The 114,483-nt window shown below is 72.8% G+C and carries 105 protein-coding genes (2 of these 105 cut by a window edge); 66 read left to right on the forward strand and 39 right to left on the reverse strand.

Going from position 1 to position 114,483, the window contains the following annotated elements; translation table 11 throughout:
• Window positions 1-1,724: the 5' portion of a transketolase gene (tkt, locus tag O7607_RS21890; RefSeq protein ID WP_269705040.1), read on the reverse strand. It extends 415 nt beyond the left edge of the window; only the first 1,724 of its 2,139 coding nucleotides appear in the window; the start codon lies at window positions 1,722-1,724; its stop codon lies beyond the left edge, outside the window.
• Window positions 1,725-1,987: 263 nt separating this feature from the next.
• Between tkt and O7607_RS21895 the strand changes: the two genes are divergently transcribed.
• The 3 genes from O7607_RS21895 (at window position 1,988) to O7607_RS21905 (ending at window position 4,423) form a co-directional block, all read left to right on the forward strand.
• Window positions 1,988-2,947: a heme o synthase gene (locus O7607_RS21895; protein WP_269705041.1), complete on the forward strand. Its 960-nt coding sequence runs from the start codon at window positions 1,988-1,990 to the stop codon at window positions 2,945-2,947.
• Window positions 2,948-3,166: 219 nt separating this feature from the next.
• Window positions 3,167-3,499, forward strand: a complete 333-nt coding sequence (locus O7607_RS21900; RefSeq protein WP_269705042.1) for a hypothetical protein — start codon at window positions 3,167-3,169, stop codon at window positions 3,497-3,499.
• 9 nt (window positions 3,500-3,508) lie between these two features.
• The gene (locus O7607_RS21905; RefSeq protein ID WP_269705044.1) at window positions 3,509-4,423 is read left to right on the forward strand and encodes an ATP-grasp domain-containing protein; all 915 of its coding nucleotides are present in this window, start codon (window positions 3,509-3,511) and stop codon (window positions 4,421-4,423) included.
• A gap of 59 nt (window positions 4,424-4,482) precedes the next feature.
• Here O7607_RS21905 and O7607_RS21910 read toward each other — a convergent pair whose 3' ends face one another.
• A complete protein-coding gene (locus O7607_RS21910; RefSeq protein WP_269705046.1) occupies window positions 4,483-6,150 on the reverse strand; it encodes a right-handed parallel beta-helix repeat-containing protein in 1,668 nt (555 codons plus the stop codon).
• Between the two features lie 73 nt (window positions 6,151-6,223).
• Window positions 6,224-7,186: a COX15/CtaA family protein gene (locus tag O7607_RS21915; RefSeq protein WP_269705047.1), complete on the reverse strand. Its 963-nt coding sequence runs from the start codon at window positions 7,184-7,186 to the stop codon at window positions 6,224-6,226.
• A 98-nt stretch (window positions 7,187-7,284) separates the two neighbouring features.
• On the opposite strand from O7607_RS21915, the gene O7607_RS21920 reads away from it, so the two are divergent.
• The 12 genes from O7607_RS21920 to O7607_RS21975 all read left to right on the forward strand — a co-directional run bounded on the left by O7607_RS21920 (window position 7,285) and on the right by O7607_RS21975 (window position 21,464).
• Window positions 7,285-8,061, forward strand: a complete 777-nt coding sequence (locus O7607_RS21920; RefSeq protein WP_269705049.1) for a helix-turn-helix transcriptional regulator — start codon at window positions 7,285-7,287, stop codon at window positions 8,059-8,061.
• Window positions 8,058-9,488, forward strand: a complete 1,431-nt coding sequence (gene sufB, locus O7607_RS21925) for a Fe-S cluster assembly protein SufB (protein WP_013287447.1) — start codon at window positions 8,058-8,060, stop codon at window positions 9,486-9,488. The genes O7607_RS21920 and sufB overlap by 4 nt, the downstream gene beginning before the upstream one ends.
• A gap of 55 nt (window positions 9,489-9,543) precedes the next feature.
• Window positions 9,544-10,686: a Fe-S cluster assembly protein SufD gene (gene sufD / locus O7607_RS21930; RefSeq protein ID WP_269705050.1), complete on the forward strand. Its 1,143-nt coding sequence runs from the start codon at window positions 9,544-9,546 to the stop codon at window positions 10,684-10,686.
• Window positions 10,686-11,030 carry a non-heme iron oxygenase ferredoxin subunit gene (locus O7607_RS21935; RefSeq protein WP_064445305.1) on the forward strand — a complete coding sequence of 115 codons (345 nt, stop codon included), beginning with the start codon at window positions 10,686-10,688 and terminating at the stop codon, window positions 11,028-11,030. The genes sufD and O7607_RS21935 overlap by 1 nt, the downstream gene beginning before the upstream one ends.
• Complete coding sequence (gene sufC / locus O7607_RS21940) at window positions 11,030-11,803, forward strand: Fe-S cluster assembly ATPase SufC (protein WP_064445306.1); 774 nt, start codon at window positions 11,030-11,032, stop codon at window positions 11,801-11,803. The genes O7607_RS21935 and sufC overlap by 1 nt, the downstream gene beginning before the upstream one ends.
• Before the next feature lie 8 nt (window positions 11,804-11,811).
• On the forward strand, window positions 11,812-13,116 hold the full coding sequence (locus O7607_RS21945) for a cysteine desulfurase (protein WP_269705051.1): 1,305 nt from the start codon (window positions 11,812-11,814) through the stop codon (window positions 13,114-13,116).
• Window positions 13,116-13,589, forward strand: coding sequence for a Fe-S cluster assembly sulfur transfer protein SufU (sufU, locus tag O7607_RS21950; RefSeq protein WP_269705052.1), 474 nt, complete (start codon window positions 13,116-13,118; stop codon window positions 13,587-13,589). Before O7607_RS21945 ends, sufU begins: the two co-directional genes overlap by 1 nt.
• Window positions 13,590-13,600: 11 nt before the next feature.
• Window positions 13,601-14,017, forward strand: coding sequence for a metal-sulfur cluster assembly factor (locus O7607_RS21955; RefSeq protein ID WP_442929537.1), 417 nt, complete (start codon window positions 13,601-13,603; stop codon window positions 14,015-14,017).
• Window positions 14,018-14,618: 601 nt separating this feature from the next.
• Window positions 14,619-15,311 carry a LysE family transporter gene (locus O7607_RS21960; protein WP_269705054.1) on the forward strand — a complete coding sequence of 231 codons (693 nt, stop codon included), beginning with the start codon at window positions 14,619-14,621 and terminating at the stop codon, window positions 15,309-15,311.
• Window positions 15,312-15,661: 350 nt separating this feature from the next.
• The gene (locus tag O7607_RS21965; RefSeq protein ID WP_269705055.1) at window positions 15,662-19,366 is read left to right on the forward strand and encodes a M12 family metallo-peptidase; all 3,705 of its coding nucleotides are present in this window, start codon (window positions 15,662-15,664) and stop codon (window positions 19,364-19,366) included.
• An 85-nt stretch (window positions 19,367-19,451) separates the two neighbouring features.
• Window positions 19,452-20,090 (forward strand): acVLRF1 family peptidyl-tRNA hydrolase, encoded by a 639-nt coding sequence (locus tag O7607_RS21970; RefSeq protein ID WP_269705056.1) that lies wholly within the window; start codon window positions 19,452-19,454, stop codon window positions 20,088-20,090.
• Between the two features lie 162 nt (window positions 20,091-20,252).
• Window positions 20,253-21,464: an RCC1 domain-containing protein gene (locus O7607_RS21975; protein WP_269705057.1), complete on the forward strand. Its 1,212-nt coding sequence runs from the start codon at window positions 20,253-20,255 to the stop codon at window positions 21,462-21,464.
• A gap of 69 nt (window positions 21,465-21,533) precedes the next feature.
• Here the strand turns inward: O7607_RS21975 and ypfJ are convergent, their stop codons facing one another.
• Window positions 21,534-22,448, reverse strand: coding sequence for a KPN_02809 family neutral zinc metallopeptidase (gene ypfJ / locus O7607_RS21980; protein ID WP_269707057.1), 915 nt, complete (start codon window positions 22,446-22,448; stop codon window positions 21,534-21,536).
• Between the two features lie 246 nt (window positions 22,449-22,694).
• Between ypfJ and O7607_RS21985 the strand changes: the two genes are divergently transcribed.
• The 4 genes from O7607_RS21985 to O7607_RS22000 all read left to right on the forward strand — a co-directional run bounded on the left by O7607_RS21985 (window position 22,695) and on the right by O7607_RS22000 (window position 27,769).
• The gene (locus O7607_RS21985) at window positions 22,695-24,302 is read left to right on the forward strand and encodes an ABC-F family ATP-binding cassette domain-containing protein (RefSeq protein ID WP_064445312.1); all 1,608 of its coding nucleotides are present in this window, start codon (window positions 22,695-22,697) and stop codon (window positions 24,300-24,302) included.
• Between the two features lie 313 nt (window positions 24,303-24,615).
• On the forward strand, window positions 24,616-24,843 hold the full coding sequence (locus O7607_RS21990; protein ID WP_007072022.1) for a helix-turn-helix domain-containing protein: 228 nt from the start codon (window positions 24,616-24,618) through the stop codon (window positions 24,841-24,843).
• A gap of 43 nt (window positions 24,844-24,886) precedes the next feature.
• Window positions 24,887-25,654 (forward strand): enoyl-CoA hydratase/isomerase family protein, encoded by a 768-nt coding sequence (locus tag O7607_RS21995; RefSeq protein ID WP_269705058.1) that lies wholly within the window; start codon window positions 24,887-24,889, stop codon window positions 25,652-25,654.
• 132 nt (window positions 25,655-25,786) lie between these two features.
• Window positions 25,787-27,769 (forward strand): ABC transporter ATP-binding protein, encoded by a 1,983-nt coding sequence (locus tag O7607_RS22000; protein ID WP_269707059.1) that lies wholly within the window; start codon window positions 25,787-25,789, stop codon window positions 27,767-27,769.
• A gap of 69 nt (window positions 27,770-27,838) precedes the next feature.
• On the opposite strand, the gene mug is transcribed toward O7607_RS22000, so the two are convergent.
• The 6 genes from mug to O7607_RS22030 form a co-directional block, all read right to left on the reverse strand.
• Complete coding sequence (gene mug, locus O7607_RS22005) at window positions 27,839-28,459, reverse strand: G/U mismatch-specific DNA glycosylase (protein ID WP_269705059.1); 621 nt, start codon at window positions 28,457-28,459, stop codon at window positions 27,839-27,841.
• A gap of 61 nt (window positions 28,460-28,520) precedes the next feature.
• Entirely contained in the window at window positions 28,521-29,282 is a 762-nt protein-coding gene (locus O7607_RS22010) for an SDR family oxidoreductase (protein WP_269705061.1), read from the reverse strand.
• 31 nt (window positions 29,283-29,313) lie between these two features.
• Complete coding sequence (locus tag O7607_RS22015) at window positions 29,314-29,760, reverse strand: hypothetical protein (RefSeq protein WP_269705062.1); 447 nt, start codon at window positions 29,758-29,760, stop codon at window positions 29,314-29,316.
• On the reverse strand, window positions 29,757-30,575 hold the full coding sequence (locus O7607_RS22020; protein ID WP_269705063.1) for a DUF692 domain-containing protein: 819 nt from the start codon (window positions 30,573-30,575) through the stop codon (window positions 29,757-29,759). Before O7607_RS22020 ends, O7607_RS22015 begins: the two co-directional genes overlap by 4 nt.
• Window positions 30,572-31,483 carry a TIGR04222 domain-containing membrane protein gene (locus O7607_RS22025; protein WP_269705065.1) on the reverse strand — a complete coding sequence of 304 codons (912 nt, stop codon included), beginning with the start codon at window positions 31,481-31,483 and terminating at the stop codon, window positions 30,572-30,574. Before O7607_RS22025 ends, O7607_RS22020 begins: the two co-directional genes overlap by 4 nt.
• Window positions 31,484-31,587: 104 nt before the next feature.
• Complete coding sequence (locus O7607_RS22030) at window positions 31,588-32,160, reverse strand: TetR/AcrR family transcriptional regulator (protein WP_194803152.1); 573 nt, start codon at window positions 32,158-32,160, stop codon at window positions 31,588-31,590.
• Between the two features lie 105 nt (window positions 32,161-32,265).
• Here O7607_RS22030 and O7607_RS22035 point away from each other — a divergent pair, with 105 nt between their 5' ends.
• From O7607_RS22035 to O7607_RS22045, 3 genes are all read left to right on the forward strand, one after another.
• Complete coding sequence (locus O7607_RS22035; protein WP_269705067.1) at window positions 32,266-33,111, forward strand: carbon-nitrogen hydrolase family protein; 846 nt, start codon at window positions 32,266-32,268, stop codon at window positions 33,109-33,111.
• 59 nt (window positions 33,112-33,170) lie between these two features.
• Complete coding sequence (locus O7607_RS22040) at window positions 33,171-33,815, forward strand: HAD family hydrolase (protein WP_269705068.1); 645 nt, start codon at window positions 33,171-33,173, stop codon at window positions 33,813-33,815.
• Window positions 33,816-33,990: 175 nt separating this feature from the next.
• Entirely contained in the window at window positions 33,991-34,920 is a 930-nt protein-coding gene (locus O7607_RS22045; RefSeq protein ID WP_269705069.1) for a serine protein kinase RIO, read from the forward strand.
• Window positions 34,921-34,966: 46 nt separating this feature from the next.
• Here O7607_RS22045 and O7607_RS22050 read toward each other — a convergent pair whose 3' ends face one another.
• Window positions 34,967-35,215 (reverse strand): DUF2630 family protein, encoded by a 249-nt coding sequence (locus tag O7607_RS22050; RefSeq protein ID WP_013287422.1) that lies wholly within the window; start codon window positions 35,213-35,215, stop codon window positions 34,967-34,969.
• Between the two features lie 312 nt (window positions 35,216-35,527).
• On the opposite strand from O7607_RS22050, the gene O7607_RS22055 reads away from it, so the two are divergent.
• The 8 genes from O7607_RS22055 (at window position 35,528) to O7607_RS22090 (ending at window position 43,810) form a co-directional block, all read left to right on the forward strand.
• Window positions 35,528-36,865, forward strand: a complete 1,338-nt coding sequence (locus tag O7607_RS22055) for a cytochrome P450 (protein WP_269707060.1) — start codon at window positions 35,528-35,530, stop codon at window positions 36,863-36,865.
• Window positions 36,862-37,737, forward strand: a complete 876-nt coding sequence (locus O7607_RS22060; protein ID WP_269705071.1) for a terpene synthase family protein — start codon at window positions 36,862-36,864, stop codon at window positions 37,735-37,737. The genes O7607_RS22055 and O7607_RS22060 overlap by 4 nt, the downstream gene beginning before the upstream one ends.
• Entirely contained in the window at window positions 37,734-39,278 is a 1,545-nt protein-coding gene (locus O7607_RS22065) for a prenyltransferase/squalene oxidase repeat-containing protein (RefSeq protein WP_269705072.1), read from the forward strand. The genes O7607_RS22060 and O7607_RS22065 overlap by 4 nt, the downstream gene beginning before the upstream one ends.
• Before the next feature lie 94 nt (window positions 39,279-39,372).
• Window positions 39,373-41,832, forward strand: coding sequence for a nitrate- and nitrite sensing domain-containing protein (locus tag O7607_RS22070; protein WP_269705073.1), 2,460 nt, complete (start codon window positions 39,373-39,375; stop codon window positions 41,830-41,832).
• 66 nt (window positions 41,833-41,898) lie between these two features.
• Window positions 41,899-42,324 (forward strand): roadblock/LC7 domain-containing protein, encoded by a 426-nt coding sequence (locus tag O7607_RS22075; protein WP_269705074.1) that lies wholly within the window; start codon window positions 41,899-41,901, stop codon window positions 42,322-42,324.
• Window positions 42,321-42,710 carry a DUF742 domain-containing protein gene (locus O7607_RS22080; RefSeq protein ID WP_269705075.1) on the forward strand — a complete coding sequence of 130 codons (390 nt, stop codon included), beginning with the start codon at window positions 42,321-42,323 and terminating at the stop codon, window positions 42,708-42,710. Before O7607_RS22075 ends, O7607_RS22080 begins: the two co-directional genes overlap by 4 nt.
• The gene (locus O7607_RS22085; protein ID WP_013287415.1) at window positions 42,691-43,299 is read left to right on the forward strand and encodes a GTP-binding protein; all 609 of its coding nucleotides are present in this window, start codon (window positions 42,691-42,693) and stop codon (window positions 43,297-43,299) included. Before O7607_RS22080 ends, O7607_RS22085 begins: the two co-directional genes overlap by 20 nt.
• Window positions 43,300-43,327: 28 nt before the next feature.
• The gene (locus tag O7607_RS22090) at window positions 43,328-43,810 is read left to right on the forward strand and encodes a GNAT family N-acetyltransferase (protein WP_269705076.1); all 483 of its coding nucleotides are present in this window, start codon (window positions 43,328-43,330) and stop codon (window positions 43,808-43,810) included.
• Between the two features lie 9 nt (window positions 43,811-43,819).
• Here the strand turns inward: O7607_RS22090 and O7607_RS22095 are convergent, their stop codons facing one another.
• Window positions 43,820-44,668 carry a LysR family transcriptional regulator gene (locus tag O7607_RS22095; protein ID WP_269705077.1) on the reverse strand — a complete coding sequence of 283 codons (849 nt, stop codon included), beginning with the start codon at window positions 44,666-44,668 and terminating at the stop codon, window positions 43,820-43,822.
• A 95-nt stretch (window positions 44,669-44,763) separates the two neighbouring features.
• On the opposite strand from O7607_RS22095, the gene O7607_RS22100 reads away from it, so the two are divergent.
• Window positions 44,764-45,495: an SDR family oxidoreductase gene (locus O7607_RS22100; RefSeq protein WP_269705078.1), complete on the forward strand. Its 732-nt coding sequence runs from the start codon at window positions 44,764-44,766 to the stop codon at window positions 45,493-45,495.
• 10 nt (window positions 45,496-45,505) lie between these two features.
• On the opposite strand, the gene O7607_RS22105 is transcribed toward O7607_RS22100, so the two are convergent.
• Entirely contained in the window at window positions 45,506-46,282 is a 777-nt protein-coding gene (locus tag O7607_RS22105; protein WP_269705080.1) for a hypothetical protein, read from the reverse strand.
• A gap of 122 nt (window positions 46,283-46,404) precedes the next feature.
• The gene (locus tag O7607_RS22110) at window positions 46,405-46,875 is read right to left on the reverse strand and encodes a YfbM family protein (RefSeq protein WP_269705082.1); all 471 of its coding nucleotides are present in this window, start codon (window positions 46,873-46,875) and stop codon (window positions 46,405-46,407) included.
• 84 nt (window positions 46,876-46,959) lie between these two features.
• On the opposite strand from O7607_RS22110, the gene O7607_RS22115 reads away from it, so the two are divergent.
• Complete coding sequence (locus O7607_RS22115) at window positions 46,960-47,364, forward strand: SRPBCC family protein (protein ID WP_269705083.1); 405 nt, start codon at window positions 46,960-46,962, stop codon at window positions 47,362-47,364.
• Here the strand turns inward: O7607_RS22115 and O7607_RS22120 are convergent.
• Window positions 47,333-48,079, reverse strand: coding sequence for a TetR/AcrR family transcriptional regulator (locus tag O7607_RS22120; protein ID WP_269705085.1), 747 nt, complete (start codon window positions 48,077-48,079; stop codon window positions 47,333-47,335). The genes O7607_RS22115 and O7607_RS22120 overlap by 32 nt on opposite strands.
• Window positions 48,080-48,175: 96 nt before the next feature.
• On the opposite strand from O7607_RS22120, the gene O7607_RS22125 reads away from it, so the two are divergent.
• A complete protein-coding gene (locus tag O7607_RS22125) occupies window positions 48,176-48,406 on the forward strand; it encodes a hypothetical protein (protein ID WP_269705087.1) in 231 nt (76 codons plus the stop codon).
• Window positions 48,407-48,538: 132 nt separating this feature from the next.
• Here the strand turns inward: O7607_RS22125 and O7607_RS22130 are convergent, their stop codons facing one another.
• The 3 genes from O7607_RS22130 to O7607_RS22140 form a co-directional block, all read right to left on the reverse strand.
• On the reverse strand, window positions 48,539-48,742 hold the full coding sequence (locus O7607_RS22130; protein ID WP_269705089.1) for a hypothetical protein: 204 nt from the start codon (window positions 48,740-48,742) through the stop codon (window positions 48,539-48,541).
• 74 nt (window positions 48,743-48,816) lie between these two features.
• A complete protein-coding gene (locus O7607_RS22135; protein ID WP_269705090.1) occupies window positions 48,817-49,782 on the reverse strand; it encodes a trypsin-like serine peptidase in 966 nt (321 codons plus the stop codon).
• 103 nt (window positions 49,783-49,885) lie between these two features.
• A complete protein-coding gene (locus O7607_RS22140; protein ID WP_269707125.1) occupies window positions 49,886-50,044 on the reverse strand; it encodes a hypothetical protein in 159 nt (52 codons plus the stop codon).
• 11 nt (window positions 50,045-50,055) lie between these two features.
• Between O7607_RS22140 and O7607_RS22145 the strand changes: the two genes are divergently transcribed.
• Complete coding sequence (locus O7607_RS22145) at window positions 50,056-50,421, forward strand: GNAT family N-acetyltransferase (RefSeq protein ID WP_269707061.1); 366 nt, start codon at window positions 50,056-50,058, stop codon at window positions 50,419-50,421.
• Window positions 50,422-50,427: 6 nt separating this feature from the next.
• Here the strand turns inward: O7607_RS22145 and O7607_RS22150 are convergent, their stop codons facing one another.
• Together O7607_RS22150 and O7607_RS22155 are read right to left on the reverse strand one after the other, a co-directional pair.
• Window positions 50,428-50,613, reverse strand: coding sequence for a DUF397 domain-containing protein (locus O7607_RS22150; protein ID WP_269705092.1), 186 nt, complete (start codon window positions 50,611-50,613; stop codon window positions 50,428-50,430).
• Window positions 50,604-51,371, reverse strand: a complete 768-nt coding sequence (locus tag O7607_RS22155; RefSeq protein ID WP_269705093.1) for a DUF5753 domain-containing protein — start codon at window positions 51,369-51,371, stop codon at window positions 50,604-50,606. The genes O7607_RS22150 and O7607_RS22155 overlap by 10 nt, the downstream gene beginning before the upstream one ends.
• Window positions 51,372-51,459: 88 nt before the next feature.
• Between O7607_RS22155 and O7607_RS22160 the strand changes: the two genes are divergently transcribed.
• On the forward strand, window positions 51,460-51,774 hold the full coding sequence (locus O7607_RS22160) for a hypothetical protein (RefSeq protein ID WP_013475922.1): 315 nt from the start codon (window positions 51,460-51,462) through the stop codon (window positions 51,772-51,774).
• A 65-nt stretch (window positions 51,775-51,839) separates the two neighbouring features.
• On the opposite strand, the gene O7607_RS22165 is transcribed toward O7607_RS22160, so the two are convergent.
• Entirely contained in the window at window positions 51,840-54,695 is a 2,856-nt protein-coding gene (locus O7607_RS22165) for an aconitate hydratase (RefSeq protein WP_269705094.1), read from the reverse strand.
• A 156-nt stretch (window positions 54,696-54,851) separates the two neighbouring features.
• On the opposite strand from O7607_RS22165, the gene O7607_RS22170 reads away from it, so the two are divergent.
• Together O7607_RS22170 and O7607_RS22175 are read left to right on the forward strand one after the other, a co-directional pair.
• Window positions 54,852-55,208 (forward strand): VOC family protein, encoded by a 357-nt coding sequence (locus tag O7607_RS22170; RefSeq protein WP_269705095.1) that lies wholly within the window; start codon window positions 54,852-54,854, stop codon window positions 55,206-55,208.
• 23 nt (window positions 55,209-55,231) lie between these two features.
• On the forward strand, window positions 55,232-55,885 hold the full coding sequence (locus O7607_RS22175) for a DedA family protein (protein WP_269705096.1): 654 nt from the start codon (window positions 55,232-55,234) through the stop codon (window positions 55,883-55,885).
• 733 nt (window positions 55,886-56,618) lie between these two features.
• Here the strand turns inward: O7607_RS22175 and O7607_RS22180 are convergent.
• Window positions 56,619-57,407 (reverse strand): hypothetical protein, encoded by a 789-nt coding sequence (locus tag O7607_RS22180; protein ID WP_269705097.1) that lies wholly within the window; start codon window positions 57,405-57,407, stop codon window positions 56,619-56,621.
• A 41-nt stretch (window positions 57,408-57,448) separates the two neighbouring features.
• Window positions 57,449-57,640: a hypothetical protein gene (locus tag O7607_RS22185; RefSeq protein WP_269705098.1), complete on the reverse strand. Its 192-nt coding sequence runs from the start codon at window positions 57,638-57,640 to the stop codon at window positions 57,449-57,451.
• On the opposite strand from O7607_RS22185, the gene O7607_RS22190 reads away from it, so the two are divergent.
• Entirely contained in the window at window positions 57,639-58,400 is a 762-nt protein-coding gene (locus O7607_RS22190) for a hypothetical protein (protein ID WP_269705099.1), read from the forward strand. The two genes, O7607_RS22185 and O7607_RS22190, sit on opposite strands and share 2 nt — an antisense overlap.
• 41 nt (window positions 58,401-58,441) lie before the next feature.
• Window positions 58,442-58,831, forward strand: coding sequence for a hypothetical protein (locus O7607_RS22195; RefSeq protein ID WP_030274248.1), 390 nt, complete (start codon window positions 58,442-58,444; stop codon window positions 58,829-58,831).
• 52 nt (window positions 58,832-58,883) lie between these two features.
• On the opposite strand, the gene O7607_RS22200 is transcribed toward O7607_RS22195, so the two are convergent.
• The gene (locus O7607_RS22200; protein ID WP_269705101.1) at window positions 58,884-60,395 is read right to left on the reverse strand and encodes an APC family permease; all 1,512 of its coding nucleotides are present in this window, start codon (window positions 60,393-60,395) and stop codon (window positions 58,884-58,886) included.
• Window positions 60,396-60,593: 198 nt separating this feature from the next.
• Between O7607_RS22200 and O7607_RS22205 the strand changes: the two genes are divergently transcribed.
• On the forward strand, window positions 60,594-61,247 hold the full coding sequence (locus O7607_RS22205; RefSeq protein WP_128137146.1) for a GOLPH3/VPS74 family protein: 654 nt from the start codon (window positions 60,594-60,596) through the stop codon (window positions 61,245-61,247).
• Between the two features lie 39 nt (window positions 61,248-61,286).
• On the opposite strand, the gene O7607_RS22210 is transcribed toward O7607_RS22205, so the two are convergent.
• A complete protein-coding gene (locus tag O7607_RS22210; protein ID WP_269705103.1) occupies window positions 61,287-61,886 on the reverse strand; it encodes a GNAT family N-acetyltransferase in 600 nt (199 codons plus the stop codon).
• A gap of 197 nt (window positions 61,887-62,083) precedes the next feature.
• Between O7607_RS22210 and O7607_RS22215 the strand changes: the two genes are divergently transcribed.
• Window positions 62,084-62,728: a cellulose binding domain-containing protein gene (locus tag O7607_RS22215; protein WP_269705105.1), complete on the forward strand. Its 645-nt coding sequence runs from the start codon at window positions 62,084-62,086 to the stop codon at window positions 62,726-62,728.
• Window positions 62,729-62,870: 142 nt separating this feature from the next.
• Window positions 62,871-68,369: a pullulanase-type alpha-1,6-glucosidase gene (pulA, locus tag O7607_RS22220; protein WP_269705106.1), complete on the forward strand. Its 5,499-nt coding sequence runs from the start codon at window positions 62,871-62,873 to the stop codon at window positions 68,367-68,369.
• Window positions 68,370-68,440: 71 nt separating this feature from the next.
• Here the strand turns inward: pulA and O7607_RS22225 are convergent, their stop codons facing one another.
• The 3 genes from O7607_RS22225 to O7607_RS22235 all read right to left on the reverse strand — a co-directional run bounded on the left by O7607_RS22225 (window position 68,441) and on the right by O7607_RS22235 (window position 74,086).
• Window positions 68,441-70,327 carry a hypothetical protein gene (locus O7607_RS22225; protein ID WP_269705108.1) on the reverse strand — a complete coding sequence of 629 codons (1,887 nt, stop codon included), beginning with the start codon at window positions 70,325-70,327 and terminating at the stop codon, window positions 68,441-68,443.
• 284 nt (window positions 70,328-70,611) lie between these two features.
• Entirely contained in the window at window positions 70,612-72,345 is a 1,734-nt protein-coding gene (locus tag O7607_RS22230; protein WP_269705109.1) for a hypothetical protein, read from the reverse strand.
• A 265-nt stretch (window positions 72,346-72,610) separates the two neighbouring features.
• The gene (locus O7607_RS22235; protein ID WP_269705110.1) at window positions 72,611-74,086 is read right to left on the reverse strand and encodes an aminopeptidase P family protein; all 1,476 of its coding nucleotides are present in this window, start codon (window positions 74,084-74,086) and stop codon (window positions 72,611-72,613) included.
• 112 nt (window positions 74,087-74,198) lie between these two features.
• Here O7607_RS22235 and asnB point away from each other — a divergent pair, with 112 nt between their 5' ends.
• Window positions 74,199-76,160, forward strand: coding sequence for an asparagine synthase (glutamine-hydrolyzing) (asnB, locus tag O7607_RS22240; RefSeq protein WP_135241123.1), 1,962 nt, complete (start codon window positions 74,199-74,201; stop codon window positions 76,158-76,160).
• Between the two features lie 60 nt (window positions 76,161-76,220).
• On the opposite strand, the gene O7607_RS22245 is transcribed toward asnB, so the two are convergent.
• Window positions 76,221-77,357 (reverse strand): lytic polysaccharide monooxygenase auxiliary activity family 9 protein, encoded by a 1,137-nt coding sequence (locus tag O7607_RS22245; protein WP_269705111.1) that lies wholly within the window; start codon window positions 77,355-77,357, stop codon window positions 76,221-76,223.
• Window positions 77,358-77,692: 335 nt separating this feature from the next.
• On the opposite strand from O7607_RS22245, the gene O7607_RS22250 reads away from it, so the two are divergent.
• Complete coding sequence (locus O7607_RS22250; RefSeq protein WP_269705112.1) at window positions 77,693-78,622, forward strand: carbohydrate kinase family protein; 930 nt, start codon at window positions 77,693-77,695, stop codon at window positions 78,620-78,622.
• Between the two features lie 97 nt (window positions 78,623-78,719).
• Here O7607_RS22250 and O7607_RS22255 read toward each other — a convergent pair whose 3' ends face one another.
• On the reverse strand, window positions 78,720-79,946 hold the full coding sequence (locus tag O7607_RS22255; RefSeq protein ID WP_269705113.1) for a multidrug effflux MFS transporter: 1,227 nt from the start codon (window positions 79,944-79,946) through the stop codon (window positions 78,720-78,722).
• An 83-nt stretch (window positions 79,947-80,029) separates the two neighbouring features.
• Between O7607_RS22255 and O7607_RS22260 the strand changes: the two genes are divergently transcribed.
• Window positions 80,030-80,539 (forward strand): MarR family winged helix-turn-helix transcriptional regulator, encoded by a 510-nt coding sequence (locus O7607_RS22260; RefSeq protein ID WP_269705114.1) that lies wholly within the window; start codon window positions 80,030-80,032, stop codon window positions 80,537-80,539.
• 7 nt (window positions 80,540-80,546) lie between these two features.
• Entirely contained in the window at window positions 80,547-81,455 is a 909-nt protein-coding gene (locus tag O7607_RS22265) for an aminoglycoside phosphotransferase family protein (RefSeq protein WP_269705115.1), read from the forward strand.
• Window positions 81,456-81,468: 13 nt separating this feature from the next.
• Here the strand turns inward: O7607_RS22265 and O7607_RS22270 are convergent, their stop codons facing one another.
• Window positions 81,469-82,296: an MBL fold metallo-hydrolase gene (locus O7607_RS22270; protein WP_269705116.1), complete on the reverse strand. Its 828-nt coding sequence runs from the start codon at window positions 82,294-82,296 to the stop codon at window positions 81,469-81,471.
• The gene (locus tag O7607_RS22275; RefSeq protein WP_269705118.1) at window positions 82,293-82,697 is read right to left on the reverse strand and encodes a thioesterase family protein; all 405 of its coding nucleotides are present in this window, start codon (window positions 82,695-82,697) and stop codon (window positions 82,293-82,295) included. The genes O7607_RS22270 and O7607_RS22275 overlap by 4 nt, the downstream gene beginning before the upstream one ends.
• 115 nt (window positions 82,698-82,812) lie before the next feature.
• Between O7607_RS22275 and O7607_RS22280 the strand changes: the two genes are divergently transcribed.
• Entirely contained in the window at window positions 82,813-83,883 is a 1,071-nt protein-coding gene (locus tag O7607_RS22280; protein WP_269705119.1) for a phosphatase PAP2 family protein, read from the forward strand.
• Window positions 83,884-83,969: 86 nt separating this feature from the next.
• Here O7607_RS22280 and O7607_RS22285 read toward each other — a convergent pair whose 3' ends face one another.
• From O7607_RS22285 to O7607_RS22295, 3 genes are all read right to left on the reverse strand, one after another.
• Window positions 83,970-85,472: a PH domain-containing protein gene (locus O7607_RS22285; RefSeq protein ID WP_442929538.1), complete on the reverse strand. Its 1,503-nt coding sequence runs from the start codon at window positions 85,470-85,472 to the stop codon at window positions 83,970-83,972.
• A 50-nt stretch (window positions 85,473-85,522) separates the two neighbouring features.
• Window positions 85,523-86,050, reverse strand: coding sequence for a PH domain-containing protein (locus O7607_RS22290; RefSeq protein ID WP_269705121.1), 528 nt, complete (start codon window positions 86,048-86,050; stop codon window positions 85,523-85,525).
• A 73-nt stretch (window positions 86,051-86,123) separates the two neighbouring features.
• Entirely contained in the window at window positions 86,124-86,333 is a 210-nt protein-coding gene (locus O7607_RS22295) for a hypothetical protein (protein ID WP_269705122.1), read from the reverse strand.
• A 253-nt stretch (window positions 86,334-86,586) separates the two neighbouring features.
• Between O7607_RS22295 and O7607_RS22300 the strand changes: the two genes are divergently transcribed.
• The 7 genes from O7607_RS22300 (at window position 86,587) to O7607_RS22330 (ending at window position 93,599) form a co-directional block, all read left to right on the forward strand.
• Window positions 86,587-87,693: an AAA family ATPase gene (locus O7607_RS22300; RefSeq protein WP_269705124.1), complete on the forward strand. Its 1,107-nt coding sequence runs from the start codon at window positions 86,587-86,589 to the stop codon at window positions 87,691-87,693.
• The gene (locus O7607_RS22305; RefSeq protein WP_269705125.1) at window positions 87,672-88,619 is read left to right on the forward strand and encodes a DUF58 domain-containing protein; all 948 of its coding nucleotides are present in this window, start codon (window positions 87,672-87,674) and stop codon (window positions 88,617-88,619) included. Before O7607_RS22300 ends, O7607_RS22305 begins: the two co-directional genes overlap by 22 nt.
• Window positions 88,616-89,566: a VWA domain-containing protein gene (locus tag O7607_RS22310; RefSeq protein WP_013287373.1), complete on the forward strand. Its 951-nt coding sequence runs from the start codon at window positions 88,616-88,618 to the stop codon at window positions 89,564-89,566. Before O7607_RS22305 ends, O7607_RS22310 begins: the two co-directional genes overlap by 4 nt.
• 557 nt (window positions 89,567-90,123) lie before the next feature.
• Window positions 90,124-90,828 carry a beta-ketoacyl-ACP reductase gene (gene fabG / locus O7607_RS22315; RefSeq protein ID WP_013287372.1) on the forward strand — a complete coding sequence of 235 codons (705 nt, stop codon included), beginning with the start codon at window positions 90,124-90,126 and terminating at the stop codon, window positions 90,826-90,828.
• Window positions 90,829-90,851: 23 nt separating this feature from the next.
• Entirely contained in the window at window positions 90,852-91,619 is a 768-nt protein-coding gene (gene fabI / locus O7607_RS22320; RefSeq protein ID WP_135241111.1) for an enoyl-ACP reductase FabI, read from the forward strand.
• A gap of 135 nt (window positions 91,620-91,754) precedes the next feature.
• Complete coding sequence (locus O7607_RS22325) at window positions 91,755-92,786, forward strand: ferrochelatase (protein ID WP_269705127.1); 1,032 nt, start codon at window positions 91,755-91,757, stop codon at window positions 92,784-92,786.
• A gap of 33 nt (window positions 92,787-92,819) precedes the next feature.
• Window positions 92,820-93,599, forward strand: a complete 780-nt coding sequence (locus O7607_RS22330) for an HAD-IIA family hydrolase (RefSeq protein WP_091048117.1) — start codon at window positions 92,820-92,822, stop codon at window positions 93,597-93,599.
• A gap of 22 nt (window positions 93,600-93,621) precedes the next feature.
• On the opposite strand, the gene O7607_RS22335 is transcribed toward O7607_RS22330, so the two are convergent.
• Window positions 93,622-94,416: a hypothetical protein gene (locus O7607_RS22335; protein WP_121685435.1), complete on the reverse strand. Its 795-nt coding sequence runs from the start codon at window positions 94,414-94,416 to the stop codon at window positions 93,622-93,624.
• Window positions 94,417-94,577: 161 nt separating this feature from the next.
• Here O7607_RS22335 and O7607_RS22340 point away from each other — a divergent pair, with 161 nt between their 5' ends.
• The gene (locus tag O7607_RS22340; RefSeq protein WP_269705128.1) at window positions 94,578-95,390 is read left to right on the forward strand and encodes a DUF3097 domain-containing protein; all 813 of its coding nucleotides are present in this window, start codon (window positions 94,578-94,580) and stop codon (window positions 95,388-95,390) included.
• Between the two features lie 318 nt (window positions 95,391-95,708).
• On the opposite strand, the gene O7607_RS22345 is transcribed toward O7607_RS22340, so the two are convergent.
• The gene (locus tag O7607_RS22345) at window positions 95,709-97,019 is read right to left on the reverse strand and encodes a serine hydrolase domain-containing protein (protein ID WP_269707063.1); all 1,311 of its coding nucleotides are present in this window, start codon (window positions 97,017-97,019) and stop codon (window positions 95,709-95,711) included.
• 128 nt (window positions 97,020-97,147) lie between these two features.
• Between O7607_RS22345 and O7607_RS22350 the strand changes: the two genes are divergently transcribed.
• The 4 genes from O7607_RS22350 (at window position 97,148) to O7607_RS22365 (ending at window position 101,958) form a co-directional block, all read left to right on the forward strand.
• Window positions 97,148-97,621, forward strand: a complete 474-nt coding sequence (locus tag O7607_RS22350) for an NfeD family protein (protein ID WP_269705129.1) — start codon at window positions 97,148-97,150, stop codon at window positions 97,619-97,621.
• Window positions 97,622-97,626: 5 nt separating this feature from the next.
• On the forward strand, window positions 97,627-98,733 hold the full coding sequence (locus tag O7607_RS22355) for an SPFH domain-containing protein (RefSeq protein ID WP_269705131.1): 1,107 nt from the start codon (window positions 97,627-97,629) through the stop codon (window positions 98,731-98,733).
• Window positions 98,734-98,861: 128 nt separating this feature from the next.
• On the forward strand, window positions 98,862-99,665 hold the full coding sequence (locus O7607_RS22360; protein ID WP_269705132.1) for a hypothetical protein: 804 nt from the start codon (window positions 98,862-98,864) through the stop codon (window positions 99,663-99,665).
• A gap of 91 nt (window positions 99,666-99,756) precedes the next feature.
• Complete coding sequence (locus tag O7607_RS22365) at window positions 99,757-101,958, forward strand: transglycosylase domain-containing protein (RefSeq protein ID WP_269705133.1); 2,202 nt, start codon at window positions 99,757-99,759, stop codon at window positions 101,956-101,958.
• 14 nt (window positions 101,959-101,972) lie between these two features.
• Here O7607_RS22365 and O7607_RS22370 read toward each other — a convergent pair whose 3' ends face one another.
• Window positions 101,973-102,635: a thymidylate kinase gene (locus tag O7607_RS22370; RefSeq protein ID WP_269705134.1), complete on the reverse strand. Its 663-nt coding sequence runs from the start codon at window positions 102,633-102,635 to the stop codon at window positions 101,973-101,975.
• Between the two features lie 342 nt (window positions 102,636-102,977).
• Here O7607_RS22370 and O7607_RS22375 point away from each other — a divergent pair, with 342 nt between their 5' ends.
• From O7607_RS22375 to O7607_RS22390, 4 genes are all read left to right on the forward strand, one after another.
• The gene (locus O7607_RS22375; RefSeq protein WP_269705135.1) at window positions 102,978-104,075 is read left to right on the forward strand and encodes a TOMM precursor leader peptide-binding protein; all 1,098 of its coding nucleotides are present in this window, start codon (window positions 102,978-102,980) and stop codon (window positions 104,073-104,075) included.
• A 10-nt stretch (window positions 104,076-104,085) separates the two neighbouring features.
• On the forward strand, window positions 104,086-105,393 hold the full coding sequence (locus tag O7607_RS22380; protein ID WP_269705136.1) for a hypothetical protein: 1,308 nt from the start codon (window positions 104,086-104,088) through the stop codon (window positions 105,391-105,393).
• 156 nt (window positions 105,394-105,549) lie between these two features.
• A complete protein-coding gene (locus O7607_RS22385; RefSeq protein WP_269705138.1) occupies window positions 105,550-108,630 on the forward strand; it encodes an AfsR/SARP family transcriptional regulator in 3,081 nt (1,026 codons plus the stop codon).
• A 139-nt stretch (window positions 108,631-108,769) separates the two neighbouring features.
• On the forward strand, window positions 108,770-109,336 hold the full coding sequence (locus O7607_RS22390) for a dihydrofolate reductase family protein (protein WP_269705139.1): 567 nt from the start codon (window positions 108,770-108,772) through the stop codon (window positions 109,334-109,336).
• A gap of 4 nt (window positions 109,337-109,340) precedes the next feature.
• Here the strand turns inward: O7607_RS22390 and O7607_RS22395 are convergent, their stop codons facing one another.
• The gene (locus tag O7607_RS22395) at window positions 109,341-111,173 is read right to left on the reverse strand and encodes a thiamine pyrophosphate-requiring protein (RefSeq protein WP_269705140.1); all 1,833 of its coding nucleotides are present in this window, start codon (window positions 111,171-111,173) and stop codon (window positions 109,341-109,343) included.
• A 102-nt stretch (window positions 111,174-111,275) separates the two neighbouring features.
• Here O7607_RS22395 and O7607_RS22400 point away from each other — a divergent pair, with 102 nt between their 5' ends.
• The 3 genes from O7607_RS22400 to O7607_RS22410 all read left to right on the forward strand — a co-directional run.
• Window positions 111,276-112,088, forward strand: a complete 813-nt coding sequence (locus O7607_RS22400; RefSeq protein WP_269707064.1) for a TrmH family RNA methyltransferase — start codon at window positions 111,276-111,278, stop codon at window positions 112,086-112,088.
• Window positions 112,089-112,145: 57 nt separating this feature from the next.
• Window positions 112,146-113,597, forward strand: coding sequence for an argininosuccinate synthase (gene argG, locus O7607_RS22405; RefSeq protein WP_269705141.1), 1,452 nt, complete (start codon window positions 112,146-112,148; stop codon window positions 113,595-113,597).
• A 108-nt stretch (window positions 113,598-113,705) separates the two neighbouring features.
• A protein-coding gene (locus tag O7607_RS22410; RefSeq protein WP_442929498.1) for a PucR family transcriptional regulator crosses the window boundary here: on the forward strand, window positions 113,706-114,483 show its beginning. The gene runs 1,022 nt beyond the window's last position; the window shows 778 of its 1,800 coding nt (coding positions 1-778); it begins with the start codon at window positions 113,706-113,708; the stop codon falls past the right edge of the window.

Consider the following 114,483-nt stretch of genomic DNA (forward strand, 5'->3'; position numbering starts at 1 on the left):
CCGCCCTTGGCCACGCCCTCGGCGCCGGCCAGGTCGGTGCGGTCGAGCGTCGGCAGCGCCTGGCGGCTGAGCGCCAGCGCGGTCGGCCGGTCGGTGTGCTCCAGGGCCTGCCGCCACGCCCACACCGTCTCGTTGGCGTCAGCCGGGCGGACCACGTCCAGGCCGGGGATGGCCCGCAGCGCGGTCAGGTGCTCGATCGGCTGGTGCGTCGGGCCGTCCTCGCCCAGGCCGATCGAGTCGTGCGTCCAGACGTACGTCACCGGCAGCTTCATCAGCGCGGCCAGCCGCACCGCCGGGCGCATGTAGTCGCTGAACACCAGGAACGTGCCGCCGTACGGGCGGGTGCCGCCGTGCAGGGCGATGCCGTTGAGGATCGAGCCCATGGCGTGCTCGCGGATGCCGAAGTGCAGCGTGCGGCCGTACTCGTCACCGGGGAAGTCCTTGGTGGCGTGCGCGGCCGGGACGAACGACCGCTCGCCCTTCATCGTGGTGTTGTTGCTCTCGGCCAGGTCGGCCGAGCCGCCCCACAGTTCGGGCAGCACCGGCGCCAGGGCCTCCAGGATCTTGCCGGAGGCGGCGCGGGTGGCGATGCCCTTGGCGTCCGCCGGGAAGGTCGGCAGCGCGTCGGTCCAGCCGGTCGGCAGGGTACGGGTGGCCATCCGGTCCCACAGCGCCTTGCGCTCCGGGTTGGCCTGCGCCCAGGCGTCGAACCCGGTGGTCCACTCGGCCTGCTCCTGCGCACCGCGCTCCAGCACCTGACGGGCGTGCTTGAGCACCTCCTCGTCGACCTCGAAGGTGCGCTGCGGGTCGAAGCCGAGGATCTCCTTGGTGGCCTTGACCTCGTCCGCGCCGAGCGCCGAGCCGTGGATCTTGCCGGTGTTCTGCTTGTTCGGGGCGGGCCAGCCGATGATCGTGCGCAGCGCGATGAACGACGGCCGGTCGGTCTCCGCCTTGGCGGCCAGCAGCGCCTGGTAGAGCGCCTCCACATCCTCGTGGTAGTCGCCCTGGTCGGCGTCGCCGCTGCGCCAGTCGACGGTCTGCACGTGCCAGCCGTACGCCTCGTAGCGGGCCGCCACGTCCTCGCTCTTGGCGATGCGGGTGTCGTCCTCGATCGAGATCTCGTTGTCGTCGTAGATCACGCAGAGGTTGCCGAGCTGCTGGTGACCGGCGAGCGCGCTGGCCTCGTGGGTGATGCCCTCCTCGATGTCACCGTCGGAGGCGATGCACCAGATGTCGTGCCGGAACGGCGAGTCGGCGCGGTCCGGCTCGGGGTCGAACAGGCCGCGCTCGCGGCGGGCCGCCATGGCCATGCCGACCGCGTTGCCGAGGCCCTGGCCGAGCGGACCGGTGGTGGTCTCCACGCCCGGGGTGTGGCCGTGCTCCGGGTGACCCGGGGTGAGCGAGCCCCACTGGCGCAGCGCCTTGAGGTCGTCCAGCGACAGCGGGTAGCCGGAGAGGAAGAGCTGGATGTAGAGCGTCAGGCTGGAGTGGCCGGCGGAGAGCACGAACCGGTCGCGTCCGGCCCAGTTCGGGTCGGCGGGATTGTGCCGCATGACCCGGTTGAAGAGCAGGTACGCCACCGGGGCGAGGCTCATCGCCGTCCCCGGGTGGCCGTTGCCGGATTTCTCCACGGCGTCCATGGCCAGCACGCGGACCGTGTCGACGGCCCTGCGGTCGAGGTCGGACCAGTTGAGAGCGGGAAGCTCGGGTCGGTTGGCAGCCACGATGGTTGTGCTCCTCGGCAGATGGGCGGAACCCTCACTGATGACCCTATCGAGCGGTGCTAAACGTCCGCCCGGGGATCTCAGCATGCTGTTCTGTACGGATCGCGGACGTCTCGCCGTTCAACCCCAGGTGTGACGGCTCGCACCGTTGCCGGGTCCACGGGGCAGCGAAAACGACGCCGCGTAGTGTGTGGGGCGGTGTGTGGACCCGCAGCGGTCCGGGCCGAACGACCTCCCCCGCCGATGCCGGAAGGTGGCAATCCGTGAGCATGATCACCGAGCGCCCCGTCAGCAACCCTGCCGGGCAGTCGCCGGTGGGCGCGGTGGCGGAGTTGCCGGCGAGCGGCCGGCGGGACGTGCGCGCCGTGGTGGCGGCGTACGTGACGCTGACCAAGCCGCGGATCGTCGAGTTGCTGCTGGTGACCACCGTGCCGGCGATGATGCTGGCCCACGGCGGGATGCCGTCGCTGTGGCTGGTCGCGGTGGTGCTCGTCGGCGGGTCGCTCGCGGCCGGCGCGGCGAGCGTCATCAACTGCTACATCGACCGCGACATCGACCAGCTCATGCGGCGCACCAAGCGCCGCCCGCTGCCCGCGCACACCGTGTCGCCGCGCAGCGCGCTGGTCTTCGGCCTGGTGCTGGCCGCCGTGTCGGTGGCGCTGATGGCGGCGGCGACGAACTGGCTGGCGACGGTGCTGACGGTGGCTGCGATCGCCTACTACGACCTGGTCTACACGCTGTGGCTGAAGCGGACCACCGCCGCCAACACGTTCTGGGGCGGCATCTGCGGTGCGGCGCCGGTGCTGATCGGCTGGGCCGCTGTCACCGGCACGCTGGCGCCGGCCGCGTGGGGCCTGTTCGCTGTGGTCTTCTTCTGGCAGATGCCGCACTTCTACGCGCTGGCCATCAAGTACAAGGCGGACTACGCCCGCGCCGGGGTGCCGATGCTGCCGGTGGTGGCCTCGGTCCGGCGGGTCAATGCCGAGATCATCGGCTTCTCCTGGCTGACGGTGCTCTCCTCGCTGGCGGTGTGGCCGCTCGGGATGAGCCCGATCTACGGCGTGACGGCGCTCGTGGTCGGCGGGATCTTCCTCGTCGAGGCGCACAAGCTGTGCCGGCGCGCGACGCGCGGCGAGGCGGTCAAGCCGATGCGGCTGTTCCACTGGTCCACCACGTACCTCACGATCCTCTTCGCGGCCGTCGCGCTCGACGCGCTCATCTGACCCGCCCGTCCGGCGGTTCATCAGAAATTTTTTTCGGGCTTCCGCGGAGGGGGCCAACCTGGACAGATTGTGACGATCTCGCCTGTCCGCTTCGCCCAGGATTAAGCGACATGTACGGGCAAATTACCTGTGGTTCTTCTTAAACCGATGGGTAATTGGCATCACATTCAGTTCATGGTTCTCGCACATCCGGGTGGAAGTCTGCTTAGGCTTCGCGTCATGGCAGATGGTTCCGATACGACGCTGACGGCTGACAAGACCGCCGAGCAGGCCCCCAACGGCCTGGTCGCGGGCATCAAGTCGTTCGCCGCCGGGCACGGCGGCGCGAAGGCGGTCATCGAGTACGTCGGCAAGCGCGGCGCACGGATCGTCCTCGTGGGTTCCGACGGGGTATGGGCAGACCAGTTCGCCGACGACACGAACGTCGCGCGGCAGGCCTGCGCGAAGGCCGGAGTCGACGTCGAGAACGCCTGGGAGCGTGAACTGATGGACCAGATGCGTCCGAGCAACGACCTCTGGCGGTCGATGGCCCGGCGCACGATGGCCCGTTGACATAACCGAATGACCGACCACCACCAGTCGACCCGGGGGAAACCCCGGGTCGCTTTCGTCACCTGCGCCGAGCTGCCCGACCTCGACCCGGACGACCGGCTCGCGCTCGGCCCGCTCGCCGCCCGCGGCGTTCCCACCGAGATCGCCGTCTGGGACGACCCGGCCGTCGACTGGGACGGGTACGACCTGGCCGTGCTCCGCTCCCCGTGGGACTACGCGCTGCGGCGGGACGAGTTCGTCGCCTGGGCGCGTACCGTGCCGGCCCTGGTGAATCCGGCCGACGTGGTCGCCTGGAACACCGACAAGCGCTACCTGTCCGAGCTGGCCGCCGCCGGGGTCCCCACCGTCGCGACCGAGTGGGTCGAGCCCGGGCAGGCGTGGACGCCACCGGCCACCGGCGAGTACGTGCTCAAGCCGGCCGTCAGCGCCGGCAGCCAGGACACCGGCCGCTACGACCTGACCGACAGGCAGCACCGCGAGCTGGCGCTGGCCCACGTACGGCGGCTCTCCGGCGCCGGACGGGTCACCATGGTCCAGCCGTACCTCGACGCGGTGGACACCGCAGGGGAGACCGCCCTGCTGTTCCTGGCCGGCCCCGACGGCCTGGCGTTCAGCCACGCGATCCGCAAGGGTCCGATGCTGACCGGGCCGGACCTGGGCGAGGCCGCGCTCTACAAGGAGGAGCGGATCGACGCCCGCGCCGCCACGGCGGAGCAGCGCGCGGTGGCCGAGAAGGTGCTCGCGGTGGTGCCCGGCGGCCCGGACCGGCTGCTCTACGCCCGGGTCGACCTGATCCCCGGCCCGGACGGCGAGCCCGTGCTGGTCGAACTGGAGCTGACCGAGCCGAGTCTGTTCGTCGGGTACGCCGACGGCGCCCCGGACCGGCTCGCCGACGCGGTGCTCACCCACCTGGCCCGCCGCTGAGGCCACCGGCCGCGTGACCGCCGCGGCCGCGACGGCCCGCACCGGCACCGGCACGACGCTCAGTCGCGGTCGCTGTGGTTCCGCGCCCAGCGACCGCCGATCGGCGGTGTGTCCAGCCGCAGCGCGGCCTCGGTGCCGGCCAGGTCGTTGTCCTCGAACGCGCAGGAGACGCAGCTGCCCGCCTCGGTGACCCAGATGCCGTACGCCTGGGTGTCGGCGTCCCGGTGCCAGATCCGGTTGCCGCGCACGGTGGCCGAGTCGAACGGCGCGGCGATCGTGATGCCGCCGCAGGCCGGCGGACCGTCCGGCAGCTCGTACGCCGTGCCGGGCCCCGGCGTGGCGGCGCTCCAGCCGGTGGAGCCGTCCGGGCGCACCTCGGCCAGGGAGAGCCGGTCGGCGCTGTTGTCGGACACCACGGCGTCGCGGGAGCCGACCCGCACCACCTTGCCCCGGTGCCCGCCGGCCGGCCAGTCGGCGTTGCCGTCGGTGACCTCGCGTGGGCCGTACCGCACCGCCTCGCCGGAGCCGGAGCAGGCCGGGGCGGAGCGGCGGCCGTTGTCCCGGATCCGGTTCCCGACGATCGACGTGTCCAGCATCGGCCTGTCGATCCGGATGCCGTCCAGCGCGTTGTCCCGGATGTCGTTGTCCTGGATGACCACATCGGCCGCCGCACCCCGGTAGCCGTGGCCCAGGTCGTGCTCGTGGTAGCCGAAACCACCGTTGCGGCTGATCCGGTTGCCCTGCACCGTGTACGAGCCGGGGGTGTTGCCCATGCTGATCCCGTCGCCCACGTTGGCGTCGATCACGCAGCCGGTGACCAGGCCGCCGCGCCCGGCGACCCCGGCGGTGCCGTTGCCCGACACGTCGAAGCCGGCCTCCAGGTTGTTGGTCATGGTGCAGCCGGAGACGATCAGCCCCTCGGCGCCCCAGTCGGAGATGCCGAACCGGTTGGCCTGGCTGTGGCAGCCGATGATCCGGAAGCCGCGCGGCGGGGTCCAGTAGTCCTTCTGCAGCTCCAGGAAGATGCCGTTGGTGCCGTTGCCGATGGTGGTGCAGTTGGCGATGGTGAGGCGCTCCACGTCGCCCCAGCCGCCGATGCCGACGCCGATCCCGGCGCCGCCCATCTGGTCGCCGTTGTCCAGCCGGCCGCATCCCACCACGACCACGCCGTCGATCAGGCTGTCCTGGAGGAAGTCGCAGCCCAGGCCGGTCGCGCCGGTGTGGTGGATGTAGAGGTTGCGGAACACGCCGCGCACCACGTACTGCAGGCCCAGCCCCTTGGCCAGGTAGTCGTAGGACGTCTGGGCCACGCCGGAGCCGTCGATCTCGAAGTCGGCGAACGTGCAGTCGGTGATGTGCCGGTCCCGGTCCGCGCCGTGCTGCACCGTGGTCCAGTAGGCGAGCGGGACCGGTGCGCTGCGGTCGCCCTCGTTGCTGAGCAGGAAGCGGGTCGCGGCCGGCCCGGCGCCGAGCAGCGAGACGCCGCTGCGCCAGACGGTCCCGGCGTCGCGGATCGAGTAGAGGCCGGGCGGGCAGTAGATCACCCGGGCCCGGCCGTCGGCGTCGTACCCGGCGCCGAGGCGGTCCACCAGCGCCGCCAGGGCGGGCTGGTCGTTGGTGACCCCGTCGCCGGTGAGGCCGTACTCGCGGGCGTCGCACCACAGCGGCGCTCCGGCGACCGGGGTCAGCCGTTGCGGGGTGGTGGTGGAGAGGCTCTTGCGCGACACGGGGAGCTCCCCTCGGGCGGACGGTCGGTGGCCCGTGCCGCTTTCCCGCTTCCGCCGCGCGGTAACGCCCCGCTCAGGCGGCGGCGCCCACCCGCTGCGCGGCGGGCGCGGCCGGAGCCTCCGGGGTGGCCGGCAGCCGCTCCCGGGTGGCCCAGAGCACGCCCAGCGTGGCCAGCAGCACCAGGCAGGAGCCGAGCATGTGTGCGCCGACCAGCACGCCGGGCAGGTGGGTGAAGTACTGGACGAAGCCGATCACGCCCTGGCCCAGCTCGACCGCGATCAGCACCGCTGCGGCCCGCGCGGCGCGCTCCGCGCCGACCGCCCGGAACGCGAAGTACAGCGCCACCGAGAGACCGATCAGCAGGAAGACGCCGTCGGCGTGGACCTGGGAGATCGCTGCCGGGTCCAGGCCGTTGCGGGCCGCGCCGTGGTCGCCGGCGTGCGGTCCGCTGCCGGTCACCCACGTGCCGACCACCAGCACCGACGCGCTCACCGCCGTGGTGATCCAGGCGAGGGTACGCAGCGGCGCCGGCACGGTCGGTGCCACCGGTCCGTCCGGCTCCTTGATGCGCCGCCAGAGCGCGTACGCGGCGGCGATCACCGCCATCGAGGCGAGGAAGTGCAGCCCGACCACCCACGGGTTGAGGTTGGTGAGCACGGTGATGCCACCGATGACCGCCTGGGCCGGGATGCCGAACAGCACGCCCACGGCCAGCGGGAGCAGTCCCCGGCGGCGGGGGCGGTGGGCCAGCACGGCCACCACCACGGCGAGCGCGATGATGCCCACCGCGAAGGTGAGCAGCCGGTTGCCGAACTCGATCACCCCGTGCACGCCCATCTCGGTGGTCGTGGTGTAGGAGTCGTCGGTGCACCGCGGCCAGGTGGGGCAGCCGAGGCCGGAGGCGGTGAGCCGGACGGCCCCGCCGGTGACCACGATCGCGACGTTCGCGATGATCGAGGCGAGCGCGAGGCGGCGCAGCAGCGTGGCGGAGACCGGGAACCGGACGGATCGCTTCACGGAGCGAATCCTACGCACCGTAGTTGATCCCGATCGGGTGACTCCGGCACCCCGGTGGTCGGAATCACCGGACCCCGGGTTTGCAGGCCCTCCGCGAATTACGTAACGTTGCCGTTGTGAAAAACGCGGCGGCGCTCTCCCGAACGCCGGTGGCCGGTCCGGTCGCCGGTGGTTCGCGCGCACGTCGCAGCGTACGGCGTGGCGAGCGGGAGGCCGCTCCGGCCGACCTGTCGACCCGCGACCGGGTCACCCAGCTGCTGCTGGAGCGTGGTCCCACCACCGCCGCGCAGCTCGGCACGGCCCTCGGTCTGAGCCCGGCGGCGATCCGCCGGCACCTCGACGCGATGCTCGCCGACGGTGACGTGGTCGCCCGCGAGCAGACCGTGCGCGGCAGCCGCGGGCGCGGCCGGCCGGCCAAGGTCTTCGCGCTCACCGAGGCGGGCCGGGGCCGCTGCGGCACCCACCACTACGACAACATGGCCACCGCCGCGCTGCGGTGGATCGCCCGCACCGGCGGCACCGAGGCGGTCGCGGCGTTCGCGGCCGAGCAGGTCTCCGCGCTGGAGACCCGCTGCCGGGCAGCCATGGAGGACGCCGGTGACGCCCCGCTCGCGCGGGCGGAGGCACTCGCCGGCGCGCTGACCGCCGAGGGTTACGCTGCCAACGCGTCCACGATCGCCTCCGGCGGCCAGCTCTGCCAGCACCACTGCCCGGTGGCGCACGTGGCCGCCGAGTTCCCTCAGCTGTGCGAGGCCGAGACCGAAGTGATCTCCCGTCTGGTCGGCACTCACGTACAGCGCCTGGCCACCATCGCGCACGGCGACGGCGTGTGCACCACGCACATTCCCGCCCAGTCCGGTTCCACCGTCACCACTGTGAGGACAGATAGATGACCGAGCAGATCGTCCAGCCCCTGACCCAGGAGGAGCAGCTCGCGGCCCTCGGTCGTTACGAGTACGGCTGGGCCGACCCCGACGTCGCCGGGGCCTCCGCCCAGCGCGGCCTCAGCGAGGCGGTGGTGCGCGACATCTCGGCCAAGAAGAACGAGCCGGCCTGGATGCTCGACCTGCGGCTCAAGGGCCTGCGGCTTTTCGGCCGCAAGCCGATGCCGAACTGGGGCGCCGACCTCACCGGGATCGACTTCGACAACATCAAGTACTTCGTGCGGTCCACCGAGAAGCAGGCCACCTCCTGGGAGGACCTGCCCGAGGACATCAAGAACACCTACGACAAGCTCGGCATCCCGGAGGCGGAGAAGCAGCGCCTGGTCGCCGGTGTCGCGGCGCAGTACGAGTCCGAGGTCGTCTACCACCAGATCCGTGAGGACCTGGAGGAGCAGGGCGTCGTCTTCCTGGACACGGACACCGCGCTCAAGGAGCACGAGGACCTGTTCAAGGAGTACTTCGGCACGGTCATCCCGGTCGGCGACAACAAGTTCGCCGCGCTGAACACCTCCGTCTGGTCCGGTGGCTCATTCATCTACGTGCCGAAGGGCGTGCACGTGGACATCCCGCTGCAGGCCTACTTCCGGATCAACACGGAGAACATGGGCCAGTTCGAGCGGACGCTGATCATCGTCGACGAGGGCGCGTACGTGCACTACGTCGAGGGCTGCACCGCGCCCATCTACTCCTCCGACTCGCTGCACAGCGCCGTCGTGGAGATCATCGTCAAGAAGAACGCCCGGTGCCGGTACACGACCATCCAGAACTGGTCGAACAACGTCTACAACCTGGTCACCAAGCGCGCCGTGTGCCACGAGGGCGCGACCATGGAGTGGGTCGACGGCAACATCGGCTCCAAGGTCACCATGAAGTACCCGGCGGTCTACATGACCGGCGAGCACGCCAAGGGCGAGGTGCTCTCGGTCGCGATGGCCGGCGAGGGCCAGCACCAGGACGCCGGCGCCAAGATGGTGCACGCCGCGCCGCACACCTCCTCGACCATCGTGTCGAAGTCGATCGCCCGGGGCGGCGGCCGCACCTCGTACCGCGGTCTGGTGCAGGTGCTGGAGGGCTCGACCAGCAGCAAGAGCACCGTCAAGTGCGACGCGCTCCTGGTCGACACGATCTCCCGCTCCGACACCTACCCGTACGTCGACATCCGCGAGGACGACGTGTCGATGGGCCACGAGGCGACCGTCTCCAAGGTCAGCGAGGACCAGCTCTTCTACCTGATGAGCCGGGGCCTGAGCGAGGACGAGGCGATGGCGATGATCGTGCGCGGCTTCATCGAGCCGATCGCCAAGGAGCTCCCGATGGAGTACGCGCTGGAGCTCAACCGTCTGATCGAGCTCCAGATGGAGGGCGCGGTCGGCTGACGCCGGCCACCCTCGCCTCACTGACACCGTCGTCGCAGAACAGACCAAGGAAGAGATGACTACCCAGGCTTCCGCGCCGCCCACGACCAAGTCGCAGGCGCTCCGCTCGTACGACGTCGCCGACTTCCCGGCCCTCACCGGCCTGGAGGAGGAGTGGCGCTTCACCCCGCTCAAGCGCCTGCGCGGCCTGACCGGGTCGGCGCAGGGCGCGACCGGCACGGTCCGGCACGAGTACGGTGACCTCCCCGAGGGCGTCACCGTCGACCGGATCGGCCGGGACGACCCGCGGGTGGGCAGCGTGCTCACCCCGTTCGACCGGGTCAGCGCGCTCGCGTACGGCGGGGTCGACGGCGCGCTGCTGGTGCGCGTCGACCGCGACGCGGTGGTGGAGGCGCCGGTGCGCCTGCGGGTGGTCGGTGAGAACGCCGAGGCGCCCGCCTTCGGCCACACGTTCGTCGAGGTGGACCGGTTCGCCGAGGCCACAGTGGTGATCGAGCACGTCGGCTCGGCCACGCTCGCCGACAACGTCGAGGTGTCGGTGGGCGACGGGGCGAAGCTGACCCTGGTCACGGTCGCCGACTGGGCCGACGACGCGGTGCAGGCGCAGCACCTCAAGGTGCGGCTGGGCCGCGACGCCCGGATCCTGCACGTGCAGGTCAGCCTCGGCGGCGACCTGGTCCGGCAGTACACGTCTGTCGAGTACACCCAGCGCGGCGGCGAGGCCGAGCTGTACGGCGTCTACTTCGCCGACTCCGGCCAGCACCTGGAGCACCGGCAGCTGGTCGACCACACCGTGCCGGACTGCCGCAGCAACGTCGGCTACCGGGGCGCGCTGCAGGGCGACGACGCGCACACGGTCTGGGTCGGCGACGTGCTGATCCGTGCCGAGGCCACCGGCACCGACACGTACGAGATCAACCGGAACCTGCTGCTCACCGACGGCGCGCGGGCCGACTCCGTACCCAACCTGGAGATCGAGACCGGCGAGATCGCCGGCGCCGGGCACGCCAGCGCGACCGGCCGCTTCGACGACGAGCAGCTGTTCTACCTGATGGCCCGGGGCATCCCGGAGGCCGAGGCGCGGCGCCTGGTGGTGCGCGGCTTCTTCGCCGAGCTGATCAACAAGATCCCGGTCGAGGACCTGCGCGAGCGCCTGGGCGACGCCATCGAGGCCCGGCTGGCGAAGGCCGGCGCCTGATGCTCAAGATCTGCTCCACCGAGGACGTGCCGAAGGGCACCGCGATCAGCGCCGACGTGGACGGCGTGCAGGTCGCGATCGTGCACGGCGAGGACGACGTGTTCTACGCCGTGCACGACGAGTGCTCGCACGCCGCCGTGGCGCTGTCCGAGGGCGAGGTCGAGGGCTGCACGCTGGAATGCTGGCTGCACGGATCCCGTTTCGACCTGCGTACCGGTGAGCCCACCGGGCTGCCCGCCACCGAACCCGTACCCGTCTATTCCGTCGAAGTCCGTGACGGCGACATCTACCTTTCCGTGGACGGCGACGGCCGTCCGCTGCCGAGCAATGGAGTGACCCGCTGATGAGCACCCTGGAGATCCGCGACCTGAAGGTGTCGGTCAAGCTGCCCGAGGGTGAGCTCAAGCCGATCCTGCACGGGGTCGACCTGACCGTGCGCTCCGGCGAGACGCACGCCATCATGGGCCCGAACGGCTCCGGCAAGTCCACGCTGGCGTACTCGATCGCCGGTCACCCGAAGTACGAGATCACCGGCGGCGAGGTGACCCTCGACGGCGAGGACGTGCTGTCCATGTCCGTCGACGAGCGGGCCCGCGCCGGCCTCTTCCTCGCCATGCAGTACCCGGTCGAGGTCCCCGGTGTGTCGGTGGCCAACTTCCTGCGTACCGCCAAGACCGCCATCGACGGCGAGGCGCCGAAGCTGCGCACCTGGGGCGGCGAGCTGCGCGGCGCCATGGAGCGCCTCCAGATGGACCCGGCGTTCGCGCAGCGCAACGTCAACGAGGGCTTCTCCGGCGGCGAGAAGAAGCGGCACGAGATCGTGCAGCTGGAGCTGCTCAAGCCGAAGATGGCGATCCTCGACGAGACCGACTCCGGCCTCGACGTGGACGCGCTGCGCGTGGTCAGCGAGGGCGTAAACCGGGTGCGCGACACCGGTGACACCGGCCTGCTGCTGATCACCCACTACACGCGCATCCTGCGCTACATCAAGCCGGACTTCGTGCACGTCTTCGTGGCCGGCCGGATCGTCGAGCAGGGCGGCCGGGAGCTGGCCGACAAGCTCGAGGAAGAGGGCTACGAGCGGTACGTCGCCGGGGCCGGCGCGGCGCGGGCCTGAGACTCGACATGACCTCGATGGCCATCCCGGCGGGCATGCCGCAGTACGACGACGTGCCGCGCTTCGACGTGGCGAAGGTGCGGGCCGACTTCCCGATCCTCGACCGGGAGGTCAACGGCCACCCGCTGGTCTACCTGGACAGCGCGAACACCTCGCACAAACCGCGGCAGGTGCTCGACGTGCTCGCCGAGCACTACGCGCTGCACAATGCCAACGTGTCGCGCTCGGTGCACACGCTGGGCACCGAGGCGACCGAGGCCTACGAGGGCGCGCGGGCGAAGATCGCCGCGTTCATCAACGCACCGAGCGTGGACGAGGTGGTGTTCACCAAGAACTCCACCGAGGCGATCAACCTCGTGGCGTACGCGTTCTCCAACGCGTCGCTGCGCGCGGACGGCGACCCGCGGTTCCGGCTGGGCCCCGGCGACGAGATCGTGATCTCCGAGATGGAGCACCACTCGAACATCGTCCCGTGGCAGCTGCTGGCGGAGCGCACCGGCGCGACGCTGCGCTGGTTCCCGGTCACCGACCAGGGCCGGCTCGACGAGTCCGGCCTGGACGACCTGGTCACCGAGCGGACGAAGATCGTCTCGCTGGTGCACATGTCGAACATCCTCGGCACCGTCAACGCCACCGCGCGGATCACCGCGCGGGTCCGTGAGGTCGGCGCGCTGCTGCTGCTCGACTGCTCGCAGTCGGTGCCGCACCTGCCGATGGACGTGGTCGACTACGACGCCGACTTCATCGTCTTCACCGGGCACAAGATGTGCGGCCCGACCGGCATCGGCGTGCTCTGGGGCCGGGGCGAGCTGCTCGCCGCGATGCCCCCGGTGATGGGCGGCGGCTCGATGATCGAGACGGTGACCATGGCCGGCTCGACGTTCGCCGCGCCGCCGGCCCGGTTCGAGGCGGGCACCCCGCCGATCGCCGAGGCGGTGGCGCTCGGCGCGGCGGTCGACTACCTCACCGCGATCGGCATGCCGGCCATCCAGTGGCACGAGAAGGAGCTGACGGCGTACGCGCTGGACGCCCTCGCCACCGTGCCCGGCCTGCGGATCTTCGGCCCGACCGTGCCGGTGGGCCGGGGCGGGACGATCTCGTTCGCGCTCGGTGACGTGCACCCGCACGACGTCGGCCAGGTGCTCGACTCGCTCGGCGTGCAGGTGCGGGTGGGCCACCACTGCGCCCGGCCGGTGTGCACCCGCTTCGGGGTGCCGGCCACGACCCGGGCGTCGTTCTACCTCTACACCACCACGGCGGAGATCGACGCCCTGGTGGCGGGGCTGGAGCGGGTGCGGAAGGTATTCGACTGATGCAACTTGAATCTCTCTACCAAGAGATCATTTTGGACCACTACAAGCACCCGCACGGCCGTGGCCTGCGGGACGCGACGGACCCGGCCGCCCGGGTCGGCGAGGCGCACCACGTCAACCCGACCTGCGGCGACGAGATCACCGTGCGGGTGGCGACCGACGGCAGCGTGTTCACCGACATCTCGTACGACGGGATGGGCTGCTCGATCAGCCAGGCGTCGGCGAGCATCCTGCACGAGCTGCTGCGCGGCAAGGCCGCGAGCGACGCCGCGGTGGTGCACGAGGCGTTCGTGCAGTTGATGTCCGGGCGGGGCCAGGTCACGCCGGACGAGGACGTGCTCGGAGACGGGGTGGCGTTCGCGGGTGTCGCGCGCTACCCGGCCCGGGTGAAGTGCGCGCTGTTGTCGTGGATGGCGTTCAAGGACGCCGCGGCACGCGCCGGGGTGGGCGTGAGCCCGGAGGTGAAGGCATGAGCGACGAGAACATGACCCCCGAGACCGGCGCGGTGGCGACGGACGGCACTGCCGTCAACGGTGCTGTTGCCGACGGTGCGGACGCGGCGGCGCCGGCCGGCGGCAGGGCCGCGATCGGTGACATCGAGGAGGCGATGAAGGACGTCGTCGACCCCGAGCTGGGCATCAACGTGGTCGACCTGGGCCTGGTGTACGGCGTCCACGTCGATGACGACAACGTCGCCACCCTGGACATGACGCTGACCTCGGCGGCCTGCCCGCTGACCGACGTCATCGAGGACCAGGCCCGGCAGGCGCTGACCACCGGTCCCGGTGGCGGCCTCGTCAACGACATCCGGATCAACTGGGTCTGGCTGCCGCCGTGGGGCCCCGACAAGATCACCGACGAGGGGCGCGACCAGCTCCGCTCGCTCGGCTTCAACGTCTGACCGTTCCCGGTCACGCCGCGGGCGCGGCACCCCTACCGGGGGGTGCCGCGCCCGCGCTGCTTTCCCGCGCCCGGCACTGCCTTCCGCGCCCGCATGCTTCCCCGCCCCGCTTCCGAACCCCGCCCCTTTGTCCCCTCCGTTACTGAGTCCCCGCCGACCTCGCTTCCGTCCGCCTCTTCACACTCGTCAGCCAGGTTCCGCCGTCCTACTCAGGATCGCGTCCCAGCCAGCGAGAGTTCGCCTCCACTAGTCAGGAAAACCGAAGATCTTGGTAGGAAATGGCCCTCATGGGGGCCACTTCCTACCAAGATCTCCCCGAGCCGAGCCGAGCCGAGCCGAGCCGACGGCGCTGCACCGTTCCGACCACCCACGCCCCCCTCCCCGCGATCTTGCAGATCCTGCCCGGGCAGACCGGGCATTCCGACTGTCTTCGGGGCCGTAAGTGCAAGCTCGCGCGGAAATGGGTGGTGGGGTGGGGGAGGGGGGCGCAGGATGAGCCGGTGATCGAGGCGTACCCGACGCAGGTTTCTGTCCGTGCGGCCACCGCCGCACGCCGACAGCGCGCCCTGCCGCCGGCCGCCTCGCCCCACTTCCCGTCGTCGTGACCGGGGCGTTCCTGGCTGGCCTGGTCGCCGGCTACGGCGTCGCCATCCCGGTCGGCGCTATCGCGATCCTCATCCTCGGGCTCAGCGCGCGTACCTCGTTCCGCGTCGGTGCGGCGGCGGCGCTCGGCGTGGCCAGCGCCGACGGGCTCTACGCGGCCGTCGCGGCGCTGGGCGGGGCCGCGGTGGCGAGCGGCCTCGCGCCGGTCGCGGGTCCGCTGCGACTGGTCGCCGCGGGGGTGCTGCTGGCTCTCGCCTGCCTCACCGCCTGGCGTGCGCTGCGCCCATCCGCCCCGACGCCGGAGCCGAGCGTGGAAGGCGGACCGGCCGGGGAAGGCGGACCGGCCCGGGAAGGCCGGCCGCATCGGAAGGCGGCGGCGCGGGGTGGGCTGGACACGCCGGTGCGGGCGTTCGCCGCGGTCCTCGCGCTGACCCTGCTCAACCCGGCCACAGTGGTCTACTTCGTGGCGCTCGTCCTCGGCCGGGGTGACGTGCTCGGTGGCGGTCCCGCGGGCGCGGGCGCCTTCACCGCCGGGGTGTTCCTCGCCTCGGCGAGCTGGCAGTTGCTGATCGCCGGCGGCGGCACGCTGATCGGCCGGGCCCTCACCGGTCCCCGCGGGCGGCAGGTCACCGCGCTGCTGTCCAGTGTCATCATCGCCGTCCTCGCGGTCGCCACAGTGCTCGATGTCTGACCGACGTGGACAGGCCGATGTGTCGGCCCGATTGCGGGCCGGTTCATGATCCGTTACCCAGGGATCGGCCGAAACGGCAGTTGCGGACGACGGAAGGAGCCGTTCCGGTTCCGCGTCCGACCACAGGTGCCCTTGGTCGTCAGGCCGGCCGTGCCGGGCCTGCGAAGCGCGGATCCCGCAAGCCGGGACGACCCGGATCACCGTCCAGACAGAACCGCATCCTCTTTGCGGGTGATGTTCGAAGTCGCGAGTGGTCCTAGGGTCACGGAACAATCCGTGGACCGTTCACGTACGGCCGGTCATCCCCGCCGGTCGCGCGTCAGTCCACATCGATCGAACAGGGAGAAAACTTGAGGATCACCCTGTGGCGTCCGCCGCGCGACCGGCAACCCGCCGGACGGTCTCGGCGCGGACGGACCGCTGCCCTCCTCGTCGCCGCGCTGGCCGCGGCGACGCTTCCCGTTCTGGCGGCGCCCGCGCCCGCCTCCGCCGCTCCCGGCGTCCACGGACCGTGGCAGAAGGTGGACGGCAAACCGGCGGCCACGAAGGCGGGCCGCAAGGCGGCGATCAAGGCCAAGCGACTGGCCGCGTACAAGCTGGACCGCGGCACCATGAAGGGCCTGTTGGACGAGGCGCCGGCGGAGAAGCGCGTGGCGGTCGCCCGCGTGCCGAAGCAGGTGGTGTCGCTGCCCGCTCCGGACGGCACGTTCCAGCGCTTCGAGCTGGTCGACTCGCCGGTCATGGAGGCCGGCCTGGCCGCGAAGCACCCGGACATCACCACGTACGCCGGCAAGGGCCTGGACGACCCGACCGCGACCATCCGGGCGGACCTCACCCCGCTCGGGTTCCACGCCTCGGTCCGCTCGGCCAAGGGCAACTGGTACATCGACCCGTACTACCAGCGCGACCAGAGCCTGTACGCGAGCTACTTCGCCCGCGACCTGGAGCACCCGGAGGGCGAGTTCGTCGAGCGTGAGGACGTCACTCAGGAGGCGCACGCGCTGGCCGAGGAGATCGCCGAGGCGGAGGTGCCGGCCGGGCCGCTGGTGAAGCTGCGCACCTACCGGGTGGCGCTGGTGACCGACCCGTCGTACGCCACCTACTTCGGCGCGGAGAACGTCACCGCCGCGAAGGTGACGCTGATGAACCGGGTCACCCAGATCTACGAGGACGAGACGGCGATCCGGCTCGTCCTGATCAACGACACCGACAAGACGAACCTGAACACGCCGGCCCTGGCCACCGAGCCGAACGGCCCGTGCGGCGCGGCGGCCTGCTTCACGCCGGCGCAGCTCACCTCCTGCGGCGGCGGCACGCTCAGCCGTAACCGGATTGTGCTCGGCCAGCTGGTCGGCGCGAGCAACTACGACGTGGGCCACATCGGCCTGGGCGTCAACGGTGGCGGCGTGGCCAGCCTCGGTGTGATCGGCGGCAACGGCAAGGCGCAGGGCTGCACCGGCCTGCCGACACCGGTCGGTGACTTCTACGCGGTCGACTACGTCTCGCACGAGATGGGTCACCAGTTCGCCGGCAACCACACCTTCAACGGCACGCAGTACAACTGCTCGGGCGGCAACCGCAGCGCGGCCAACTCGTACGAGCCGGGCAGCGGTTCGTCGATCATGGCGTACGCGGGCATCTGCCAGCAGGACAACCTCCAGCCGCACAGCGACCCGTACTGGTCGCACCGCAGCTACACCGAGATCATCAACTACGTCACGTCGAACCGCCCGGCCATCAACGAGGTGCAGACCGTCTCGCTGTACGGGTTCGACGCCGACGGCGACTCGTTCACCGTCAGCTACGCGGGCACCGACTCGGCGCCGATCGTGCGGGGCGTCAACTACACCACCGCCGGCATCAAGGCCGCCATCGAGGGCATCGCCGGCTGGCCGGCCGGCGCGACGGTCACCGTGGCCGCCTTCGGTGGCAGCGGCACGCTCAACGACAACGGCTTCCAGGTGACCTTCGGCGGCACGCTGGCCACCACGAACGTGGCGGCGCTGGAGCTGACGAACGCCTCCGGTGCCTCGGGCTTCGTCGGCGAGACGGCGAAGGGCGGCGCCATCGACAACGGCGGCTGGCTGGTCGAGGAGACCACCAACCACGCGCCGGTGGTCACCGTGCCGGACACCGTCACCATCCCGGTGCGGACGCCGTTCGCGCTGACCGGCAGCGCCACCGACGCCGACGGCGACACGGTGACGTACCTGTGGGAGCAGAACGACAGGGGCGCCACGACCGGGACCGCGCTGACGAACAACACGAAGGTCAACGGCCCGCTGTTCCGGGTGTTCAGCGAGGCGGCGATCGTGTCCCCGACGGACACGCTGAAGTACTACTCGCCGGGTCTGAACGCGGTCACCACCGACTCGACCCGGGTCTTCCCGGACATGCGGCAGATCCTGGCCGGCAACACCAACGCGGCCACCGGCGCCTGCCCGGCGGCCCCGGCACCCCCGGCCACCGGTGGCGCCTCGAACGTGCCGGCCGAGCTGGTCGACTGCTACTCCGAGTTCCTGCCCACCCGCGACTGGGTCGGCATCGCGGGCGACCGGACCCTGCACTTCAAGCTCACCGCCCGGGACGGGCGACTGGGTGGCGGCGGCATCGGCAGCGGCGACGTCTCCGTGGTGCTGGCGCCGGACGCGGGTCCGTTCCTGGTGACCTCGCAGGGCACCGGCGCGGTCCTGGACGGCGGCTCGGCCCAGACCGTGACGTGGGACGTGGCCGGCACCGACGTGGCGCCGGTGAACGCCGCGCAGGTGAAGATCTCGCTGTCCGCCGACGGCGGGCTGACCTTCCCGTACGTGCTGGCGGAGCAGACCGCCAACACCGGCTCGGCGACGGTGACGCTGCCGAACGTGGCGACCGGGAAGGCCCGGATCAAGATCGAGGCGGTCGGCAACGTTTTCTTCGACGTCAACGACGCCGACTTCACCATCCGGTCCGCCCCGGCCGTCACCAGCACCGCCCCGGACGGCGGCGTGAACGTGCAGTACAGCGACGCGCTCTCGCCCGCCGTCACGGTGACCGCCACCGACGGCGACACCACGGGCGCGGACCTGACCGTCGCCGCCACCGGGCTGCCCGCCGGCCTGTCCCTGGCCGTCACGAGCACCTCGGCGACGGACGCCCGCCCGGGTACGCGTACCTGGACGGTCGCCGGCACCACCACGGCGGCGCCGGGCGACTACCCGGTCACCGTGACCGTCTCCGACGGCTCCGGGCTGACCGGCAGCACCTCGTTCATCGTCACCGTCGCCCCGGAGGACGCGGCGGTCAGCTGGGCCGGTGACACGCTCGTGAACACCGCGACCGGCGGCACGTCGGGCCAGGCCCTGCTGCGGGCCGTGCTCCGGGACAGCTCGGTGCTGCCCGGCGCCCCGGACACCACCGCCGGTGACATCCGGACCGCCACCGTCACCTTCACCTCCGGCGGCGTGACGCTGTGCACCGCCGTGCCGGCCCTGCTCGGCACGGCCACCACCACCGCGTCCGCGGCGTGCACGGCCACCCTGCCGAAGGGCAGGCACACCGTCACCGCGACTGTGGGCGGCACCTACACGGGCAGCACCACCGCCCAGGTGACGGTCGCCGTCTCCGACGGCGGGTTCCTCACCGGCGGCGGCGAGTTCACCGCCGCCCGCTCGGCGGGGGCATACCCGGCCGACGTGAACTCCACAGTCGAGGTGGAGCTGAACGCGAAGCCGGGCAAGGCGAACAAGCCCGCCACGGGCAAGGCCGAGGTCGAGTTCCGCTCCGGCGGGAAGGCGTACACGATCAAGGCCGGCACCGTCGACGCGCTCGGCGTCACCTCGGCGGGCAAGGTCGCCCAGGTGCGTTACCAGGCCGCCCTGTACGACAACAAGGGCAAGCTGGTGGCCGCCGGCCTGACCCTGGCCGTGACGGTGACCGACCGGGGCGCCCCCGGTCGGAACGACACCGTCGGGGTGACGCTCTGGAACGGCGGCTCGCTGCTGTTCTCGTCCGACTGGACGGGCGGCGGCACCGCCGAGGTCAAAGTGAAGGGCGGCAACCTCACCGTCCACTGATCCACGCGGTAGACGCGGGAGGGCACCGGTCACGGTGTCCTCCCGCGTTGCGTTCCCGGCTCCGTCGATGGCGTACCGTCGGGCCATGAGCAGCCGACCCGCCGCGGGGGGTGGCCGGTGGGTCGAGGTCGACCCCGGCCGCGTCGCCCGCTGGGTCGAGGGCTTCACCGACCGGCACGGCCCGCCGACCACGACCGTGCACGAGTACGGGCTGCTGCTCACCGCCCCGGACGGCGCCACCGCCGAGCTGCACACCCCGCCCGGCGCGAGCGCGTCGGCGGACGTACCCGGATTCGTCGCCTCCGCCACGGCGGCCCGCCGGCTCGGTCTGCTCCTGGCCCGCAAGGGCGCTGTCGCGGTCGGCGTCGCCGACGGCACCGACCTGGTGGTCTCCAAGGTGGACACCCGGTACGTGCAGGGCCGGACCGCGGCGGGCGGCTGGTCCCAGCAGCGGTTCGCCCGGCGGCGCGACAACCAGGCGAAGGCCGCGCTGGGCGACGCGGCCGAGCTGGCGGTACGCCTGCTGTTGCCGGAGGCGGGCACGCTGGCGTCGCTGGTCTGCGGCGGCGACCGGCGCGCGGTGGACACGGTGCTGGCCGACCGCCGGCTGGCCCCGCTCGCGGCGCTGCGCGCGCCGCGCCTGCTCGACGTGCCGGAACCCCGGCACGCGGTGCTGGTGGCCGCCGTCGCCGCCGCCCGGGCGGTCCACATCCTGGTCCGCTGAACAGGAAAGATCACCTCAAGACGACTCAATCCCGCTTCTCGAAGGTGCATCGAACCGACTCGATGCCTATCGTCGGTGTCACGAAGCCGGGTCTCCGGGCGACCCGCAGGGCAGCTTCGCCTCCGCCATCACGTGCCGACATCGTTGGGAGAGAACAACTTCATGAGCGGATATCAGGACGGCCGGCTGCGTGCCCGGTGGCGCCGTGCGACGAGGCTCCTCGTCGCGGCGGCGGCGGTGAGCGCCGGAAGCCTCGTGCTCACCACCGCACTCACGGCCGGTACGGCGAACGCGGGCCCGGCGCAGCGCGCCGCCCTCGCCGCGCCCACCGTCAGCAGCGTCACCGCGGGCGGCGCGCACACGTGCGCGATCAGCACCGACGGGGGCCTGTGGTGCTGGGGCTCGAACTACGGCGGTCAGCTCGGCGACGGGACCACCACGAACCGCAGCGCCCCGACGCAGGTCGGCACCGCCACCTGGACGAACGTCGACGCCGGCTCCGGGCACACCTGCGCGGTCCGCACGGACGGGACGCTGTGGTGCTGGGGCTCGAACTTCCGGGGCCAGCTCGGCGACGGGAGCACCACCAGCCGCAGCACCCCGGTGCAGGTCGGCACCGCGACCACCTGGGCCCGGGTCGACGCCGGCCCCCAGCACACCTGCGCGATCCGCACCGACGGCACGCTCTGGTGCTGGGGCTTCAACCGGACCACCCAGCTGGGCGTCGGCGCCTCGCCGTACGTCGCGAACACTCCGCTGCAGGTCGGCACGGCCACCGACTGGGTGAGCGTCTCGACCGGCTACGGGCACACCTGCGGCATCCGGACCGGCGGCACGCTCTGGTGCTGGGGGGCCAGCTCGGACGGCCAGCTCGGGCTCGGCAACCTGACGCCCCAGACCGCGCCCGCGCAGGTCGGCACCGCGACCGGGTGGACCGGCGTCGCGGCCGGGTACGCGCACACCTGCGGGGTCCGCTCCGGCGCGCTGTGGTGCTGGGGTGAGAACGGTTACGGGCAGCTCGGCGTGAGCGGCACCTATCGGACCGCGCCGGTGCAGATCGGCACCGCCACCACCTGGAACCGGATCGCCGCCAGCAGCGACACGTCCTGCGCGTCGCGTACCGACGGCACCCTGTGGTGCTGGGGCAAGAACTCGGCCGGCCAGGTGGGCGACGGCAGCACCACCCACCGGTCCGCGCCCGCCCAGGTCGGTAGCGCCACCAGCTGGACCGGCGGCCTCGCGGTCACCGATCACGGCTGCGCGATCCGTACCGACGCCGGCCTGTGGTGCTGGGGCGACAACAGCGGGGGCCAGCTCGGTGACGGGACGACCGTCAACCGGTCCACCCCGGGTCAGGTGACAGTGCCGGCCTGACCGGTCCCGGAAACGACATCGGCCCGCACCGCCGTTTGCGGCGGTGCGGGCCGATGCGGTCTGCGGGGATCAGGCCCCCGAACCGAAGGTGTCGCAGGACTTCGGGTCACCGGTGGTGAAGCCCTTGGTGAACCACTGCTTGCGCTGCTCCGAGGTGCCGTGGGTGAACTCGTCCGGGTTCACCGGCCGGCCGGAGCGCTCCTGGATCGCGTCGTCGCCGATCTTCTCAGCGGCGTCGATGGCCTGCGAGATGTCCTCCTCGGTGATGCTCTTGAAGATCTTCTGCCCGCGGTCGTCGGCGGTGCCGGTGGCGTTCTTCGCCCACGCGCCGGCGTAGCAGTCGGCCTGCAGCTCCAGCTTCACCGACAGCGCGTTCGCGCTCTTCGGGTCGCGCTCCTGCTGGCGGCGCATCTGCGCCTCGGTGCCGAGCAGGTCCTGCACGTGGTGGCCGTACTCGTGGGCCAGCACGTACGGCTGGGCGAACTCGCCCTTGGCGCCGAGCTGGTCGGCCAGCAGCCGGTAGAACGTGAGATCGATGTAGACCTGGTCGTCGGCCGGGCAGTAGAACGGGCCCACGCCGGAGTCGGCGGCGCCGCAGGCGGTGCTGACGTTCTGGCTGAAGAACACGGTCTTCGACGGCTTGTACTGCTCGCCGAACGCCTCCGGCATCGCGGTACGCCAGTACGCCTGGATCGAGTTGACGTAGAGGGTGTTGCGGCAGTCGAGCTGCTCCAGTGCGTCCTGTGCCGAGCACTTCTGCTCCAGCGAGGTGTTGTCGCCCTGCTCGGAGCCGCCGCCGTTGGTGGCGGCGTTGAGGCCGAAGCCGCCGCCCACCAGGGCGACCAGTACGGCGATGATGATGCCCACGATCCCGCCCCGGCCGCCGCCGATCGGGATCGGAATGCCCATCCCGCCGCCTCCGCCGGACCCTCGCCGGTCGTCCACCTGGCTGGTGTCGACCCGCGCGTTCTCGTTCAGCTCCATGTTGACCCCGATCACCGATGTGTCCGTTTGTGATGGTTGCGGTACCGGACCGGGTCCGGACGGCGGGTTTCGTACCCGATGATCTTGCACGGTAATCCGGGGGAGGGGGCCCGCGGGGACCGGTACACTTGCCCCCGTGCTGCGCTGCGAAGGCTGAACCGCCCCGCGCCGACGGGAAATTCCACCCGCCGGCGCTTTCGCGTGCCCTGAATCAGCCCTTCCGGACCCGAGAGCGAGTACTCCGAGATGATCACTGCCACCGGCCTGGAACTGCGCGCCGGTTCCCGGATCCTGCTGTCCGACACCACCCTGCGGGTGCAGCCGGGGGACCGGATCGGCCTGGTCGGCCGCAACGGCGCCGGCAAGACCACCACCCTGAAGGTGCTCGCCGGGGAGGGGCAGCCGTACGGCGGCCAGATCGACCGGCGCAGCGCCATCGGCTACCTGCCGCAGGACCCACGTACCGGTGACCTGGACGTCACCGGCCGGGACCGGGTGCTCTCCGCCCGCGGGCTGGACGTGCTCATGGCGCAGATGAAGGAGCTGGAGAACAAGCTCGCCGAGGGCGCCGACGACGAGCGGCTGGTCCGCCGCTACGGTGCGCTGGAGGACCAGTTCGCCTCGCTCGGCGGCTACGCGGCCGAGGCCGAGGCGGCCCGCATCTGCGCCAACCTCGGCCTGCCCGACCGCGCTCTGGCGCAGACCATCGGCACGCTCTCCGGCGGTCAGCGCCGCCGCATCGAGCTGGCCCGGATCCTGTTCCGCGACGCCGGCGAGAACGGCGGCGGCATCCTGCTGCTCGACGAGCCCACGAACCACCTCGACGCCGACTCGATCACCTGGCTGCGCGGGTTCCTCGCCAACCACAAGGGCGGCCTGATCGTGATCTCCCACGACGCCTCGCTGCTGGAGGCCGTGGTCAACAAGGTCTGGTTCCTGGACGCCACCCGGTCCGTGGTCGACACGTACAACCTGGGGTGGAAGGCGTACCTGGAGGCGCGCGAGACCGACGAGCGGCGCCGCCGCCGGGAGCGCGCAAACGCCGAGAAGAAGGCCGGCGCCCTGATGGCGCAGGCGGACAAGATGCGGGCCAAGGCCACCAAGACCGTCGCCGCGCAGAACATGGCCCGGCGCGCCGAGCGCCTGCTCTCCGGCCTGGACGAGGTCCGCGTCGCGGACAAGGTCGCGAAGGTACGGTTCCCGAGCCCCGCGCCGTGCGGCAAGACGCCGCTGACCGCGACTGGCCTGTCCAAGTCGTACGGGTCGCTGGAGATCTTCACCGACGTCAACGTGGCGGTCGACCGGGGTTCCCGGGTGGCCATCCTCGGCCTCAACGGCGCCGGCAAGACCACGCTGCTGCGGATGCTCGGCGGGCTGCTGGAGCCGGACACCGGCGAGGTACGCCCCGGGCACGGGCTGCGGCTGGGCTACTACGCCCAGGAGCACGAGACGCTCGACGTGGACCGGACGATCCTGGAGCACATGCGCAGTGCCGCGTCCGACCAGACCGACACCGACCTGCGCAAGATCCTCGGCGCGTTCCTGTTCTCCGGCGAGGACGTGGACAAGCCGGCGGGTGTGCTCTCCGGCGGTGAGAAGACCCGGCTGGCGCTGGCCACGCTGGTCTGCTCCGGCGCCAACGTGCTGCTGCTGGACGAGCCGACGAACAACCTCGACCCGGTCAGCCGGGAGCAGGTGCTCGACGCGATCGCCCGCTATCCGGGCGCGATCGTGCTGGTCACGCACGACCCGGGCGCGGTCAGCGCGCTCAAGCCGGACCGCGCGATCCTGCTGCCCGACGGCGACGAGGACGCCTGGTCCGACGACCTGCTGGAGCTGGTCGAGCTGGCCTGACCCCGCCCGCCCTCCTCCCCCCACCCCCCAGGGCACTCTGCTGGTCGATCATGAAGGTGGCGGCATTTTTGGAGATCCACATCGCCGTCAACTTCATGATCGACGGGGTGGGGGGGGGCGACCGTGGTGCCGCGTGTCGCTCGTCCGGCGGGGCGGTACGGATCAGCCGACCGGAAGGATCACTCTATCGGGAAGCTGACATTGCGTAGCGTGTCGGTTGGCGAATAGTTGATATCTGGCGCATGATCGTCCGAGGCGGTCTAATAGGTGGGACCGTATCCGAACCGCACAGTCTGGGACGTGAGGAATCAGCATGGCAGCCACCGGCACAGCCACCAGCACTGAGAAGGGTCGCCGGATCGTCGGGGCCGAGCGTCAGACGCTCGCCAAAGACCTGGTAAAGCGGTACACCGGCGGAGAGAGCATTCGTGCTCTGGCGGCCTCGACCGGCCGTTCCTACGGGTTCATCCACCGGGTGCTCACCGAGTCCGGGGTGCAGCTGCGGCAGCGCGGCGGCGCCCGGCGCCGGAAGAAGGCGTGACCCGCCCCCCAGCGTCGTCCACCAGCGCGTTGCGGGGCGTCCGGTGACCGCCGAGACGACCGGAGTGCGCTTCGACTGCGACGGGCCGGTCGCGACGGTGACGTTGTGCCGGCCCGACGTACTGAACGCCCAGACCCCGGCGATGTGGCGCGCGATGAGTGACTTCTCCCGCGACCTGCCCGGCGACGTGCGCGTCGTCGTCGTACGCGGGGAGGGGCGCGCCTTCTCCGCGGGCCTGGACCTGGCGGTCGCCGGTGCGACCGGGCCGGGCTCCTTCGCCGAGCTGGCCGCGATGCCGGAGGCGGAGTGCACCGGCCGGATCGCCGACTACCAGGGTGGGTTCACCTGGCTGCACCGGCCGGACGTGGTGTCGATCGCCGCCGTGCAGGGCCACGCCATCGGTGCCGGCTTCCAGCTGGCGCTGGCCTGCGACATGCGGGTGCTCGCCGCCGACGCGAAGCTCTCGATGGCCGAGGTGACCCTCGGCCTGGTTCCCGACCTGGCCGGCACGCGCCGCCTGGTCGAGCTGGTCGGCTACTCCCGGGCGCTGGAGATCTGCGCCACCGGCCGCCGGATGGACGCCGCCGAGGCGGACCGGATCGGCCTGGCCACGCTCGTGGTGCCGAACGACGAGCTGGACGGCGCCGTGCGTGATCTGTCCGCCGGGCTGCTCGCGAACAACCGGGACGCGATCGTCGAGATCAAGGCGCTGCTCGCGGGCGCGGCCGTACGCTCGCACGCCGAGCAGCAGCGCGCCGAGCGGGAGGCGCAGACCCGGCGGATCCGGGACCTGGCCGGGCGGGGCGAATAGCCGGTACGGCGATTTCGTAAGGACCGTCCGGGAAGATCTGGGTTACTCGCGAGGTTGTCACAGGCGTCGGGAGAATGGACTCCGACGGTTCATGCTGCCCCGACGACCCGGAGGTGACGAGTGTCCCACCCGATGGCCGGCGGCGGCATGGGCGGCTGGAGCATGCTCCGGTCGCTGCGCAACCGCGACGAGGTCTCCGCACACGAGCTCAAGCGCGGCACCGCCCGGCGGATCGTCGCGTTCGCCCGGCCCTACCGGCGCGACATCGTCGTCTTCCTGATGACCGTGGTCATCGCCGCGGTGATCGGCGTGGCCACGCCGCTGCTCGCCGGCGACGTCATCGACGCGATCGCCGGCGGTGGCCCCGACGCCCGCTCGACTGTGGTCCGCCTCGCCCTGATCATCGCCGCGCTCGCCGTGGCCGACGCGCTGTTCTCGCTGGTCCAGCGGTGGTATTCGGCCCGCATCGGCGAGGGCATCATCCTCGACCTGCGCACCCGGGTGTACGACCACGTCCAGCGGATGCCGCTGCAGTTCTTCACCCGCACCCAGACCGGCGCCCTGGTCAGCCGGCTCAACAACGACGTGCTCGGCGCCCAGCGGGCGTTCACCTCGACGCTGTCCGGCGTGGTCAGCAACGTCATCCAGCTCGTGCTCACCGCCGGGGCGATGCTCGTGCTGTCCTGGCAGATCACCGTGCTGGCGCTGGTGCTGCTGCCGATCTTCATCATCCCGGCCCGCCGGGTCGGCCGGCGACTGGCCGAGATCACCCGCGAGTCCTACAACCTCGACGCCAAGATGAACGCCACGATGACCGAGCGGTTCGGCGTCGCGGGCGCGCTCCTGGTCAAGCTGTTCGGCGCGCCGGAGGTGGAGGCCGACCGGTTCGCCCGCCGGGCCGAGCGGGTGCGCGACATCGGCATCCAGTCCGCGATGTACTCGCGGACGTTCTTCGTGGCGATGCTGCTCGTCGCGTCGCTGGCCCAGGCGCTGACGTACGGCGTCGGCGGCTGGCTGGCCGTCACCGGTGCGGTCAGCGCCGGCACCGTGGTCAAGCTGGCACTGCTGCTGACCCGCCTCTACGGCCCGCTGACCGCCCTGTCGAACGTCCGGGTCGACGTGATGAGCGCGCTCGTCTCCTTCGACCGGGTCTTCGAGGTGCTCGACCTGCGCCCGTCCATCACCGAGAAGCCGGACGCGGTGCCGGTGCCGCGCGGCAACGGCCGGGTCGAGTTCCGCGACGTGCGGTTCCGTTACCCGAGCGCCGCCGAGGTGTCGCTCGCCTCCCTGGAGGAGGTCTCGACCCTCGACCGGACGGTCAACGAGCCGGTGCTCAAGGGCGTCTCGTTCGCTGTCGAGCCGGGGCAGATGGTGGCGCTGGTCGGCCCCTCCGGGGCGGGCAAGTCGACGCTGTCCATGCTCATCTCCCGGATCTACGACGTCAGCGACGGCCAGGTGCTCGTCGGTGGCGTCGACGTACGGGACGCCACGCTCGCCTCGCTGCGCGACGAGATCGGCGTGGTCACGCAGGACTCGCACCTGTTCCACGAGACGATCCGGGAGAACCTGCGCTACGCCAAGCCCGACGCCACCGACGACGAGATCTGGGCGGCGCTGGCCGGTGCGCAGGTCGCCGACCTGGTCCGGGCGCTGCCGGACGGGCTCGACACGACGGTCGGGGAGCGGGGCTACCGCTTCTCCGGCGGCGAGAAGCAGCGCATCGCCATCGCCCGGCTGCTGCTCAAGGCCCCGTCGATCGTGATCCTCGACGAGGCCACCGCCCACCTGGACTCGGAGAGCGAGGCGGCGGTGCAGCGGGCGTTGTCGGTGGCGCTGACCGGGCGTACCGCACTGGTCATCGCCCACCGGCTCTCCACCGTCCGCGACGCCGACCAGATTCTCGTGCTCGACGAGGGCCGGATCGTGGAGCGCGGCCGGCACGACGAGCTGGTGGCCGTCGGCGGCCTGTACGCCGAGCTGTACCGCACCCAGTTCGCGGTCACCGACTCGCCCGCGCCCCACGCCGAGGCCGAGCAGCCCGAGCCGGTGGTGACCACCGTGCCGATGGGCACCTACGTCGCCCACGAGGCCATGCCCCCGGCCGCTGCCAACTAGCGGACCGGCCAGGCGGCGCTCCCGGTGCCGGCCGAGCCGGCGGCGGCCCCGCCGGCACCGGGCCGACGCCTAACCCGTGACGACCGCGGCGCGCAGCTCGGCGAACGCGGCACCCAGCGTCTCCGGGGTGAAGTGGGCGTTCAGACCGCTCGGGTTGGGCAGCACCCAGAGCCGGGCCGCCGCGAGCGTCTCCGCCTGCGGCCCGAACGCCGCCTTGGGCCGGGCGAACCCGATCCGGTACGCGGTCACCCCGACCACCGCCACCCAGCGCGGCCGGTAGTGCTCGACCTTCGCGGTGAGCGTGGCGGCGCCGTCGACCAGTTCGTCGGCGGTGAGTTCGTCGGCGCGGGCACTGGCCCGGGCCACCATGTTGGTGATGCCGAGGCCCAGCGCCGGAAGCGTGTCCTGTTCGCTGGGGTGCAGCAGCCGCGGCGTGAAGCCGCCCCGGTGCAGGGCGGGCCAGAACCGGTTGCCCGGGCGGGCGAAGTGCCAGCCGGTGGCCGCCGACCACAGGCCCGGGTTGATGCCGACGAACAGCACGTCCAGACCGGGTGCGATCACGTCGGGCAGCAGCCGGTCGGCCGCCGCCGCGAGCTGCTCACGGCTGGGCCGGGGGTGGCGGCGGGCGGGCGTCCCCGGTCCCGGCGCCGCCTCGGGCCGCTTACCGGCCGGTCGCCGCCGATCGCTCACCGGCCCACCGACCCGGGAAGCCGGCCGGGCGGCGCCGCCGGCGCGGGAAGTCCGGCCACTGTCACAGCCCGCGCAGCGCGCCGCCGTCGACCGGGACGGTGATCCCGGTGACGTACCCGGCGGCGGGGGAGAGCAGGAACGCGGCCACCTTTCCGAACTCCGCCGGGTCGCCGATGCGCCGGAGCGGGATCGCCGCCTCGGCCTGCGCGCGGGCCCGCTCGGGGTCGCCGGAACCGGCCAGCAGCTCCCGGTTGCGGTCGGTCATGATCCGTCCCGGCAGCAGGCTGACCACGCGTGCGCCGCGCGGGCCGAACTCGTCCGCCATGTCCTTGGCCACGCCGGCGAGGCCCGGCCGCAGGCCGTTGGAGATGCCGAGACCGGGCAGCGGTCCGCGTACCGAGGTGGACAGCACCAGCCCGATCGCGCCGCCGTCGGTGAGTGCTCCGGCCACTGTGCGTGCGAGCCGGACGCTGCCCAGGAAGACCGTCTCGAACGACTCGCGCCACTGCTCGTCGGTCACGGTGGCGGCGGTGCCCGGCGGCGGGCCACCGACCGAGATCAGCGCGCCGTCGAGGCGGCCGAAGTGTTCGCGGGCGGCGGCGACGAGCCGCTCCGGGGTGGCGGGGTCGGTGAGGTCGGCGGTCAGCCCGATTGCGTGCCGCGGGCCGCCGAGCGCCTCGATCGCGGCGGCCACCCGTTCCGGGGTACGCGCGGAGATGACCACCCGGGCGCCGTCGGCGACGAGCTGTTCGGCGGTGGCGAAGCCGAGGCCGCCGGAGGCGCCGGTGAGCACGTACACCCGGTCGCCGAGTCCGAGATCCATGCACCGATCCTGCCGTACCGGCGGGTGCCTGTCAGCGTGGGGCGGGCCGCAGCAGGCGTACCCGGCCGGCGACCTGAACCGCGACGGCGCCGCCGGTCCGGGCCAGGGCCGGCAGGCGGCGCGGCCGGGGCGGGCGGCGGCCGTCGTAGCGGCTCGCCGCCTCGCGCACGGCCAGCTCGTCCGCGCCCAGCGGCGGCAGCGCGTCCCGCTCGCGCAGGTCGCGGGCCAGGTCCCAGCCGTCGCGCAGCGAACCGTTCGTGGGGCGGCCGTCGGCCCAGGCGGCGAACGCGGCCGGCCAGCCGGGGCCGAGACCGGCGGCGAGCAGCGGCCAGTGCCGGGCCACGTCGCCGGCCCGCTTGCGCAGCAGCGCCCGGCGGGCCGCCTCGACCGGCGCCGGGGTGAAGCCGGCCGGCAGCGGCCCGCCGGCCACCAGTGCGGCGACCAGCTCGGCCTGCCGGGCCGCCAGGTCGCCGCTCACGTGACCACCGGATGGCCGGACGCGGCGGCCAGGGCGTCCAGTTCGCCGCGCAGCTCGGCGGCGGGCGGGTAGTGCCCGTCGCGTTCCAGCAGCAGGGCGGGCGGCTGGCGCCTGGTGCACAGCTCGCGGACCAGGTCCAGCACGGCGGCGGGCACCGGGTCGGTGTGCGTGTCGTGGTAGAAGCCGCCGTGCTCGGCGCCGCCCGCGACGTGCGCGTAGGCGATGCGCTCCAGCGGCAGCCGGTCCAGCAGCGCGGCCGGGTCACCGCCCCGGTTGCGGGCGTTGGCGTGCACGTTCGCCACGTCGAGCAGCAGCAGCGCGCCGGTGGCGTCGAGGATCTCGGTGAGGAAGTCGGCCTCGTCCAGTTCGTCGTCCGGCCAGTCGAACAGCGCCGCGATCGGTTCCAGGGCCAGCGGCACCGGCAGTTCCGCCTGCGTCCGCCGCACGTTTGCCACCACCGCCGTGACCGCCTCGCGGCTGCGCGGCAGCGGCAGCAGGTGACCGGCCTCGAGGCCGCCGGCCCGCACGAACGCGATGTGCTCGCTCACCAGCGGCGCGTCCAGGGCCGCGGCCACCCCGGCCAGGTGCGCCACCCGGGCCGGGTCGACCGGCTCCGCGCCGCCGAGGGACAGCCGCACCCCGTGGGGTACGACGTCCACGCCGCGTTCGCGCAGCTCGGCGAGCCCGTCCGGGAGCGGCCCGGCGGTCGCGACCGCCTCCGCGACCACCTCGACGAAGCGCAGCCCCGGCAGGCCGGCCACGAAGCCGGCGATCTCGGGGCGCCAGCCGATGCCGACGCCGGACGGGCCGGTCATCCGCCGCACCCGCCTCCGCCGCAGCCACCGCCTCCGCCGCAGGAGCTGCCGCCTCCGCAGGAGCTGCCGGCGGTCGCCCCGCCGCCGCAGGAGGTGCCGGAGCTCGCGCCGCCCGCGTTGCCCATCGCCTGCCGCTGGATCTCGGCCTGCTCCGCGAAGCCCGGATCCATCGTCCAGAGCGTGGCGGTGCCGAACAGCGCCACGCCCAGTGCCACCTCGGTCGGACCGTACGTGGTGTACGCGGGCCCGGCGGCCGGCCGCAACCAGGTGTGCCGGCGGCGCATGTCGTTCAGCGCGGCGGTGGCCGCCCGGGTCCGCCACGGCACGCGATTGAGCAGCAGGAACGCGAGGCCGAGCGGGAACAGGCTGAGCAGCAGCCAGCCGGTGGGCCGATCGTTGAGCATCCCGGAGATCGCGCGCACGATGCCGATCGCCAGCAGGGCTCCGATCAGGAGCGCGCCGCGCCGCAGCGTCCGGCGCCGCTCCTGGTCCAGGGCCAGGCCCCGGCGGACCAAGCCGTCGCGCAGCTCGTCGAGGGCACGCCGTACCCAGTCGTCGGCCGCCAGGTCCCGGGTGCGCAGACCGCGGCTCGCCGCGTGGTGGACCGCCTGGTCCAGCGGGGTGGCCCCGGCCGGCAACGGGCCGCCGGTGGTGAGCCGCCGGTCCGGTCGTACGCCGACCGCGCCCGCGTGGCGCAGCCCGCCCAGCGCGGCCCAGACGGCGAGCTGGTCGCCACCGTTGAGGTAGGCGACCTGCTGCGGCCCCAGGTCGCCGTGCACGTTCACCGGCGTGCCGGCGAGCATCCGCCGCCGGTAGACGATCGCGCCGATGACCAGGACGACGGCGAGCAGGAGGTACCAGCGCAGGAATACGGGGCCGGGGATGCCCCAGGTGTCGGAGGGGGTCATCGTCTGCTCCTGTCGCGAGGAGGGGTCGCGGCTCATTGTGGAGCAGGCGCGCCAGAGTCGATCTCCTGGAGGGGCGTAGTTACCGGACCGAGACCGGCACCGGCTCAGTGCCGGCGGACGGCCTCCTCGACCAGGTCCAGCACCCGGGCCAGGTCGCCGGCCGGCCGGCCCATCGCCAGGTGCAGTACGAGCCCGTCGTAGGCCAGCTCCAGGAACTGGGCCAGCACGTCGATCGGCACGTCGTCGCGGAGCACACCCGCCTCGCGCTGCCGCAGCAGGCGCTCCCGGGTGGCCGCGGCGATGGCCTCGGAGCGCTCCGCCCAGCGCTTGGCGAAGGCGGGGTCGGTGCGCAGCCGGCGGGAGACCTCCAGCTGGCTGCCGAGCCAGCCGGTGGTGTCCGGCGAGACGGCCCGGGCGAGCAGGTCGCGCATGACCTGCACCAGGCCGTTACGGGCCACCGTCTCCACCATCGCGGCGGCGTCGTCCTCGGCCACGGCGAGGAACAGCGAGTCCTTGTCGCGGAAGTGGTGGAAGATCGCGCCACGGGACAGGCCGGTGGCCTCCTCCAGCCGCCGCACGGTGGCGCCCTCGTAGCCGTGCCGGGCGAAACACGCCCGCGCCGCCGCGAGGATCTCCTGCCGGCGCGCGTCGAGCTGGTCCTGACTTACTCTGGGCACGAACGGATCGTCGCAGGTGGAACCGCGTGATGCAAACCGTACGTACGGCTTGAGATGCGATTCCGGATGATCATCCGCGCGACGCCGAGTGGTTAGGATCGGCGCGTGACCGCCCCGCCCGCGCACCCGCTCACCGTCGCCGCCGTCCAGGCCCAGCCCGTCCCCGGCGACGTCGCCGGCAACGCCCGTGCCGCCGCCCGCCTCGTCGGCCGGGCCGAGGGCGCCCGCGTCGTGGTGCTGCCCGAGCTGTTCCTGCCGGCGTACCACCCGCCGACGCTCGGCGCCGACCCGGACGCCACGGACGTCGCGGCCGACGCCGACGGCCGGGTGGCCGACGCCCGGCTGGACCCGCTGCGGACCGCCGCCGCCGACGCCGGCGCCGCGGTGGTCATCGGCGCCGCCGTCCGCCACCCCGACCGGCGGCGCACCATCTCCTCGCTCGTCGTGGACGCGGCCGGCACGGTCACCGCCGCGTACGACAAGCAGCAGCTCTGGAGCGGCGAGCGGGAGCTGTTCGACGCCGGTCGCCGGGGCGCCACGCTCGAGGTCGACACGTGGCGGCTGGGCCTCGGCGTCTGCTACGACGGCTGTTTCCCCGAGCACGCGCGGGCCGCCGCCGGTGACGGCGCGCACGGCTACCTCTGCCCGAGCGGCTACCTGGCCGGCTCGGCGCACCGCCGCGACCTCTACTACGCCGCCCGCGCGCTGGACAACACCATGTACGTGGTGTTCGCCAACGCGGTCGGCGGCACCGATCCCTGGCGCTTCAACGGCGGCGCGGCGGTGTACGACCCGGAGGGCCGGCCGTTGGCCCGGGGCGCCGACACCGGCGAGGACGTGCTGGTGGCAACGCTGGACCCGGATGCGCTGGCGGCCACCCGCGCGGCGCACACGATGCTGCTGGACCGTCCGCTCGACGCCGGGGCGGCGCGCGCCGTCCTCGTGGCCTGATCGTCGTGGGGGAGCCCTCGGCCCTGTCGGTGCTCCGAGCGTTACCGTAGGGTGCCCAAGTGCCGTTGCTCCTGCTCGATCTGGACAACACCCTGCTCGACCGCGACGGGCCGTTCCGCGCCTGGGGAGAACGCTTCCTGGACGGCATCGGCGCGCCGCCGGCCGACCTCGACTGGCTGGTGTCGGTGGACGCGGACGGGCTCACCAACAGGTGGGACGTGGCGGATGCGATCCGCGACCGGTACGCGCTGCGCATCCCCTCGATCGACCTGGTCGACGAGCTGCACGACGGCGTGGTGGCGCACATGCGGCTGGACCCGCTGGTGGCCTGCGCGCTGCGGATCGCCGCCGACGCGGGCTGGGTGCCGGTGGTGGTCACCAACGGCGCGTCCCGTCAACAGGCCGCCAAGATCCGCAAGACCGGCCTGGACCGGTACGTCGCCGACTGGGTGATCTCCGAGGAGGCGGGCGTCAGCAAGCCCAACCCGAGGATCTTCGCGCTCGCCGCCCAGCGGGCCCGGATGCCGCTGCGCGGCGCATGGGTGGTGGGCGACAGCCCGGAGGCGGACATCGGCGGCGCGACGGCGGTGGGCCTGCCGAGCGTATGGCTGCACCGGGGACGCCGCTGGTCCGACCCGAGGTTCGCGCCCACCCGGATCGAGGACGGGCTGATCGCCGCCGTCGCGGCCGTCCTGGCCGGCTGACCGCGCGGGCCCGGGCGAAAATCCGTTGACCCGCACCGGGCGGGGCCACGAGCATGGTGCCGCGCGAGTGCGCAGCCGGGGTGTGCCCGGTCGAGGAGAGGAGGTCGGTCATGGCCGTCTTCGCAGGGTCGTTCCACCTGCCTCCACCAGCCTCGATCGAAGGACAGATCCACCCGTGCGCGATCACGACTTCCCGGCGCCGCAGCGCCGTGGCCGCGGCAAGAGCCGCTTCGACGACGACGAACCCGACTTCCTGAAGCGGGGGCGGCACACCCCGCCGACCCTCACCGACCCGGACGCCGAGCCCGAGGCGGAGGACGCCTGGTCCTCCTGGGACCAGGCCGTCCACGGCCCCGAGCCGCACCCGGACTGGCTGGTCACCGAACTGGCCGCCCGGGACACCGAGCTCGGGGTGCTCAAGACCGGCAAGGAGGCGGACGTCCACCTGGTCCGCCGGGCCGTGCCGGGCACCGACCGCAGCTGCCTGCTCGCGGTCAAGCGCTACCGCGACGCCCAGCACCGGCTGTTCCACCGCGACGCCGGTTACCTGGAGGGCCGCCGGGTGCGGCGGTCCCGCGAGATGCGGGCGATGACCGGCCGCACCGCGTTCGGCTGGCAGATGATCGCCGGGCAGTGGGCGGCGGCCGAGTTCGCCGCGCTGTCCCAGCTCTGGGAGATCGGGTCCGCCTCCGGGCGGATCGCGGTGCCCTATCCGGTGCAGCTGCTCGGCACCGAGCTGATGCTGGAGTTCGTCGGCGACGCCGGGGCGGGGGAGGCCGCGCCGCGGCTGGCCCAGACCCGGCCCGACGCCGGCGAGCTGCGTGACCTGTGGGAGCAGCTCGTCGAGGCGCTGACGGTGCTCGCCCGCGCCGGGTACGCACACGGCGACCTGTCGCCGTACAACCTGCTGGTGGACGCGGGCCGGCTGGTGATGATCGACCTGCCGCAGGTGGTCGACGTGGTGGCCAACCCGCAGGGGGCCGACTTCCTGGCCCGCGACGTGCGGGTGGTGGCCGCCTGGTTCACCGCCCGCGGGATGCCGGCGACGGTGACCGACCCGGCGGCGCTGACCGAGGCGCTGCTGCGGGAGGCGGGGCTGCGCTGACCGGCCGGCGTCCCGGGCGGGAGGCCGCCCGGGACGCCGGTCCGGGTCACTGCAGGTAGCGCTCGACCTCCGGCACCGGGCGTTCGCCCTGGGCGTCCGGGTCGCCGTGCGCCTGGCGGGCGGCGCGGCGGCGGCGCAGCAGGTCCCAGCACTGGTCCAGGGACTCCTCCAGCGCGCGCAGCCGCTCCCGCGCCTCGTCGTCGGTGCCGGCCTCGTGCTGCTGCGCGTCGGCGCGCAGCCGGTGCTCCTCGTCGACGAGTTCCGAGATCCGGCTCAGGATGGTCTTGTCGTCCATGCCCGAAGCTTGGCACAGCGGACGGGTCCGCGCCCGCGTTCTGGCGGCGTCCGCGCAGAGGTGAGCGTCGCTCGCGCTCCGCAGCGGCCACTGTGTACGCCAGTGACGCATATCCCACCGGCTCCATTCTCGACAAAGAGATTGTTGTTACGTGAAATATCCTCTGACCTGCCTTTTGATCTGCGACTCAGGATGGCATGCTCACGGGCAACGTCACGGGTCGATACGGAGTCGCGACCCTGAGTCAACCGAGGGAGCGTTCAGGTGCCCGAACCAACGGACACAACGAGGCCCACCGGCCGACCCCGGACCGTGCCGCTGCGGCAGATCCTGCCCGCGGTGCTCCGCGACCCCGCCCGGGCGCTCATCGACATCGGTAACCGTACCGAAGGCGAACTGGTCCGGCTCAACCTCGGTTCGTTCCGGCCCTACCTGGTCACCCACCCGAAGCACGTGCAGCACGTCCTGCGTGACCGGGCGGACAACTACGAACGAGCAGGCGACGGGCTGTTCTGGCGCCCGGTCAAGCGGCTGTTCGGCGAGGGCATCCTCGGCGAGGGGCAGATCTGGTCGGCCAGCCGGCGGATGCTCCAGCCGATGTTCACCGCCAAGCGGGTGGAGGCGCTCGTCGACGGGATGGCCGACGCGATCCGCGACGCGGTCGACGAACTGGACGAGCCGGCCCGCGCCGGCCGCCCGGTCGACATCGGCGTGGAGCAGGCGCGCATCGTCAGCCGGGCGATCATGAAGGTGCTGTTCGCCGACCGGATCTCGGTGCCGGACGCGATGCGGGTGATCGAGGCGCAGGACCGCATCGCCACCGCCGTCATTCCCCGGATCATCGTCCCGTTCGCGCCGTTGTCCCTGCCGATGCCGGGGGACCGTACGTTCGCCCGCGCCGTCCGCATCGTCGACGACGTGCTGGTGCCGATCGTCCGCGAGACGCGGGAGTCCGCCGACCAGGGCGACGACGTCATCTCGACGCTCTGGCAGGCGCGCACCGACGACGGACACCAGCTCGACGAGCGACAGGTCCGCAACGACACGGTGGCCATGTTCGCCGCCACCACCGAGACCACCATCAACGTGCTGACCTGGGCCTGGCCCCACCTGGACCAGCACCCGGAGGTGGCCGAGCGGCTCTACGCCGAGATCGACGAGGTGGTCGGCGGCGAGCCGGTACGCCGCGAGCACCTGAGCCGGCTCACCTACACCCGGATGGTGCTGGACGAGCTGCTGCGGCTCTACCCGATCGGGTGGATCATCCCGCGCCGCGCTGTCGACGGCGACGTCATCGACGGCGTCCCGATCGAGCCCGGCGCCACGATGGCGGTCAGCCCCCTGATCACCCAGCGGATGCGGCAGTTCTGGGACCGCCCGGACGAGTTCGACCCGGAGCGGTTCCGCCCCGAGCGGGTCCGCGCCCGGCACCGGTACGCCCACTTCCCGTTCGGCGGCGGCCCGCACCAGTGCCTCGGGATGTACCTGTTCTACCTGGAGGCACAGCTCATCCTCGCCACCATGCTCAGCCGCTACCGGTTCCGGCTGCACCGCACCGGCGTACCCGGACTGCGGCTGGCCGCGGCGTTGCGGCCGCGCGAGCGGGTCGAGCTGACGCTCGTCGCGGCCGGGCGGACGGAGGGGGCATGACCGACGGCGTGACACCGGATCCGCTCGCCGTCGCCGCCGAACAGGGCCGGGTCTGCGCGCTCGCCGCGCAGGGCCAGCGCGGCCTGCGCAAGGCCGCCGCCGCGCACCCCGAGCTGTTCCCGGGTGACCCGTTCGACGCGACGCTGTTCAGCAGCATCGCGCAGGCGATGGCGTTCAGCGCCCCCTGGCACAGCGCCGCCGAACTGGCGGTGACCAACCGCGCGGTGCTCTGGGGCTTCGCCGTCGACTGGCTGGTCGACCACCAGGCCACCAGCCGGGCCGAGGTCGACCGGATCACCGGCGTCTGCCTGGACGTGCTCGACGGCGCCGGCACCGGCGATCCGCTGGGCCGGTTCCTGGCCGAGCTGCGCGACGACGTCGCCGCCGCGCCCGCCTGGCCGGCGCTGCGCGGCCACTGGCGGGACACGATGGCCCGCACCCTCGACGCGATGGCCCGCGAGTGGGACTGGCGGCGTACCGGCCGCCCCACGCTCGCCGACTACCTCGCGAACGCCGACAACCTCGCCGCGACGGTGGTGAACGTGGCGCACTGGATCCACACCGGATCGGTGAGCGACGCCGCCACGCTGGCCCGGCTGATCGAGGTCAGCGACGAGGTGCAGCGGGCCCTGCGCCTGGTCAACGACCTCGGCACCCACCGCCGCGACGCCGAGTCCGGCGACCTCAACGCGCTGCTGCTGGTCGACGACCCGGCCGAGGTCGAGCAGCGCTTCGCCGAGCAGGTCGAGCACTGCCGCGTCCTGCTGGCGAAGCTGGCCGGTGAGGTGCCGCGGGAGGCCGACTTCCTGTCCCGGCAGCTCGGTTTCACCACCGGTTTCTACCGGCACACCGACTTCTGGGGCGTGCGGTGACGCTGACCGCCCGACCGGTGCCCGCCACCCGGTCCGGGACCACGCGTGACCTGATCGCCGCGCTCGACGGCGAACCGGAGGGGCAGACGTCACCGTCGGTCTACGAGACCGGACGGCTGGTCACGCTCGCGCCGTGGCTCGACGGCCACGACCGGCGCCTGGCCTGGCTGCTGGATCGGCAGCGCCCGGACGGTGGCTGGGGCGGCCCCGGCGGGTACGCGCTGGTCCCGACGCTGAGCGCGGTCGAGGCGCTGCTGGCCGAGCTGCACCGCGACGGGCCGTCCGCCGCGCCGTCCGCCGCCGTCCACCGGGGACTGGCGTACCTGGCCGGGGCGCTGCGCGACGGCGCTCCGCCGGACCTGCCGGCCACCGACCTGATCGTGCCCGCGCTGCTCGCGGCAGTGGACCGGCACCTCGACGGGCCGGCCGGGCCGCCACCCGGGCTGACCGAGTGGGCCGGCCGGCCCCGCCTGCCGCTGCCGGCCGGTCTCGACCCGGCCCGCCTGACCCGGGTACGCGGACTGCTCGCCACCGGGCGGCCCGTGCCGGAGAAGCTGGCGCACGCCCTGGAGGTGGCGGGTGAGCTGGCGTACCGCGCGCCCGGGGTGCGTCCCTCGGCGAGCGGCGCCGTCGGCGCCTCACCGGCCGCCACCGCCGCCTGGCTGGGCGGGCCGGAGCCCGGACCCGCGCTGGACTACCTGAACGCTGTCGCCCGCCCCGGCCCGGTGCCCTGCGCGAGCCCGATCACCGTCTTCGAACGGGCCTGGGTGCTCGGCATCCTGGTCCGGGCCGGCGTGCCGGTCGGCGCGCCCGAGCCGGTGCTGACCGAGCTGCGCGCCGCCGTCGGGCCGTCCGGCGCGGCCACCGCGCCCGGCCTGCCCGCCGACGCCGACACCACGGCGGTCACGCTCTACGCCCTGGCCCGGCTCGGCCGCGCGCCCGGTGTCGCGTCGCTGGCCGGATTCGACACCGGCCGGCACTTCTGCACCTGGCCGGGGGAGGACGGTGCCTCGCTGACCACGAACGCGCACGTGCTCGACGCGCTCGGCGAGCAGCCCAGCGGTCCCGGCGTCACCGGCGCCCGGCGCCGCGTCACCGACTGGCTGCTGGACCGGCAGGAGCCGGACGGGCGGTGGGAGGACCGCTGGCACGCCTCGCCGTACTACGCCACCTACGCGGTGCTGCTGGCGCTGGCCGACCACGCGCCGGACGGCGCGGCGCGTGCCGCCGTCGAGCGGGGCGTCGCCTGGTTGCTGGACACGCAGCGCCCGGACGGCTCCTGGGGACGGTGGGACGGCACCGCCGAGGAGACCGCGTACGCGGTGCTCGCCCTGGCCGACGCGGGCCGGCCCGGTGACCCCCGGATCACGTCGGCGCTGGTGCGGGGACGTCGTCGACTGTCCGAGCTGGACGGATGCGACGACGAACCGGCACTATGGCACGACAAGGACCTCTACCGCCCGACGCGGATCGTGCGCGCCGCGGTGCTGGCGGCCTCGGCCGCGCCGGGGCGGCCCGGTCCGGGGCCGCACCTACCATGATCAGGATCGCTTGAATGAGGTTCCCGACGGCTGCTAGCGTGCGCCGGAGTCGATCGGATGTCGGACCGACCGAAGACCGGGCCAGGACGGTGTGATGGGTTCCCGCAGTACGAATCTCCGTACGAAGATCATCGCGCTGCTGGCGTCGCTGACCGCGCTCTGGGCGTTCGCCGCGTGGGTGACCGTACGGGACGGGTTCAACCTGCTCGGCGTGCAGACGCTCAACGCGCGTGTCTTCGAACCGAGCGACCCGCTGCTGCAGGAGTTGCAGGCCGAGCGACGGTTGTCGCTGCGCTACCTCGGTGAGTCCGACCCGGGCCGGTTGCAGGAGCTGGAGGCCCAGCGCGCGCGGACCGACGACACCGCGACCGCGCTGTGGCGCTCGGTGCGGGACTGGCGCACCGAGATCCCAGCCAGCGAGGAGCTGATGCAGCGGCTCGACGAGCTGAAGACCGAGCTGGACCAGCTCGGTCAGGTACGCGCCGAGGTCAGCCGCAAGACCATCGACCGGACCACCACGCTCATCGCGTACGACGAGGCGGTCGACGGGATCTTCGCCGTCTTCGACGCCCTCGGCGGCCTCGACGACGACGAGATCGCCAAGGACACCGCCGCGCTCATCGACCTCAACCGGTCCCGGGAGCTGCTGTCCCAACAGGACGCGCTGATCACGGGCGCGATCGCGGCCAACCGGATCACCGTCGGCGAGCAGACCGCGTTCGCCCGGCTGGTCGGCGCGCAGTGGTTCCTCGCCGACCGTACCGCCCGGGAACTCGCCCCCGGTGACCGTGCCCGCTTCGACCGGATGGTCGAGGGCGACGCGTTCCAGCAGCTCCGCACGCTCCAGGACCAGGTGCTCGCGGCCAAGGGCGCCGAGGTGCGCCCGCCGGTGACCGCCGCGGCGTGGCAGGCCGCCGCCGAGAAGGCGATGGCCGACCTGCGCGAGGTGATCCTCGCCGGCGGTGAGGACATCGTGTCCCGGGCCACGCCGGTCGCGATCGGCGTCATCGTGCGGCTGGTGCTCGCCGCCGGTCTCGGCCTGATCGCCGTCATCGCCTCCGTGGTCGTCTCGATCACCACGGCCCGGGCGCTCGTCCGCCAGCTCGAACGGCTGCGCGAGGCCGCCTTCCAGCTGGCGCACGAACGCCTGCCGAGCGTGGTGGAGCGGCTGGGCCGCGGCGAGGAGGTGGACGTCGCCCGCGAGGCGCCACCGTTGCAGTTCGGCGACGACGAGATCGGTCAGGTGGGCAAGGCGTTCAACGTCGTGCAGGAGACCGCCGTCCGGACCGCCGTCGAGCAGGCCGAGCTGCGCCGCAGCGTACGCGACGTGTTCCTCAGCCTGGCCCGGCGCACCCAGGCGCTCGTGCACCGGCAGCTCACGCTGCTGGACGCGATGGAGCGGCGGGAGCACGACGCCGAGGAACTGGAGGACCTGTTCCGGGTCGACCACCTGGCCACCCGGATGCGGCGCAACGCGGAGAACCTGATCGTCCTCTCCGGCTCGACGCCCGGCCGGGCCTGGCGGCGCAACGTCCCCATGGTCGACGTGGTACGCGGCGCGGTCGCCGAGGTCGAGGACTACACCCGGGTCACGGTGCGCCCGCTCGGCGACGTGTCGCTGACCGGCCGTGCCGTCGGTGACGTCATCCACCTGCTGGCCGAGCTGATCGAGAACGGGCTCTCCTTCTCCCCGCCGCAGACCACTGTGGAGGTCCGCGGCCAGCTCGTGGCGAACGGCTTCGCCATCGAGATCGAGGACCGCGGCCTCGGCATGAGCGCCGACGAGATGGCCGCCGCCAACGCGCGCATCGTCGACCGGTCCGAGCTGAATCTCGCCGACGCGGCCCGGCTCGGCCTGTTCGTGGTCAGCCGGCTCACCGAACGGCACGGCGTCAAGGTGCAGCTCAAGGAGTCCGCGTACGGCGGGACCACGGCAGTGGTGCTGATCCCGCGTGAACTGATCACCGCCGACGGCGCCGACGCATCCGACGCTCTCCCCGCCCCCGGGACGGTCCTGCCGGCGCCGGACCCGGCGCGGAACACGCCGGCCGAGGACGGCACCGAGCCGGCCACCGCGTCCGGCCCGGACGGCGGCACCGAACCCGACCAGCCCGCCGAGCCCGCCCCGCAGGTGCCGGAGCCGGTGGCGCAGGCGCCCCGGCTGACCCCGTCCGGGCTGCCGGCGCGTACCCGCAAGCGGCAGCCCGCGGTGGCCGGGCCCACCACGGAGCTGGCGGTGGTGGAGCGGCGGCCCGCCGCCACGACCGACGCCGCAGCGGAGCCGGAGCCGGAGGACGCGCCGGTCACCGACGCGGGGCTCCCGGTCCGGGTACGCCAGGCCAGCCTCGCGCCGGAGCTGCGACACGACCAGAGCGCGGTGGACGACGACGACACCGCCGACGACGACACGGCGCGTGCACCGGAGCAGGTGCGCCGGATGATGAGCTCCTATCAGAGCGGCACGCGACGCGGCCGTACCGATGCCGCGCGCTTGCTCGGCGGAGCGCAGGGGGCCGGCGGTGCGCCGGCCGACGCGGACGAGCAGGTTACCTGACCGGGACGTCGACGCGACGGAAACCGGAAGCTGACGGCACACCAGCCGGGAAGATGAGGACGACGAGTGGCGCAGAAGACGGCTTCGAGCGCGGATCTGACGTGGCTGCTGGATGACCTGGTCGGCCGGGTCAAGCAGGCGGAGCACGCCGTGGCGCTCTCCACCGACGGACTGTTGATGGCCTCGTCCCGCGGATTGAGCCGGGACGACGGCGAGCACCTGGCGGCCATGGCGGCGGGCATCCAGAGCCTCGCCCGGGGCGCGGGCAAACGGTTCGGTGGCGGGCAGGTGCAGCAGACCATCATCGAGATGCAGTCCTCCTTCCTGTTCGTCACAGCGGCCGGCCGCAACGCCTGCCTGGCGGTGCTGGCGTCGGAGGACACGGACGTCGGCCTGATCGCGTACGAGATGGCCATGCTCGTCACCCGGGTCGGCCGGTTCGTCGCATCACCGACCCGGGAACAGCCCCTCGGCGAGAACGCGGCACGATGACCGGCCGGGGGGACTCCGCGGAGCAGGAGTGGGTGGACGACCACGCCGGCCCGGTGGTGCGCCCGTACGCGGTGACCGGAGGCCGGGCCCGCCCGGTGACCGGTACGTTCGACCTGATCTCGCTGGTCACCTCGACCCGCACAGATGTCGGGTCGGAGTCCGGGCTGGGCCCGGAGCACGTGGCGATCGTCGGCCTCTGCCAGCGGATCCTCTCCGTGGCCGAGATCGCCGCCCATCTCGACCTGCCGGTGGGCACGGTCCGGGTCCTCCTCGGAGACCTGGCCGCCCGCAGACTGGTACAGGTACGCGAGCCGCGCGCGACCACCGCCGGCCTTCCCGACGAGCACGTTTTCGAGGCGGTTATCAATGGACTACGGGCGCTCTGAGCGGCCGGCGGGCGCCGCTCCGCTACCCACCGCGATCAAGATCCTGATCGCGGGCGGGTTCGGCGTCGGCAAGACCACCATGGTCGGCGCGGTCAGCGAGACCCGGCCGCTGCGGACCGAGGAGGTGCTCACCGAGACCGGGATCGGCATCGACGACCTGTCCGGTATCGAGGAGAAGTCGACCACCACCGTGGCGATGGACTTCGGCCGCATCACCATCAGCGACGACCTGGTGCTCTACCTGTTCGGTACGCCCGGGCAGGACCGGTTCTGGTTCGTCTGGGACGAGCTGGCGCTCGGCGCGCTCGGCGCGGTGGTGCTCGCCGACACCCGCCGGCTGGCCGACTGCTTCCCGTCGATCGACTACTTCGAGGGGCGCGGTACGCCCTTCGTGGTGGCGGTGAACTGCTTCGAGGGCGCCAAGACGTTCCGTCTCGACGAGGTGCAGGCCGCGCTCGACCTCGACCCGGGCGTACCCGTGGTGCTGTGCGACGCGCGCAAGCGGGAGTCGGCCAAGGAGGTGCTGATCACGCTGCTGGAGCACGCCATGAAGCTGCGGGAGGCGCGCCGCCGCGCCGCCGAGGACTGAACTGTCACACATCGACGGGGGAGTGGCGATGACCGAGGTGAGCGTCCGGGCGATGAACCCGGACGAGTTCGGCAGATGGCAGGACGAGCTGGCCGCCGGCTACGCGCGGGAGCACGTCACGGCCGGCAACTGGACGCCCGAGGAGGCGCTCGACCGGGCCCGGGAGGCCGCCGCCGGCTTCCTGCCGCAGGGTATGGCCACACCCGGCATGCTGTTCCTGGTCGGCGAGCTGGCAGACGGTTCACCGGTCGGCCGGCTGTGGATCGGCCTGACCCACCCGCGCGGTCTCGCCGACTGCGCGTTCCTCTACGACATCGAGGTGGCCGCCGGGCATCGGGGCCGGGGCCTCGGGCGGGCGCTGCTCGCGGCCGGGGAGCGGGCGGCCCGGGAGCACGGCGCCCAGGCGCTGGAGCTGAACGTCTTCGGCGCCAACGAGACGGCACGCAAGCTGTACGAGACGTCCGGCTACCGGGTGGTCACCCAGCAGATGCGCAAGGAGTTGCCCGCCTAGCGGCCGGCGTCACAGGCGGGTGGCGGTCCGGATCAGGGCGGCCAGCGGCCGGGACCGGCTGTGCGGCGGCCACGCGATCACAGTGGTCACCGCCGGGGCGTCCGGCACCGGCACGACGGTCAGGTCGGCGAGCAGCAGCGACCGGACCGACTCCGGCAGCACCACCGCGGTACGGCCGAGCGCGATGAGCTGGAACAACTGGGCGTGGTCGCGGACCTCGGGGCCCGGACCGTCCGGATACGACCCGTCGGCCCGGGGCCAGCGCGGCATCGGCAGGCCGGACAGCGTCTCCACCTCGGCCATGAGGAGGTGCGGCCGCCGGGCCAGCGGATGGCCGGCCGGCAGGACCGCCACCTGCTGCTCGGTGACCAGTTCCTCGGTGTCCAGCCCGGCGGTCGAGTCGAACGGCAGGTGCAGCAACGCCACGTCGGCCCGCCCGTCGCGCAGCAGCCGTTCCTGCTCGCCGATGCCGCACAGCAACACCTCGACGGGGACGGCGTCCGGCTCGGCCGCGTACGCGTCGAGCAGTTTCGGCAGCAGTTCGCTCGACGCGCCCGCCTTCGTGGCCAGCACCAGCCCGGGGCCGCCGTTCGTGGCTTGGCCGGCGCGGCGGGTACGGCGGTCGGCGGCGTCCACGGCGTCGAGGGCGGCCCGGCCCTCGCGGAGCAGCACCGACCCGGCCGCGGTGAGCGCGACGCCGCGGCTGTCCCGGTCCAGCAGGGTCACGCCGAGACGCCGTTCGAGCTGCTGGATCGCGCGCGACAGCGGCGGCTGGGCGATGCCCAGGCGTCGCGCGGCGCGGCCGAAGTGCAGTTCCTCGGCCACCGCGACGAAGTAGCGAAGCTCCCGCGTCTCCATCCCGCCACCGTACCGCCGAATCGATACCCGCCAGGTATCGGCCGCTACCGAGGTGGTGTTGGAGGCCCGCTCGCCGCGCGGACAGGATCGAAACCATGAGCGAACGGACGATCGCGCTGGTGACGGGCGCGAACAAGGGAATCGGGTACGAGATCGCGGCGGGCCTGGGCGCGCTGGGCTGGCGGGTGGGCGTCGGCGCCCGGGACGAGCAGCGGCTCGCGGAGGCGGTCGCGAAGCTGCGCGCGGGTGGTGTGGACGCGTTCGGCGTACCGCTGGACGTGACCGACGACGCGAGCGTGGCCGCCGCCGCCCGGCTGCTGGAGACGGAGGCCGGCGGGCTGGACGTGCTCGTCAACAACGCGGGCGTGACCGGTGGCGTGCCGCAGCACCCGGGCGACGTCGACCTCGCGACCATCCGGACGGCGGTCGAGGTCAACGTGATCGGCGTGGTCCGGGTGACCGAGGCGATGCTGCCGTTGCTGCGCCGCTCGGCCTCGCCGCGGATCGTCAACATGTCCAGCGGCGTCGGCTCGCTGACCCGGCAGAGCGCCTCGGAGGGCGAACACCAGACCGGCCCGCTGTCGGTGGCGTACTCGCCGTCGAAGAGCATGCTCAACGCGGTGACCATCCAGTACGCGCGGGCGCTGGCCGGCACGGGCGTCCTGATCAACGCCGCCTGCCCGGGTTTCACCGCCACCGACCTGAACGACTTCCGCGGTGTGCGGACCCCGCAGCAGGGCGCGGCGATCGCGATCCGGCTGGCGACGCTGCCCGGCGACGGGCCGACCGGCGGCTACTTCGAGGACGCGGGCGTGATCCCGTGGTGAGTGCGGCGCGTCAGCACCACATGACCGGGTTGCCGGTCGCCACCGACGCCGCGCACAGCCGGCGCAGCGGCTCCACGATGTAGGCGAAGTCGCCGCCCGACCGGCTCCGGGACCGCACCGCGAGCCGTTCGGGCGGCGGCTCGCCGTGCCCGCCCACCGGCCGCATCGCCAGCACCGTCCGCGTCCCGCCGGCGGTGAACTCCACCCGGTCGCCGGGCAGCGGCCGCTGGCCGAACCGCACGGCCCGGAACAGCGTGGCGGGCGGGTCGGCGGTGTCGACAACGAAGAAGCCGTCCGGATCGACCCCGGCCCGGAAATCCGGGCCCAGCATGAACACCCCGTGATAGCTCTCGACGTACTGCATCAGCACCCGGCCGGTCGCCTCGTCGATCAGCTCCACCTCGTCGGTGATCCGGTCGGTGCGCGCGAACGCGTCCAGCTCGGCGAGCGCGACCGCCGCCCGGTCGGCCGGCAGCGAGCCGCCGTTGAGGTTCGGGAGCGCGGTGGCGAGCGTCGGGAAGCGCTCCGGGCCGGCGGCGCGTAGCGCCTGCTGGAACAGCCGCACACCGGCCCAGTTGGACACGTGCTCGCTCGCCTGCTCCATGGCCTTGTGCGGGCACGCCTCCGCCTGCCAGGCGTCGAACGTGCGGTGCGCGGCCTCGTTGCCCTCCCACTGCAGCAACAGCGCGAGACAGCCCTCCTCGTCGATGCCGACCGGTTCGACCGGGCAGGGCGTGGCGAGGCCGTCCTGCCAGCACCGGCAGTACACGAATGCGTCGAGTCCCACGCCGGCACGCTACCGGCGGCAACCCGACGGCGCGTACCCGTTTCCGCCGGCTCGTCTCCGTCGACTCGTTTCCGGCGGCTCGTCTTCGGGCGGCTCGTTTCCGTCGGTTCGTTTCCCGCCGGTCAGGTGACGGCGAGCAGCACGGCGTCTCCGCTCGCCGCCGCGTCTCGGTAGAAGTCACGCAGCCGGGTGAAGTTCGGCAGCAGGTAGCCGTCGAACTCGTCGTCGCCGTCGTCCCAGATGTGCGGGTAGATCTCGGCCTCCGACATGGCGGCCGGGTCGAAGCGGGCCCGCAGCGTCGCCTCGTCGATCGCGTCGAGCCCGGCGGCCACGGCGCGGACGGCGTCGGGCATGAGCAGCCGGGCCGGGCCCATGCCGAGGTCCGGGCCGATCGGGTCACCGCCGATGATCGCCGGCCCGGCGTCACCCCGGACCTCGTACGTGGTGCCGGTCAGCAGGTAGTGCAGCCCGTGCCACGCCTTGTCGAGATCGAGTTCGTCCGGCCCGCCCGGGAACAGGGTGCCGACCTTCTCCGGGTCGGCGAGGACCGCCGCCAGCTCCTCGGCGGACAGCCGGCGTGCGTAGAAGATCATGCCCATGGGGTTGCCTCTCGGGGGACCGGTGGGAATCGGCGGCAGCGTAGCGTGCGCGTGCGACAGGCATGGCACCATCGGCGCATGGCCACCGACACCCGGCACCTCAGCGTCCACATCGACCGGCCGGTCGCGGATGTCTACGCCTTCGCCGCCGACCCGGCGAACCTGCCCCGCTGGGCGCCGGGTCTCGGCGGCTCGGTCGTGCTCGTCGACGGCCACTGGTATGTGGACACGCCCGAAGGGCGGGCGCGGCTGACGTTCGCGCCGGCAAACGAGTACGGCGTGCTCGACCACGAGGTGCTGACGCCGTCGGGCGAGACGGTGTACGTGCCGTTGCGCGCGATCGCCGACGGCGACGCCACCGAGGTGGTGTTCAGCCTGCGGCGGATGCCCGGCATGAGCGACGCGGACTTCGAGCGGGACACCGCGCTCGTGGAGGCGGACCTGGCCCGGCTCAAGGCGGTGCTGGAGAGCGCCGCCGGCTGAGATGCGCGCGTGGTCGGTCCGGCGTGCCGGTCCGTGCCGCCGCCCGGAGAATGCCGTCGAGGCCCTCCTCGAACAGCAGGTCGTCGGCCCATCGGGCGTCGTCGAGATGGCCGGAGGTGCTGAGGGTCGGATAGGTGTCGGCGCGCGCGGCGATGTGGTCGCGGGCTGCGGCTCTCGCGCCCGGGTCCGCGGTCCGGCGCCACGTGGCCTCCGTGAGCGAGGCGCCGATGACGTAGTTGGCCAGCATTCTCGTGGCGACCGCGAGCTGAAGACCGTGGCAGCCGCCGCGCACGAGCGCCGACTGCAGGAACTCGGTGCGGGCCAGGACGTTGGGCCCGAGCATCGGACGACCGATGAGCCCGGGTGCCCAGGGATGGCGCAACATCGCGTCGCGCCAGGCCCGGACGAGGACGCGGATGTCCTCCATCCAGTCGTCGCCGGCGTCCGGGATCGGCACGTCGCCGAAGATGCGGTCGACGGCCAGGTCCAGGACGTCGTCCTTCGTCTTCACGTGCCAGTAGAGCGCGGTGGCGGTCACGCCGAGCCGCTGGGCGAGCAGACGCATCGTCAGGCCCTCGACGCCGTGCTCGTCCAGCGCTGTCACGGCGAATTCCACGATGCGCTCACGGGTCAGCGGCGGCTTACGCCGCGCCCGCGGCTGCTCTGCCCGCAGCCACACCGGTGTCGTCGCCGCACCGGGCTCGGTCGTGGTCATGGAGCCACTCTAGTTCACTGGACAGGCAGCTTAACAACGGTAAGCTGATTGAACAGACGAAAGTTCGGCCTCGACAGTGGGCAAGGAGGCTGCGCCGTGCCCCTGCTGCGGATCCACCTCGACAGCGACCCCACCACCGCCCGCCGCGTCCTCCACCTGCATCGCGAGGGCGGCATCCATCACGAGTCGCGGGAAGCCGCCCGGGAGCAGGTGTGGCGCCAGGGTCGCACCCCGGCCGGTGACCCGGTCTTCGTCGGCATCACCAACGGCCGCCGCAACGTGCAACTGCTCTACGACGTCGAGGTCTACTCCGACACCGTTCCGTGAGGACTCGTCGGCACTCACGCCTCTCACGAATGGGAATTGCGACTCGGGCTCGGCCGGCGAAAGGAATTCGGCGCGCCCGTGCGCGAGCGTTCGATTCCGGGCAACGCAATCCGGCGGACGCAATTCGGTGATTCAGTCGCCGATCGCGTCCCGCATTCGTTCCCTCGTCCAGTATTCGGACGGATCGGTGGCGCCGGGGCTCGGGTTGTGCGTCGCGACCACCGGGCCGGGCGCCGGCCGCGCCGAGCCGCCGTCGCGCGCCGCGACGACCACGACGGCCGCGGCCACGGCGAGCGCCGCGACGGCGGCCGCGCCGAGCAGCACACGGTGTGACATGTCGCCTCCTCCGGGCCGTGGGGCCGGTGCCGGTCCGCCTGGTGCGCCGGGCGGCACACCAGGCGGACCGTCGTTCACCAGGTGTCGTTCGCGTACGTGTTGTAGAGCGTCCCCACCACCGCGGCGGAGAAGTACGGCGAGCCGTTCGTGTTCGAGCCGCTCGAGTAACTCATCACCCCGTGCACGTCACCGCGCCTGGTGGTGTTGTCGTAGCTGTAGTACCACGGGCCGCCGCTCGAACCGCCCCCGAAGCCGCAGTTCATCTCGATCCGGTTGCTGCCCGCGTCCCTCGACGTGCCCGAGCAGACCCACTGGATCTCGCCGCTGTCCTTGTTGCTCGGGTAGCCGAAGATGTCGTAGTGGTACGCCCGGCCGCCGCCGGTGAGCAGCCCGTTCGCGCCGACCGCGTCCACGATCGACCGGCTGCCGTAGACGAGCGCGACAGCCACGTCGTACTGCCGCTCGCGGGTGCTGATCCAGCCGCTGGGCACCGCGAGCGTGGACCAGTCCCAGGTGCCGTACGGCTGCGCGCCGTTGCGGTACGACGGCACGAACATCCAGTTCGCGGTGTGCCAGTCCCGGCCCGGCCCGTCGTGCACGCAGTGCGCGGCCGTGAAGACCATGTTGCGCGCCGGGCTGTTCACCACGCTCGCGGAGCAGTAGTGCCCCAAGCCGTCGGTCGAGCTGGTGTAGAAGATCTTCCCGACCGTGATCGACTCGTTCAGCTGGGTGCCGAAGCCGCTGCCGTCCTTCGGCGCCACCGCCTCGGCGAAGCGTCGCACCCGCTCGGCCGTGGGGCTCTGGGTGACCGGGCCGGCGGACTTCTCCACCTCGTCGGCCGGGGTGGCCGCCGCCATGCGCTCGGCCGTCCAGTAGGCCTTGGCCTGCGTGGACGATCCCGCCTTGCGCTCGATCGACGTGACAGTGGCCGGAGCGGCCGTGCCCGCGGTGGTGCCGGTGCCGGCCAGCGCCGGAGTGCCGGCGAGGATCGCCGGCAGGATCAGGGCCGGCAGGGCCAGAAGTCTGATCGTCGTCTTCATGAAATCCTTCCCAGTGTTCGATTCCCGGATCGAAACTGGAGCGCCCCCGTTGTTCATCGCGATGTCGGCAACGTATCGACGTGCTTCGGATCGTGTCAACGAATCATGGACGTCGATTGTTTGCAGTGTCGGATGTGCGATCGGGGAACATTATCGAATTCCAATTCAGCACCTCCGCCAGGGTCTTCGGTCGCGGGTAGTAGCGCATCACGAGCGGGTCGCCGAGCATGGCAGCCACGTCGTCGAGGTCGTCGACGGTCATCGCTGGACTGGATCCGCTGGAACGAGGGCCTCTACCGCGACCACGGCTTCGGACTGTGGGTGCTCAGGTCACGGGCGACAGGCGAGTTCGTCGGCGACTGCGGCCTCACTCCGCAGCCGGTGGACGGGGTGACGGAGGTCGAGGTCGGTTACCACCTGCGAACCGGGGTGCAGGGTCGCGGATTCGCCACGGAAGCGGCGGCCGCGTGTCGCGACCACGCGCGCGACCGGCTGGGCGTCGACCGCCTCGTCGCGATCATCCACCCCGACAACACGCCCTCGCAGCGGGTCGCGGAGCGGATCGGGCTGAGCTTCGAGCGTGCGACCACGTCCGAATCGGGGGATCCGGTGCACGTGTGCGCCGCGCGCCTGGCCTGACCGGGCTCAGCGGCGGGTCGACGCCACGAACCGGGTCCACGCGGCCGGGGTGAAGGTGAGCACCGGCCCGGCCGGGTCCTTCGAGTCGCGGACGCCGACCACGCCGGGCAGGTTGCCGGCGACCTCGACGCAGTTGCCGCCGTTGCCGCCGCTGCGGGTGCTCTTGCGCCATCGGGCGCCGCTCAGGTCCATGCCGCTGCCACTTCCCTCAGCAGTTCCAGGGTCCGCGCGCGGGGCAGCGCCTCGCCCCGGATGCGTTCCCACCGACGCTCCAGGGTAGCAATCTCCGAGGGCTGTTCGATGATCTGCGCGCGGGCCTGGCTGTCCACATGCGCCACCCGGTTGCCGTCGCGCAGCTCCGCGATGACGAACGGCCCGTCCAGCCCGGGATAGGTCGGTGTGTCCACCGGCACCACGTGGAGCTGCACGTTCGGCAGCTCGGCGCAGGTGAGCAGGTGGGTCACCTGCGCGGCCATCAGCGCGCGGTCGCCGGCGGCGGCGCGGCGCAGTACCTGCTCGTCGAGCACCACGACGTACAGCGGCCCGCGCGGCCGGGTGAGGATGCCCTGCCGGTCCAGCCGGGCGGTGACCAGGTCGGTGACCTCGTCGGCGGTCAGTGGCTGGCCGATGAAGGTGGCCCGGGCGTACGCCTCGGTCTGCAGCAGGCCCGGCACCCACGCCAGCTCGAACGTGCGTAGCGCGACCGCCTCGCGTTCGATGTCCACCCACGGGCGGAACCAGACCGGCTCGCGGCGGCGGACCGCGTCCGGCCAGAGCGCCTCGATCGGCTGGCCCAGCAGGTTCGCCACAGTCGCGCGGTGCCGGCTCTGCGGGATGTGCCCGGGGTTCGCCCATCTGGCCACCGTCTTCGGATGCAGGCCGAGCCGTTCCGCCAGGCTCTCGGCGGTGTGGCCGGCGCCGGCCAGCGCGGTGACGAAAGCATGGTTCATGCCCGTTCCTCCCCGGAGCAAAAGAACCGTCCGAAGGAGATTACACAACGCTGTGTGATTGTTCGGGCACCCTCGGCACGGTGGAGGCATGACCGAACCGACACCTACATCGGCGTACCCCCGGGTGGTGCTGCCGCTGACCGGCCACCGCGCGTGCGGTCCGGCCTGGCGCTGCGACCGCTGCGGTGAGCCCTGGCCGTGCCCGACCCTGCGGGCCGCGCCCACCGACGCGGCCCGCCGCGCCACGATGATCCCCGAGTTCTCCCGGCTCACCCGGCAGGCCATCCGCGACCTGCGCGGCCGGCCCGACGGCCCGGACCCGATCGCGATCGTGCGGCGTTTCCTGTGGTTCCTGCCGCTCACCGACGCGGAGGCACGCGCCGTCGCGCTCCGGCTGCGATGACCACGGTACGGCGAGGGCCGCTTCCCGCCGGAGCGGGAAGCGGCCCTGTGTCAGCCGTACGCGAATCAGCTCGCGATCATGCGGCGCAGCACGTACTGCAGGATGCCGCCGTGCCGGTAGTAGTCCGCCTCACCCGGGGTGTCGATGCGGACCACGGCGTCGAACTCCACACCGGTGTCGGTGGTGACCTTCACCGTGCGCGGGGTGTCGCCGTCGTTCAGCGCGGTGACGCCGCTGATCGAGAACGTCTCCGTGCCGGTCAGGCCCAGCGACTCGGCGGTCTCGCCGCCCGGGAACTGCAGCGGCAGCACGCCCATGCCGATCAGGTTCGAGCGGTGGATCCGCTCGTACGACTCGGCGATGACCGCCTTCACGCCCAGCAGCATGGTGCCCTTCGCGGCCCAGTCCCGCGACGAGCCCGAGCCGTACTCCTTGCCGGCCAGGATGACCAGCGGGACGCCCGCCTCCTGGTAGGCCATCGAGGCGTCGTAGATCGAGGTCTGCTCGCCGGTCAGGTGGTTGACGGTGAAACCGCCCTCCACGCCGGGGACCAGCTGGTTGCGCAGCCGGATGTTGGCGAACGTGCCCCGGATCATCACCTCGTGGTTGCCCCGACGGGAGCCGTACGAGTTGAACTCGTGGCGGGCCACGCCGTGCTCGGCCAGGTACTTGCCGGCGGGGGAATCCGCCTTGATCGAGCCGGCCGGGGAGATGTGGTCGGTGGTCACCGAGTCGCCCAGCTTCGCCAGCACCCGCGCGTCCGCGATGTCCTGCACCGGGGTCGGCTCCTGCTGCATGCCCTCGAAGTACGGGGGCTTGCGCACGTACGTCGACTCGCCGTCCCAGGAGAACGTATCACCGGTCGGGGTGGGCAGCGACTGCCAGCGCTCGTCACCGGCGAACACGTCGGCGTACGCGGCGCTGAAGCCGGTCGCGCCGATCGCGGAGGCGATGACGTCCTGGATCTCGGCGCTGTTCGGCCAGATCTCCCGCAGGAACACCGGGTTGCCCTGGGCGTCCTCGCCGATCGGCTCGTTTGCGAGGTCGATGTCCATGGTGCCGGCGAGCGCGTACGCGACCACCAGCGGCGGCGACGCCAGGTAGTTCATCTTGACGTCCGGGTTGATCCGGCCCTCGAAGTTCCGGTTGCCGGACAGCACCGACACGACCGCCAGGTCACCGTCGTTGACGGCGGCGGAGACCTCCTCCGGCAGCGGGCCGGAGTTGCCGATGCAGGTGGTGCAGCCGTAGCCGACCAGGTTGAAGCCGAGCTTCTCCAGGTACGGGGTGAGGCCGGCGCGGTCGTAGTAGTCCATGACGACCTTCGAGCCCGGCGCCAGGGTGGTCTTCACCCACGGCTTGCGGGCCAGGCCCTTCTCCACCGCGTTGCGGGCCAGCAGCGCGGCGCCGATCATGACCTGCGGGTTCGAGGTGTTGGTGCAGGAGGTGATCGCGGCGATCACCACGGCGCCGTGGTCCAGCTCGTACTCGACGCCGTCGGCGCCGGTCACGCGTACCGGATTGCTGGCCCGGCCGCCCGCGCCCACCGCGGCGGTCTCCAGGTCGCGCGGCGCGTCCGCCGGGTCGTTGACGCCGTTGGCGGGGGAGTCGCTGGCCGGGAAGGACTCGGCCGACGCCTCGTCGGCCGGGCCGTCGGCGCCGAACGGCTTCTCCTGCTGCGGCACGCCCGGCTTGCGGCCCGGGTCGCCACCGGTCTCGTCGGCTGCCACGTAGTCGCTGAGCGCGGCGCGGAACAGCGTCTTGGCGCTGCCGAGCGGCACCCGGTCCTGCGGGCGCTTCGGGCCGGCCAGCGACGGCTCGATGGTGCTCAGGTCCAGCTCGAGGCGCTCGGAGTACTCCGGCTCGCGCTCCGGGTCGTGCCAGAGGCCCTGCTCCTTGGCGTACGCCTCGACCAGCGCCACCTGCTGTGCGTCGCGGCCGGTCAGCTCCAGGTAGCGGACGGTCTCGGCGTCGATCGGGAAGATCGCCACGGTCGAGCCGTACTCCGGCGACATGTTGCCGATGGTGGCGCGGTTCGCCAGCGGTACGGCGCTCACGCCCGGGCCGTAGAACTCGACGAACTTGCCGACCACGCCGTGCTTGCGCAGCATCTCGGTGATGGTCAGCACCAGGTCGGTGGCGGTGGTGCCGGCCGGCATCTCGCCGGAGAGCTTGAAGCCGACGACCCGGGGGATCAGCATGCTGACCGGCTGGCCGAGCATCGCGGCCTCGGCCTCGATGCCGCCGACGCCCCAGCCCAGCACGCCCAGGCCGTTGACCATGGTGGTGTGCGAGTCGGTGCCGACGACGGTGTCCGGGTACGCCTGGCCGTTGCGCTCCATGATCGTACGGGCCAGGTACTCGATGTTGACCTGGTGCACGATGCCGGTGCCCGGCGGGACGACCTTGAACTCGTTGAACGCGGTCTGGCCCCAGCGCAGGAACTGGTAGCGCTCCTTGTTGCGCTCGTACTCCAGCTCGACGTTGCGCTCGAAGGCGTCCTCGCGGCCGAACAGGTCGGCGATGACCGAGTGGTCGATGACCAGCTCGGCCGGGGCCAGCGGGTTGACCTTGGTGGCGTCGCCGCCCAGGTCACGGACCGCCTCGCGCATGGTGGCCAGGTCGACCACGCAGGGCACGCCGGTGAAGTCCTGCATCAGCACCCGGGCCGGGGTGAACTGGATCTCCACGCTCGGGTCGGCGGTGGCGTCCCACGCGCCGAGCTGCTGGATGTGGTCGGCGGTGATGTTCGCGCCGTCCTCGGTCCGCAGCAGGTTCTCCAGCAGGATCTTCAAGCTGTAGGGCAGCCGCTCGTGGCCCTCCACCTTGTCGATCCTGAAAATCTCGTAGCTCGCGTCTCCGACGCGTAGCTGGGTCTTCGCACCGAAGGTGTCGAGGCTCGCCACGTCGTACTCCTTCACACCAGCGACCGTGAGTAGTCCTGAGCAGTTTGTCGCACCGACCGGAGCGCCGCCGTGCTTAGGCAACACTTACCTGCGTCGGTCTTAACAAAACCGTACGTCCGTCTTGCTATCCACGCAACCTCGTGCCACGCTGCGGGACGAGGAGGTGCCACCATGATCCATCACGTCCTGCTCGCCTGCCCCCGCGGCTCCGAGGACGCGTCCCGCTCCTTCTACGCCGGCCTGCTCGGCCTCACCGAGAAGCCCAAACCCCCGGCCCTCGCCGCCCGCGGCGGTTGCTGGTTCACCGGGTACGACGCCGAGCTGCACCTGGGCGTCGAGGACGACTTCCGTCCGGCCCGCAAGGCGCACCCCGCGCTGGTGCGGCCCGACCTGGACGAGCTGGCCGCCCGCCTCGACGCCGCCGGACACGCCGTGACCTGGGGCGACGACGAGATTCCCGGCATGCGGCGGTTCCACACGTACGACCCGCACGGCAACCGGCTGGAGTTCTTGGCCCCCGCCGGGTGACCGGGCGCGGGTAGGGTCGGCGGGTGGTCGACGTACAGCACTGGCTCGCCGCGCTCCCACCGGGCCTGATCTGCCTGCTCGTGGGCGCGGTCATCGGCGTGGAGAGCATGGGCATCCCGCTGCCCGGCGAGATCGTGCTGGTCAGCGCCGCCCTGCTCGCCGCCACCGGCGCCGTCGGGCCCGAGTGGGTGGCCGCCGCCGCGGCGACCGGCGCCATCGTCGGCGACTCCATCGGGTACGCCGTGGGCCGCCGTGGTGGCCGTCCCCTGCTGGAACGGCTCGGCCGGCGCTTCCCGAAACACCTCGGCCCGGCACACCTGGCCCGCGCCGAGTTGAGCTTCGCCCGGCACGGCGTCTGGGCGGTGTTCTTCGGGCGGTTCGTCGCGCTGCTGCGCATCCTGGCGGGCCCGCTAGCCGGAGCACTGCGTGTGCCGTACCGCCGGTTCCTGGTCGCGAACGCCGCGGGCGGGCTGGTCTGGGCGTTCGGCACCACCTACCTGTTGTTCTACGTCGGGCAGGCCGCCGAGCATTGGCTCAAGGACATCTCCTGGGCCGGATTGGTGCTGGCCGTGCTGGCCGGCGTGGCAAGCACCGCGTGGCTGCGCCGCCGCGCCAAGCGCCTGCCCCAGGCCGAAGCCCCCGACCAGCCCACCCCGGTCCCAGCCACCGACCGCTGACGCCGGACACCCAACCGCCCCGCCCGAAGGCGGACGACCAGTCCAGCGCTCCCAGGGCATCACCGGCCAGGGCGCAGCGCGCTCTCCTCACGCCGTCCCGCCCTCGCGCCGACTCGCCCTCCCGCCACTCCACCCTCGCGCCCGCCCGCCCTCGCGCTGGCCCGCCCCCGTGCGGTGATCAAGGAGTTTGTGTCCTGTGAGGGCTCCCGCAGTGACACAAACTCCTTGATCACCGACGCGGAGTGAGGGTGGGGCGGGGCGGATGGGGGAGGGCCGGGTCGGCAGGGCGGGGCGTGGCGGGCCCGGAGCCGGCCGGGCAGGCGGGGCGGTTCGGGCAGGCAGTCCGGGCCGGCTGGGCGATGGGCGGGGCGACCGGCGGCGGGGCAGGGGCAGGGCGCGGTGGACCGGTTGGGCCGGGTGACCGGGGTGACCGGTTGCACGGGTGAAGGGGCTGCGCGCGATGCCGCGCGCCTGCCCTGCCCCGTCGATCATGAAGTTGGCGGTGGCTGGAGGCCGATTTGTCGCCGCCAACTTCATGATCGACGCGGTGGGGGCGGTGGGGTTGGGGCTGTGGTGCTTCTGGGGCGCCCCTGCTCGCGGTCACCCCTTGGGGTGGTGGAGATCTTGGTAGGAAACGGCCCCTATGAGGGCCGTTTCCTACCAAGATCTTTGTGCGTTCCGCTCTGCGGGACGGCGATCCTGGGAAGTGGGCGGTGGGCGGGGGCGGCCGGGGTCAGGGGGCGGTGAGCAGGGCGATCAAGGTGTCGCGGGCGGTGCGGACTGCGGCCCGGGACTCCTCGGTGTGGTCGAGCGCGTCGAATCCGTGCTGCCCGTTCGGCACGTCCACCACGCACAGCGGGATGCCGCGCCGCCGCGCGACCACAGTGAACGCCTCGACGGTGGGAGCGACCTCGGGCCGTTCCCGACCCGCCCGGGTCAGCACGAGCGTCGGCCGCGCCGCGCCCTCCGCATGCGCGGCGTCGACGGGAGAGTCGGGAGAGGCCGTGCCGGACGGAGCGGCGGGCTGGTCCAGCGCGTCGACCGGGCGGAAGCGCGGGTCCACCGGCGGCCATCCGGGCAGCGGCGCCAGCAGCGGGTAGGTGGCGGCCACGCCGCGCAGCCAGGCGGGCGGGTCACGGAGCCAGTCGCCGAGCAGCAGGCCGGCGCCGGAGAAGAACCAGAGGCCGAGCCGGTCGGGGTCGACGCGCGGGTCGGCGCGGAGCAGTTCGGCGGCGGCGGCCACCCGGGCGGCGACCGTGTACAGGTCGTCCGGGCTCGCCACGGTGAGCCGGGGGATCGCGGCCAGCACGCCCGCCTCGGCGAGCAGCGCGCCGTAGCCGCGGTAGAGCGGCCAGTCACGTGCGTCGGGGGCCTCGGGCGGCCCCGGTACGCCGTGCACGACCACGACGGCGGGATGCCGGCCGTCGCCGGTGGGCACGTGCAGGTCGACGTCGCCGTGCCGCTCCACGGCGGCAGGTGGGGGATCGAGGACGAACGGGCTCTCCCAGAAAACGGTTCCCATCATGACAATGGTAGGAGAATCCGCCGTCCGCGACCGTCCCGTCAGGACGGCGGCGAGGCCTTGGCGTGCCGTTCGCGCAGCCGGTCCCGGATCTCCTCCGGCGTGTACGCCCGGCGCCGACGCTCGGCCCGGGCCACCACCACTCCGGTCGCCGCGACGCCGGCGAGACCCGCGAGACCGAGTACCTTCCACCACCGCATCCGTTGCCGCATCCGCATAGGGTAGTCCTCCATGAGCATCAGCCTGGACGAGGCCGTGGAGCTGACCCGCACCGGCGATCTGTGGGTGTTCCGCGGACGCAGCGTGCCCGACCGGGCCATCCAGCTCACCACGAACAGCCCGGTGAACCACGTCGGCATGGCCGTGGTGCTCGACGACATGCCGCCGCTGATGTGGCACGCCGAGCTGGGCCGTTCGCTGCCGGACATGTGGACCGGCACCCACCAGCGCGGCGTGCAGCTGCACGACCTGCGGGACGCGGTCTGCGTCTGGGCCAACCGGTACGGCCAGCGGGGCTGGCTGCGCCAGCTCGAACCGCCGGCCGACACGGCGATGGAGGAGGCGGTGCTGCGTACCGTGGCGCGTCTGGACGGGACGCCGTTCCCGTCCACCGCGCAGCTCGCCTGGCGGTGGGCCCGGGGCCGGTTGCCGCACCCGCGCCGCCTGAGCCTCGGCGGCCTGCGGGGCAGGGCCGGCGACCGGAACCAGATGGGCATCCTGAGCAAGATCATCGAAAGAGGCGATACCGGCGACCGAGCCGAGACCGGCGACACCAGCGGGATCGGCGACACCGGTAGGGAGAACGCGGCAGCACTGGAGACGGCGTACTGCGCCGAGGTGGTCGCGGTGACCTACGAGGCGATGGGTCTGCTGCCCGCCGGGCGGCGGCCCAACTGGTACGACCCGGGCCGGTTCTGGAGCGGCGACGACCTGGCGCTGCGCGGCGGCGCGCACCTCGGCGCCGAGATCGAGGTGCGGATCCCGCCGCGCTGAGGAAGGTTTGCCGCGAGGGCGCGCCGGTAATGAGGAGCGTCGTGACGGCTTCCACCGACCTCGACACGCTCACCGACTTCTTCGACCGGTACGGCGTGGCGCTGACCACCGCCGACGTGCCGGCCATCGCCGGCTGCTACGCCCTGCCCGGGCTGGTGGTCGCCGACACCTACAGCTTCTCGTTCACCTCGCCGGCGGCGGTGGCGCTCAGCTTCGTCGGCGCCGCCCCGGACTACCAGGAGCGGGAACTCGTCGCGGCGAACGCGCAGATCGAGGACGTGCAGCAGATCTCGGCGCTGCTCACCGAGGTGGCGGTGCGCTGGGAGTTCCTGGACAGCCAGGGCGGCGCGGTGCCCGGCGAGCGCTACCGCTACCTGCTGCGCACCACCGAGGACGGCCCGGTGATCTGCACCGTCATCCGTACCGCCTGATCGTGGTGGTGCGGCGGCCGGCCACGCGGGCCGGCCGCCGCACCGACGGGCGTCAGCGGTGGTGGGCGCCGGCCCAGCGGTCGGCCTCGGGGGCCGGGTGCAGGCCGGGCTCGTGCAGGCCCTCCTCGGTGACCTGGCCGATCCGGCGGTAGGTCTCCGGCCGGCTGGTACGCAGGATCACGCCCCAGATCAGGCCGAGCACCCCCGCCGCCACCGGGATCGCCGGCAGCAGCCACTTCAGGTAACTCGCCGTGTCGGGGGCGAGCAGCGCGTCGAAGTTGAACAGCAGCACCAGCAGCACGGCGGTGAGCAGGACCGTGCCGAGCCCCGGCGCGATCGCCCGCTGCCACGCGCTCTCCGGGCCGGGACGGCCCCGGAAGAAGCCCACCACGGAGGCCGAGGTGAGCGTCATCAGCAGCACGACGCCGACCGCCGCCGCGCCGGACAGCCAGGTGAACAGGTCGATGACCGGGTCACGGCCGGTCATCGCGAACGCCAGGAACACCACCACGGCGAGGATGCTCTGCATCACCGAGCCCGCGACCGGGGCGCCGCTGCGGCTGGAGGTGGCGCCGAGGAAGCGCGGCAGGACCCGCTCCCGGCCCAGCGCGAACAGGTAACGCGCCACGCCGTTGTGGAACGACAGCAGGGCGGCCAGCACGCTGGTGATGAACAGGACGTTGGCGATGTCGGCGACGACGGCGCCGGTGTACTGGTCGAGCGCGCCGAAGATGATGCCCGGACCCGCCTCGGCGCTGGCCGCCGGGGCGTTCTCCGGCCCGGTGAGCACGGTGAGCGCCCAGGCCGAGAAGGCGTAGAACAGGCCGGTGAACGCGACCGCGATGTAGGTGGCGCGAGCCACGGTGCGCCGCGGGTCCTTGACCTCTTCGCTGTAGATCGCGCCGCTCTCGAAGCCGGTGAAGGAGGCGATGGTGAACGCGAGCACCGCGCCGAAGCCGGCGCCGAACAGGTGGCCGGGGCTGATGCCGGCGGTGGTGACGGTGCCGCCGTCGGGGTTGGCGAAGGCCACCAGGTCGAAGATCAGCACGGCCACGCACTCGAGGATGAGCAGGACGGCGAGGACCGTGGCGTTGAGGTCGATGCGCAGGACGCCGAGCGCGCCGATGAACACCCAGGCCAGCAGCGCCCAGACCCACCAGTCGAGGCTGATGCCGGTCTTGGCGTCCATGAAGTCGCCGAGGATCGCGCCGAGCAGGCCGTACAGACCGATCTGGATCGCGTTGTACGCCGCGAGCGCGACAGCCGAGCCGGCCACCCCGCCGGCCCGGCCGAGGCCGTTGGCGATGTACGCGTAGAAGGCGCCCGCGTTGGCGACGTACCGGCTCATCGCGGCGTAGCCGGTGGCGAAGACGGCCAGTACGGCGGCGAGGAGCACGTATCCGAGCGCGGCGCCGATGTTGCCGCTGACCGCGTACATGGTGGTGACACCACCGCCGAGAACGGTCAGCGGGGCGGACGCGGCGACGGTGAAGAAGACGAGGTGAGCGGTGCCGAGACGACCGCGGCGCAGCCCACCGTCGGAGAAGAACGGATCGGAGGACAAGGCTTCTCCAGGGGAGGGAGTGAGGGGATTGAGGTGTCTACTTCGGAACAACCTGAAGCAGGGTATTGGTGATCACGTATCGTGACAACCCCGCTTCGATATCGATTGGGGTGCGCGTGATCGCCCGGAATTGAGCTGTGCGTGGTCATGCCGTACCGTCCCGTGTCGACGATCACGGCCACCGTTCGAGGATGGACCATGACCTACCCCGGGGCACAGGCCACTTACCGGCTTGCGGATGCGCTGTTCCTTATCGGACACGACGAGTTCACCGGCAAGCCACACGTCGCCGTCGACCGGCTGGAGTGCGGGCTGGCCGGCGCCGCGCTCGCCGAGCTGATGTTCGAGGGCCGGATCGCCCTCGACGGAGGGGGGATCGCCGCTGTCGACCCGCGGCTGTGGCAGGAGCCGCTCACCGACCTGCTGATCACCGAGATCCTGCGCCGCGAGGGCGCGCATCCGGCCCGGCTGTGGATCCGTTACCTGCGGACCCAGCTCAACATCAACGAGCGGGTGGGCACCCGGCTGGTCACCGCCGGCGTCCTGCGCCGGGAGCAGGGCAAACTGATCGGCCGGACGGTGCGCTGGCCGGCCATCGACCCGAACCAGGCGGCGTCACCGCGGGTGCGGCTGACCGCGATGCTGATGCACTCGTCCCCGGCCGAGCTGGACCCTGGCACGCTGCTGCTGGCGACGCTCGCCGAGGCGGTCGGCCTGGCCGCGCACATCTTCGACCCACAGGTGGCCACGCGGATGCGCGACTGCCGCCGGTTCCTGCCGGCTCAGCTCGAGGGGCTGCTCGCCGCCGTCGTGGGCGCGCTCGACGTCACCACCACGACGGTACGGCGCTGACGTCCCGCCCCGGGCCGAGCCGGGGCGGGACGGCACCGGTCAGGCCGGGTCGCGCCACATCGGCTGGAGGCTGGGGCCTTCCGGCAGGTCCAGCGTGACCGGGCGGCGCCGGAATCCGAGCCGCTCGTAGAGCGCGGCGTTGCGCGGCGAGCTGGCTTCCAGGTACGCCGCGGTGCCGGCCTGATCCAGCTCGGCCAGCTTGTTACGCAGCAGCGCCGACCCGACGCCCTTGCCGTGATGGTCCGGGTGCACCCCGATGAAGGGCAGGTACCAGTGCGGCTCTCCGGGGTGCTGGGCGCTCATCATCTCGTCGAGCGTGCCGAACCGCTTCATGGCCTCCGCGCCGATGGCGGTCTCCATCCCGTCGAACTCGTCGCCGTCCTCGGCGTCGTGGCCCTCGCCGGTGGGCAGCCAGAGCGTGACGCCCAGCCCGTCACCGGCGATGTACACCTCACCGGTGCGCAGCGCCAGCGCGACGAACGGTGCGAAGAAGGCGCGGTGGACCCGCGCGCGATGGTCGTCGTCGGGGAAGACCCAGCCGCTCACCGGATCCCGCATGAAAGCCTCGGCGAGAATCGCCGTCACGACGGCGGCGTCCGTCGCGGACGCCCGCCGGATACTGTCCTGCCACTCAGTCACTGGCTATCCGTCCTACCGGCTCGACGAGCCATTGTGGTCATTGATCGGCGTGCAAGGTATCAGGTGCGAGGCACCGTGCGGCAGGGCTCGGGCGGGACGCTCGCCGCCACCCGGTCCGGGTGGCTACGCTGGCCCGGACCCCCGACAGGAGGACCATGTCCCGCACGCGCCGCCCCGGTCCGCAGCCCGGAGCTGCCATGACCTCGTCTCCCTGGATCCTCGTCGCCGCCGGCGTGGTCGTGATGGTGGTCCTGCTGGTGGTGGCGCTCGGCTCGGTGCGGGGCCGCAGTACGTTCCCGGCAGCCGGTCCGGCCGATCCGGTGATGTCGCTGCCGCAGGTCCCGCCGACGCCCACGGCGGCCGGTGCCACCGGTCCGTCGTCGGTGTCCGCCACCGCCCCGGTGGTGCCGGGTCTGTCGCCCCGGTCCACGGTGCTGCCCGCCCGGCCGACGCCGGCCGCGTCGACTCCGAGCCCTCGGGGTGTGGCCCGGCCGGTGCTGCCCCCGCCGTCTCCGTCCGCGCCGCCGTCCGCGGTGACCGGCCGGTACAGCGTGGCGAGTGCGTTCGACGGCGGCTTCATCGGTGAGGTGCTGCTGGTAAACACCGCGCGTACGGCGCACGGCTGGACGATCCGTGCGGTGTTCCCCGGTGGCCGGCTGGTCACCGCCTGGGTCGAGGGCGCCGAGCAGGGCGTGTTCCGCTTCGACGACGGCGTGTTCACCTACCGCAGCGGGTTCGACCTGGCCCCCGGGCAGTCGCTGCCGGTGCGGTTCCACATCGAGCGGGCCGGCACCCGCCCGGTGAGCTGCACCGTCGACGGCACATCCTGCGCCGAACGCTAGGTCGCACGGCCCGGTAGGGCCCGGCGTCGGTGCCTCCTCTTGCAAGGTGGCTGCTTTGTTGCGGCAGTGTTTGCAAGGTATTGCAGAATGTTTCGGCAAGGGCTAGCGTGCGGGCGAATCAGCGACCAGAGAAAGGCCGTCGATGAAACCGCCGCCGATATCCCCCAAGGCGCTGCTCGCCCTGGTCACCTCCCTCGTACTCACTCTCGTCGGCGTGCCGGTGGCCCTCCACCAGCTCGGCGCCGACGCCACCGGCCCGGCCGCCGCCACCCCCGACGTGCTGGCCGCCGGCAACGCTCCGCAGTGGAACCGCGAGCCGTCCCCCGACGCGCTGCTCAAGGCCGCCACCAGCACCAAGAAGGCGGAGCAGTTCTACTTCGTCCTGCCGGACCGCTTCGCCAACGGCGACAAGCGCAACGACACCGGCGGCCTGACCGGCGGCCGGCTCACCACCGGCCACGACCCGGCCGACAAGGGCTTCTACCACGGCGGCGACCTCAAGGGCCTGATCGACCGGATGGACTACATCCAGGGGCTCGGCACCACCGCCATCTGGCTCGCCCCGATCTTCAAGAACCGGCCCGTGCAGGGCACCGGCGCCGACGTCTCGGCCGGCTACCACGGCTACTGGATCACCGACTTCACCCAGGTCGACCCGCACTTCGGCACCAACGCGGAGCTGAAGAAGCTGGTCGACCTCGCCCACCGCCGGGGCATCAAGGTCTACCTCGACATCATCGTCAACCACACCGCCGACGTCATCCGGTACGCCGAGGACAAGTACGGCTACGTGGACAAGAAGACCGCGCCGTACCGCGACGCGCAGGGGCGCCCCTTCGAGGACTGCAACTACGCCGACGGCACCCGGAAGTTCCCGGCCGTGAACTCGACGTCGTTCCCGTACACCCCGGTGTTCGCCACCCCGGCCGACGCGAAGGTCAAGGTCCCGGCGTGGCTGAACGACCCGACCATGTACCACAACCGCGGTGACTCCACCTTCGCCGGGGAGAACAGCGAGTACGGCGACTTCTTCGGCCTCGACGACCTGTGGACCGAGCGTCCCGAGGTGGTGCGCGGCATGACCGACATCTACGCCGAGTGGATCGGCAAGGCCGGTGTGGACGGGTTCCGCCTCGACACCGTCAAGCACACGAACCTCGACTTCTGGCCGCAGTTCGCCCGGGGCGTCGAGGCCGCCGCGGCCAAGGCCGGCAAGAAGGACTTCTTCATGTTCGGCGAGGTCTACAGCGCCGAGCAGGAGATCCAGTCCACCTACGTGCGGCAGGGCGGACTGCCCGCCACGCTGGACTTTTCGTTTCAGGAGGCGGCACGCGGGTACGCCGCCGCCGACGGCTCGGCCAAGGCGCTCGCCGACGTCTACGCCAAGGACGACCTGTACTCCGCGCGCGACACCAACGCCAACCGGCTCACCACGTTCCTGGGCAACCACGACATGGGCCGGATCGGCTCGTTCGTCGCCGCCGCCGGTGGTGACGACGCCGCCCAGCTGAACCGCAGCAGGCTCGCCCACCAGCTCATGTTCCTCACCCGTGGCCAGCCGGTCGTCTACTCCGGCGACGAGCAGGGCTTCACCGGACCGGGCGGCGACAAGGACGCCCGGCAGGACATGTTCGCCTCGCGGACCGCCGACTACCTCGACGACGACCTGATCGGCACCACCCGCACCCACGCCGTCGACCAGTACGACACCCGTCACCCGCTCTACCGGACCATCGCCGAGCTGGGCAAGCTGCGGTCGGCACACCCGGCGCTGCGCGACGGTGTGCAGGTGACCCGGTACGCGGCCGACGGGCCCGGCGTCTTCGCGTTCTCCCGCGTCCTGCCGTCCGACCGGATCGAGTACGTGGCCGCGGTGAACAACGCCGCGACCCCGCAGACTGTCAGCGTGGACACCTGGTCGGCCGGCGCCCGCTTCACCGGCGTGTACGGCGACGCCGCGGGCGCGACCGCCGGCGCGGACGGCAAGCTGAGCGTCACCGTACCGGCGATGTCGGCGCTGGTGCTGAAGGCCGACCGGGCGATCCCGCAGGCCGGGGCACCGAAGGTCACGATCACCGAGCCGGGCGACACCCCGGTCCCGGGCAAGGCCGCCGTCACCGCCCAGGTGACCGGCGACCCGCTCGCCACCGTCACGTTCGCCGCCCGGGTCGCGGGCGGCAAGTGGACGCTGCTCGGCACCGCGCAGCGTGCGCCGTACACCGTGCACCACGACCTGACCGGCCTGCCCGGCGGCACCCGCGTGGAGTACAAGGCGGTGGTCCGCGACGGCAAGGGCCGCACCGCCACCGCCCGCGCCACCGGCACCGTCGGCACCCCCGACCAGGGCGAATCGCGGGACTGGGCGATCGTGCACTACCAGCGCCCGGCCGGCGGGTACGACGACTGGCGGCTCTACGCCTGGGGCGACATCGACCCGGCGTACGTGACGCAGTGGCCCGCCGGGCAGCCGTTCGCCGGTGAGGACTCGTACGGCCGGTTCGCCTGGGTCAAGCTCAAGCCCGGCGCGAAGTCGGTCGGCTTCCTCGTGATCGACGGCGACGGCAACAAGGACGTCGCGAACGACCGCACCATCGACGTGACTGCGACCGGCGAGGTCTGGGTCAAGCAGGGCGACCCGGCGGTCTACCCGACGCGGCAGGCCGCCACCGGCGAGCCCGACCCGCCCGTCGCGCAGGACACGGCGCTGATCCACTGGCGCAAGGCCGACGGCAACTACGACGGCTGGGGCCTGCACCTGTGGGACGGCGCGGCCACCCCGACCGACTGGGCCGCGCCGCTCAAGCCGGAGAAGATCGACGCGTACGGCGCGGTGTTCCGGGTGCCCCTGGCCGCGGGTGCGACCGGGCTGAGCTACATCATCCACCGAGGCGACGAGAAGGATCAGCCCGATGACCAGCGGCTCGACTTCGCCTCCGCGGGGCGTGAGGTGTGGCTCCTGGCCGGCGTGAAGGGACGGCTGCTGCCGACCACCACGTCCGGCGCCGCCAAGGACCTCGACATCACCAAGCAGAAGGCGCACTGGATCGACAGGTCCACTGTGGCCTGGCCCACCGGGCCGACCGACGGGCGGCGGTACGCGCTCGCCGTCGCTCCGGCCGGTGGGATCGGCCTCGCCGACGGTGAGCTGACCGGCACGTACACCACCATCGGGCTGCGGGCGCAGCGCAACGGGCTGACCGAGGCGCAACGGCAGGCGTACCCCCATCTCTGGGCCTCGCGCGCCTTCACGCTGGACCGCGCCGACCTGGCCAAGGTGCCGGCGGCGCTGCGCGGCCAGCTCGTGGTGACCGAGCGGGACGCCGAGGGCGCGCTGCTCGCCGCCACCGGCGTGCAGATTCCCGGTGTGCTCGACGACGTCTACGCGGCGGCGACCGGCGCGAAGCTCGGCCCGACGTTCGCCGGGCGGGTGCCCACCCTGGCGGTGTGGGCGCCGACCGCGCGGACCGTCTCGCTGGAGCTGTTCGACTCACCCACGGCCCAGCCGACCACTGTGGCGATGCGCCGCGACGACCGCACCGGCGTCTGGTCGGTACGCGGCACGAAGGCGTGGAACGGCCGCTACTACCGCTACCGGGTGCAGGCGTGGCAGCCGGCCACGCAGAAGATGGTCACCGCGTCGGTGACCGACCCCTACTCGGTGGCGCTCGCGGCGAACTCCACGCACAGCCAGATCGTCGACCTGACCGATCCGGCGCTCGCGCCGGCCGGCTGGGCGAACCTGCGCAAGCCGGCCGCCCCGCCGGCGTCGAAGATCCAGATCTCCGAGCTGTCGGTGCGGGACTTCTCCATCGCCGACACCACAGTTCCGGCCGACCGGCGAGGGACGTATCTGGCGTTCACCGACCCGAACACGGCGGGCATGAAGCACCTGCGGGCGCTCGGCGACGCCGGGGTCAACCACCTGCACCTGCTGCCGGCCTTCGACTTCGCCACCATCCCGGAGAAGCGGGCCGACCAGGCCCGGCCGAACTGTGACCTGGCCGCGCTGCCGCCGGACTCCGACGAGCAGCAGAAGTGCGTCGCGGCGGTCGCCGGCACCGACGGCTACAACTGGGGGTACGACCCGCTGCACTACACGGTGCCCGAGGGCGGGTACGCCGTCGACCCGAACGGCGCCAAGCGCACCACCGAGTTCCGGCAGATGGTCGCCGGGGTGAACAAGGCCGGCCTGCGGGTGGTGATGGACGTGGTCTACAACCACACCTCGGCCGCCGGCGCCGACCCGAAGTCGGTGCTCGACCAGGTGGTGCCGGGCTACTACCACCGGCTCCTGGAGGACGGGACCGTCGCCAACTCCACCTGCTGTGCCAACACCGCCCCGGAGCACGCCATGATGGGCAAGCTCGTGGTGGACTCGCTGGTCACCTGGGCCAAGGCGTACAAGGTGGACGGTTTCCGGTTCGACCTGATGGGCCACCACCCGAAGGCGAACATCCTGGCCGTACGGGCCGCGCTGGACAAGCTCACGCTCGCCCGCGACGGCGTGGACGGCCGCAAGATCCTGCTCTACGGCGAGGGCTGGAACTTCGGCGAGGTCGCCGACGACGCCCGCTTCACGCAGGCCACCCAGGCCAACATGGCCGGTACCGGCGTCGGCACGTTCAACGACCGGCTCCGCGACGCGGTGCGCGGCGGCGGCCCGTTCGACGCCAACCCGCGGGCGCAGGGCTTCGCCTCCGGCCTGTACACCGACCCCAACGGCGACGACGTGAACGGTTCGGCGGCGGACCAGCGGGCCCGGCTGCTGCACCAGCACGACCTGATCAAGGTGGGGCTGACCGGCAACCTGCGCGGCTACCGGTTCACCGACTCCACCGGCAAGCGGGTCACCGGCGCCCAGGTCGACTACAACGGCGCGCCGGCCGGATACACGGCCGCGCCGGGCGAGGCGGTCACCTACGTCGACGCGCACGACAACGAGATCCTGTACGACGCGCTGGCGTACAAGCTGCCGCAGGGCACCTCGGCGCAGGACCGGGCCCGGATGCAGGTGCTCGCGCTGGCGACCACGGCGCTCGGGCAGGGCGCCGGGTTCGTCACCACCGGCTCGGAGCGGCTGCGCTCGAAGTCGCTGGACCGCAACTCGTACAACTCGGGGGACTGGTTCAACCAGATCCGCTGGGACTGCGCCCAGGGCAACGGGTTCGGTGCCGGCCTGCCACCGGAGGCCGACAACCGCGACAAGTGGTCGTACGCGAAGCCGCTGCTGGCCGACCCGTTGCTGGTGCCGGACTGCGCGGCGATCGAGTTGGCGAACGCCCGGTACGCGGAGCTGCTGCGCGTGCGCCGGTCCTCGCCGGTGTTCGGGCTCGACACCGCCGAGCAGGTGCAGAAGCGGGTGGCGTTCCCGCTTTCCGGGACGACTGAGACGCCGGGCGTGCTCACCATGACCCTCGACGCCCGCGGGCTGGACGGGACGTGGAAGTCGGTGACCGTCGTCTTCAACGCCACGCCGGAGACGGCGAAGCAGACGGTCACCGGGCTGCGCGGGGCGAACGTGGCGCTGCACCCGGTGCTGCGGAACTCGGCCGACCCGGCGCTGCGTACCGCGTCGTTCGACCGGGCCGCCGGCACGTTCACCGTACCCGCGCGCAGCGTGGCGGTGTTCGTCCAGAGCTGACCGCACGGCCGACCGGCCCCCTGCCACGTCACGTGGCAGGGGGCCGGTCGCGTTACCTGTCGACCGTCAGGTCAGTTGAAGCAGTCCTCGACGGTGTTGGCGCAGTTGGTCGGGTCGTTGTTGCTGATGAGGGACTTGTCGTCGAGCTTGACGCGTCCTTCGTTGTTGAGGACGCCGCCGGCGACCCGGTGGAGCTTGCTGGAGTCGGTGGCGGTGTTCTTGGTGACGTGGGTCTTGGTCAGGGTGATCTTCGCCTTGTTGTTGAAGATGCCGCCGCCGTTGAGGGCGGTGTTGCCCTTGATGTCGGTGTCGCGGATGGTGAGGGTGGCGTTGTCGTCCTTGTCGTGCTCGCGGGTGAGGAAGCCGTCCTCGATCTTGATGAGCCACTCACCGTTGAAGATGCCACCACCGAAGCGGTTGGCGGTGTTGTCGACGATCTTGCTGTCGGCGATCGTGGCGCTGGCGTGCTCCTTGTTCTCCGGGTAGCCCCAGTGCTTGCCACCGGTGACCACCACACCGCCGCCGTCGCCGTCGGCGTGGTTCTTGGCGACGTGGACCTTCTCCAGGAGCAGGTCGGTGTTCTCGGCGTACACGCCGCCGCCGTTCTCGCAGGCGGTGTTGCCCGTGATCGCGGTGAAGGAGACCGTGACGGTGCCGCCGCTGCTGAACAGACCGCCACCGTTCTTGCCGGCGCGGTTGTCCGACAGGCTGGACTTGACGCCGTCCTTGCCGTGGTCGGAACCGAAGATCTCGACGATCCCGGCCGCGTGGTGCTTGCCCTTCGGGTCGTAGCCCTTCGGCGCGGCGGAGGCCGCCGGGCCGTGCCCACCGGACAGGCCGCTGCCGTTGGCGATGCCGCCGCCGTTGCCGCCTGCGGTGTTGTCGTCGACGTGGGTTTCCTCGACCTTGAGGATGCCCTCGTTGAAGATGCCGCCGCCGTCGCCCTGGGCGTGGTTGCCGACGACCTTGCTCTCCTTGAGCCAGGTGCGGCCGTAGTTGGCCACGGCGCCGCCGTCGCCCTCGGCGTTGTTGTCGACGAGCTTGACGTTGTCCAGGTAGGCGCTGCCGCCACGCTCGACGAGCAGCGCGCCGCCGTCACCCTCGACCCGCTTGTCGTCGTCCTTGCCGCCGTTCATGCCGTCGGCAACGGGCGTGACAGCGGCGGCGGTGGTCGCCGCGGCCGGGGCCGCGACAGCCGGGGCGGCGGCCGGTGCCGCGACCGCCGGAGCGGCCGGAGCGGCAGCCGGGGCGGCGGCCGGCGGCTGGCCGCCGCCGGGAGCCCCGCCACCCGGGTACTTGAACTCGTTGGCGTTGCCGCCCTTGACGGTGAGGTCCTTGAGGGTGAGGTCGCCGCCGTCGACGACGCGGAAGATGCGGAAGGTGTCTTCGGCGTCGCGCTTGATGGTGGAGCCGTTGCCCTTGATGGTGACGTCCTGCTTGATCTCGGGCAGGGCGGAGCCGACCTTGCGGTCCTTGACGCCGAGTTCGTAGGTGCAGTTCTCGGCGAGCTTCAGGGTGCCGCCGTGGTCGCGGTTGGCCAGTTCGAGGGCGTCGACCAGGGCGTCGTCGTCGCAGGCGACGTCGCGGGTCTTGCCGTGGTCGTCCTTGCCGTCCTTGCCCTTGTCCGGGCCCCACTCGCCGCGGTCACGGCCTTCCTGGCCACGGTCCTTGCCGTCCTTGCCGTTCCAGTCCTTGTCGTGCCCGTCCTTGTCGTAGCCGTCCCGGCCGTACTCGCCCTTGTCGCCGTGGTCATCGGCGCTGAGCTGCTGCGTGGTCGACCACTTGACGTCGGCGAGGCGGTGCGGGCCGGTGGCCCCGGTGGTCGCGTAGGCCACGCCGGCGAGGCTGACCGCTCCGGTCAGGCCCACGACGCCGGTGGCGAGCCACATCCGGCGACGCCGGAGCGGGGAGATGGTCTTGCTGGTGGCGTCATCGTTATTGCGAAGGTAGTTGGACATCGGAGCTCTCTGCCCTCTCCTTGTACCTGACAAGGTCGCTTCGCCTCGGCGAGGCGGCCTTCGCTACAAATCGGTTGTAGCTGCTGAAGATGACCGTATGAGAACCTTCTTCGCCTCGCGGCCATACACGAAAAAAACCCGCATAAGGGTGCGGGTGGGATGGGCGGGCGCAGTGCGGTCCGGACGCCCCGGCGGGGGACACGGCGGTCGGCCGGGCCGCTCCGGGGTGGGAGCCCTCCTCGCACGACGGCGAGAAGGGCTCCCCGGTTATGTGGTGGTGCGGTTCAGTTGAAGCAGTCCTCGACGGTGTTGGCGCAGTTGGTCGGGTCGTTGTTGCTGATGAGGGACTTGTCGTCGAGCTTGACGCGTCCTTCGTTGTTGAGGACGCCGCCGGCGACCCGGTGGAGCTTGCTGGAGTCGGTGGCGGTGTTCTTGGTGACGTGGGTCTTGGTCAGGGTGATCTTCGCCTTGTTGTTGAAGATGCCGCCGCCGTTGAGGGCGGTGTTGCCCTTGATGTCGGTGTCGCGGATGGTGAGGGTGGCGTTGTCGTCCTTGTCGTGCTCGCGGGTGAGGAAGCCGTCCTCGATCTTGATGAGCCACTCACCGTTGAAGATGCCACCACCGAAGCGGCCGGCCGTGTTGTCCACGACGGCGCTGTCGGCGATCGTGGCACTGCCCGCCAGGCCGTCCTTCTCGGCGCCGTTGCCGGCCCAGTCCCGCCCGCCGGTCGTCACCACGCCGCCGCCGTCGCCGTCGGCGTGGTTGCCCGCCACGTGGACCTTCTCCAGCAGCAGGTCGGTGGTCTCGGCGTAGACGCCGCCACCGTTCTCGCAGGCGACGTTGCCACCGATCGCGGTGAACGAGACGGTGACCCAGCCGCCGCTGCTGAACAGACCACCACCGTTGCGACCCGCCCGGTTGTGGCTCAGCGTGCTCAGCGAGGCGTCCTTGCCCTCGTACGCCCCGATGATCTCGACGGTGCCCGCGTGGTGCTTGCCGTGCTCGCCCTTGTCGGCCTTCGCGGCCGAGGCCAGGTCGACCGGCCCGTCGTGGTGCTCACCGCTGCCGTTGGCGATGCCGCCGCCGTTGCCGCCTGCGGTGTTGTCGTCGACGTGGGTTTCCTCGACCTTGAGGATGCCCTCGTTGAAGATGCCGCCGCCGTCGCCCTGGGCGTGGTTGCCGACGACCTTGCTCTCCTTGAGCCAGGTGCGGCCGTAGTTGGCCACGGCGCCGCCGTCGCCCTCGGCGTTGTTGTCGACGAGCTTGACGTTGTGCAGGTGGGCGCTGCCGCCGCGCTCGACGAGCAGCGCGCCGCCGTCGCCCTCGACCCGCTTGGCGTCCAGCTCGGCTAGGTCGGCGGCCTCCGGCACGGACGGCCCCGGGTACTTGAACTCGTTGGCGTTGCCGCCGGAGACGGTGAGGTCCTTGAGGGTGAGGTCGCCGCCGTCGACGACGCGGAAGATGCGGAAGGTGTCTTCGGCGTCGCGCTTGATGGTGGAGCCGTTGCCCTTGATGGTGACGTCCTGCTTGATCTCGGGCAGGGCGGAGCCGACCTTGCGGTCCTTGACGCCGAGTTCGTAGGTGCAGTTCTCGGCGAGCTTCAGGGTGCCGCCGTGGTCGCGGTTGGCCAGTTCGAGGGCGTCGACCAGGGCGTCGTCGTCGCAGGCGACGTCGCGGGTCTTGCCGTGGTCGTCCTTGCCGTCCTTGCCCCACTCGCCGCGGTCACGGCCTTCCTCACCACGGTCCTTGCCGTACCCGTCCTCGGCCTTCTCGCCGCCCTTCCCGCGCTCGCCGCGGGAGTCGTCGCCGGCGCTCTGCGGCGCGGCGGCGTGGTTGTCCGCCACCGGTTCGGTGCCGGGATTGTCGTCGCGGGCGGCGAGACCGCCGAGCGCCGCCAGCCCGACGACGCCGGTCAGCCCGGCCACGCCGGTGGCGACCCAGAGCGCCCGCCGCCTGCTCGTCCGCGGCGGGGGCGCCATCGGAGCGCCGCCGTCGGGTGTCGTTACGTCGTTCGACATGAGAGCCCTTTCGGTTCTTCCCAAACGGGTCGCACCGCCCCAGGCCGGGCGACCAGCTACAAACCGGTTGTAGCCTCTGATCAGCACCGTATGAGAAGGTTCCTCGCGAGGAAGACGTATCCGAAAAAAGCCCGCATTCCTCCCACGAATGGCGGTCGGTGACCATCCACGTCAGGGGGACCGGAACGGCCCAGACAGCGACGGGCCCCACCACCCGCCGTCGAGGCGCGGTGGTGGGGCCCGCCGGAGAAAGCGGCCGCAGGGATCAGCCGGGCAGGCGGGGTCCCGCCTCGCGCTGCTCGGCCAGCCAGGTCTCCACCTCGGCGGAGGCGCGCGGCAGCCCGGCCGACAGGTTCACCGGGCCGTCGGCGGTCACCAGGATGTCGTCCTCGATCCGCACGCCGATGCCCCGCAGCTCCTCCGGGACCAGCTCGTCCTCCGGCTGGAAGTAGAGCCCCGGCTCGACGGTGAGCACGTACCCCTCGCCGAGCGGCCCCTCGCGGTAGGTCTCCTTGCGCGCGTTGGCGCAGTCGTGCACGTCGATGCCGAGCATGTGGCTGGTGCCGTGCAGCGTCCACCGCCGGTAGACCGTGGAGGCCGGGTCCATCGCCTCGTCCACGCTCACCGGCAGCAGCCCGAGATCCTTCAGCGCCTCGGCCAGCACCCGCATCGAGGCCAGGTGCACGTCCCGGAACGCCACGCCGGGCCGGCACATCTCGATGCCGGCCTGCTGCGCGGCGTACACCGCGTCGTAGACCTGACGCTGCAACGGCGTGAACCGGCCGTCGACCGGGAACACCCGGGTCACGTCGGCGGTGTAGAGGTTGCGGTTCTCCACGCCCATGTCCATCAGCAGCAGGTCACCCGGGCGGGTGGCGCCGTGGTTGTGCACCCAGTGCAGGATCGTGGCGTGCTCGCCGGCCCCGACGATCGAGCCGTACCCGACGTCGTTGCCGTCGTGCCGGGCGCGCAGCGCGAACACGCCCTCCAGCAGCCGCTCGGAGACCCCGCGGTCGGCCGGCAGCGCCCGGGCCACGTCCTCGAAGCCGCGCACCGTGGCGTCGCACGCCTCCTGGAGCTGCGCGATCTCCCACTCGTCCTTGACCAGCTTCAGCTCGGCGATCGTGATCGCCAGCTCCCGGTCGCGGCCGGGCTGACCCTCGGCGCGCGCGCCGTCGTAGGGACGCACCGCCGCGTCCACCCGGGCGTCGAAACCGCGAAGCACCCGGGTACGCCCCGGCGCCAGGTCGGCCAGCGCCGCGTCCAGCTCGCTCAGATCGGCCGTCGGCAGGCCCAGCTCGGTGGACTTCTCCCGCAGCGTCGGCCGGCGGCCCACCCACAGCTCACCGTGGCGGCTGCGGAAGAACTCGTCCGTCGCCCGGGACGACCGGGGCCGCATGAACAGCGTGGACTCGCCACCCGGCCGCAGCACGAGGACGCTGTCCGGCTCCAGGTCGCCGGTCAGGTACGCGAAGTCGCTGCCCGGACGGAACCGGTGGTCGGTGTCGTTGGCGCGTACCTTCTCGTTGCCCGTGGGGATGACCAGCGTCTCGCCCGGGAAGGCCTCGGCCAGCGCGGCCCGCCGCTTGGCGTGGTTGGGCACCTCCGGGCGCGGGGTGACCGGCAGTTCGGTGTCCCGCCAGCCCTGCCGCATGAACGACAGGAACGCCTCCGGGAAGTCCGGGTCGTGCGACTCGGTGCCGTCCGCCGCCTTGCCCTGCCGGTTTCGCTCCTCAGCCATCATTCGCCCTCCCTGAGCCCCGTCGCTGGTCCCGACGGTACCGCGCGCACGTCAGCGGGAGGTGCCTGCGGTGCCGCGACGACGGCTTCCGGCGCGTGGAAAGATGGCGGCCATGTGCGGACTCCTGGCCTTCTTCAGCGCGCGCGGCGACGCCGCCGCCCACCGCGACCACATCGCCGGCGCACTGGAGTGCCTGCACCACCGTGGCCCGGACGAGACCGGGGTCGAGGTGGTCGGCGACGCCTCCGGCCGGTACGCGGACGGCGTGTTCGCGCACAAGCGCCTGGCGATCATCGACGTGGCGCTGAGCCACGAGCCCCTGCCCTACGCGGGCGGGCGCTACCTGCTCACCTTCAACGGCGAGATCTACAACTACATCGAGCTGCGTGAGGAGCTGATCCGCGACTACGGCGCCCAGTTCGCCACCAACGGCGACGGCGAGGTGATCGTCGCCGGCTACCACTACTGGGGTGAGCAGGTGCTCACCAAGCTGCGCGGCATGTTCGCGTTCGTGATCTGGGACCGGCAGGAGCGGCGGGCCTTCGGCGCGCGGGACTACTTCGGCATCAAGCCGCTGCACTACCTCGAGACGCAGGACGGCCTCTACCTCGCCTCGGAGAAGAAGGCGCTGCTGCCGTTCGCGCACTCGGCGTACCAGGGCGACGCGGGCATCGACACCGCCAACCTGAGCCACTACCTGACGCTGCAGTACGTTCCCGAGCCGGGCACGCTGCACAAGGGGATCAGCCGGATCGGCTCGGGGGAGTACCTGACCTGGACCCCGGGCGGCCGGATCGAGGTGCGCCGCTGGTACCGGCCGGTGTTCCGCCCGGCCCCGGTCTCCGACGAGCAGCGGCTCTACCACGACATCCGGGAGACGCTGCGCGAGAGCGTCCGGATGCACATGCGCTCGGACGTGCCGGTCGGCTCGTTCCTGTCCAGCGGCATCGACTCCACCGCGGTGGTGGCGCTGGCCCGCGAGTTCAACCCGAACATCCTCACCTTCACCGTCGGCTACGACGTGCCCGGCTACTCCGAGATCGACGTGGCCCAGGACTCGGCCCGGCACCTCGACGTGACCACCATCCCGACCAAGATCGGGCCGCAGGACATGATCGACGCGCTGCCGAAGATCGTCTGGCACCTGGACGACCCGGTCGCCGACCCGGCGCTGGTGCCCCTGTACTTCGTGGCGAAGAAGGCCGCCGAGCACGTCACCGTGGTGCTCTCCGGCGAGGGCGCGGACGAGTTCTTCGGTGGCTACACGATCTACCGGGAGCCGCTGTCGCTCAACGCGGTCAACAGCCTGCCCGACGGCGTGCAGAAGGGCCTGCGCGCGGTGTCCAAGGCCATCCCGCAGGGGGTCAAGGGCAAGAGCTTCCTGGAGCGCGGCACCACCCCGATCGAGGAGCGCTACTACGGCAACGCGCGGATGTTCACCGAGGAGGAGAAGCAGCACCTGCTGCGCCGCTACGACCCCTCGGTGCGCTACACCGACGTGACCGCGCCGATCTACGCCGAGTGCACCGAGCTGGACGACGTCACCAAGATGCAGTACGTCGACCTCTACACCTGGCTGCGCGGCGACATCCTGGTCAAGGCCGACCGGATCTCGATGGCGCACTCGCTGGAGGTGCGGGTGCCGTTCCTGGACCGGGAGGTGTTCAACGTCGCCGCCGGCATCCCGGTCGACCTGAAGCTGCCGCCGCGCTCCGAGGCCACCAAGTACGCGATGCGCCAGGCGCTGCAGGGTGTCGTACCGCCGGCCATCGTCAACCGCAAGAAGCTGGGCTTCCCGACCCCGACCCGGGTCTGGCTGCGCGGCGAGATGTACGAGTGGGCGCGGCACGTGCTGTCCACCTCGGGCGCCGGCGACCTGATCGACCTGTCGTACGCGATGCGCCTGCTGGAGGAGCACAAGCGGGAGGAGGCCGACCACTCCCGCAAGGTGTGGACCGTGCTGATCTTCTGCATCTGGCACGCCATCTTCGTGGCCAAGACGCTCGACCCGGGCATCCAGCGCAACCAGTCCGCGCTGCTCACCAAGCCGGTCGTCGGCAGCATGGTGCGCTGACCCGAGCGTGACGAGGAAGGGCCCCCGGGATGTCCCCCGGGGGCCCTTCTCCGTGCGTGATCAGCGACCGGTGCAGGTGACAGTCGGCAGGGAGTTGGTGCCGGAGAAGTTCGCCGTGAAGCCGAACGTGGTGGTGCCCTCCGGCGGGACACTGCCGTTGTAGGCGGCGTTGGAGACGCTCACCGACGCCCCGCTGCCGCTCAACGTGCCGTTCCACACCTGGTTGATGGTCTGGCCGCTGGGCCAGGTCCAGTTCGCGGTCCACCCGGAGTACGTCCGGGTGCTGTGGTTCATGATCGTCACTTCGCCCTGGAAGCCGCCACCCCAGGCGGTGACCACCTTGTACACCGCCATGCAGGAGCCGGCCGGCATGGTCGGGCTGGTCGTCACCGGCGGAGGCGAGGTCGGCGGCGCGGTCGTCGGCGGAGCGGTGGTGGGCGGAGCGGTGGTCGGCGGCGCGGTCGTCGGGGGGTTGCTGCCGCCCGAGCCGATCCCGGTCACCTCGCCGTTGCCGCCGTCGAACGTCACGTCCGAGCAGCCGAAGAAGTTCTCCTGGCTGTCCGAGCGGACCCAGCGCGAGTAGATGATGTGCCGGCCGCTCTTGTTCGACGGCAGGTTGCCGCTGAAGTAGTAGTGCCCGTCGTTGGTGCCCACCGCGCCGCGCTGCGGCGGGTTGGTCACCTGCAGGAACGGCTGCTCCTCCAGGTCGCTCCAGGCCAGCGGCCGGTTCGGGCTCCAGCTGTCCTTGGTCACGTAGAAGTAGAACGTGCCCGGGTGGTGGGCCCAGTTGCTGTACCGGAACTCGATCGACCGTCCAGCCGTCAGGTGCGTGAGCGGCCAGTCGTTGCGCGCCGCGTCGTACCCGCTGAAGCCGGGGTTGCCGCCGCTGCACAGCTTGCCGTCGGGGATGAACCCGACGGTGCGTCCGCCGGCGTCGGAGCGCAGCACGCTGAACCAGTTGTACAGCGAGTTCGCCCCGCTCTCGGCCACCGCCGACGAGCAGGCGGGGTTGTTCGGCCGGATCTCACCGGTTCCGGTGAGGCCGTCCTTCCAGCACAGGTAGGTGCGGGCGCCCGGCGTCATGGCCGCGCCGTGCGCGGCCGCCGGTCCGGAGTTGGTGACCAGGGCGAACGCGCCCAGGGTCAGGGTGGCGGCCGCGGTGAGCAACGCGGCCGTACGCGATCGGGTTCGGTGCACGGGGATCTCCTGACTCGCGGAGCGTGGCCCGGTTCGGCCTGCTCCGCTGCGACGAGCGGATGCGACGATCGCGGTGCCCGCGCCCGGTCAGCGTGCGGCCGGGGCCGTCGACGGGCGCGCACCGTCTGCGGTCCGTTGCCCAACGGACCGTGGATGCCCTCGCGTCGGATCGACCCGGCGGCCGGTGACGCGGCAGCCCCCGCGTCGTCACCCGGCACCGCCATCCCACCACGTCCGGCCGCGGCCCGCAATAGGCGCTGCTCGATGCCAGGGTCCCGGCGCGCCGGGACCCTGGCATGCGCCAGGATCGGGGGAGGACGACGAGGGGAGCCAGGATGGGGTACGCGGTGGTGCTCGGCGAGGCACTGGTGGACCTGCTCGACGCCGAGCACGACGGGGAACCCGTCTACCGGCAGGCGATCGGCGGCGGCCCGCTCAACGTGGCGGTGGCGATCGCCCGGCTCGGCGGGGACGCACGGTTCGTCGGGTCGCTCGGCGACGACGCGCTGGCCGGACGGATCCGCGCCTTCCTCACCGGCGCGGGAGTGGACGTGGGCGGGACGGTGACGGTGCCGGCCCCGACCGCGCTCGCCGTGGCCACGTTCGCCGGTGCGGAGCCCGACTTCCGCTTCTACGGCGAACCCCGCTCGTACGCGCTGCTCGGCCCGGACGACCTGGACGTGGCGCTGGTCGAAGGTGCGGACGTGCTCTACTGCGGCTCGATCGTGCTGCTCGACCCGCCGGTGCTCGCCGCCGCCCGCCGTGCCTGGTCGATCGCGGGCGCGCTGCGGGTGTTCGACCCCAACGTGCGGCCCCGCCTGCTCACCGCGCCGAACGCGCTGGACGGGCTGCGGGCGGTGGTCGCCGAGTTCGCCGCCGCCGCGCACCTGGTCAAGCTCAGCAGTGCCGACGCGCGGCTGCTCTACCCGGACGAGCCGGTCGAGGGCGTCGCCGCGTACCTGCGGGAACTGGGCGCGAGCACGGTCGTGGTGACGCTGGGCGCGGACGGCGCCCTGGTCGCGGCCGACGACGTGGTGCGCGTACCCGCGCCGAAGGTGGACGCGGTGGACGCCACCGGCGCGGGTGACTCGGTGATGGGCGCGCTGGTGGCCGACCTGCTGGCCGCCGGTGAGCCGGCCGACCCGGCGGGCTGGCGGGAGCGGGTCGCGTTCGCGCTCCGGGTGGCGGCGGTCGTGTGCGAGTCGCCCGGCGGCGCCACCGCGATGCCCACCCGCACCGAGGTCGCAACCCGCTTCGCGGGGTAAGGAAGGGCCCCTTCTTAACGCCTGAGGTAGAGGAGGGGCCCCTTCTTGACACCCGCCCCCACGCGCGGCGGCCAGCTCAGGCGCGCGGCGGCCGACGTCAGGCGCGCGGGCGGGCCAGTGTCAGGACGGCGGTCAGGGACAGGGCGGCGGCGCCGGCCAGGACCACCGCCATCGGCAGCGCGCTGCCCTCGCCGCCGAGCCCGACCAGCGGCGCGGCCAGCGCGCCCACCACCGACTGGAGACCGCCCATCAGCGCGGCGGCGGTGCCCGCGTGCCGGGCGTGCGCGTCCAGCGCCAGCGCGGTGCTGTTCGGCATCACCATGCCGAGCGAGCCGACGAAGGCGAACAGCGCCACCGCCGTCAGGGCCAGGCTGCCGGCCAGCGCCCCGCTCAGCACGCCGAGCGCGGTGACCAGGCCGGCCACGAGCGTGGTGACCAGCAGCCGGCGCGGGGTGAACCGGTCGAGCAGCCGGGCGTTCGCCTGACCGACGGTCACCAGGGCGAGCGCGTTGACGCCGAAGATGACGCTGAACACCGCCGCGGACACGCCGAAGACGTCCTGGAACACGAACGACGACCCCGAGATGTACGCGAACAGCCCGGCGAACGCGAAGCCCTGCGTCAGCGCGTACCCGAGGTAGACCCGGTCGGCGAGCAGCGACCGCATGGTCCGGACGGTGGCCCCCAGGCCGCCGGTGTTGCGGCGCTCGGCGGGCAGCGTCTCCGGCAGACGCAGCGCGACGGCGACGGCGAGCACCGCCCCGATGACGGCGAGCGTCACGAAGACGGCCCGCCACGAGCCGAACCGCAGCACCAGGCTGCCCACGCCGGGTGCCGCCACCGGCGCGACACCGAAGACCAGGGTGAGCCGGGAGAAGTACTTCGCGGCGTCCCGGCCCGCGTAGAGGTCACGGACGACCGCGCGGGCGACCACCACGCCCATGCCGCCGGCGACGCCCTGGGCGAACCGCGCGGCGGCGAGCAGCGGGGCGTTCGGCGCCACGGCGCACGCCAGCGCCAGCACGGTGTACGCGACCACGCCGACCAGCACCGGACGGCGGCGCCCCCAGCGGTCGCTCAGCGGGCCGGTGACCAACTGCCCCACGGCGAGACCGATCAGGCAGGTGGTCAGCGAGAGCTGGATGCCGGCCTGGTCGGCGCCGAGGTCGCGGGTCATGGCCGGGAACGCCGGCAGGTACATGTCCAGCGACAGCGGGCCGATCGCGGTGAGCGAACCGAGCAGCACCAGCAGCGTCACGCCGCCGGTGGAGGCGGTGGTGCGGCGGGCGGTCGGGCGCGCGGTGGCCGGCGCGGCACTGCTCACGAGTGGGTACCCCCTGGATCTGGTGCGTCCGGGGTACCTTACATCTGTAGTCAGAACTATTGCGATGTGAGGCGGGTGACTCCGTGGCGACGAACGAGCAGGTCGCGCGGTTCGGCGCGGCCCTGGGGGAGCTGCACCGGCTCCTGCGCCGGCGGACCGGGGCGCGGGTGGGACGGGACCCGTTGCCCGAGGCGCAGGTGGAGGTGCTCCTGCTGGTCCGGGAGAGCCCGGGGATCAGCGGCAAGGAGGTGGCCCGGCGTCTCTGCACCGCGCCCAACACGGTGAGCACGCTGGTCCGCGACCTCAGCGACGCCGGGTTGCTGGCCCGTGACCGCGACCCCGACGACCGCCGTGTGGTCCGGCTGCGCGTCACCGACGCCGCCCGGGAGCGGATGGCCCACTACGAGGCCCACCGCGCGGCGTTGCTCGCCGGCGCCCTCGCCGAGCTGGACCCGCCGGTACGGGCGGCGATCCTGGCCGCCGCCCCGCACCTCGACGCGCTGCGGGACGCGCTGCGGAGCCCCGCCCGGCCGGAACCACAGGGGCGGGCCGCCGGAAACCCGGTGGCCGCCGTGCCGCCCCGCCCCGCATGATCACCGGATGGCGCTGCACCAGGACGAGATACCCGTCGATGAGGAGATCGTCCGGGCGCTGCTGACCGCCCAGCGCCCCGAGTGGGCCGCCCTGCCGCTCACGCCCGCGGGCGCCGGGACCGACAACACGATGTACCGCCTCGGCGCCGACCTGCTCGTCCGGCTGCCGCGCACCGCGGAGAAGGCCGGCGCACTGCGCAAGGAGCAGCAGTGGCTGCCCCGGCTCGCGCCGCTGCTGCCGTACCGGGTGCCGGAACCGGTGTACGCCGGCGTCCCGGCCGACGCCTTCCCGCTGCCGTGGTCGGTGCAGCGGTGGATACCGGGCGACGAGGTCCGTTCCGGCACGGTCGCGGACTGGGCCGCCCTCGGCGCCGACCTGGCCGTGTTCGTCCGGCGCCTGCACGCGGCCGACCTGCTGGGCGCGACCCGCGCCGGCCCGCTGAGCGGATACCGCGGCGGCAGCCTCCACCCCTGCGACACCTGGATCTCCCCGGCGCTCGAGGACTGCCGCGACCGGATCGGCGACGAGACGGACGTCGACACGCTGGTCCGGCTCTGGCGGGACGCCCTGACCCTGCCCGAACCCGCAGGGCCGCACGTCTGGCTGCACAGCGACCTCAAGCCCACCAACCTGCTGGTGCGGGACGGCCGGCTGCGGGCGGTCATCGACTTCGGTGGCCTGACCGTCGGGCACCCGGACGCGGAACACGCGCCGATCTGGGACCTTCCGCCGGCGGCCCGGCACGCCTACCGGGAGGCGCTCGGCATCGACGACGTGACCTGGGCGCGGGCCCGCGCCTGGGCGCTCGGGGTGGCGGCCAGTGGCGTCTCCTACTACTGGGACACGTTCCCGGCGTTCGTCGCCGAATGCCGCAACCGCCTCCGCGAGATCCTCGCCGACGCCGACGCCGACTGATCCCGGGGGCCGGTCAGGCCGTGCCGTCCAGCTCCGCGTAGCCGCGGCGCGCGGCGATCAGGCCCGGCCGCGCGCCGAACGGTGACTCGGCCGCCACCCGCTCCGGCGGGGCGCTGCCGGTGTGCCCGGCGCGGATCAGCCACGCCTGCCGCGCGAGCTGCGCGTGCTGCTCGCGGACGAAGTCCGCGCCGACCGGCTCGCCGTGGCCGGGCACGACCACCGTCGTGGGCGTGGTCAGCCGCAGCAGGTCGGCCAGCGCGTCCGGCCACGTCAGGGGGTACGACTCCTCGAACGCCGGCGGCCCGCTCTGCTCCACCAGATCGCCGGCGACGAGCACGTCCGCGTCAGGTACGTGCACCACCAGGTCGGCGTCGGTGTGCCCGTGCCCGGGGTGGCGCAGCACCACCCGCCGGCCGCCCACGTCGAGCACCGTCTCCTCGTGCACCTCGTGCGTCGGTGCCCGCAACTCGGTACGCGCCAGTTCCTCGGCCAGCGCCGGGTGCCCGGCGCGCATCTCCTCGTACGCGGCGCGCCGCACGGAGTCGGACCGGTCCCGCAGCGCCGCCGCGGCCTGGGCCTGCGCGTAGATCGCGGTGTCCGGACCGGCCAGCGTGGCGTTGCCGAAGCAGTGGTCGAAGTGGTGGTGCGTGTTCACGATCGTCCACGGGTACGGCGTCACCGCCCGCGCCGCCTCCGCCAGCTCCCGGGCCTGCCCGGCGGTGGAGAGCGTGTCGACGAGCAGCGCCGCGCCGTCACCGGCCACCAGCACCACGTTCACCGCGAGCGTCGGCTCGCGCAGCACGTGCACCCCGGCGGCGACCTCCGTGAACCCGGCGGTCATGGCTGGCGTACGGCCCGCTCGACGAAGCGCTGCCGGTCGACCAGCGCCCGCTCGACCCGGCCCTGCGCCGCGACGGTGGCCCCGTCGGTGACTGTCACGTCGAAGACCAGCCGCTTGCCGTCGACCTTCACCAGCTCGGCGTAGGCGGCCACGGTACGACCCACCGGCGTCGCCGCGCGGTGTTCCAGCTCGACCCGTACGCCGACGGTGGTGGACCCGGACGGCATCCGGGTCGCGGTGGCGGCCACCGTCGCCGCCTCGGCCAGTGCCAGCACCCGGGGTGTGCCGAGCACCGGCACGTCCCCGGAGCCGACCGCCTGCGCGGTGTCGGCGTCGGTCACTGTCAGCTCGACCCGGGCGGTCAGGCCCGGCGCGAAGGGCGACTCCGGCTGCTCCTGCATGCGGCCGAGCCTAGTGCAGGAGACAGGCGGGCGTCCGGCGTCCGGGCCGCCGCCGGGCCGGTCGTCACCGCCCGCCCGCAGGCCCGCCTGTCGCACGCCGTTAACCTTGTCCGCGATGGCCGAGCTGACACAATCTCCGACCCCCGCCCCCGACGCGCCGACCGAGTCGCCCGACGGCGGGCGCCGCCGTGTGATCGCGATGACCATCTGGGGCGTCGCGTTCGTCGCCGCCTGGCTCGCCATCGGCCTGCCCACGGACCCGGCGTACGCGTTCCTGTGGATCTGGGCCGGCACGATCGCGTGGAACTCGGCCCGCCCGTGGCGCAGCCACCTGCGGTTCGCCCGGGACTGGATCCCGGTGGTGCTGCTGCTCGCCGCGTACAACCTGTCCCGGGGGTTCGCCGACAACGGCGCCACCCCGCACGCGATGGAGCTGATCGTCGCCGACCGCTTCCTGACCGGGTGGCTCACCGGCGGCGAGGTGCCGACGATCTGGCTCCAGGAGCGCCTGTACGACGCGTCCGAGGTGCGCTGGTGGGACGTGCTGGTGAGCTGGGTCTACTTCTCGCACTTCGTGGCGACGTTCGCCGCCGCGGCCGTGCTGTGGATGCGCAACCGGCGGCGCTGGATCGCGTACATGTCCCGCTGGGGCTTCCTGTGCGCGGCCGGGCTGGTGACCTACTTCGCGTACCCGGCGGCGCCGCCGTGGTGGGCGGCGCAGAACGGCCTGCTCACCGAGGTCGCGCGGATCTCCACCCGGGGCTGGAAGGAGATCGGCATGCACGGCGCGGGCAACCTTCTCAACGCCGGGCAGATCGCCTCCAACCCGGTGGCCGCGATGCCGTCGCTGCACACCGCGTTCGCGCTGTTCGTGGTGTTGTTCTTCATGCGCTCGGTACGCAAGCGCTGGTGGCCGCTGATGCTCGCGTATCCGCTGGCCATGACGTTCACGCTGATGTACAGCGGCGAGCACTACCTGATCGACGTGCTGGTGGGCTGGGCGTACGTGGGCCTGACGTTCCTGGTGGTCGGCCTGGCCGAGCGCTGGTGGGCGGCGCGGCAGGCCCGGCGTGCCGGTGAGCCCGCCGTCGCCGCCGGCGAACCGCCCGCCGACACCGACACCGACACCGACACCCCGGACCGCGTCGCCGACGACCGGGACGCGGTGCCCGCCGAGCGCCGGTAGACCGCCCGCCGGGCCGCCGGGCCGGTCAGCGGTCGGCCCGGCGGGCCGGTCGGCGGTCGTGGTCGGTCCGGCTCAGCGGTCAGCGGTCAGCGGTCGCTGTCGGTGCGCCGGGCGGCGTGCGAGCGTGCGGTCAGCTCCGCGGCCAGCTCCCACGCGTCGGCCAGGTCCCGGTGGACGGCCGCCGCCCCGGCCCCACCGGCGGTGTCCGCGTGCACGGTGGCCAGCCGCAACAGCCGCTGCACCGGACCCCGGGTGACGCGCACGCTCTGGATCCGGGCGTACGGCACCAGCGTCAACTGGCGGGTCAGCAGCCCGGATCGGGCCACGAAGACGCGCTCGTCGAGACCCGCGCCGACCACCCTGCGGCTCAGCGGGCGCAGCCAGCGGGCCCGTTCCGGGGGAGGCGTCGTGGGCAGCGCGTCCAGCCGTACGCCGGGCAGCACCTCCGCGACGACAGTCGCGCCGGTGCCCGCGTCGCCGACCGGCAGCAGGCGGTCCGGGCGGTTGCGGTCGTCGAGCTCACCGGCGGAGTAGCCGGCCACCTCCAGCCGCAGCCGCAGCCACCCCTTCATCCGCCAGAGCAGCGGCCAGGTCGCCCGTACGGTCTGCACCCGGTGCAGCGGCACGGTCTGCACCCGCGTCTCCAGCAGGCCGTTGTGCACCCGCAGCGTGCCGTCGTCCCGGTCGAGCCGGAAGCTCCAGTCGTCGAGCACCCGGCGGATCGGTTGCAGCACCACGCCGGCCATCGCGGTGAGCGTGCTCGCCACCGCGATGAACGACCACGAGCCCTCGGAGAAGAACTGGGCGCCGACGAACACCAGGCCCACCGGCAGCAGGAACGCCTGCGGCGTGAGCAACTGGCTGACCAGCAGATCCTGGTTGCGAACGGTGTGCAGCCGGCGACCGGCCGGCACGGGTGCGGCAGGCGCGCCGGGCTCGGCCGCCGGCACCGGCGCCGGGGCGGAGCGCCCCGCCACCGCGAGCAGCCGTTGCCGTAGCGCGGTGGCCTCGGCCACGCTGAGGTAGGCCAGCGGCGCCTCGGTCTTGCCCCCGCCGACCACCTCCAGCCGCAGCTCGGCCAGGCCGGTGAGCTGGGCCAGCAGGGGCCGGACCACCTCGACCGCCTGCAACCGCTCCAGCGGGATGGCCCGGGTACGACGCCACAGCAGGCCCTCGTAGACGCGCAGTTCGCGGCCGACCAGGTGGTAGCCGGTGTTCCACCAGCTCACCACCGACAGCACGGTGGCGCCGAGCACGAAGACGGTGACCAGCGCCGCGAACCAGCCGAACCCGACGCGCGACAGCGTCGACCAGGAGAGCCCGGCGATCACCACGACCAGCGACTTCGCGCCGTGCAGCGCCGGGCTGAGCGGATGCAGCCGCTGCCGTGGCTCCTCGCCGCCGGTCGGTCCGGCGGCCGGACCCCACGGTCCCGGGTACGGCGGCAGCGGCGCGGGCCACGGCCCGGGCGCGGCGGGATCCGGGCCGGACGGCGGCCCGTACCCGCTTGCCGCCGAGCCGGGCGGCCCGTAGCCGGGTGGCGGTGCGTACCCGGGCGGTGGCCCGTATCCGGGCGGGCCGGGCGTCAGCTCGGGCCGGTCGTCGGGGGGCGGCGGGGCGCCGGGGTCGCTCCGGTCGCTCACAGGCCCTCCGCCCGGTCCTCGCCCAGCGCGGTCAGCCGGTCGCGCAGCCGGGACGCCTCTGCCGGGCGCAGACCGGGCACCCGGGCGTCGCTCGCGGCGGCTGCCGTATGCAATTGCACGGTGGCGAGGTCGAACGCGCGCTCCAGCGGACCGGCGCTCACATCGACGAACTGCATTCGCGAGTACGGGACGATGGACAGCCGCCGCACCAGCAGGCCGTGGCGCACGAGCAGATCGTCGTCGCGCTCGGCGTACCCCCAGGCGCGGACCGCGCGCACGATGGTGACCGACCGCCAGACGCCGATGAGCAGCGCCACGCCGACGGCGGCGCCGAGCAGCCAGTGCCCGGACAGCGCCCAGGCCACGCCGAGCACCACGAGCGCCACGGCCAGCCCGATGCCGAGCCGGATCAACTCCACCCAGATCAGGTCGCGGGAGATCGGCTGCCAGCGGACCGTGTCCGGCCAGGGCTCCAGAGCGCTGCGCGCGGCGGGCGGGAGGCCGGCGGGGCCGTCACCGCTCATCGGGAGGACCTGCCGTGCTCGGCGCCGGTACGGGCTCGGATCGTCTGCTCGCTCACGCTTCGAGCGTAGGCGATCAGGGAAGCGGGACCACCTCGCGGAGGAAGCCGCGTGCGTCGAGGAACTCACCGAGGGAGCCGCGGTGCTCCGGGCAGGCCAGCCAGGTCTTGCGCCGGTCCGGCGCGTGCAGGCGGGGATTGTGCCAGCGAAGCTGGTAGGCGGCGGGTGCGCGACACCCCCGCGCCGAGCAGATCAGCGTCTCGTCCGGGGTGGTGGGAGTCGTCACCGGGGCGAGTCTAGAGGCCGCACGCCGGGAGTTTTAGCGCCGGGCGGCCACGGGGGGAGCCGCCCGGCGACGGGGTGAATCGTACACACTGCGGACCCCTTGTTGTCCACCCGTGTTCAGCGTTTCTCGCGCCGCGGGACGGCGTGGGGGACGCCGCGGCGAAAATCGTGCCTCTCCCACCCTCGGCTCTCAGCGAGGCATGACAGTCTTGATACGCACCACGCCACGACGACGACCCTGCTGTGGAGGACCGGTGGCCCAGCCGACCACACCCGACCTGCCGAACCCGACCGAGGTGGCGCCGGACGCGCCGCCCCCGGCGGGCACCACCCCGGCGCAGGACGCCACGCTGCTGGAGCGGGCGCTGTTCGAGACCAAGCGGGTGATCGTCGGCCAGGACCGGATGGTCGAGCGGATGTTCGTCGCGCTGCTGGCACGCGGTCACTGCCTGCTGGAGGGCGTACCCGGTGTGGCCAAGACGCTCGCCGTGGAGACCCTGGCCCGGGTCGTCGGCGGTTCGTTCGCCCGGGTCCAGTTCACGCCCGACCTGGTGCCCGCCGACATCATGGGCACCCGCATCTACCGGCAGTCCAGCGAGAAGTTCGACGTCGAACTGGGCCCGGTCTTCGTCAACTTCCTGCTCGCCGACGAGATCAACCGCGCGCCGGCCAAGGTCCAGTCGGCGCTGCTGGAGGTGATGAGCGAACGGCAGGTCTCCATCGGCGGCGAGAGCCACCGGGTGCCGGACCCGTTCCTGGTCATGGCCACCCAGAACCCGATCGAGCAGGAGGGCGTCTACCCGCTGCCGGAGGCGCAGCGGGACCGGTTCCTCATGAAGATCGTCGTGGGCTACCCGACCGACGCCGAGGAGCGCGAGATCGTCTACCGGATGGGCGTGGCCCCGCCCGAGCCGGCCCGGGTGTTCGACACCCCGGACCTGGTCGCCCTCCAGCACAAGGCCGACCAGGTGTTCGTGCACAACGCGCTCGTCGACTACGCGGTCCGGCTGGTGCTCGCCACCCGGGCGCCCGCCGAGCACGGCATGCCCGACGTCGCCCAGCTCATCCAGTACGGCGCCAGCCCGCGCGCCTCGCTCGGCCTGGTCCGGGCTACCCGCGCGCTGGCGCTGCTGCGCGGCCGGGACTACGCGCTGCCGCAGGACGTGCAGGACATCGCGCCGGACATCCTGCGCCACCGGCTGGTGCTCAGCTACGACGCGCTTGCCGACGACGTACCGGCCGACCACATCGTGCACCGGGTGATGTCGACCATCCCGCTGCCCGCGGTCGCGCCCCGCCAGCAGGCCACACCGCCGCCACCGGCCGTGCCGCACAACGGATGGCCCGGGCAGCGGCCGTGACCCCGCCCACCCCGCTGAGCGCCACCGGCGACCGCTCGGGGGCGGCGCTGGCCCGGCTGCAGCTCATGGTCACCCGCAAGCTCGACGGGCTGCTCCAGGGCGACTACGCCGGGCTGCTGCCCGGACCGGGCAGCGAGGCGGGGGAGTCGCGGGAGTACCGGCCCGGCGACGACGTGCGCCGGATGGACTGGCCGGTCACCGCCCGCACCACCATGCCGCACGTCCGGCGTACGGTGGCCGACCGCGAACTGGAGACCTGGCTGGCCGTCGACATGTCGGCCAGCCTGGACTTCGGCACCGGACGCTGGCTCAAGCGGGACGTGGCGGTCGCCGCCGTCGCCGCGCTGGCCCACCTCACCGTGCGGGGCGGCAACCGGATCGGCGCGGTCGTCGGCACCGGCGGTCCCGGGACGATGCTGCGGCTGCCCGCCCGCTCCGGCCGCAAGGAGGCCCAGGGGCTGCTGCGGGCGGTCGCCGGCGCCGAGATCCGGCCCGGCCGCAGCGACCTCGGCGCGCTCGTCGACATGCTCAACCGGCCGCCCCGCCGGCGCGGCGTGGCGGTGGTGATCTCCGACTTCCTCGCGCCGCCGCAGCAGTGGGGCCGGCCGCTGCGTAAGCTGCGGGTCCGCCACGACGTGCTCGCCGTCGAGGTGGTCGATCCGCGGGAACTGGAACTGCCCGACGTGGGGGTGCTGCCGGTGGTCGACCCGGAGAGCGGGGAACTGCACGAGGTGCAGACCGCCGACCCGGGCCTGCGCCGCCGGTACGCCGAGGCGGCGGCCGCCCAGCGCGGGGCGATCGCCGCCGAACTGCGCGCCGCGGGCGCGGCCCACCTGCGCCTGCGTACCGACCGAGACTGGCTGCTGGACATGGTGCGTTTCGTTGCCGCGCAGCGGCACGCCCGCACCCGAGGGACGACTCGATGATCCGTTTTCTGCAACCGTGGTGGCTGCTCGCCGTGCTGCCGGTGCTCGCCCTCGCCGCCGCGTACGTCTGGCGGCAACTGCACCGCCGGCAGTACGCGCTGCGGTTCACCAACGTCGACCTGCTGCGTACCGTCGCACCCAAGGGACTGGGCTGGCGGCGGCACGTGGCGGCCACCGCGTTCCTGCTCTGCCTGCTGGTGCTGGCGACCGGGCTGGCCCGCCCGGCGATCGACACCCGGGAGCCGCTGGAGCGGGCCACGGTGATGCTCGCCATCGACGTGTCGCTGTCGATGCAGGCCGACGACGTGTCGCCGAACCGTCTGGAGGCGGCGCAGGAGGCGGCCAAGCAGTTCGTCGGCGAGTTGCCGGAGAGCTACAACCTGGGGCTCGTCTCGTTCGCCAAGTCGGCGAACGTGCTGGTGCCGCCGACAAAGGACCGGGCCGCCGTCACCACCGCCATCGACGGGCTGGTGCTGGCCGAGGCGACAGCCACCGGCGAGGCGGTCTTCACCTGCCTGGAGGCGATCCGGTCGGTGCCGGCCGACGGCGCCGCCGGCATTCCGCCGGCCCGGATCGTGCTGCTGTCCGACGGCTACCGGACCTCGGGCCGCTCGGTCGAGGAGGCCGCCGCGGCGGCGCAGGCGGCGAACGTGCCGGTGTCCACCATCGCGTTCGGCACCGACTCCGGGCAGGTCGACATCGGCGGGCAGCTCCAGCGGGTGCCGGTGGACCGCACCGCGCTGTCCCAGCTCGCGGAGACCACCCAGGGCTTCTTCTACGAGGCCGCGTCGGCCAGCGAACTGAAGCAGGTCTACCAGGACATGGGCAGCTCGATCGGCTACCGCACCGAGCCGCGCGAGATCACCCAGTGGTACGCGGGGATCGCGCTGCTGCTGGCGCTGTGCGCGGGCGGGCTGAGTCTGCTCTGGACGTCCCGGCTCGTGTGAGCCGGAACCGGCCGGCGGTGGTCAGTGACCGCCGCCGGCCAGCACGAACAGGACGGCCACCCAGACGGCGGCGAGGGTGAAGCCCAGCGGGGCGACGTAACGGCTCATGGGTGTGCTCCGTGGCGACGGTCGGCCCGGTGCGGGCCGTGGGAGGGTGGGGCGTACGCGCACGAAGTCGTGACCGGGTGCTCCGCCGCGCGGCAGGCCACACCCCGGCGTGGTCGCCGGAGAGCGGATGCGGTGTGGAGGCGGGAAGCGGGTCAGCCGCGTCGACCGAGCCGTGGCTCAGCGGGGCTGACGGTGGGCCCGGCCACGACTGGGAGGATCGCTATCTCGCACAGCGATCACCTCCAGCGGTCGGCGGGGCCCGGATGCGGGCGCAGACCGGCCCGCAGACGCGATCATCGTACACCGGGGGTGTGGGTGCCGCGCGCGCGGTCGCCGGTCTCGCGGACCCCGGCGGGAGCGGCGCTGTGACCTGCGCGGGTTAGCGCTTACCTGTCGGTAACCCCTAGGCTCCGACCGGACCGAGAGATCACTGGAGCAGAGGGGGATCCGTGGCCCGAACCGTGCTGGTGACCGGCGGGAACCGGGGGATCGGCCTGGCCATCGCGCAGGCGTTCGCCAAGCAGGGCGACCGGGTGGCCGTCACCTATCGCAGCGGCGAGGCTCCGGACGGCCTGTTCGGCGTGCGGTGTGACGTGACCGACGCCGAGTCGGTGGACGCCGCGTTCACCGCGATCGAGGCCGAACTCGGCCCGGTGGAGGTGCTCGTCGCCAACGCCGGCATCACCGACGACACGCTGATCATGCGGATGTCCGAGGAGCAGTTCGCCCGCGTCCTCGACACCAACCTGACCGGCTCGTTCCGGGTCGCCAAGCGGGCCTCGACGAAGATGCTCCGCGGCCGCTGGGGGCGGATGATCTTCATTTCCTCGGTGGTCGGTCTCTCCGGCGGCGCGGGCCAGGTCAACTACGCGGCCAGCAAGGCCGGCCTGGTCGGCGTGGCCCGCTCGATCACCCGCGAGCTGGGCACCCGCAACATCACCGCGAACGTGGTGGCGCCCGGCTTCATCGACACCGACATGACCGCGGGCCTGCCCGAGGAGCGCAAGGCCGAGATCCGCAAGTCGATCCCGGCCGGCCGGATGGCCACCCCGGACGAGGTCGCGGGCGTCGTCACCTGGCTCGCCTCGGACGCGGCCGGATACGTCACCGGCGCCGTCATCCCGGTCGACGGCGGCCTCGGCATGGGCCACTGAGCAGAGCACGGAGGAGACACGCAATGTCCGGACTTCTCGCCGGTAAGCGGCTGCTGGTCACCGGCGTCATCACCGACGCGTCGATCGCCTTCTCGGTGGCGAAGCTCGCCCAGGAGAACGGCGCCCAGGTCGTGCTCACCGGCTACGGCCGGCTCTCCCTGGTGGAGCGGATCGCCAAGCGGCTGCCCGAGCCGGCGCCCGTGATCGAGCTGGACGTCACGAACGAGGAACACCTCGCGGGGCTGGCCGACAAGGTGCGCGAGCACGTCGACGGCCTGGACGGCGTGGTGCACTCGATCGGGTTCGCCCCGCAGAGCTGCCTCGGCGGCGGCTTCCTCGACGCCCCCTGGGCGGACGTGGCCACCGCGCTCCAGGTCTCCACCTACTCGTACAAGTCCCTCGCCATGGCCGCGCTGCCGCTGATGTCCGCCGGCGGCGCCGTGGTGGGCCTCACCTTCGACGCCACCAAGGCGTGGCCGGTCTACGACTGGATGGGCGTGGCGAAGGCCGGGCTGGAGTCCGCCTCCCGCTACCTGGCGCTGCACCTGGGCAAGCAGGGCATCCGCAGCAACCTGGTCGCGGCCGGCCCGCTGCGCACCATCGCCGCCAAGTCCATCCCCGGCTTCGACCAGTTCGAGGACGCCTGGACCGAGCGGGCCCCGCTGGGCTGGAGCCTGACCGACCAGGAGCCCGCGGCGCGGGCCTGCCTGGCGCTGCTGTCCGACTGGTTCCCGGCCACCACCGGCGAGATCGTCCACGTCGACGGCGGCTACCACGCCATCGGCGCCTGAGATGTAAGGAAGGGCCCCTTCTTAACGCCTCGTGCAGCGGAAGGGGCCCTTGTTAACACGTCGCGGCCCGGGTGGTCACCGCACCGACCAGGGGGCGTCGCCACGCCGTGACGGCGGGCGAGGAACAATGGCCCCATGGCGTACGACGCGTTGGTGCTGGTCTCCTTCGGTGGCCCGGAGCGGCCCGAGGACGTTCTCCCGTTCCTGCAGAACGTGACCCGGGGGCGGGGGGTGCCGCCGGAGCGGCTGGCCGAGGTCGCCGAGCACTACCTGCACTTCGGCGGGGTGTCGCCGATCAACCAGCAGTGCCGTGACCTGCTCGCGGCGATCCGCGAGGACTTCGCCGCCAACGGCGTCGACCTGCCGGTCTACTGGGGCAACCGCAACTGGGACCCGATGCTCGCCGACACGGTCGCCCGGATGCGCGACGACGGGATCACCCGGGCGCTCGCGTTCGTCACCAGCGCGTACGGCGGCTACTCGTCCTGCCGGCAGTACCAGGAGGACATCGCCTCGGCTCGCGCCGCGGTCGGCCCGGAGGCCCCGCTGATCGAGAAGCTGCGCCAGTTCTGGGACCACCCCGGCTTCATCGAGCCGCACGCCGACGCGGTCCGTGCCGCGCTGGCCCAGCTCGACCCGGCGAAGCGGGACAGCACCCGGCTGGTCTTCACCGCGCACTCCGTACCGATGTCGGCGGCCGCCAGCGCCGGGCCGCACGGTGGCCGCTACACCGCGCAGCTCGAGGAGGTCGCCCGGCTGGTGCACGCCGCGGCCGCGCCGGACCTGGCGTACGACCTGGTCTGGCAGAGCCGGTCCGGGCCGCCGCAGGTGCCGTGGCTGGAGCCGGACGTCAACGACCACCTGGCGACGCTGCCCGAGCAGGGCGTAACCAGCGTGGTGGTCAGCCCGATCGGCTTCGTCTCCGACCACCTCGAGGTGGTGTGGGACCTGGACACCGAGGCGCTGGAGACGGCCAAGCAGCTCGGCCTGGACTTCGTCCGGGCCGGCACGCCCGGGGTCGACCCGCGGTTCGTGGCGATGGTCCGCGAGCTGGTGCTGGAGCGCACCGCCCCGGACGGGGAGCGGCTGCGCCGCCGTCTCGGCGAACTGCCGGCGTGGGACACCTGCCCGGCGCTGTGCTGCGTGCCCCCGGCCCGCCGGCCCTGAGCCCGACCCGACGACACCCCTGGGGACGACACGATGCTTGACCGCAAGCCGGTGCAGAGCTGGCTCACCGACATGGACGGCGTGCTGGTGCACGAGGGGCAGCCGGTGCCCGGCGCCCCGGAGTTCGTCAAGAAGCTGCGTGCCTCCGGCAAGCCGTTCCTGGTGCTGACGAACAACTCGATCTACACGCCCCGCGACCTGCAGGCCCGGCTGGCCCGGATGGGGCTGGACGTGCCGGAGGAGGCGATCTGGTCGTCCGCGCTGGCCACCGCCCAGTTCCTGGCCGACCAGCGGCCGGGCGGCACCGCGTACGTCATCGGTGAGGCCGGCCTGACCACGGCGCTGCACGCGGTGGGGTACGTCCTCAGCGACTTCGCCCCGGACTACGTGGTGCTGGGGGAGACGCGCACCTACAGCTTCGAGGCGATAACGAAGGCGATCCGGCTGATCAACGACGGCGCCCGGTTCATCTGCACCAACCCGGACGCCACCGGCCCGTCGATGGAGGGCGCGCTGCCCGCTGCCGGTTCGGTGGCGGCGATGATCTCGAAGGCGACCGGGGTCGACCCGTACTTCGTCGGCAAGCCCAACCCGATGATGATGCGCTCGGCGCTGAACACCATCGACGCGCACTCCGAGTCGACCGCGATGATCGGCGACCGGATGGACACCGACATCCTGTGTGGCCTGGAGGCCGGACTGGAGACGATCCTGGTGCTCACCGGCATCAGCAGCCGGACCGAGGCCGAGCGGTACCCGTACCGTCCGTCGCGGATCGTCGACTCGGTGGCCGACCTGATCGACGAGGTCTGAGCCGGGGTCCGCGGCCGCGGCGCTAGAGCCGCAGCGGCGCGTTGCAGGCGGCCACCAGGGCCTGCCGGCAGGCGGTGGTCAGCGGCCGCAGCGCCGCGTCGCGCTGCTGCGCCTCGTAGGTGTTCACCGCGCCGCCGGGCGCGCTCTCCCCGGCCAGCGCGAGCACCCGATCGAGTACGGCGGCACGGGCGAACAGGCGGCGGGCGCGCGGGTCGAAGCCGGGCGGCAGGTCGGTGGCGCCGTCCGGGCGGCGCAGCGCGGCGAGCGCGCCGGCGAGTTCCGGCCGCCACTGTGCGACGTCGAGCCGGGTCAGCGTGGCGGTCGTCTCGGCGAGCACGGCGGCGAGTTCCGCCTCGGCCTCCGCCGCGCCGGGTGTGGCGAGCGACGCCTTCGGCGCGTCCGCCGGCAGCGGGTGGACCCGCCAAAGGACCGTCTCCCAGGTCATCCCGGAGCCGGAGGTGTGGGTACGGACCTCGGGCACCAGCCCCATCCCGCTCGCCACCACGGCCTCGCCGGCCACCAGCGCCGCCCCGGCGAACGCGCCCGGACCGGGCAGGCCGCGCGGGTCACCGGGCGCGGGCAGCACCAGGCGGATGTCGTCGGGCGAGTGCTTGGCGAGGCTGGGCAGCGCCTCCCGCAGCGACACGTCGGTCCAGGTGCCGGGGGCGTCGGCGACGAGGTGCTCCTCGTCGCCGGCGACGGCGTCGGCCACCTCGTCGAAGGGCACCAGGCCGGCTCGCCAGGCACGCACCCAGGCGACGAACCGGCTCGACCGGCGCGGAGCCAGTGTGGCCGCGCCCGTTGCGGGGGAGGACATGCCGAAAGGGTACGTGCTCCGCGCCGCTGCTGTCTCGGCTGCCGCTCCGGCGGCGCGACCTGGCCCCAACTACCCCCTTCGCACCGGTTCGTGCCGACGGATGGTGGCCCGGTCGGCGCGTCGCCGAGCGACACGCCGGGGCGCTGGTTAGCGTCTGCGGCATGGCGGGGCGATACGACGGGGACGTGCTGGCCGGCGACTGGCGACGACGGAAGGTGACTCCCGAGGTCGACGCCGAACCCGATCTGGTGGTCGAGGACGCCGACTCCGGGTTCTGCGGCGCCGTGGTCGGCTTCGACTCCGGCGCGGTCGTGCTGGAGGACCGCCACGGGCGGCGGCGCAACTTCCCGATGCTGCCCGCAGCGTTCCTGCTCGACGGCAAGCCGGTCACGCTGCGCCGGCCCGCCCGCGCCCCGGTGCCCGCCGCGCGACGCCGTACTGCGTCCGGCTCCATCGCGGTGGACGGCGTACGGGCGCAGGTCGCCAAGGCCAGCCGGATCTGGGTCGAGGGCGTGCACGACGCCGCGCTGGTCGAGCGGATCTGGGGCGACGACCTGCGCATCGAGGGCGTGGTGGTGGAACCGCTGGACGGCATCGACGCGCTCGCCGACGAGGTACGCGCGTTCGCGCCCGGCCCGTCCCGCCGCCTCGGCGTGCTCGTCGACCACCTCGTGCCCGGCTCGAAGGAGAGCCGCATCGTCGCAGGGGTCAACTCGCCGCACGTGCTGGTCACCGGGCACCCGTACGTCGACGTGTGGCAGGCGGTACGCCCGGCGGCGCTGGGCATCGCGGCCTGGCCGGTGGTGCCTCCCGGGCAGCCCTGGAAGGAGGGCGTCTGCGCGGCACTCGGGGTGGCCGAGCCGGCCGACATGTGGCGGCACATCCTGTCCCGGGTGGACAGCTTCGCCGACGTGGAGACGCCGCTGATCAACGCCATGGAGCGCCTGATCGACTTCGTCACCGAGCCGGCCTGACCGGTTGCGGTGGGGGCCGGGGGCGACCGTGCCCGGCTCCGGGCGGTCAGGCTTGATCCCTGCGCCGGTCACGGTCGCCCCCGGCCCCGCCGTGCGCCGTCTCCGCCCGCCTTCCCCGCCCCGGTCGTCCCTCCGCCAGGGTGATCAAGGAGTTTGCGGGCGTGCTGGAGATCAACGCCGACACAAACTCCTTGATCACCGGGGTGAGCGGTGCGGGTGTGCGTCGATCATGGAGTTGTGGTCCCTGGGGATCGGGCATAGCGGGGCGAAATGAGGGCCACAAGTGCAAGATCGGCGGGGGTGGGGGCGAGAGCGGGGTCAGGGGAGGTCGTCGGGGGAGCGGGTCAGGACGAAGGTGGCTATGTCGAGGGCTACCGGGGTGCCGGAGTCGTCGCGGATCACGGTGAGGATCTCGCCGTCCTGGGAGCCGGAGCGGCCCCGCCACCGGTCCGGGCCCTCCGGGGTGAAGCGCAGCTGCGGCCTGCCCACCTGACCGCCGACCAGGTCACCGGAGGCGTCGACGCGGAACTCGTACTCGCCGCCCATCCACCACCAGCGGCCGGTCAGCGCGGCCACGTCGGCGGCGGGCGGGCCGGCCGGGCGCCAGGGGGTGGGCGCGGCCGGTTCGGCGTCCAGCACCAGCGTGAGCGCCTCGCGGCCGAGCGCGCCGATGTGGTGGCCGCGCAGCCCGTACGCGTTGGCGAAGTTGACCACGCCGGTGCGGGTGGGCCGGTGCACGGCCAGGCCGGCCACGTACCCGGGCATGGAGCCGCCGTGCCCGACGTACACCCGGTCGCCGACCCGGTAGAGCTCGATGCCGAGGCCGTGCCCGCCGGTCCACGAGTCGAGGTCGTTGATGACCATGGGGGCGCACATCTCGGTGAGCGTGGCGGGGGAGAGCAGTGCCGGGTCCGGGTCGGCCAGGAACGCGGCCCAGCGGCCCAGGTCCTCGACAGTCGACCAGAGCTGCCCGGCCGGAGCCATCGCGCCGGTGTCGGTACGCGGCTCCTCCCGCAGCGTCTCGTGCCAGGGGTGGACGACGTAGCCGTGGGCGTACGGCTCGGCCGGGTGGTACGTGGTGCGGCGCATGCCCAGCGGTGCCAGCAGCCGCTCGGTCAGCAGGTCCGCCCAGGGCGTGCCGGTGATCCGTTCCAGCACGGCGCCGAGCAGCCCGTACGCCAGGTTCGAGTAGTGGTAGACGAAGTGCGGCGGATAGGCGATCTTGTCCGGCGTGAGCCCGGCCAGCAGCGTGTCCAGGTCCATGCCCCCGGCCCGCTCCCACCAGTCGCCGTCCGGCTCGCGTTGCAGGCCGGCGACGTGGCCGAGCATCTGGCGCACGGTCAGCGCGCCGACCGGAGTGCCGGGCAGGTGGGCGTCCAGCGGGTCGTCGAGCGCCAGCCGCCCGGCGTCGCGCTGCTGCATCACCAGCACCGCGGTCATGGTCTTGGTGATCGAGCCGACCCGGTACTGGAGGTCGCCGTCCGGGCGGGGCGTCTCACCGGCGACCGCCAGGTGCGCCAGCCGGCCGTCGCGGACCACGCCGAGAGCGAGCGAGGGGCCTCGCCCTTCGGCCTGGGCCCGGGCGACCAGCAGGTCCACCTGGCGCGCGGTTTCGGGCAGCAGGGACATGTCGTCCTCCTCGTCGGCGGTGGGCGCGGTAATCGGCGCGATCAGCACCGGCATCGAGATCCGCCGTGCCGAGCCTAGCGATCATGACAGTTCGATGACACGTGCGTTGACGTGTCAGGATTGTTCTCGTGGACGCCGTGTTCTGGATCGTTCTGGGTGTGGTATTAGCGGTCGCCGAGATCTTCACGACGACGCTCTTCCTGATCATGTTCGGGGTCGGGGCGTTCGCCGCCGCCGGCGCCGCGGCGCTCGGTGCGCCGGTGGCGCTCCAGGCGGTGGTCTTCGCGGTGGTGTCGGCGCTGTCGGTGGCGGTGGTCCGTCCGGTGGTCCGGCGGCACGCCCGGCCGGCGCTGGAGACCGGTGAGCAACCGTTCGGGGTCGAGGCGCTGGAAGGGGCCACGGCTGTGGTCCTGGAGCCGGTCGACGCCGACCGGGGCATGATCAAGATCGATGGTGAGCTGTGGACGGCCCGCTCGTACGACGCGACGCGCACGTACGCCGAGGGTGAGCGGGTGCAGGTGATAAAGGTCCGGGGCGCTACCGCCCTGGTATGGCAGGACGACATTTCCACCCCGGGCGAGCTGCCCGAAGCGAAAAGGTGAACGGTATGGAGTTTCTGGCGATCCTGATGATCGCGGTGGCGTTGATCGGTGTGGTGACGCTGTTCAAGGCGGTGCGGATCGTGCCGCAGCAGCGTCAGGACGTGGTGGAGCGACTCGGCCGGTACAAGCGCACGCTGAACCCGGGCCTGAACCTGCTGGTGCCGTTCGTCGACGCGGTGCGCACCAAGGTCGACATGCGCGAGCAGGTGGTCAGCTTCCCGCCCCAGCCGGTGATCACCTCCGACAACCTGGTCGTCTCGATCGACACGGTCCTCTACTTCAAGGTGGTCGACTCGGTTCGCGCCACCTACGAGATCTCCAACTTCCTCCAGGCCATCGAGCAGCTCACCGTCACCACGTTGCGTAACGTGATCGGTTCGCTCGACCTGGAGCGCGCGCTGACCAGCCGCGAGGAGATCAACCGGCACCTGTCCGGCGTACTGGACGAGACCACCGGCCGCTGGGGCATCAAGGTGACCCGGGTCGAGATCAAGGCGATCGAGCCGCCGCCGAGCATCCGCGACTCGATGGAGAAGCAGATGCGCGCCGAGCGGGACCGCCGTGCCGCGATCCTCAACGCCGAGGGGCACAAGCAGTCGCAGATCCTCACCGCCGAGGGTGAGAAGCAGGCCGCGGTGCTGCGCGCCGACGGTGACCGGCAGGCCCGGATCCTGCAGGCGGAGGGCCAGGCCAAGGCGATCCGTACCGTCTTCGACGCGATCCACACCGCCAACCCGAGCCAGAAGGTGCTTGCGTACCAGTACCTCCAGGCGCTGCCGCAGATCGCCAACGGCACTGCCAACAAGGTCTGGATCGTCCCGACCGAGCTGACCAAGGCCCTGGAGGGCATGGGCGGCGCGCTGGGCGGCCTGGCCAACATGGTCGGCGACCAGCCGTCGCCGGAGGCCGCCAAGAGCGCCGGCGAGGTCGAGCGGGAGGCCGCCGAGGCCGCCGAGGCCGCGGCCATCGCCGCCCAGGAGATCCACGACGAGGTACGCGTGGCCGAGGCGCAGGCCACCGGCGGCAACACCCCGCAGGGTCTGCCCGCGCCGGAGCCGGTGTCACCGGCGAGCCTGGTGAACGACCCGGCGGACCAGCGCGAGCGGGGCTGACCGGCAAATCCGAGAATCCCTCATACGGCGCTCCGGCGACTGCCACCATCGGTTTCAGGACGGGTGGTGAGCAGGGCCGGAGCGCCGTTGCGCGTCCCGGGCCGCCCGTGGTGCGAACGAGGTGAGGCATGAAGGACCCGGCGAACCGGCTGTTCTCCCGTACCCCGGTCCCCGGCGCGCACGACCCCGCCGGGCCGATCGGCTCCCGGCGTACCGGAGGGGGTTTCGGGGTCCTGCCGTTCGTCTCCGAACCCGGCCCGGGCGCCCCGGCCACCGACGCGACCTGGGCCTGGTCGATCCGCCGGTTCGCCCGCGCGGCGGTCTGGCTGCTCCCGGCGTACGCGGTCCTCTACGGCCTGGTGGCGATGGCCAGCGACGGCGGCGTGGGCAACGACCCGTACCCGGCCGACGGCCGGCCGCTCTACCTGGTCGGCTGGGTCGCCTCGGTGTGGCTGGGGCTGCTCGCCCTGCTCGCGCTCACCGGCCTGCTCGCCGCCACCCGCTGCCGCCGCGTCGCGCTGGCCGGGCTGCTGGCGAGCATCGGCGGGATGGTGCTCATGCTGCCGTTCGCCGGGCTGACCGAGCAGACGCCGGTGTTCGGCGTGACCGCGCGCGGCATCGTGCTGTTCGGCGCCACCCTCTACAGCGTGGGCTGGTTCCTCACCGGCTGGTCGGTCGCCCGGTCCGGGATGTTCTCCTACGGCGACGGGACCATGCTGATGATCGCCGCCCCGCTGCTCGGCCTGGGGGGCGCGCTGATCGGCTCCCTGCAGACGTTCGGCGCGATCTTCGTGCTGGTCGCCGGCATCGGCATCGGCTACCGCAGCGGCCGCCTGGTGCCCGAGACGATCGCCCGGGACGCGGCTGCCGCCAGCGTCGCCGCGGCACCCGCGCCGCCGGCGTCACCAAAAGGCCCGCTCGGGGCGGGCTGACCGTTTCTTCAGCTGGGCGGTCGCCGTGAAGTAACTGACAGTTGCCTGGCGAGGTGGCCGGTAGGCGGCTTTCGTGGCAATCCTGGAGACCATGCCGTCTCCCAGGTCGCCGCTGTCGCGGCTGTTCACCGTGCTGCTGGCCGGCCTGCTCGCCGGGCTCGTTCTCGCGCTCGCCGCGCTTCCCGGCGGCCTCCTCGGCGGGTTCGCCGCCCGGGCCGCGCTCGGCGCGTACGCGGACCTGCCCGACGCGCTGCGCACCCCCGTGCAGCCGCAGCGCTCCTACCTCTACGCCAACGACGGCACCACGCTGATCACCACGTTCTACGACGTGAACCGCACCGACGTGCCGCTGGCCGAGATCGCCCCGGTGATGCGGCAGGCGATCATCGCGGCCGAGGACCGGCGGTTCTACTCGCACGGCGGCGCGGACCTGCGCGGCATCGCCCGCGCGCTGGTGGCGAACGTCAAGGGCGGCGGCACCGAGCAGGGCGGCTCCACGCTGACCATGCAGTACGTCCGCAACGTGCTCAAGACCGACCCGAACCGCACCCCGGAGGAGCGGCAGGCCGCCACCGAGCAGACCGTCGGGCGCAAGCTCCAGGAGATCCGGTACGCGAACGCGCTGGAGCAGTCGCTGTCCAAGGACGAGATCCTCAACCGCTACCTGAACATCGCGTACTTCGGCTCCGGCGCGTACGGCGTCGCCGCCGCCGGCCAGCGCTACTTCGGCAAGGCCCCGGCCGACCTGACGCTGGGCGAGGCGGCGCTGCTCGCCGGCCTGGTCCAGTCGCCCGACGCGTACAGCCCGATCGACGGCGACAAGGACCAGGCGCTGACCCGCCGGGGGTACGTGCTCGACGCGATGGCCGAGACCGGCGCGATCACCGCGCAGCAGGCCGCCGCGGCGAAGGCCGAGGCGCTGACGCTGCGCCCGACCGCCCAGCCCAACGGCTGCACCGCCACCGCCCAGGGCCACGACGACTGGGGCTTCTTCTGCGACTACCTGCGCCGCTGGTGGCTCACCCAGCCGGCGTTCGGCAGCACCCCCGAGGAGCGGGAGCAGGCGCTGCGCCGCGGCGGTTACCGGGTCGTCACCACGCTCGACCCGAAGATCCAGGAGACCGCGCAGGAGCAGGCCACCAAGGTCTACGGGTACGGCAACAAGCGGGCGCTGCCGATCGCGGCGGTCGAGCCGGGCACCGGCCGGGTGCTCGCCATGGCGGTGAACCGGCACTACAGCCTGGACGACAATCCGGACGGGCAGGCCAACCACCCGAACACGGTCAACCCGCTGATCTCCGGCGGCGCCAGCGTCGACGGCTACCAGGCCGGCTCGACGTTCAAGATGTTCACCATGCTGGCCGCGCTGGAGGCCGGCAAGCCGCTGTCCACCGGCTTCGACGCGCCGAGCCGGCTGCCCACCCGGTACGCCTCGGACGACGAGGGCAACTGCGACGGCAGGTGGTGCCCGGCGAATGCCAACCCGCAGTGGATGGACGGCTACCGGATGATGTGGGACGGCTTCGGCCGCTCCGTCAACACGTACTTCGTCTGGCTGGCCGAGCAGGTCGGCGAGGACAAGGTGGTGGAGATGGCCCAGCGCCTCGGCATCACCTTCCGGGCCGACTCCGACGCCGCGTTCGCCCGCGACAACGCCGCCAACTGGGGCGCGTTCACGCTCGGCGTGGCCGCCACGACCCCGCTGGACCTGGCCAACGCGTACGCCACGGTGGCCGCCGAGGGCACGTACTGCACGCCGCTGCCGGTGGTCTCGGTGACCGCGCCCGACGGTGACCCCGTCGATGTGGCGCAGCCGTCCTGCAAGCGGGTGCTCGAGCCGGACGTGGCCCGCGCCGCCACCGACGCGGCCCGGTGCCCGGTCGGCCAGCAGTCCGCGTTCGGGCAGTGCAACGGCGGCACCGCCACCGCCGTCGACTCGATCGTCGGCCGCCCGGTGGCCGGCAAGACCGGCAGCTCGGAGCGGAACGCCACCGAGACGTTCGTCGGCTACACCCCGCAGATCGCCGTGGCCGGCATCGCCGCCAACCCGGACGACGTCACCGACCTGGTCGGCTCCGCCGTGCAGGCGAAGGTGATCGACGCGGTGGCCCGGACCATCAAGACGGCGCTCACCGGCAAGCCGGTGGCCGCCTTCACCGCGCCCAGCCGGGCACTGGTCGGCGACCCGCAGCGGCCGCAGCCGCCCCGCCGGACCGAGCCGGACCGCCGTGAGCAGCGCGAGGACCGCGAGCTGCCCTCCGACGTGCTGCGCTGGCTGCGCGACCGCGGGTAAGGAAGGGCCCCTTATTAACGCCTCCGGTAGAGGAGGGTCCCCTTCTTAACACCGCGCCGCACGACACCGCGCCGCGTGCACGACCGCGCCGCCTCCACGGCCGCGTCGAGGGCGGCGGCCACCTCGTCCGGGGTGCCGTCGCCGTCGAGCGGGACGAACGAGCCGAACTCCGGCACCGCCCGGTACGCGGCGTCCAGCGCGCGCAGGTGCGCCAGTTCCTCGGTGTCGATGCCCCGGGCGGCCACCCGCCGCTGCGCCACCTCGGGGGAGGTGGCCAGGAAGCACACCACAGCCGGGCGCGGGAAGACCGAGTACGCGGCGCGCACCACCCGCCGTCCCCGGTCGCCCCGGGCCGCCATGATCACGTCCTGGCACCAGGTCCACCGGTCCAGCACCGCCACCCGTCCGGTCAGGCGGGCCACCGCGACGGTCCGGGCCATGGCCAGCGCGCGCACCGTCGCCTCCAGCGCCGGATAGACGGTACGGCCGAACAGCGCCACCCCGTCCGCCCGGCCGAGCGCCCGGGCCAGCCGGTTCCACAGTGGCCGCCCACCGGCGTTCTCGAAGTACCGCGCCCGGACACCGCGTCGGCGCAGCCGTTCGGCCAGCGCCTTCGCCTGGGTGGTCTTGCCGGAGCCGTCGACGCCGATCAACGCGATCATCACAGGTCGGGCCACGCATCCGGATGCTAGCGGCGCCCGCCAACAGCCGTTGATGATCGACTTGTGATCGACCGGTGACGCCTGGCGACAGGGTTGGGCATGCCTTCCGCGGTACCGCGGGGGGCGTACCCGAATCGAGGAGGCGTCCATGGAGAAGGCCACGATCGAGCAGGCCGGCAAGAAGAAGCTCTCGCTGAAGGTCCGCAAGCTGGAGCGGCTGGAGACCACCGTCATCCGCGAGAGCAACGGCGCCTGATCCGCCGCCGGCACCCCGGTCGTCGCCACGTACCGGCGGCGGCCGGGGTGCCGCTTCCCGCCTTCCGCCTTCCGCCGAGCGTTAGTGAGGTTGCGGTCCCCATGCTCAAGCCGCGCGTCAAGAGTGTCCACGAGCCCTACACGCTGCCGGGGAACCGGCTGATCATCGGTCTGATGCAGTACGGCGTCGCGTCGGAGATCCAGGACGACGAGGACGGCACGATCGCCCGCATCCTGACGTTGCTGGACGGCACCCGGTACGTGTGGGAGGTCTGCGCGGACCTCGCCGAGACGCATCCGGGCACCGACGAGGACAGCGTCCGCGAGGTGGTGGACCAGCTCATCGCGCAGGGCTTCGTCGAGGACGCGGCGGCTCCGCTGCCCGACGGGTTCACCGTGGAGGCCGCGCAGCGCTACGACCGGGCCCGGCACTTCTACGCCTGGATCGACACCCAGCCGCGCAGCTCGCCCTTCGAGGTGCAGGCGCGCATCGGGCGGGCCCGGGTCTCCGTACTCGGTCTGGGCGGCACCGGTACGGCGGTCGCGGCCGGACTCGTCGCCAGCGGTGTCGGCGGCCTGCACTGCGCCGACTTCGACGTGATCGACCAGCCGAACCTGACCCGCCAGCTGCTCTACACCGAGAGCGACCTCGGCCGGCCGAAGGTGAAGGCCGCCGTGGACCGGCTGCGGGCGATGAACTCGCACGTCGAGGTCACCGGCGAGGAGTGCCGGGTCCGCTCCGCCGACGACCTGGTGCCGCTGATGAACGGGCGGGACGCCTTCGTGCTCTGCGCGGACCGGCCCGTCGACCAGATCCAGGACTGGACGAACGAGGCGGCCCTGCGTACCGGCACGCCGTGGTTCATGGCGCTCTACACCGGGCCGATGACAGTGGTCGGCTCGTTCCTGCCGGGCCGCACCGGGTGCTACACCTGCCTGCGGCGGCGGCCGGACAAGCACGAGATTCAGACCGACGGCACGCCGTTGCGGGGCGGGGAACGACCGAACGCGGTGATCGCCGCCACCGCGAACGTGACAGGTCACCTCTGCGCGCTGGAGGTGCTCTACCACCTCGGCGGGCTGCCCCAGCAGGTCGCCGGGCGGGTCTTCCACCAGAACGCCGCGCGCTGGGACCACCACTACTTCATCGACGTGCCGCGGGACCCGGACTGCCCCTCGTGCGGTCCGCGCGGCGCGTGAGGGCCGGGCGATGACGACCACCGGGATCGAGGTCGCGCCGGCCCTGGGCGCCGCGACGCGGGTGCGGTTCCACCCCCTGCGGATCCGGCCGTCCGACGACGACCCGGACACCGCGGTGGTGGGCCGGCCGGACGTCGGCGAGTTCGTGGAGCTGCCGATGATCGGCGTCCGCGCCGTCGAGCTGCTCGACGGCGGAGCGCCGATCGGCGCGGCCGAGGAACGGATCGCCGCCGAGCACGACGTGGACCTCGACCTCGTGGACCTGGTGCTCGCGCTGCGGGAGGCGGGCCTGGTGGCCGAGGTCGACGGCCGGCCCACCGGCGGCGCCCGCCGCGAGGAGCGGCCGCACCTGCCCTGGCTGCGGGCCCGGCACGTGCGCTGGCTGTTCGGTCCCGCGGCGAAGGTGGCCTACCTCGCGCTGGTCGCGGCGACGCTGGCCACAGTGGTACGCCGTCCCGAGTTGCTGCCGTCGTACCGGGACTTCTTCTGGACCGGCTACGTCGGTCTCGCCGTGCTCGTGAACACGGCGCTGTTCTCCGTGACGGCGGTGCTGCACGAGTTCAGTCACCTGGTCGCGGCCCGTTCGCTGGACGCGCCGGCCCGGATCCGCTTCGCCACCCGGCTGCACCATCTGGTCCTGGAGACCGACGTGACGGCGATCTGGTCGGTGCCGCGCCGCCACCGGTACCGCGTCTATCTCAGCGGCGTGCTCTGGGATCTCGCCGTCGTCTGCGCCGCGCTGCTGGTGATGGCGTACGCCCGGCCGCATCCGCTGGTCGAGGGGCTGCTGTCGGCGGTCGTCCTGGTGGTCGTCATGTCGATGGCGCTGCAACTGCACGTCTACATGCGTACCGACTGCTACTTCGTCCTGCTGGACGTGCTGCGGTGCCGCAACCTGTTCCAGGACGGCTTCGCGTACGCCCGGCACCTGCTGCGCCGGGGCCTGCACGCGGTGCTTCCCGGCCGGGTGGCGCCGTCCGCCGGGGATCCCACCGCCGTTCTGCCGCCGCACGAGCGGCGCGCGGTGCGGATCTACGCGCTGGCGGTGGTGGCGGGCAGCGCTGTCGCGTTGTCCAGCTTCGTCCTGTTCGGAATCCCGATCGTCGCGCACGGTGCGATCCAGGCCGGCTCGGCGGTGCTGGCCGCCGCGACGGGCGGAAGCCTGCTCGCGGCCGTGGACGGCGCGCTCGTCCTGCTCGTCGAGGGCACGCTCCAGGCGATCTTCCTGGTGACGTTCTACCGCCGTCACTCCCGGCGGCGCCGGGCGCGGGTCACCTCCGGTCCGGCGCCGCACGCCGCGCCGGACCCGATCGGCTGACCGCCGGCGACGACTGGACACAGTGGTCTGTCCCCCCGGTCACCGCTGGTACGCGCCGCCCCCTGACCTCGCGCGAACTCGTCTAGGGTGGGGCCGGAGGGCGATGTGGTCGCCCGGGTCCGCGCGCTTCGGGGGGAGCGAATGGTGCCGGCGGTCATGTTTCGGCTGCTCGGCCCGGTCGAGGTGTGCCTCGACGAGCGGACGGTCCGCGTCGGTGGCCCGCGCAGTCAGGCCATGCTCGCCGCGTTGCTGCTGGAAGCCAACCGGATCGTCCCGGTGTCCCGTCTCATGGACGCGGCCTGGGGCGCCCATCCTCCGGCGAGCGCTGACGTCCAGGTCCGCAACCGGGTCGCGGCGGCGCGACGGGCGCTGCGCGCCGCCGGCCTGCCCGGCGACGTGATCGGCACCCACGGCTCCGGCTACCTGCTCACCGTCGCCGACGGTCAACTCGACCTGGACGTCTTCGAGGAACGGGTACGCCGGGCCGAGGGGCGGCTCGACCGGGGCGGCGCCCCGGAGGAGGCGGTGTCCGGGCTGCGCGAGGCGCTGGCGATGTGGCGCGGTCCGGCGCTCGACGGCCTGCGTACGCCGGCGCTCACCGCGGCGGCGCAGCGTCTCGACGAACGGCGGATGACTGTGGTCGAGCGCTGCCTCGGCCTGGAGCTGGGCCTCGGCCGGTACGACAGCGTCATCGGCCGGCTCACCGAACTGGTCGAGGCGTACCCGTGGCGGGAGTCGCTCGTGGGTCAGCTCATGCGGGCCCTCTACCTGGCGGACCGGCAGGGCGAGGCGCTGGACCGGTTCGACCAGGTGCGCCGCCGCCTGGCCGAGGAGCTCGGCGTCGACCCCACGGCGCAGCTGACCCGGCTGCGCGACCTGATCCTGCGCAACGACCCCAGCCTCCGGTCGGCGCCCGACGCCGGGCCGGCCGTCGCGCCGCCGGACCGCCCGGCCGGCTCCGGTACCCGCCAGGCCGCCGCAGCGCGACCCGGAGCCGCCGGACCGGACGGGCCCGCACGCCCGCCGGTCCGGATGCTTCCGGCCGGCCTCACCGACTTTGTCGGCCGGGAGGAGCAGATCGCGGCGGTGCTGGAGTGGCTTCCGGAGCGTCCGGCGGTCGCCGTGACGGCGATCAGCGGCCTGCCCGGCGTCGGCAAGACCAGCCTGGCGGTCCGGATCGCCCACCGGCTCGGCCCGGCGTACCCGGGTCCGCACCTCTACGTGGATCTGAACGGACACGACCATCCGTCTTCTCCGGTCGAGGTGCTCGGGCGGTTCCTGCGGGCGCTCGGCGTGCCCGGCGCCCAGATCCCGGCGGAGCTGGAGGAACGCGCCGCGCTGTTCCGGGGGGCGATGGCCGAGCGGCCCGGTCTGGTGCTGCTGGACAACGCGGCCGACGCGGCGCAGGTACGCCCCCTGCTGCCCGGGACGGACACCCTCGTGCTGGTCACGAGCCGGCGCGCGCTCGTCGACGTCGACGGCGCGTACCAGCTGCGGCTGGACCCGCTGCCCGAGGCGGACGCGCTGCGGCTGCTGGCCGGCATCATCGGCGCGGACCGCGTGGCCGCCGAACCCGGCTCCGCGTCGGACGTCGTCCACCACTGCGGGCTGCTGCCGCTGGCGGTGCGGATCGCGGGCGCCCGGCTGGCGATACCCGGAGTGCCGTCGCTGCGGCAGGCGGCGGCGCAGCTCGCCGAACTCTCGCACCGGCTGGACCACCTCACCCGCGCGGACCGCAGCGTACGGGCGGCATTCCACTCGGCGTACGTGGCGCTGGACGAGCCGGGCCGCCGGCTGCTGCGCCGGTTCGCCGTGCTGGACCTCGACCGGGCCCCGCCGTGGCTGCCCGCCGTCCTGCTCGACGACGAGGCGGGCGCTGCGGGCGCGGTCACCGGCCTGGTCGAGGCCAACCTGGTCGAGGTGACCGGACCGGACGAGCTGGGCCAGGTCCGCTATCACCTCCACGACCTGGTTCGCGCCTTTGCCCGGGAGCGCGCCGCGCGGGAGGAGGGGCCGCGGCAGCGGTCGGCGGTGCTGCGGCGCGTCTTCGGCACCTGGCTGACGCTGGCCGAACAGGCCCGGGTGGCGCTGAGTCACGAGGGCGGCGCCGCCATCGTCGCCGACCTGCCGAGGTCACCGGCGCCCACGGGCGAGCACCTGAAGGACCCGAAACGCTGGTTCGGCGCCGAACGGGCCGCCCTGCTCGCCGGCATCGAGCAGGCCGCCGCGACACCCGGCCTGGAGGACTACTCCTGGGCGCTGGCCTGGCACTGCGACTACTACCTGTTCGTCGATGCCCGGCTGGACGACCTGACCCGGGTCACCGAGACCGGGCTGGCGGCCGCCGAGCGCCGGCGGCACCCCGAGGGGATCGCCCGGCTCCGGCTCTGCGTGGCGTTCGCGGCCCTGGCGCGCAGCGACCTGGAGGCCGCGCTCGGCTACGCGCAGGCCGCCGCGGCGGCGGCCGAGACGCTCGACCAGCCCTGGCTGCGGGCCGACATCGCCGGCGTCGAGAACCAGGTGTACGAAGGGCTGGGCGACCGGCCGGCGGCACGCGCCAGCCTGGTCCGCTCTATCGAGCTGTACCAGGAGGCCGGTGACGAGGTGGCCGCCGGACCGAAACTCGCCCGGCTGGGCGTCCTCCAGTTTCAGGAAGGCGATCCGGCCGCCGGGGAGACGCTCGCCCGGGCCGTCGCTCTGCTGCGGGCCGTCGGCACGCCCCGGCCGCTCGCGTTCGGACTGCGCGCGTCGGGCCGCTGGCACGACCACCGGGGCGCGGTGGACGAGGCCCGGGCGGCGTACCTGGAGGCCCTGGATCTGGTCCGGCGGCACGGTGACCGGCTCGGTGAGGTGGCGCTGCTCAGCGAGGTCGCCGCGATGCTCGCGGGGCACGGCCGGCTGGGCGAGGCGGCCGGGTACGCCGACACCGCCCTGGAACAGGCCCGCGAGATGCGGGTCGCGGCGTACCTGGCCTACGCCCGGTACGCCCAGGGACGGATCAGCCTGATGTCGGGCGAGCCGGCGCGGGCGCGGGTCCTGCTCGAACAGGCGGCCGACGACCTGAGCGCCAGCCCGCCGCTGCAGATGGAGGCCCTGATGAACCTGGCCCGGGCGGTGGAGCGGCTGACCGGGGCCGAGGCGGCCCGGGACGTCTGGCGGCGCGCCCACGCGGTGGCGGCCCGGATCGGGGCCACCGCCACGGCGGATCAGATCGAGCGGCGGCTGACCGGACCGTAGCCTGGCCGGGAGCGGCCGGCCGGGAGTCGTCCGCCCGGCCGGCAGTCGTCCGGGCCGGGTTGTCGGATCCGGCCGGACGGCTCCGACCCACCGGCGAGCGCGCCCGGCCGGGACGCGCCGCAACGCGGAGGAACACATCATGGGCAACGTCATCTACGGGGTGCACACGTCTGTCGACGGCTTCATCGAAGGGCCGAACGGGGAGTTCGACTGGCCGGAGATGGGGGAGGAGCTGTCCGCGTACTCGATCGGGCTGGCCGAGCGGGCCGACGCCTTCGTCTACGGGCGGCGGGTGTGGGAGCTGATGTCCTCCTACTGGCCGCAGGTCGAGTCGATCTCCGACGACCCGCACGACCTGGCGTTCGCGCCGGTCTGGCGACGTACCCCGAAGATCGTGGTCTCCCGGACGCTCACCGAGGCTTCCCACGGCGCCCTGGTGGTCGGCGGCGGCGACCTGGCGAAGGAATTCGCCGAGGTCCGCGAGCGGTTCCCCGGCGACCTGCTGGTCACCGGCGGCACCGGCGCGGCGACGGCGCTGGCCGCGCTCGGGCTCGGGCTCGTCGACACCTTCGAGGTGATCGTGCACCCGGTGGTGCTCGGCGGCGGGCGGCAGGTGTTGCCCGGTCTGGCCCGGCAGAGCCTGCGTCTGGTCGAGACCCGCCCGTTCGACGGGCGGTCGGTGCTGTTGCGCTACGCGCGGGCCTGACGCCTCAGCGGCCCCGGCGGCGGGGCCGGTACGTGGCGAGCGCGGCCGGTACGCCGCGCCGCACGATGCCGGCCCGGTCGCTGTCCCCCCGCATGACGGCGGCGGCGGTCTTGCGGGCCTGCTCGACGGTGAAGTGCGGCGGCAGCATCAGCTCGGCCGGGTCCACCACCGCGTTGACCACCACCGGCCGGTCCGCGTCGAGCACCCGCTGCCACAGGCCGTCCACCCGGGCGGGGGAGTCGACCAGCTCACCGCCGAGGCCCAGCACCTCCGCCCACCTGTGGTACGCCACGTCCGGTAGGTCCTGGCTGTCCGGGAACATCGGTGTGCCCTCGCCGGAGCGCTGCTCCCAGCTGACGAACGCGAGGTCCCGGTTGTTGAGCACCAGCACGACGAACCGGGGGTCGGCCCACTCCCGCCAGTACTTCGCGACAGTGATCAGCTCGTTGACGCCGTTCATCTGCATCGCGCCGTCACCGAGCAGCGCGATCACCGGGCGGTCCGGGTGGGCGAACTTCGCCGCCAGCGCGTACGGCATCCCGCCGCCCATGGACAGCAGCGTGCCGGAGAGGCTGGCCAACATGCCGGGGCGCACCCGTACGTGCCGGGCGTACCAGGCGGTGGCGGTGCCGCAGTCGACGGCGAGCATGGCGTCGTCCGGCAGCGCGTCGTCGAGCGTGGTGAACAGCGACTGCGGGTTGACCGGGTCGGCGGGCTGGGCGGCGACCTCGCGTTGCGAGGCCCGCCACTTGCCGGTGGCGTCGGCGAGGGTGGCCCGCCAGGCGGTCGGGCCCGGCCCCGGGCCCAGCTCCCGGAGCAGGGCGCGCAGCGTCGGCCCGGCGTCGCCGGTCAGGTTCACCTCGGTCGGGTAGCGCAGCCCCATCCGGCTGCCGTCGATGTCGATCTGCACCGCCCGGGCCTGGCCCTCCGGCGGGTAGAACTCCGAGTACGGCATCTGGCTGCCGACGATCAGCAGCCTGTCGCACTCGCGCATGAGCTGCCAGCTCGGGCGGCTGCCGAGCAGGCCGATCGCGCCTGTGACCCACGGCTGGCGGTGGTCGACGGCGGTGAAGCCGAGCAGCGCGGTGGCGACCCCGGCGCCGAGGCGGTCGGCGATGCGGCGTACCTCCTCCTCGGCGCCCAGCGCGCCCTGCCCGACCAGCATCGCCACCCGCTCGCCGCCGCGCAGCACCTCGGCGGCGCGGCGCACGTCGGCCTCCGGCGGCGCCGTCGGCTCGCTGCTCGGCACCGCGCTGGTGTGGTAGTAGCCGTGGGCGTGCGGCGGGTGCGGCACCGCGGGCAGGTCCTGCACGTCGGAGGGGAGAACCAGGGCCGTCACGGTACGCCGGGCCAGCGCCGTGCGGCAGGCCCGGTCGACCAGGTGCCGGGCCTGGGACGGGTCGTCGAGCTGGGCCAGGAAGGCCGAGGCCACGTCCTTGTAGAGCGAGAGGAGGTCCACCTCCTGGTAGTAGCCGCCGCCCTCGGCGGGCAGCGCGGTGTGCCCGAGCAGCGCCACCACCGGCTGGTGGTCGAGCTTGGCGTCGTAGAGGCCGTTGAGGGCGTGGATCGCGCCCGGCCCGCTGGTCACCACCACGCAGCCGAGCGGGCCGCCGCCGTACTTGACGTGCGCGCCTGCCGCGAACCCGGCCGTCTCCTCGTGCCGGACCTGGATGAACCGGGCCCGTCCCTCGGCGCGTTGCAACGCCGACGTCATGCCGTTGATCCCGTCGCCGGGGTAGCCGTAGTAGCGGTGCACGCCCCATTCGGCGAGCCGGGCCACCAGGTAGTCGGCGACTGTGGCGTCGCGGGGGAGGTTGCCGTCGTGATCCGCGCCCATCCTGGTTCCTCCGTCGCCGTCGGCCTCCCGCCTCCGTTCCCCGCCCCGGGCGCCGGAAACCCGGCCCGCGCCGGAGCGGCCGGGCGGGCCGGGCAGAATCGCCTGGTGCCCGTCCACGAGATCACCGACCCCGACGACGACCGGATCGCCGACTACCGCGCGCTCACCGACGTGGAGCTGCGTACCCGCTGGGAACCGCCGCACGGGTTGTTCATCGCCGAGGGGGAGCTGGTGCTGCGGCGGGCGCTGCGGGCCGGCTACCCGGCCCGGTCGTACCTGGTCGACGCGAAGCGGGTGGACCAGCTCGCCGACCTGGACACCGGGGACACGCCGGTGTACGCGGCCACGCCGGACGTGCTCCAGTGCGCCACCGGCTTCCACGTGCACCGGGGGGTGCTCGCGTCGTTCCACCGCAAGCCGCTGCGCTCGGCGGACGAGGTGCTCGCCGCCGCCCGGCGGGTGGTGATCCTGGAGGACGTCAACAACCACACCAACCTGGGGGCGATCTTCCGGGGCGCCGCCGCGCTCGGCGTCGACGCGGTGCTGCTGTCTCCCACCTGCGCCGATCCGCTCTACCGGCGCAGCGTACGGGTCAGCATGGGCGAGGTGTTCGCGGTGCCGTACGCCAAGCTCGAGCGCTGGCCCGCAGGACTGGACCAGGTCCGGGCGGCCGGATTCACGGTGCTCGCGATGACGCCCGCGCCGGATGCCGTACCGATGCAGCGGCTGACCCCGGCGCAGCGGGAGCGGGCGGCGCTGCTGCTCGGGGCGGAGGGGCCGGGGCTGACCGCGGCGGCGCAGGCGGCCAGCGACGTGCGGGTGGTGATCCCGATGCGGCGCGGCGTGGACTCGCTGAACGTGGCCGCAGCCGCGGCGGTGGCGTTCTGGGAGCTGGGCCGCGAGGACGCGCTCTGAGGACCCGCTCGCCCGACCGGCTTGCATGACCATGCGACGCCGTGCATAATCTTCCTTGTGTCCAAGGTTCTCACCTCCCTGCCCATCGGCGAACGTGTCGGCATCGCCTTCTCCGGCGGCCTCGACACCTCGGTTGCCGTCGCGTGGATGCGCGACAAAGGCGCCGTCCCGTGCGCCTACACCGCTGACATCGGCCAGTACGACGAGCCCGACATCGCCTCGGTGCCCGGCCGCGCCCACACCTACGGCGCCGAGGTCGCCCGGCTCGTCGACTGCCGCGCCGCCCTCGTCGAGGAAGGGCTGGCGGCGCTGACCTGCGGCGCCTTTCACATTCGCTCCGGCGGGCGGGCCTACTTCAACACCACCCCGCTGGGCCGGGCCGTGACCGGCACGCTGCTCGTGCGCGCGATGATCGCCGACGACGTGCAGATCTGGGGCGACGGCTCGACGTTCAAGGGCAACGACATCGAGCGGTTCTACCGGTACGGCCTGCTGGCCAACCCGCAGCTGCGGATCTACAAGCCGTGGCTGGACACCGACTTCGTCACCGAGCTGGGCGGGCGCACCGAGATGTCGGAGTGGCTGCTGGAGCGCGGCCTGCCCTACCGGGACAGCACCGAGAAGGCGTACTCCACCGACGCCAACATCTGGGGCGCCACCCACGAGGCCAAGACGCTCGAACACCTGGACACCGGCATCGAGACGGTCGAGCCGATCATGGGGGTCAAGTTCTGGGATCCGTCCGTGGAGATCCCCACCGAGGACGTCACCATCGGCTTCGACCAGGGCCGCCCGGTGACGATCAACGGCAAGGAGTTCGGCAGCGCCGTCGACCTGGTGCTGGAGGCCAACGCCATCGGCGGCCGGCACGGCCTGGGCATGTCCGACCAGATCGAGAACCGGATCATCGAGGCCAAGAGCCGGGGCATCTACGAGGCCCCCGGCATGGCGCTGCTGCACGCCGCCTACGAGCGGCTCGTCAACGCCATCCACAACGAGGACACGCTCGCGAACTACCACAACGAGGGCCGCCGCCTCGGCCGTCTCATGTACGAGGGCCGCTGGCTGGACCCGCAGGCGCTGATGCTGCGCGAGTCGCTGCAGCGCTGGGTCGGCACGGCGGTCACCGGCGAGGTCACGCTGCGGCTGCGCCGGGGCGAGGACTACTCGATCCTCGACACCACCGGCCCGTCGTTCAGCTACCACCCGGACAAGCTGTCGATGGAGCGCACCCAGGACTCGGCGTTCGGCCCGGCCGACCGGATCGGCCAGCTCACCATGCGCAACCTGGACATCGCCGACTCCCGGGCCAAGCTGGAGCAGTACGCCTCCGTGGGCATGGTCGGCGGCGGCACCCCGCAGCGGGTCGTCGGCGCCGCCCAGGCGGCCTCGACCGGGCTGATCGGCGCCATGCCGCAGGGCGGCGCCGAGGCCATCGCGTCCCGGGGCGTGCCGACCGCCGAGGACGAGGCGCTCGACCGCGCCGCGATGGAGTTCGGCGTCGACTGATCACCGCCGCTCGTCCCGTCTGCCCGCCCGCCGGTCCCCGCCTTCTCGGCGGGCCGGCGGGCGGTGTGGCCTTCGGCAACGGTGGTGACGCAGGGTAGCGTGTCGCCCGTGTTCCCTACCGTGCGTGAGGTGCTGGACCTGGTGCCCGTGCGCAACGGCGCGCCCCGCCTGGTCGCCGGAACCGCCGGGCTGGACCGGCCGGTGCGGTGGGTGCACATCGCCGAGGTGCCGGACATCGCCACCCTGCTCGGCGGCGGGGAACTGGTCCTCACCACCGGGATCGGGCTGCCGGGCGACGACGCCGGGCTCCGCGAGTTCATCGGCGCCCTCGCCGACGTCGGCGTCTCCGGGCTGGCCGTCGAGCTGGGCCGCCGCTACGTCAGCGGAGTGCCCCGGGTGATGGCCGCCGCCGCCGAACGACGCGGCCTGCCCCTGATCGAGCTGCGCCGGGGCACCCCGTTCGTCCGCATCACCGAGGCGGTGCACGCGCTGATCGTGGACGCCCAGCTCACCGAGCTGCGCGCCACCGAGGAGATCCACCAGCGGTTCACCGACCTGTCGGTGGAGGGCGCCGAACCGGCCGAGGTGCTGCGGCAGGCCGCCGAGCTGGCGGGCTGCCCGATGGTGCTGGAGAACCTGTCCCGGCAGGTGCTCGCCTACGACCCGGCGGGGGAGAACGCCGAACTGCTGCTGGACGGCTGGGAACGGCACTCGCGGCAGATCCGCCCGGCCGGGCGCACCGCGTACGACCCGGACAGCGGCTGGCTCGTCACCACCGTCGGCGCGCGGGGCCAGGACTGGGGACGGCTGCTGCTGCGCTGGCCGGCGACCGAGTCCACCCCGCCGACCCGGCTGACCATCCTGATCGAGCGGGCCGCCTCCACGC

This window comes from Micromonospora sp. WMMA1949 (assembly GCF_027460145.1).
Taxonomy (GTDB): domain Bacteria; phylum Actinomycetota; class Actinomycetes; order Mycobacteriales; family Micromonosporaceae; genus Micromonospora.

Coding starts and splice junctions, on each gene's coding strand:
- O7607_RS21900 (WP_269705042.1), top strand. CDS start 3,167: ATGGCAGATGGTTCCGATACGACGCTGACGGCTGACAAGACCGCCGAG.
- O7607_RS21905 (WP_269705044.1), top strand. CDS start 3,509: ATGACCGACCACCACCAGTCGACCCGGGGGAAACCCCGGGTCGCTTTC.
- sufB (WP_013287447.1), top strand. CDS start 8,058: ATGACCGAGCAGATCGTCCAGCCCCTGACCCAGGAGGAGCAGCTCGCG.
- sufD (WP_269705050.1), top strand. CDS start 9,544: ATGACTACCCAGGCTTCCGCGCCGCCCACGACCAAGTCGCAGGCGCTC.
- O7607_RS21935 (WP_064445305.1), top strand. CDS start 10,686: ATGCTCAAGATCTGCTCCACCGAGGACGTGCCGAAGGGCACCGCGATC.
- sufC (WP_064445306.1), top strand. CDS start 11,030: ATGAGCACCCTGGAGATCCGCGACCTGAAGGTGTCGGTCAAGCTGCCC.
- O7607_RS21945 (WP_269705051.1), top strand. CDS start 11,812: ATGACCTCGATGGCCATCCCGGCGGGCATGCCGCAGTACGACGACGTG.
- sufU (WP_269705052.1), top strand. CDS start 13,116: ATGCAACTTGAATCTCTCTACCAAGAGATCATTTTGGACCACTACAAG.
- O7607_RS21955 (WP_442929537.1), top strand. CDS start 13,601: ATGACCCCCGAGACCGGCGCGGTGGCGACGGACGGCACTGCCGTCAAC.
- O7607_RS21970 (WP_269705056.1), top strand. CDS start 19,452: ATGAGCAGCCGACCCGCCGCGGGGGGTGGCCGGTGGGTCGAGGTCGAC.
- O7607_RS21975 (WP_269705057.1), top strand. CDS start 20,253: ATGAGCGGATATCAGGACGGCCGGCTGCGTGCCCGGTGGCGCCGTGCG.
- ypfJ (WP_269707057.1), bottom strand. CDS start 22,448: ATGGAGCTGAACGAGAACGCGCGGGTCGACACCAGCCAGGTGGACGAC.
- O7607_RS21985 (WP_064445312.1), top strand. CDS start 22,695: ATGATCACTGCCACCGGCCTGGAACTGCGCGCCGGTTCCCGGATCCTG.
- O7607_RS21990 (WP_007072022.1), top strand. CDS start 24,616: ATGGCAGCCACCGGCACAGCCACCAGCACTGAGAAGGGTCGCCGGATC.
- O7607_RS22000 (WP_269707059.1), top strand. CDS start 25,787: ATGGCCGGCGGCGGCATGGGCGGCTGGAGCATGCTCCGGTCGCTGCGC.
- O7607_RS22010 (WP_269705061.1), bottom strand. CDS start 29,282: ATGGATCTCGGACTCGGCGACCGGGTGTACGTGCTCACCGGCGCCTCC.
- O7607_RS22020 (WP_269705063.1), bottom strand. CDS start 30,575: ATGACCGGCCCGTCCGGCGTCGGCATCGGCTGGCGCCCCGAGATCGCC.
- O7607_RS22025 (WP_269705065.1), bottom strand. CDS start 31,483: ATGACCCCCTCCGACACCTGGGGCATCCCCGGCCCCGTATTCCTGCGC.
- O7607_RS22050 (WP_013287422.1), bottom strand. CDS start 35,215: ATGGACGACAAGACCATCCTGAGCCGGATCTCGGAACTCGTCGACGAG.
- O7607_RS22060 (WP_269705071.1), top strand. CDS start 36,862: ATGACCGACGGCGTGACACCGGATCCGCTCGCCGTCGCCGCCGAACAG.
- O7607_RS22070 (WP_269705073.1), top strand. CDS start 39,373: ATGGGTTCCCGCAGTACGAATCTCCGTACGAAGATCATCGCGCTGCTG.
- O7607_RS22080 (WP_269705075.1), top strand. CDS start 42,321: ATGACCGGCCGGGGGGACTCCGCGGAGCAGGAGTGGGTGGACGACCAC.
- O7607_RS22085 (WP_013287415.1), top strand. CDS start 42,691: ATGGACTACGGGCGCTCTGAGCGGCCGGCGGGCGCCGCTCCGCTACCC.
- O7607_RS22090 (WP_269705076.1), top strand. CDS start 43,328: ATGACCGAGGTGAGCGTCCGGGCGATGAACCCGGACGAGTTCGGCAGA.
- O7607_RS22095 (WP_269705077.1), bottom strand. CDS start 44,668: ATGGAGACGCGGGAGCTTCGCTACTTCGTCGCGGTGGCCGAGGAACTG.
- O7607_RS22100 (WP_269705078.1), top strand. CDS start 44,764: ATGAGCGAACGGACGATCGCGCTGGTGACGGGCGCGAACAAGGGAATC.
- O7607_RS22110 (WP_269705082.1), bottom strand. CDS start 46,875: ATGATCTTCTACGCACGCCGGCTGTCCGCCGAGGAGCTGGCGGCGGTC.
- O7607_RS22115 (WP_269705083.1), top strand. CDS start 46,960: ATGGCCACCGACACCCGGCACCTCAGCGTCCACATCGACCGGCCGGTC.
- O7607_RS22120 (WP_269705085.1), bottom strand. CDS start 48,079: ATGACCACGACCGAGCCCGGTGCGGCGACGACACCGGTGTGGCTGCGG.
- O7607_RS22130 (WP_269705089.1), bottom strand. CDS start 48,742: ATGTCACACCGTGTGCTGCTCGGCGCGGCCGCCGTCGCGGCGCTCGCC.
- O7607_RS22135 (WP_269705090.1), bottom strand. CDS start 49,782: ATGAAGACGACGATCAGACTTCTGGCCCTGCCGGCCCTGATCCTGCCG.
- O7607_RS22140 (WP_269707125.1), bottom strand. CDS start 50,044: ATGACCGTCGACGACCTCGACGACGTGGCTGCCATGCTCGGCGACCCG.
- O7607_RS22150 (WP_269705092.1), bottom strand. CDS start 50,613: ATGGACCTGAGCGGCGCCCGATGGCGCAAGAGCACCCGCAGCGGCGGC.
- O7607_RS22155 (WP_269705093.1), bottom strand. CDS start 51,371: ATGAACCATGCTTTCGTCACCGCGCTGGCCGGCGCCGGCCACACCGCC.
- O7607_RS22160 (WP_013475922.1), top strand. CDS start 51,460: ATGACCGAACCGACACCTACATCGGCGTACCCCCGGGTGGTGCTGCCG.
- O7607_RS22170 (WP_269705095.1), top strand. CDS start 54,852: ATGATCCATCACGTCCTGCTCGCCTGCCCCCGCGGCTCCGAGGACGCG.
- O7607_RS22180 (WP_269705097.1), bottom strand. CDS start 57,407: ATGGGAACCGTTTTCTGGGAGAGCCCGTTCGTCCTCGATCCCCCACCT.
- O7607_RS22190 (WP_269705099.1), top strand. CDS start 57,639: ATGAGCATCAGCCTGGACGAGGCCGTGGAGCTGACCCGCACCGGCGAT.
- O7607_RS22185 (WP_269705098.1), bottom strand. CDS start 57,640: ATGGAGGACTACCCTATGCGGATGCGGCAACGGATGCGGTGGTGGAAG.
- O7607_RS22205 (WP_128137146.1), top strand. CDS start 60,594: ATGACCTACCCCGGGGCACAGGCCACTTACCGGCTTGCGGATGCGCTG.
- O7607_RS22215 (WP_269705105.1), top strand. CDS start 62,084: ATGACCTCGTCTCCCTGGATCCTCGTCGCCGCCGGCGTGGTCGTGATG.
- pulA (WP_269705106.1), top strand. CDS start 62,871: ATGAAACCGCCGCCGATATCCCCCAAGGCGCTGCTCGCCCTGGTCACC.
- O7607_RS22225 (WP_269705108.1), bottom strand. CDS start 70,327: ATGTCCAACTACCTTCGCAATAACGATGACGCCACCAGCAAGACCATC.
- O7607_RS22230 (WP_269705109.1), bottom strand. CDS start 72,345: ATGTCGAACGACGTAACGACACCCGACGGCGGCGCTCCGATGGCGCCC.
- O7607_RS22235 (WP_269705110.1), bottom strand. CDS start 74,086: ATGGCTGAGGAGCGAAACCGGCAGGGCAAGGCGGCGGACGGCACCGAG.
- asnB (WP_135241123.1), top strand. CDS start 74,199: ATGTGCGGACTCCTGGCCTTCTTCAGCGCGCGCGGCGACGCCGCCGCC.
- O7607_RS22250 (WP_269705112.1), top strand. CDS start 77,693: ATGGGGTACGCGGTGGTGCTCGGCGAGGCACTGGTGGACCTGCTCGAC.
- O7607_RS22265 (WP_269705115.1), top strand. CDS start 80,547: ATGGCGCTGCACCAGGACGAGATACCCGTCGATGAGGAGATCGTCCGG.
- O7607_RS22270 (WP_269705116.1), bottom strand. CDS start 82,296: ATGACCGCCGGGTTCACGGAGGTCGCCGCCGGGGTGCACGTGCTGCGC.
- O7607_RS22275 (WP_269705118.1), bottom strand. CDS start 82,697: ATGCAGGAGCAGCCGGAGTCGCCCTTCGCGCCGGGCCTGACCGCCCGG.
- O7607_RS22280 (WP_269705119.1), top strand. CDS start 82,813: ATGGCCGAGCTGACACAATCTCCGACCCCCGCCCCCGACGCGCCGACC.
- O7607_RS22290 (WP_269705121.1), bottom strand. CDS start 86,050: ATGAGCGGTGACGGCCCCGCCGGCCTCCCGCCCGCCGCGCGCAGCGCT.
- O7607_RS22305 (WP_269705125.1), top strand. CDS start 87,672: ATGGCCCGGGCAGCGGCCGTGACCCCGCCCACCCCGCTGAGCGCCACC.
- O7607_RS22310 (WP_013287373.1), top strand. CDS start 88,616: ATGATCCGTTTTCTGCAACCGTGGTGGCTGCTCGCCGTGCTGCCGGTG.
- fabI (WP_135241111.1), top strand. CDS start 90,852: ATGTCCGGACTTCTCGCCGGTAAGCGGCTGCTGGTCACCGGCGTCATC.
- O7607_RS22325 (WP_269705127.1), top strand. CDS start 91,755: ATGGCGTACGACGCGTTGGTGCTGGTCTCCTTCGGTGGCCCGGAGCGG.
- O7607_RS22330 (WP_091048117.1), top strand. CDS start 92,820: ATGCTTGACCGCAAGCCGGTGCAGAGCTGGCTCACCGACATGGACGGC.
- O7607_RS22335 (WP_121685435.1), bottom strand. CDS start 94,416: ATGTCCTCCCCCGCAACGGGCGCGGCCACACTGGCTCCGCGCCGGTCG.
- O7607_RS22340 (WP_269705128.1), top strand. CDS start 94,578: ATGGCGGGGCGATACGACGGGGACGTGCTGGCCGGCGACTGGCGACGA.
- O7607_RS22345 (WP_269707063.1), bottom strand. CDS start 97,019: ATGTCCCTGCTGCCCGAAACCGCGCGCCAGGTGGACCTGCTGGTCGCC.
- O7607_RS22355 (WP_269705131.1), top strand. CDS start 97,627: ATGGAGTTTCTGGCGATCCTGATGATCGCGGTGGCGTTGATCGGTGTG.
- O7607_RS22360 (WP_269705132.1), top strand. CDS start 98,862: ATGAAGGACCCGGCGAACCGGCTGTTCTCCCGTACCCCGGTCCCCGGC.
- O7607_RS22365 (WP_269705133.1), top strand. CDS start 99,757: ATGCCGTCTCCCAGGTCGCCGCTGTCGCGGCTGTTCACCGTGCTGCTG.
- O7607_RS22375 (WP_269705135.1), top strand. CDS start 102,978: ATGCTCAAGCCGCGCGTCAAGAGTGTCCACGAGCCCTACACGCTGCCG.
- O7607_RS22380 (WP_269705136.1), top strand. CDS start 104,086: ATGACGACCACCGGGATCGAGGTCGCGCCGGCCCTGGGCGCCGCGACG.
- O7607_RS22385 (WP_269705138.1), top strand. CDS start 105,550: ATGTTTCGGCTGCTCGGCCCGGTCGAGGTGTGCCTCGACGAGCGGACG.
- O7607_RS22390 (WP_269705139.1), top strand. CDS start 108,770: ATGGGCAACGTCATCTACGGGGTGCACACGTCTGTCGACGGCTTCATC.
- O7607_RS22395 (WP_269705140.1), bottom strand. CDS start 111,173: ATGGGCGCGGATCACGACGGCAACCTCCCCCGCGACGCCACAGTCGCC.